General features: G+C 68.5%; 107 protein-coding genes and 1 pseudogene (1 of these 108 only partly in view). 74 read left to right on the plus strand and 34 right to left on the minus strand.

Annotated elements, in window-relative coordinates:
* Positions 1 to 490: 490 nt before the first annotated feature.
* The 3 genes from AC07PZ_RS29820 to AC07PZ_RS29830 form a co-directional block, all read right to left on the minus strand.
* Positions 491 to 1,687, minus strand: coding sequence for an amidohydrolase family protein (locus tag AC07PZ_RS29820; RefSeq protein ID WP_495298803.1), 1,197 nt, complete (start codon positions 1,685 to 1,687; stop codon positions 491 to 493).
* Positions 1,633 to 2,403 (minus strand): TetR/AcrR family transcriptional regulator, encoded by a 771-nt coding sequence (locus tag AC07PZ_RS29825; RefSeq protein ID WP_495298804.1) that lies wholly within the window; start codon positions 2,401 to 2,403, stop codon positions 1,633 to 1,635. The genes AC07PZ_RS29820 and AC07PZ_RS29825 overlap by 55 nt, the downstream gene beginning before the upstream one ends.
* A gap of 106 nt (positions 2,404 to 2,509) precedes the next feature.
* On the minus strand, positions 2,510 to 3,283 hold the full coding sequence (locus tag AC07PZ_RS29830) for a ferredoxin--NADP reductase (RefSeq protein ID WP_495298805.1): 774 nt from the start codon (positions 3,281 to 3,283) through the stop codon (positions 2,510 to 2,512).
* Between the two features lie 247 nt (positions 3,284 to 3,530).
* Here AC07PZ_RS29830 and AC07PZ_RS29835 point away from each other — a divergent pair, with 247 nt between their 5' ends.
* The 11 genes from AC07PZ_RS29835 (at position 3,531) to AC07PZ_RS29885 (ending at position 17,420) form a co-directional block, all read left to right on the plus strand.
* Complete coding sequence (locus AC07PZ_RS29835) at positions 3,531 to 5,165, plus strand: 6-hydroxynicotinate reductase (RefSeq protein WP_495298806.1); 1,635 nt, start codon at positions 3,531 to 3,533, stop codon at positions 5,163 to 5,165.
* 164 nt (positions 5,166 to 5,329) lie between these two features.
* On the plus strand, positions 5,330 to 6,247 hold the full coding sequence (locus tag AC07PZ_RS29840; RefSeq protein ID WP_495298807.1) for a UPF0280 family protein: 918 nt from the start codon (positions 5,330 to 5,332) through the stop codon (positions 6,245 to 6,247).
* Positions 6,248 to 6,266: 19 nt separating this feature from the next.
* Positions 6,267 to 6,908 (plus strand): amino acid synthesis family protein, encoded by a 642-nt coding sequence (locus AC07PZ_RS29845; RefSeq protein WP_495298808.1) that lies wholly within the window; start codon positions 6,267 to 6,269, stop codon positions 6,906 to 6,908.
* Between the two features lie 23 nt (positions 6,909 to 6,931).
* A complete protein-coding gene (locus AC07PZ_RS29850) occupies positions 6,932 to 7,516 on the plus strand; it encodes an amino acid synthesis family protein (RefSeq protein ID WP_495298809.1) in 585 nt (194 codons plus the stop codon).
* 37 nt (positions 7,517 to 7,553) lie between these two features.
* Complete coding sequence (locus tag AC07PZ_RS29855; RefSeq protein ID WP_495298810.1) at positions 7,554 to 8,765, plus strand: ABC transporter substrate-binding protein; 1,212 nt, start codon at positions 7,554 to 7,556, stop codon at positions 8,763 to 8,765.
* An 18-nt stretch (positions 8,766 to 8,783) separates the two neighbouring features.
* Positions 8,784 to 10,685, plus strand: coding sequence for an ABC transporter permease (locus tag AC07PZ_RS29860; RefSeq protein ID WP_495298811.1), 1,902 nt, complete (start codon positions 8,784 to 8,786; stop codon positions 10,683 to 10,685).
* The gene (locus tag AC07PZ_RS29865; protein WP_495298812.1) at positions 10,682 to 11,536 is read left to right on the plus strand and encodes an ABC transporter ATP-binding protein; all 855 of its coding nucleotides are present in this window, start codon (positions 10,682 to 10,684) and stop codon (positions 11,534 to 11,536) included. The genes AC07PZ_RS29860 and AC07PZ_RS29865 overlap by 4 nt, the downstream gene beginning before the upstream one ends.
* The gene (locus AC07PZ_RS29870) at positions 11,533 to 12,261 is read left to right on the plus strand and encodes an ABC transporter ATP-binding protein (RefSeq protein WP_495298813.1); all 729 of its coding nucleotides are present in this window, start codon (positions 11,533 to 11,535) and stop codon (positions 12,259 to 12,261) included. The genes AC07PZ_RS29865 and AC07PZ_RS29870 overlap by 4 nt, the downstream gene beginning before the upstream one ends.
* Positions 12,262 to 12,289: 28 nt before the next feature.
* Positions 12,290 to 13,015, plus strand: coding sequence for a bifunctional nicotinamidase/pyrazinamidase (gene pncA / locus AC07PZ_RS29875; RefSeq protein ID WP_495298814.1), 726 nt, complete (start codon positions 12,290 to 12,292; stop codon positions 13,013 to 13,015).
* 131 nt (positions 13,016 to 13,146) lie between these two features.
* Positions 13,147 to 13,632, plus strand: coding sequence for a (2Fe-2S)-binding protein (locus tag AC07PZ_RS29880; RefSeq protein WP_495298815.1), 486 nt, complete (start codon positions 13,147 to 13,149; stop codon positions 13,630 to 13,632).
* Positions 13,629 to 17,420, plus strand: coding sequence for a molybdopterin cofactor-binding domain-containing protein (locus AC07PZ_RS29885; protein ID WP_495298816.1), 3,792 nt, complete (start codon positions 13,629 to 13,631; stop codon positions 17,418 to 17,420). The genes AC07PZ_RS29880 and AC07PZ_RS29885 overlap by 4 nt, the downstream gene beginning before the upstream one ends.
* A 27-nt stretch (positions 17,421 to 17,447) precedes the next feature.
* On the opposite strand, the gene yihG is transcribed toward AC07PZ_RS29885, so the two are convergent.
* A complete protein-coding gene (gene yihG / locus AC07PZ_RS29890; protein WP_495298817.1) occupies positions 17,448 to 18,365 on the minus strand; it encodes a 1-acylglycerol-3-phosphate O-acyltransferase, YihG family in 918 nt (305 codons plus the stop codon).
* A gap of 87 nt (positions 18,366 to 18,452) precedes the next feature.
* A complete protein-coding gene (locus AC07PZ_RS29895) occupies positions 18,453 to 19,997 on the minus strand; it encodes a YifB family Mg chelatase-like AAA ATPase (RefSeq protein ID WP_495298818.1) in 1,545 nt (514 codons plus the stop codon).
* 203 nt (positions 19,998 to 20,200) lie between these two features.
* Between AC07PZ_RS29895 and AC07PZ_RS29900 the strand changes: the two genes are divergently transcribed.
* From AC07PZ_RS29900 to AC07PZ_RS29940, 9 genes are all read left to right on the plus strand, one after another.
* Complete coding sequence (locus AC07PZ_RS29900) at positions 20,201 to 20,935, plus strand: TorF family putative porin (RefSeq protein WP_495298819.1); 735 nt, start codon at positions 20,201 to 20,203, stop codon at positions 20,933 to 20,935.
* 58 nt (positions 20,936 to 20,993) lie between these two features.
* Positions 20,994 to 21,332 (plus strand): P-II family nitrogen regulator, encoded by a 339-nt coding sequence (gene glnK, locus AC07PZ_RS29905; RefSeq protein WP_307689345.1) that lies wholly within the window; start codon positions 20,994 to 20,996, stop codon positions 21,330 to 21,332.
* Between the two features lie 26 nt (positions 21,333 to 21,358).
* A complete protein-coding gene (locus AC07PZ_RS29910; protein ID WP_495298820.1) occupies positions 21,359 to 22,900 on the plus strand; it encodes an ammonium transporter in 1,542 nt (513 codons plus the stop codon).
* 155 nt (positions 22,901 to 23,055) lie between these two features.
* Positions 23,056 to 23,976 carry an SMP-30/gluconolactonase/LRE family protein gene (locus AC07PZ_RS29915; protein WP_495298821.1) on the plus strand — a complete coding sequence of 307 codons (921 nt, stop codon included), beginning with the start codon at positions 23,056 to 23,058 and terminating at the stop codon, positions 23,974 to 23,976.
* A gap of 39 nt (positions 23,977 to 24,015) precedes the next feature.
* Positions 24,016 to 25,119 carry a glycolate oxidase subunit GlcE gene (gene glcE, locus AC07PZ_RS29920; RefSeq protein WP_495298822.1) on the plus strand — a complete coding sequence of 368 codons (1,104 nt, stop codon included), beginning with the start codon at positions 24,016 to 24,018 and terminating at the stop codon, positions 25,117 to 25,119.
* A gap of 6 nt (positions 25,120 to 25,125) precedes the next feature.
* Positions 25,126 to 25,926 (plus strand): YoaK family protein, encoded by an 801-nt coding sequence (locus tag AC07PZ_RS29925; RefSeq protein ID WP_495298823.1) that lies wholly within the window; start codon positions 25,126 to 25,128, stop codon positions 25,924 to 25,926.
* 31 nt (positions 25,927 to 25,957) lie between these two features.
* Positions 25,958 to 27,199, plus strand: coding sequence for a glycolate oxidase subunit GlcF (glcF, locus tag AC07PZ_RS29930; protein WP_495298824.1), 1,242 nt, complete (start codon positions 25,958 to 25,960; stop codon positions 27,197 to 27,199).
* A 106-nt stretch (positions 27,200 to 27,305) separates the two neighbouring features.
* Positions 27,306 to 27,752: a carboxypeptidase regulatory-like domain-containing protein gene (locus tag AC07PZ_RS29935; RefSeq protein ID WP_495298825.1), complete on the plus strand. Its 447-nt coding sequence runs from the start codon at positions 27,306 to 27,308 to the stop codon at positions 27,750 to 27,752.
* A 140-nt stretch (positions 27,753 to 27,892) separates the two neighbouring features.
* Positions 27,893 to 28,723: a winged helix-turn-helix domain-containing protein gene (locus AC07PZ_RS29940; RefSeq protein WP_495298826.1), complete on the plus strand. Its 831-nt coding sequence runs from the start codon at positions 27,893 to 27,895 to the stop codon at positions 28,721 to 28,723.
* Here AC07PZ_RS29940 and AC07PZ_RS29945 read toward each other — a convergent pair.
* Positions 28,653 to 29,144, minus strand: a complete 492-nt coding sequence (locus tag AC07PZ_RS29945) for a glutathione peroxidase (RefSeq protein ID WP_495298827.1) — start codon at positions 29,142 to 29,144, stop codon at positions 28,653 to 28,655. The two genes, AC07PZ_RS29940 and AC07PZ_RS29945, sit on opposite strands and share 71 nt — an antisense overlap.
* Positions 29,145 to 29,201: 57 nt before the next feature.
* Positions 29,202 to 30,506, minus strand: a complete 1,305-nt coding sequence (gene lplT / locus AC07PZ_RS29950) for a lysophospholipid transporter LplT (RefSeq protein WP_495298828.1) — start codon at positions 30,504 to 30,506, stop codon at positions 29,202 to 29,204.
* 207 nt (positions 30,507 to 30,713) lie between these two features.
* On the opposite strand from lplT, the gene alr reads away from it, so the two are divergent.
* Positions 30,714 to 31,814, plus strand: a complete 1,101-nt coding sequence (gene alr, locus AC07PZ_RS29955; RefSeq protein WP_495298829.1) for an alanine racemase — start codon at positions 30,714 to 30,716, stop codon at positions 31,812 to 31,814.
* A 48-nt stretch (positions 31,815 to 31,862) separates the two neighbouring features.
* Here alr and AC07PZ_RS29960 read toward each other — a convergent pair whose 3' ends face one another.
* The 4 genes from AC07PZ_RS29960 to hpaI form a co-directional block, all read right to left on the minus strand.
* Positions 31,863 to 32,840, minus strand: a complete 978-nt coding sequence (locus tag AC07PZ_RS29960) for a 2-dehydropantoate 2-reductase (RefSeq protein ID WP_495298830.1) — start codon at positions 32,838 to 32,840, stop codon at positions 31,863 to 31,865.
* 64 nt (positions 32,841 to 32,904) lie between these two features.
* The gene (locus tag AC07PZ_RS29965; RefSeq protein ID WP_495298831.1) at positions 32,905 to 33,891 is read right to left on the minus strand and encodes a Bug family tripartite tricarboxylate transporter substrate binding protein; all 987 of its coding nucleotides are present in this window, start codon (positions 33,889 to 33,891) and stop codon (positions 32,905 to 32,907) included.
* A gap of 32 nt (positions 33,892 to 33,923) precedes the next feature.
* A complete protein-coding gene (ilvD, locus tag AC07PZ_RS29970; protein ID WP_495298832.1) occupies positions 33,924 to 35,693 on the minus strand; it encodes a dihydroxy-acid dehydratase in 1,770 nt (589 codons plus the stop codon).
* A gap of 59 nt (positions 35,694 to 35,752) precedes the next feature.
* The gene (gene hpaI / locus AC07PZ_RS29975; RefSeq protein ID WP_495298833.1) at positions 35,753 to 36,577 is read right to left on the minus strand and encodes a 4-hydroxy-2-oxoheptanedioate aldolase; all 825 of its coding nucleotides are present in this window, start codon (positions 36,575 to 36,577) and stop codon (positions 35,753 to 35,755) included.
* A 114-nt stretch (positions 36,578 to 36,691) separates the two neighbouring features.
* Between hpaI and radA the strand changes: the two genes are divergently transcribed.
* The gene (gene radA / locus AC07PZ_RS29980) at positions 36,692 to 38,083 is read left to right on the plus strand and encodes a DNA repair protein RadA (protein WP_495298834.1); all 1,392 of its coding nucleotides are present in this window, start codon (positions 36,692 to 36,694) and stop codon (positions 38,081 to 38,083) included.
* 16 nt (positions 38,084 to 38,099) lie between these two features.
* Complete coding sequence (locus tag AC07PZ_RS29985) at positions 38,100 to 38,507, plus strand: glycerate kinase (RefSeq protein WP_495298926.1); 408 nt, start codon at positions 38,100 to 38,102, stop codon at positions 38,505 to 38,507.
* Between the two features lie 12 nt (positions 38,508 to 38,519).
* Here the strand turns inward: AC07PZ_RS29985 and AC07PZ_RS29990 are convergent, their stop codons facing one another.
* Positions 38,520 to 39,497 carry a recombination-associated protein RdgC gene (locus tag AC07PZ_RS29990; protein WP_495298835.1) on the minus strand — a complete coding sequence of 326 codons (978 nt, stop codon included), beginning with the start codon at positions 39,495 to 39,497 and terminating at the stop codon, positions 38,520 to 38,522.
* 132 nt (positions 39,498 to 39,629) lie between these two features.
* On the opposite strand from AC07PZ_RS29990, the gene AC07PZ_RS29995 reads away from it, so the two are divergent.
* The 5 genes from AC07PZ_RS29995 (at position 39,630) to AC07PZ_RS30015 (ending at position 43,913) form a co-directional block, all read left to right on the plus strand.
* Positions 39,630 to 40,568: a branched-chain amino acid transaminase gene (locus tag AC07PZ_RS29995; protein ID WP_495298836.1), complete on the plus strand. Its 939-nt coding sequence runs from the start codon at positions 39,630 to 39,632 to the stop codon at positions 40,566 to 40,568.
* Positions 40,569 to 40,570: 2 nt separating this feature from the next.
* Entirely contained in the window at positions 40,571 to 40,783 is a 213-nt protein-coding gene (locus AC07PZ_RS30000) for a zinc-finger domain-containing protein (RefSeq protein ID WP_495298837.1), read from the plus strand.
* Between the two features lie 61 nt (positions 40,784 to 40,844).
* On the plus strand, positions 40,845 to 41,624 hold the full coding sequence (locus AC07PZ_RS30005; protein ID WP_495298927.1) for a glycosyltransferase family 2 protein: 780 nt from the start codon (positions 40,845 to 40,847) through the stop codon (positions 41,622 to 41,624).
* A complete protein-coding gene (locus tag AC07PZ_RS30010) occupies positions 41,621 to 42,949 on the plus strand; it encodes an O-antigen ligase family protein (RefSeq protein ID WP_495298838.1) in 1,329 nt (442 codons plus the stop codon). Before AC07PZ_RS30005 ends, AC07PZ_RS30010 begins: the two co-directional genes overlap by 4 nt.
* Entirely contained in the window at positions 42,927 to 43,913 is a 987-nt protein-coding gene (locus AC07PZ_RS30015) for a glycosyltransferase (RefSeq protein ID WP_495298839.1), read from the plus strand. The genes AC07PZ_RS30010 and AC07PZ_RS30015 overlap by 23 nt, the downstream gene beginning before the upstream one ends.
* Positions 43,914 to 43,949: 36 nt before the next feature.
* On the opposite strand, the gene AC07PZ_RS30020 is transcribed toward AC07PZ_RS30015, so the two are convergent.
* The 6 genes from AC07PZ_RS30020 to AC07PZ_RS30045 form a co-directional block, all read right to left on the minus strand.
* A complete protein-coding gene (locus AC07PZ_RS30020; protein WP_495298840.1) occupies positions 43,950 to 45,140 on the minus strand; it encodes a sensor histidine kinase in 1,191 nt (396 codons plus the stop codon).
* Between the two features lie 25 nt (positions 45,141 to 45,165).
* Entirely contained in the window at positions 45,166 to 45,888 is a 723-nt protein-coding gene (locus AC07PZ_RS30025; RefSeq protein ID WP_495298841.1) for a response regulator, read from the minus strand.
* A gap of 85 nt (positions 45,889 to 45,973) precedes the next feature.
* The gene (locus AC07PZ_RS30030; RefSeq protein ID WP_495298842.1) at positions 45,974 to 47,614 is read right to left on the minus strand and encodes an NAD(P)/FAD-dependent oxidoreductase; all 1,641 of its coding nucleotides are present in this window, start codon (positions 47,612 to 47,614) and stop codon (positions 45,974 to 45,976) included.
* A 3-nt stretch (positions 47,615 to 47,617) separates the two neighbouring features.
* Complete coding sequence (locus tag AC07PZ_RS30035) at positions 47,618 to 48,451, minus strand: beta-ketoacyl synthase chain length factor (RefSeq protein ID WP_495298843.1); 834 nt, start codon at positions 48,449 to 48,451, stop codon at positions 47,618 to 47,620.
* Positions 48,448 to 49,668: a beta-ketoacyl-[acyl-carrier-protein] synthase family protein gene (locus tag AC07PZ_RS30040; RefSeq protein WP_495298844.1), complete on the minus strand. Its 1,221-nt coding sequence runs from the start codon at positions 49,666 to 49,668 to the stop codon at positions 48,448 to 48,450. Before AC07PZ_RS30040 ends, AC07PZ_RS30035 begins: the two co-directional genes overlap by 4 nt.
* 131 nt (positions 49,669 to 49,799) lie before the next feature.
* On the minus strand, positions 49,800 to 51,122 hold the full coding sequence (locus AC07PZ_RS30045) for an AmpG family muropeptide MFS transporter (RefSeq protein ID WP_495298845.1): 1,323 nt from the start codon (positions 51,120 to 51,122) through the stop codon (positions 49,800 to 49,802).
* Positions 51,123 to 51,159: 37 nt separating this feature from the next.
* Here AC07PZ_RS30045 and AC07PZ_RS30050 point away from each other — a divergent pair, with 37 nt between their 5' ends.
* On the plus strand, positions 51,160 to 52,008 hold the full coding sequence (locus tag AC07PZ_RS30050; RefSeq protein WP_495298846.1) for a M48 family metallopeptidase: 849 nt from the start codon (positions 51,160 to 51,162) through the stop codon (positions 52,006 to 52,008).
* 25 nt (positions 52,009 to 52,033) lie between these two features.
* Here the strand turns inward: AC07PZ_RS30050 and AC07PZ_RS30055 are convergent, their stop codons facing one another.
* On the minus strand, positions 52,034 to 52,813 hold the full coding sequence (locus AC07PZ_RS30055) for a PepSY-associated TM helix domain-containing protein (RefSeq protein ID WP_495298847.1): 780 nt from the start codon (positions 52,811 to 52,813) through the stop codon (positions 52,034 to 52,036).
* A gap of 281 nt (positions 52,814 to 53,094) precedes the next feature.
* Between AC07PZ_RS30055 and atzF the strand changes: the two genes are divergently transcribed.
* The 16 genes from atzF to AC07PZ_RS30135 all read left to right on the plus strand — a co-directional run bounded on the left by atzF (position 53,095) and on the right by AC07PZ_RS30135 (position 69,541).
* Positions 53,095 to 54,798 carry an allophanate hydrolase gene (atzF, locus tag AC07PZ_RS30060; protein ID WP_495298848.1) on the plus strand — a complete coding sequence of 568 codons (1,704 nt, stop codon included), beginning with the start codon at positions 53,095 to 53,097 and terminating at the stop codon, positions 54,796 to 54,798.
* A gap of 49 nt (positions 54,799 to 54,847) precedes the next feature.
* On the plus strand, positions 54,848 to 55,864 hold the full coding sequence (locus AC07PZ_RS30065; protein WP_495298849.1) for an ABC transporter substrate-binding protein: 1,017 nt from the start codon (positions 54,848 to 54,850) through the stop codon (positions 55,862 to 55,864).
* Positions 55,865 to 55,997: 133 nt separating this feature from the next.
* Positions 55,998 to 56,828: an ABC transporter permease gene (locus AC07PZ_RS30070; RefSeq protein ID WP_495298850.1), complete on the plus strand. Its 831-nt coding sequence runs from the start codon at positions 55,998 to 56,000 to the stop codon at positions 56,826 to 56,828.
* A 5-nt stretch (positions 56,829 to 56,833) separates the two neighbouring features.
* Positions 56,834 to 57,655, plus strand: coding sequence for an ABC transporter ATP-binding protein (locus AC07PZ_RS30075; RefSeq protein ID WP_495298851.1), 822 nt, complete (start codon positions 56,834 to 56,836; stop codon positions 57,653 to 57,655).
* On the plus strand, positions 57,652 to 57,858 hold the full coding sequence (locus AC07PZ_RS30080) for an AtzG-like protein (protein ID WP_495298852.1): 207 nt from the start codon (positions 57,652 to 57,654) through the stop codon (positions 57,856 to 57,858). Before AC07PZ_RS30075 ends, AC07PZ_RS30080 begins: the two co-directional genes overlap by 4 nt.
* Positions 57,855 to 59,291 carry an AtzE family amidohydrolase gene (locus AC07PZ_RS30085; protein ID WP_495298853.1) on the plus strand — a complete coding sequence of 479 codons (1,437 nt, stop codon included), beginning with the start codon at positions 57,855 to 57,857 and terminating at the stop codon, positions 59,289 to 59,291. Before AC07PZ_RS30080 ends, AC07PZ_RS30085 begins: the two co-directional genes overlap by 4 nt.
* A gap of 14 nt (positions 59,292 to 59,305) precedes the next feature.
* Entirely contained in the window at positions 59,306 to 59,686 is a 381-nt protein-coding gene (gene hpxZ, locus AC07PZ_RS30090; protein ID WP_495298854.1) for an oxalurate catabolism protein HpxZ, read from the plus strand.
* A 128-nt stretch (positions 59,687 to 59,814) separates the two neighbouring features.
* Complete coding sequence (locus tag AC07PZ_RS30095; protein WP_495298855.1) at positions 59,815 to 60,927, plus strand: BMP family ABC transporter substrate-binding protein; 1,113 nt, start codon at positions 59,815 to 59,817, stop codon at positions 60,925 to 60,927.
* Positions 60,928 to 60,937: 10 nt separating this feature from the next.
* On the plus strand, positions 60,938 to 62,020 hold the full coding sequence (locus AC07PZ_RS30100; RefSeq protein WP_495298856.1) for an ABC transporter permease: 1,083 nt from the start codon (positions 60,938 to 60,940) through the stop codon (positions 62,018 to 62,020).
* Positions 62,017 to 62,937 carry an ABC transporter permease gene (locus AC07PZ_RS30105; protein WP_495298857.1) on the plus strand — a complete coding sequence of 307 codons (921 nt, stop codon included), beginning with the start codon at positions 62,017 to 62,019 and terminating at the stop codon, positions 62,935 to 62,937. The genes AC07PZ_RS30100 and AC07PZ_RS30105 overlap by 4 nt, the downstream gene beginning before the upstream one ends.
* A gap of 10 nt (positions 62,938 to 62,947) precedes the next feature.
* Positions 62,948 to 64,066 (plus strand): formamidase, encoded by a 1,119-nt coding sequence (locus AC07PZ_RS30110; protein WP_495298858.1) that lies wholly within the window; start codon positions 62,948 to 62,950, stop codon positions 64,064 to 64,066.
* Positions 64,063 to 64,755, plus strand: a complete 693-nt coding sequence (gene biuH, locus AC07PZ_RS30115) for a biuret amidohydrolase (protein ID WP_495298859.1) — start codon at positions 64,063 to 64,065, stop codon at positions 64,753 to 64,755. The genes AC07PZ_RS30110 and biuH overlap by 4 nt, the downstream gene beginning before the upstream one ends.
* A gap of 34 nt (positions 64,756 to 64,789) precedes the next feature.
* Positions 64,790 to 66,424, plus strand: a complete 1,635-nt coding sequence (locus tag AC07PZ_RS30120; RefSeq protein WP_495298860.1) for an ABC transporter ATP-binding protein — start codon at positions 64,790 to 64,792, stop codon at positions 66,422 to 66,424.
* Between the two features lie 733 nt (positions 66,425 to 67,157).
* On the plus strand, positions 67,158 to 67,820 hold the full coding sequence (locus tag AC07PZ_RS30125) for a cysteine hydrolase family protein (RefSeq protein ID WP_495298861.1): 663 nt from the start codon (positions 67,158 to 67,160) through the stop codon (positions 67,818 to 67,820).
* A 10-nt stretch (positions 67,821 to 67,830) separates the two neighbouring features.
* Complete coding sequence (locus AC07PZ_RS30130) at positions 67,831 to 68,556, plus strand: GntR family transcriptional regulator (protein WP_495298862.1); 726 nt, start codon at positions 67,831 to 67,833, stop codon at positions 68,554 to 68,556.
* A 163-nt stretch (positions 68,557 to 68,719) separates the two neighbouring features.
* Positions 68,720 to 69,541: a ferritin-like domain-containing protein gene (locus tag AC07PZ_RS30135; protein WP_495298863.1), complete on the plus strand. Its 822-nt coding sequence runs from the start codon at positions 68,720 to 68,722 to the stop codon at positions 69,539 to 69,541.
* 18 nt (positions 69,542 to 69,559) lie between these two features.
* Here the strand turns inward: AC07PZ_RS30135 and AC07PZ_RS30140 are convergent, their stop codons facing one another.
* On the minus strand, positions 69,560 to 70,453 hold the full coding sequence (locus tag AC07PZ_RS30140) for a LysR family transcriptional regulator (protein ID WP_495298864.1): 894 nt from the start codon (positions 70,451 to 70,453) through the stop codon (positions 69,560 to 69,562).
* 163 nt (positions 70,454 to 70,616) lie between these two features.
* On the opposite strand from AC07PZ_RS30140, the gene AC07PZ_RS30145 reads away from it, so the two are divergent.
* The 9 genes from AC07PZ_RS30145 to AC07PZ_RS30185 are packed head-to-tail and all read left to right on the plus strand — an operon-like array spanning position 70,617 to position 79,704.
* Positions 70,617 to 71,468: a cysteine hydrolase family protein gene (locus tag AC07PZ_RS30145; RefSeq protein WP_495298865.1), complete on the plus strand. Its 852-nt coding sequence runs from the start codon at positions 70,617 to 70,619 to the stop codon at positions 71,466 to 71,468.
* Positions 71,469 to 71,520: 52 nt separating this feature from the next.
* The gene (locus tag AC07PZ_RS30150) at positions 71,521 to 72,579 is read left to right on the plus strand and encodes an ABC transporter substrate-binding protein (protein ID WP_495298866.1); all 1,059 of its coding nucleotides are present in this window, start codon (positions 71,521 to 71,523) and stop codon (positions 72,577 to 72,579) included.
* A 37-nt stretch (positions 72,580 to 72,616) separates the two neighbouring features.
* Entirely contained in the window at positions 72,617 to 73,408 is a 792-nt protein-coding gene (locus AC07PZ_RS30155; RefSeq protein ID WP_495298867.1) for an SDR family NAD(P)-dependent oxidoreductase, read from the plus strand.
* An 11-nt stretch (positions 73,409 to 73,419) separates the two neighbouring features.
* Positions 73,420 to 74,889: a dihydroorotase gene (locus AC07PZ_RS30160; protein WP_495298868.1), complete on the plus strand. Its 1,470-nt coding sequence runs from the start codon at positions 73,420 to 73,422 to the stop codon at positions 74,887 to 74,889.
* On the plus strand, positions 74,886 to 76,010 hold the full coding sequence (gene atzD / locus AC07PZ_RS30165; protein ID WP_495298869.1) for a cyanuric acid amidohydrolase: 1,125 nt from the start codon (positions 74,886 to 74,888) through the stop codon (positions 76,008 to 76,010). The genes AC07PZ_RS30160 and atzD overlap by 4 nt, the downstream gene beginning before the upstream one ends.
* Before the next feature lie 54 nt (positions 76,011 to 76,064).
* Positions 76,065 to 76,955 carry an ABC transporter ATP-binding protein gene (locus AC07PZ_RS30170; protein ID WP_495298870.1) on the plus strand — a complete coding sequence of 297 codons (891 nt, stop codon included), beginning with the start codon at positions 76,065 to 76,067 and terminating at the stop codon, positions 76,953 to 76,955.
* On the plus strand, positions 76,952 to 77,740 hold the full coding sequence (locus tag AC07PZ_RS30175) for an ABC transporter permease (RefSeq protein ID WP_495298871.1): 789 nt from the start codon (positions 76,952 to 76,954) through the stop codon (positions 77,738 to 77,740). The genes AC07PZ_RS30170 and AC07PZ_RS30175 overlap by 4 nt, the downstream gene beginning before the upstream one ends.
* Positions 77,741 to 77,794: 54 nt before the next feature.
* Positions 77,795 to 79,255 (plus strand): amidohydrolase family protein, encoded by a 1,461-nt coding sequence (locus AC07PZ_RS30180; protein ID WP_495298872.1) that lies wholly within the window; start codon positions 77,795 to 77,797, stop codon positions 79,253 to 79,255.
* A 23-nt stretch (positions 79,256 to 79,278) separates the two neighbouring features.
* Positions 79,279 to 79,704 (plus strand): DUF3830 family protein, encoded by a 426-nt coding sequence (locus AC07PZ_RS30185; protein ID WP_495298873.1) that lies wholly within the window; start codon positions 79,279 to 79,281, stop codon positions 79,702 to 79,704.
* A 72-nt stretch (positions 79,705 to 79,776) separates the two neighbouring features.
* On the opposite strand, the gene AC07PZ_RS30190 is transcribed toward AC07PZ_RS30185, so the two are convergent.
* A complete protein-coding gene (locus tag AC07PZ_RS30190) occupies positions 79,777 to 80,718 on the minus strand; it encodes a LysR family transcriptional regulator (protein WP_495298874.1) in 942 nt (313 codons plus the stop codon).
* A gap of 130 nt (positions 80,719 to 80,848) precedes the next feature.
* Between AC07PZ_RS30190 and AC07PZ_RS30195 the strand changes: the two genes are divergently transcribed.
* Both AC07PZ_RS30195 and AC07PZ_RS30200 read left to right on the plus strand, forming a co-directional pair.
* Positions 80,849 to 81,613 carry an SDR family oxidoreductase gene (locus AC07PZ_RS30195; RefSeq protein ID WP_495298875.1) on the plus strand — a complete coding sequence of 255 codons (765 nt, stop codon included), beginning with the start codon at positions 80,849 to 80,851 and terminating at the stop codon, positions 81,611 to 81,613.
* Between the two features lie 39 nt (positions 81,614 to 81,652).
* Positions 81,653 to 82,033, plus strand: a complete 381-nt coding sequence (locus AC07PZ_RS30200; RefSeq protein ID WP_495298876.1) for a nuclear transport factor 2 family protein — start codon at positions 81,653 to 81,655, stop codon at positions 82,031 to 82,033.
* A 27-nt stretch (positions 82,034 to 82,060) separates the two neighbouring features.
* On the opposite strand, the pseudogene AC07PZ_RS30205 reads toward AC07PZ_RS30200, so the two are convergent.
* The 3 genes and pseudogenes from AC07PZ_RS30205 to AC07PZ_RS30215 form a co-directional block, all read right to left on the minus strand.
* Positions 82,061 to 82,183 (minus strand): annotated as a pseudogene (locus AC07PZ_RS30205) (exodeoxyribonuclease III); the annotation flags it as partial.
* A gap of 169 nt (positions 82,184 to 82,352) precedes the next feature.
* Positions 82,353 to 82,625: a hypothetical protein gene (locus tag AC07PZ_RS30210; protein ID WP_495298930.1), complete on the minus strand. Its 273-nt coding sequence runs from the start codon at positions 82,623 to 82,625 to the stop codon at positions 82,353 to 82,355.
* A complete protein-coding gene (locus tag AC07PZ_RS30215) occupies positions 82,603 to 83,052 on the minus strand; it encodes a MarR family winged helix-turn-helix transcriptional regulator (protein ID WP_495298877.1) in 450 nt (149 codons plus the stop codon). The genes AC07PZ_RS30210 and AC07PZ_RS30215 overlap by 23 nt, the downstream gene beginning before the upstream one ends.
* A 72-nt stretch (positions 83,053 to 83,124) precedes the next feature.
* Here AC07PZ_RS30215 and AC07PZ_RS30220 point away from each other — a divergent pair, with 72 nt between their 5' ends.
* Positions 83,125 to 84,258: an FAD-dependent oxidoreductase gene (locus tag AC07PZ_RS30220; RefSeq protein ID WP_495298878.1), complete on the plus strand. Its 1,134-nt coding sequence runs from the start codon at positions 83,125 to 83,127 to the stop codon at positions 84,256 to 84,258.
* 101 nt (positions 84,259 to 84,359) lie between these two features.
* Positions 84,360 to 84,704: a hypothetical protein gene (locus tag AC07PZ_RS30225; protein ID WP_495298879.1), complete on the plus strand. Its 345-nt coding sequence runs from the start codon at positions 84,360 to 84,362 to the stop codon at positions 84,702 to 84,704.
* A gap of 19 nt (positions 84,705 to 84,723) precedes the next feature.
* Here the strand turns inward: AC07PZ_RS30225 and AC07PZ_RS30230 are convergent, their stop codons facing one another.
* Together AC07PZ_RS30230 and AC07PZ_RS30235 are read right to left on the minus strand one after the other, a co-directional pair.
* Positions 84,724 to 84,939, minus strand: a complete 216-nt coding sequence (locus AC07PZ_RS30230) for a hypothetical protein (RefSeq protein ID WP_495298880.1) — start codon at positions 84,937 to 84,939, stop codon at positions 84,724 to 84,726.
* A gap of 60 nt (positions 84,940 to 84,999) precedes the next feature.
* Positions 85,000 to 85,803, minus strand: a complete 804-nt coding sequence (locus AC07PZ_RS30235) for an exodeoxyribonuclease III (RefSeq protein ID WP_495298881.1) — start codon at positions 85,801 to 85,803, stop codon at positions 85,000 to 85,002.
* A 12-nt stretch (positions 85,804 to 85,815) separates the two neighbouring features.
* Here AC07PZ_RS30235 and pyrE point away from each other — a divergent pair, with 12 nt between their 5' ends.
* The gene (pyrE, locus tag AC07PZ_RS30240; RefSeq protein WP_495298882.1) at positions 85,816 to 86,568 is read left to right on the plus strand and encodes an orotate phosphoribosyltransferase; all 753 of its coding nucleotides are present in this window, start codon (positions 85,816 to 85,818) and stop codon (positions 86,566 to 86,568) included.
* A 79-nt stretch (positions 86,569 to 86,647) separates the two neighbouring features.
* Entirely contained in the window at positions 86,648 to 87,280 is a 633-nt protein-coding gene (locus AC07PZ_RS30245; protein ID WP_495298883.1) for a DUF4124 domain-containing protein, read from the plus strand.
* A 42-nt stretch (positions 87,281 to 87,322) separates the two neighbouring features.
* Here AC07PZ_RS30245 and gatB read toward each other — a convergent pair whose 3' ends face one another.
* The 3 genes from gatB to gatC are packed head-to-tail and all read right to left on the minus strand — an operon-like array spanning position 87,323 to position 90,610.
* On the minus strand, positions 87,323 to 88,810 hold the full coding sequence (gene gatB, locus AC07PZ_RS30250) for an Asp-tRNA(Asn)/Glu-tRNA(Gln) amidotransferase subunit GatB (RefSeq protein WP_495298884.1): 1,488 nt from the start codon (positions 88,808 to 88,810) through the stop codon (positions 87,323 to 87,325).
* Positions 88,811 to 88,814: 4 nt separating this feature from the next.
* Complete coding sequence (gene gatA, locus AC07PZ_RS30255) at positions 88,815 to 90,314, minus strand: Asp-tRNA(Asn)/Glu-tRNA(Gln) amidotransferase subunit GatA (protein WP_495298885.1); 1,500 nt, start codon at positions 90,312 to 90,314, stop codon at positions 88,815 to 88,817.
* The gene (gene gatC / locus AC07PZ_RS30260) at positions 90,311 to 90,610 is read right to left on the minus strand and encodes an Asp-tRNA(Asn)/Glu-tRNA(Gln) amidotransferase subunit GatC (protein WP_495298886.1); all 300 of its coding nucleotides are present in this window, start codon (positions 90,608 to 90,610) and stop codon (positions 90,311 to 90,313) included. Before gatC ends, gatA begins: the two co-directional genes overlap by 4 nt.
* A 217-nt stretch (positions 90,611 to 90,827) precedes the next feature.
* Here gatC and AC07PZ_RS30265 point away from each other — a divergent pair, with 217 nt between their 5' ends.
* The 4 genes from AC07PZ_RS30265 to mrdA all read left to right on the plus strand — a co-directional run bounded on the left by AC07PZ_RS30265 (position 90,828) and on the right by mrdA (position 95,588).
* Positions 90,828 to 91,871 carry a rod shape-determining protein gene (locus AC07PZ_RS30265; protein ID WP_495298887.1) on the plus strand — a complete coding sequence of 348 codons (1,044 nt, stop codon included), beginning with the start codon at positions 90,828 to 90,830 and terminating at the stop codon, positions 91,869 to 91,871.
* Between the two features lie 168 nt (positions 91,872 to 92,039).
* A complete protein-coding gene (gene mreC / locus AC07PZ_RS30270) occupies positions 92,040 to 93,035 on the plus strand; it encodes a rod shape-determining protein MreC (RefSeq protein WP_495298888.1) in 996 nt (331 codons plus the stop codon).
* Positions 93,032 to 93,553, plus strand: coding sequence for a rod shape-determining protein MreD (gene mreD / locus AC07PZ_RS30275; protein ID WP_495298889.1), 522 nt, complete (start codon positions 93,032 to 93,034; stop codon positions 93,551 to 93,553). The genes mreC and mreD overlap by 4 nt, the downstream gene beginning before the upstream one ends.
* Before the next feature lie 64 nt (positions 93,554 to 93,617).
* Positions 93,618 to 95,588 (plus strand): penicillin-binding protein 2, encoded by a 1,971-nt coding sequence (gene mrdA / locus AC07PZ_RS30280; RefSeq protein WP_495298890.1) that lies wholly within the window; start codon positions 93,618 to 93,620, stop codon positions 95,586 to 95,588.
* 4 nt (positions 95,589 to 95,592) lie between these two features.
* Here the strand turns inward: mrdA and AC07PZ_RS30285 are convergent, their stop codons facing one another.
* A complete protein-coding gene (locus AC07PZ_RS30285) occupies positions 95,593 to 96,351 on the minus strand; it encodes a TSUP family transporter (protein WP_495298891.1) in 759 nt (252 codons plus the stop codon).
* Here AC07PZ_RS30285 and AC07PZ_RS30290 point away from each other — a divergent pair.
* Together AC07PZ_RS30290 and AC07PZ_RS30295 are read left to right on the plus strand one after the other, a co-directional pair.
* Positions 96,332 to 96,508, plus strand: a complete 177-nt coding sequence (locus tag AC07PZ_RS30290; protein WP_495298931.1) for a hypothetical protein — start codon at positions 96,332 to 96,334, stop codon at positions 96,506 to 96,508. The genes AC07PZ_RS30285 and AC07PZ_RS30290 overlap by 20 nt on opposite strands.
* Before the next feature lie 271 nt (positions 96,509 to 96,779).
* The gene (locus AC07PZ_RS30295; RefSeq protein WP_495298892.1) at positions 96,780 to 97,109 is read left to right on the plus strand and encodes a hypothetical protein; all 330 of its coding nucleotides are present in this window, start codon (positions 96,780 to 96,782) and stop codon (positions 97,107 to 97,109) included.
* Here the strand turns inward: AC07PZ_RS30295 and AC07PZ_RS30300 are convergent.
* Both AC07PZ_RS30300 and amaB read right to left on the minus strand, forming a co-directional pair.
* A complete protein-coding gene (locus tag AC07PZ_RS30300) occupies positions 97,106 to 98,812 on the minus strand; it encodes a thiamine pyrophosphate-binding protein (protein WP_495298893.1) in 1,707 nt (568 codons plus the stop codon). The two genes, AC07PZ_RS30295 and AC07PZ_RS30300, sit on opposite strands and share 4 nt — an antisense overlap.
* 4 nt (positions 98,813 to 98,816) lie before the next feature.
* Positions 98,817 to 100,358 carry an L-piperidine-6-carboxylate dehydrogenase gene (gene amaB / locus AC07PZ_RS30305; RefSeq protein WP_495298894.1) on the minus strand — a complete coding sequence of 514 codons (1,542 nt, stop codon included), beginning with the start codon at positions 100,356 to 100,358 and terminating at the stop codon, positions 98,817 to 98,819.
* Positions 100,359 to 100,574: 216 nt separating this feature from the next.
* On the opposite strand from amaB, the gene AC07PZ_RS30310 reads away from it, so the two are divergent.
* Entirely contained in the window at positions 100,575 to 101,513 is a 939-nt protein-coding gene (locus AC07PZ_RS30310) for a LysR family transcriptional regulator (protein WP_495298895.1), read from the plus strand.
* Here the strand turns inward: AC07PZ_RS30310 and AC07PZ_RS30315 are convergent.
* Positions 101,479 to 102,342: an IclR family transcriptional regulator gene (locus AC07PZ_RS30315; RefSeq protein WP_495298896.1), complete on the minus strand. Its 864-nt coding sequence runs from the start codon at positions 102,340 to 102,342 to the stop codon at positions 101,479 to 101,481. The genes AC07PZ_RS30310 and AC07PZ_RS30315 overlap by 35 nt on opposite strands.
* Positions 102,343 to 102,549: 207 nt before the next feature.
* Here AC07PZ_RS30315 and AC07PZ_RS30320 point away from each other — a divergent pair, with 207 nt between their 5' ends.
* The 7 genes from AC07PZ_RS30320 (at position 102,550) to AC07PZ_RS30350 (ending at position 109,441) form a co-directional block, all read left to right on the plus strand.
* A complete protein-coding gene (locus tag AC07PZ_RS30320) occupies positions 102,550 to 103,626 on the plus strand; it encodes an ABC transporter ATP-binding protein (protein ID WP_495298897.1) in 1,077 nt (358 codons plus the stop codon).
* Positions 103,623 to 104,483, plus strand: a complete 861-nt coding sequence (locus AC07PZ_RS30325; RefSeq protein ID WP_495298898.1) for an ABC transporter permease — start codon at positions 103,623 to 103,625, stop codon at positions 104,481 to 104,483. The genes AC07PZ_RS30320 and AC07PZ_RS30325 overlap by 4 nt, the downstream gene beginning before the upstream one ends.
* Before the next feature lie 138 nt (positions 104,484 to 104,621).
* Positions 104,622 to 105,416 (plus strand): ABC transporter permease, encoded by a 795-nt coding sequence (locus AC07PZ_RS30330; RefSeq protein ID WP_495298899.1) that lies wholly within the window; start codon positions 104,622 to 104,624, stop codon positions 105,414 to 105,416.
* Between the two features lie 11 nt (positions 105,417 to 105,427).
* Positions 105,428 to 105,724: a (2Fe-2S)-binding protein gene (locus tag AC07PZ_RS30335; RefSeq protein ID WP_495298900.1), complete on the plus strand. Its 297-nt coding sequence runs from the start codon at positions 105,428 to 105,430 to the stop codon at positions 105,722 to 105,724.
* Positions 105,721 to 107,151 (plus strand): FAD/NAD(P)-dependent oxidoreductase, encoded by a 1,431-nt coding sequence (locus AC07PZ_RS30340; RefSeq protein ID WP_495298901.1) that lies wholly within the window; start codon positions 105,721 to 105,723, stop codon positions 107,149 to 107,151. The genes AC07PZ_RS30335 and AC07PZ_RS30340 overlap by 4 nt, the downstream gene beginning before the upstream one ends.
* Positions 107,148 to 108,308, plus strand: coding sequence for an NAD(P)/FAD-dependent oxidoreductase (locus AC07PZ_RS30345; RefSeq protein ID WP_495298902.1), 1,161 nt, complete (start codon positions 107,148 to 107,150; stop codon positions 108,306 to 108,308). Before AC07PZ_RS30340 ends, AC07PZ_RS30345 begins: the two co-directional genes overlap by 4 nt.
* 65 nt (positions 108,309 to 108,373) lie before the next feature.
* Entirely contained in the window at positions 108,374 to 109,441 is a 1,068-nt protein-coding gene (locus AC07PZ_RS30350; RefSeq protein ID WP_495298903.1) for an ABC transporter substrate-binding protein, read from the plus strand.
* A 410-nt stretch (positions 109,442 to 109,851) separates the two neighbouring features.
* Here the strand turns inward: AC07PZ_RS30350 and AC07PZ_RS30355 are convergent, their stop codons facing one another.
* A protein-coding gene (locus tag AC07PZ_RS30355; protein ID WP_495298904.1) for a GMC family oxidoreductase crosses the window boundary here: on the minus strand, positions 109,852 to 111,330 show its 3' portion. The gene runs 180 nt beyond the window's last position; 1,479 of the gene's 1,659 nt are visible here — the last part of the coding sequence; its start codon lies off the right edge, out of view; the stop codon is at positions 109,852 to 109,854.

Below are 111,330 nucleotides of genomic sequence, written 5' to 3' on the forward strand. Positions count from 1 at the left end.
GCCCTGATCCGCCTGAAGCTGCGCTCCTCAGCGGCGCAGAAGGGAATCGCCTGACCCACACCGCATACCGGGCGCTCAGGGGTGTTCGACGGTTGTGTGCACCGCAAAGGGAACAGCCAGAGCCGCGCGTCTTGGTTGAGCAGCGGTTCGCGAAGGCTATTCGTTGGAAGCGAGCGCAGGTGGGTGTTCTGCTTTCGGATGCACAACGGCCGTGTCGGGCGTCGGTGGGTGGGATGCCTTTGGGCGGCTGTTGAGGCTCCGGCGAGCACCGCAGCGAAAGGCGGATCAGGGCCGCGCATGTTTGAGCGAAGCGAGTTTGCGCGGACCCCGCCTTTCGTGAGGAGCAGCAGCGAAGTCCGAAGGACCGGAGACGTCTGCCGCCCAAAGGCATCCCATCCACCGACGCTTTCCCATCACCGAAGAACGCTCCTGCTGAACCAGCAACCATCACTACCGCAAGCGTTGAAAACGCTCGCAGTGCCAGCCCCCCTCAGTGCCCCGAAACCACCACCGGAATCTCCGTCGCAGGTGGCGTGTTCCGGCTGCGTCCGCTGCGCACGATGCCGTCGATCATGATCATCCCGACGCCTGGAATGTCACCCAGCTGAACGCTCTCCAGCAGCCCGGGCGCGGGCGAATGCTGTGCGCGGTCCATGAACACGAAGTCCGCGTCGCGGCCCACTTCGATCAGGCCGCAGTTGAGGTTGCGGATGCGCGCCGTGTTGCCCGTGGCAAAACAGAACACCTGCTCCGACGGGATGTTCGCGAAGGCCGAGATGAATGCGACCATGCGCAGGATGCCGAGCGGTTGCACGCCCGAGCCTGCCGGGCCGTCGGTGCCCAGGATCACGCGGTGCGGGCACTTGAGTTCCATCGCGGCGCGGGCCGCGGCGATGGCCGTCTTCTCGTTGCCGTTGTGCACGATCTCGATCGCGCGCGACGACTTCTCGCACAGCTCGCACACGTGCGCCTCGGGCAGCGACGTGTGGCCGCCGTTGATGTGGCCGATCACGTCGGCATCGGCCTCGAGGATCGTGTCCTTGTCGATGTAGCCCGAGCCCGGCACCGACGGGCCGCCCGTGTGGATCGTGCTCTGGATGCCGTACTTGCGCGCCCAGGCCACCATCTCCTTGGCCTCGTAGCCCGCCTTCACCGTGCCCAGTCCGACTTCGCCCAGCAGGCCCACGCCGGCTTCGGCGAGTTCCTTGAAATCGCTCTCGACCATGCCCTTCTCGATCACCGGCGCGCCGGCCAGCACCTTCACGCCGCCCGGGCGGAAGTTGTCGAACGCGCGCTGCGCCGTGATGGCCAGCGCCTTCAGGCCGACGATGTCCTTCGGCCGGCCCGGCAGGTGCACCTCGCCGGCCGAGATCATGGTGGTCACGCCGCCGTGCATCATCGAATCGATCCAGCCGAGCTGGCTCTGGCGCGGCGTCCAGTCGCCGAACACCGGGTGCACGTGGCTGTCGATCAGGCCGGGCGCGACGCAGGTCTTGCGCGCGTCGATGACGGTCTTCGCGCCTTCGAGATCGCAGTCCTTCTCCTTGCCGACGGCAACGATCAGGCCATCGTCGATCACGATGGTGTCGGCGTCCAGCACCGGCTTGTCGATGTCGCCCGAGAGCAGCAGACCTATGTTCTTGATGACGACTTTGCCGGACTTTCCGCCGGCGGCGATTTCTGCCATGTGGGGGCCTCGTGGGTGGGTGATGTTTGTTCTTGGGGATCGTCCGCGCGCACGGTGCGCAGCACGGTCTCGATCACGAAATCTTCCCAGTGCGCCACCGCGTCGGTGCTTTCCAGCGGCTCGCCGAGGAAGGCCGTCAGCGTGTGGCGGTTGGATGTGTAGAAGTAGCCGGTCGCGGTGATCAGCAGGTACACGTCGCGCGGTGCCAGGTCGCTGCGGAAGAGGCCCTGCGCGGCGCCTGCGGCGATCAGCTCGCGCACGATGGCGATCGCGCGCGACGAGTACTCGCTCGCGCGCAGCGACTTCGCGATGTGCCGGCCCTTGTGCAGGTTCTCGGTATTGAGCAGCGTGACGAACTCGGGGTTGCGCCGGTAGTAGCCGAGCACGAAGCGGATCACCGAAGTCAGCGCCTCGACCGGGCGCGTGGTGTCGAGTTCGAGCGCCGCCTCGGCCTCGTCCATGCGGCGGTAGATGCCTTCGAGCACCGCGATGAACAGGCCTTCCTTGCTGCCGAAGTAGTAATAGATCATCCGGTCGTACGACTTGGCGGCCTTCGAGATCTTCTCGACGCTGCCACCGTCGTAGCCGTACTTGGCGAACACCTTGGTCGCCGCGCGCAGGATGTTGTCGCGCGTGGCCTGCGCCGCGGCCTCGCGCACGCCGGTGCGGCGGGTCGGCTTTGCAATCGCTTTCTTGCGCTCTGTCACCACAAGCATTGGCCTCGTGAAAGGCGGTCGCCGCCGGGCCGCCCCAAGGCGGACCGCGCCTCCCCCTCGGGGGGTGGAGTTACACGAGCGCAGCGAGTGAAAAGCCGGGGGGCCATCACTTCTCAGCGAAGGCGCGTTCTACGACGAAATCGCCGGGGGTGCTGGTGTTGCCTTCCTTGAACCCCCGGCCTTCCAGCATGTGCTTGAGGTCGACCAGCATGCCCGGGCTGCCGCACAGCATCACGCGGTCCTCGGCGGCGTTGATCGGTGGCAGGCCGAGGTCGTCGGTGAGCTTGTTGCTCTCGACCAGTTCGGTGATGCGGCCCATGTTGCGGAACTCTTCGCGCGTCACCGTCGGGTAGTAGAGCAACTGCTTCTCGACCAGCTCGCCCAGGAATTCATGCTTGGGCAGATGGTCGGTCACGAGGTCGTGGTACGCCAGTTCGTCGACCTGGCGCACGCCGTGCACCAGGATGACCTTCTCGAACTTCTCGTAGGTTTCCGGGTCGCGGATGATGCTCATGAACGGGGCGAGGCCGGTGCCCGTGCCGAACAGGTACAGGCGCTTGCCCGGCAGCGTGTAGTCGATCAGCAGCGTGCCGGTGGGCTTGCGGCCCACGATGATCTTGTCGCCGACCTGGATGTGCTGCAGCCGCGACGTCAGCGGGCCTTCGTCGACCTTGATGCTCAGGAACTCGAGGTATTCCTCGTAGTTGGCGCTGGCGATGCTGTAGGCACGCAGCAGCGGCTTGTCGTTCACCCGCAGGCCGATCATCGTGAAGTGGCCGTTCGAGAAACGCAGCGACGGGTCGCGCGTGGTCGTGAACGTGAACAGGCGGTCGGTCCAGTGATGGACGGAGAGGACGGTTTCTTCGTTGAAGGCACTCATACAAATATCTGCATTGGTTCAGTTGGCGGGATCGCGGCGCTCCGGGCTCCGCGGTCGGACGTGATTCTGGCTCTTGCCGTGCCGCACCGGTGTAAACGCCCGTTGCTTGCTGGCACTGCATTTGCTACATTGATTTTTGAATGTAGCGTTTACAACATGAAAGTGGAGTGAATGCTACACAAACGACTGGCCCATCACAAGCAGCTTTCGGGCCTGCCGGCACAGTCAAACCACGAGATTTTCCGCGATGACAGAACACACCAAGACAGACGGATTGCCGGGCATGGACGTGCCCGTGCTGCCAGCGGCTGCACAGGGCAAGTCGCCGCTGCGCAATGAGCGCATGAGCACGGCCAAGGTCGAATGCAATGCCTGCCCGGTGCTGTGCCAGATCTCCGACGGCCGCACGGGCGCCTGCGACCGCTACGCCAACCGCGACGGCGTGCTGGTGCGGGTCGACCCGGTCTTGCTGCTGCGCCGGGCCATCGCGAGCGAGGCGCCCGCCTTGGTGCCTTTTGCGCGTTCTGCGGGCACGGACGGTGCCGAGGCACCAGAACAGGGTGCCGTAGGCGCCGAAGATCCGGACTGGAGCGGCGACCTGCTGCATGCCGACGAGGTGTTCGTCACCGGCGTGGGCTCTTCCACCACCTACCCCGACTACAAGCCGGCGCCCTTCATCGTGGCCTCGAAGGCCCGGGGCGTCGACATGGTCACGGTCGTCACCGAAGGCATCTTCAGCTACTGCAGCTTCAAGGTGAAGATCGACACCGACCGCTTCCTCGGCGCGGAGCAGGCCAACGTGCGCTACCGCGGCGAAGTCGTGGGCCATGTCACGACGGCTGAATACGGCTCGCAGATGCTGTCGCTCGGTGGCGTGCACCACCTCACCGGCGGCAGCAAGAAGGAAGGCCGCATGACGGCCGAGGTGATGCAGTTGCTCGGCAACAAGAAGCCGGTGGAATGCGTGATCGACGGCGGCTCGAGCCTGGTGATCCAGGCCGGCAAGGCGCCCATCGTCAATGGCGTGAAGGAAGAGCGCATGCGCGTGGGTTGCGGCTCGGCGGCGATCGGCATCTTCGCGCGCCAGTTCGCCGGCGTGGCCGACGAAGTGGTGGTGGTCGACGACCACATCACCGGCGTGCTGACCGAGCACCAGGCCGGCCGCTGCCTCGACATGCCGACCTCGGGCATCCAGATGCGCGGCCGCAAGTCGACGCCGGGCCGCTACTTCCAGGTGGCCAACCCGGGCAACGGCTGGGGCGGCACCGACATCGCCGACCCGCTGTCGATCATCGAGAGCTGGGAAGAGGGCGTCGCCAAACCCGGCCTGCGGTTGCTGATGACATCCACCACCGGCGAGCATGCGCAGTGGTACGTGCTCGACGACGCGCTGCAGCCGGTCGAGCAGCCGATGCCCGATGCCGTGCGCCACATCGTCGAGCGCATCGGCGAGAACTGCGAGCCGTCGCTGTGCACCGTGCTGTTCCTCTGCGGTGCCGGCGGCAGCCTGCGCGCGGGCGTGAGCGAAAACCCCGTGCTGCTGACGCGCGCCATCAAGCAGGCGCTGGTCAACGTGACCTGCGGCGGCGCGCCGGCCTACGTGTGGCCGGGCGGCGGCATCACGGTGATGGTCGACGTCATGCGCATGCCCGACAACAGCTTCGGCACGGTGCCGACGCCGGCCATCGTGGCGCCGATCGAATTCAGCATGCGGCTCGACGACTACGCTGCGCTCGGTGGCCACATGGAGCACGTGTTCCCGCTCGAACAGGCGCTGGCCCGCGGTGCGTGGCAGGACGATGGTGCACCCCAGGCACGCCAATGGCTGGCGATCGATCCGGCCAATCCGTGGCCGCTCGGCCAACCACCGATGCTCGGCTGAAATGAAGCTCGCCCCCAGGCTTCGCGCACTGCGTGCCGCCTCGCCAACCCCCTTCCAGGGGCAGCGCCAGCAGTCCGGCAGCGCCGGCTCTGCGGCGTCTCCGGTAGTCGGCCGGGCCTGTTTCGTGCGCCGCGCGTCGCACGGCGGCGTGATGGCGCACTGACATGCCGGCCGAGCGTATGCGGCTCGACGACGGCCGCTGGCATTTCAACCACGGCCCGATCGACATCGTGGCCCAGGCCGACGGCGATGCCGTGGCGGTCGCCGCGGCGCATGAAGCCGCGTGGCAGCGCTTCATGCCGCTGCTCGACGAACTCGTGGCCGAGCTGCCGTTGCTGCGGCAGCCGGTGGGTGCATCGCACGCGTTGCGTGGGGCGGTTGCGCGACGCATGTGGGACGCCTGCGCACCCTTTCGTGCGGGCTTCATCACCCCGATGGCGGCGGTGGCCGGTGCGGTCGCGCAGGAACTCGTCGCGTGCTACCAGCGGCCCGGCGTCGCGCGCGCCTGGCTCAACAACGGCGGCGACATCGCGCTGCATCTCGCGCCCGGTGCGTCGGTGCGCGTGGGGCTGTTCGCCGACCTGGCACGTTTCGACCCGCGCGACCGCGGCGACCTGCCGATCGATGGCGCCTTCGACGTGACGGCCGACCAGCCGGTGCGCGGCGTCGCGACCAGCGGCTGGCGCGGCCGCAGTTTTTCGCTCGGCATCGCCGACAGCGTGACGGTGCTCGCCGCGACCGCGGCGCAGGCCGATGCCGCGGCGACCGTCATCGCGAACGCGGTCGACGTCGACGATGCCGGCATCACGCGGCAGCCCGCGAACACCCGCAAGGACCAGAGCGATCTCGGCGACATCCCGGTCACGGTGGACGTCGCGCCGCTCGCGCAGGAACAGGTGCGGCGTGCACTGGATGCGGGTGTCGCGCGCGCCACGGCGCTGCAGCGCGACGGTCTGATCGCGTCGGCCGTGCTCGCTTGCCAGGGGCAGTGGCGCGTCGTCGAACCCTTATGCTCCAACCCTGCCGCAGATCCGGCGCTCCCGGGTCCACCGGCGCATGCAGTTGGTTCAGTATTTGCTTAATGAAAAGCAGGCAATCCCCATGATCGATATCCGTCGTGTCTTCACCCATGTCGAGCACATCCACCACGAGTTCGGCCCACGCGCCGCGACGCCGCTGGTGCGTGGTGCCGTCGGCGTGGTGCTGACCAATCCCTTTGCGGGCCGTTACGAGCCCGACATCCTCCCCATGATGAAGCTGCTCGATCCGGTCGGCGTCGACATGGCGCACCGCTTGCGGGCCGCCATGGACGTGCCGGTCGAGCAGATCGCCACCTATGGCAAGGGCGCCATCGTCGGTGCCGCGGGCGAGCTCGAACATGGCGCGCTGTGGCATGTGCCCGGTGGCTATGCGATGCGCGAGCTGCTCGGCTGGAAGGGCGACCGCGACGCCTACCGGCAAGGCAAGGCCGAAGACAAGACCGGCCAGCCCGGCAACGCGCTGTCGATCGTGCCGTCGACCAAGAAGGTCGGCCCGCCGGGTGCGGCGCTGGATGTGCCGCTGACCAACATCAACGCGAGCTACGTGCGCGGCCAGTTCGATGCCATCGAGGTCCGCGTACCGGGCGCGCCGGCCGCCGACGAGATCGTGTTCATCCTCGCGATGAGCACCGGCTACCGCGTGCACGACCGCGTGGGCGGCCTGCGCGCGGAAGACATCAGCAAGTGGGACGGCCTCCGCTGAGCCACGAAAACAAGGAACAAAACATGACCGCCAACATCCGCAAGTTGATCGTGCAAGTGGACGAAGTCCGCAAGGAAATGGGCCAGACCATCGACCCGCCGACGCGCCGTGCCGTCGCCATCGCGGTGATCGAGAACCCCTACGCCGGCCGCTACAGCGAGAACCTCGACGAGCTGATCGCCATCGGCGAAGAGCTGGGCGCGCTGCTGGGCCAGAAGGCCGTCGCGGCACTCGGCATTGCGCCCGGAGAGGCACAGAGCTACGGCAAGGCCGCGATCGTCGGCGAGTCGGGCGAGCTCGAGCATGCGGCCGCGATCCTGCATCCGAAGCTCGGCGCGCCGCTGCGCGTGGCGGTCGAGAAGGGCGCCGCACTGGTGCCTTCCGCGAAGAAGCGCGGCACGCTCGGCACCGCGATCGACGTGCCGCTCGGCCACAAGGACGCCGCCTTCGTGCGCAGCCATTTCGATGCGATGGAAGCCCGCGTGTCCGACGCGCCGCGTGCCGGCGAGATCGTCGTGGCCGTGGCCGTGACCGACAGCGGCCGTCCGCTGCCGCGCGTCGGCGGCCTGAAGGTTTCCGAGATCCAGGGCCTCGACGGCCTGCGCTGATTCCCCTTTTTTCTTCCGACCACCAAGGAGCTTCTCGATGAACCCCATGCGTCATGTCTTCAGCGCCGCCGCTGTTGCCGCCCTCGCCACCGCTCTCGTTCCAGCGCATGCGCAGGGCGTGATCAAGATCGGCGAGATCAACAGCTACAAGGCACAGCCCGCCTTCCTCGAGCCCTACAAGAAGGGCATGGAACTCGCCATCGACGAGATCAACGCCGCTGGCGGCGTCAACGGCAAGAAGATCGAGCTGATCAGCCGCGACGACAACGCGAATCCGGGCGACGCGGTGCGCGTGGCCGAGGAGCTCGTGTCGCGCGAGAAGGTCGACATGCTCGCGGGCACCTTCCTGTCGAACACCGGCCTGGCCGTGGCCGACTTCGCCAAGCAGAAGAAGTTCTTCTTCCTGGGTGGCGAACCGCTGACCGACAAGATGACCTGGCAGGGCGGCAACCAGTACACCTTCCGCCTGCGTCCCGGCACCTACATGCAGGCCGCGATGCTGGTGCCCGAAGCCATCAAGCTGAAGAAGAAGCGCTGGGCCGTCGTGTACCCCAACTACGAATACGGCCAGTCCGCCGTGGCCGCGTTCAAGACGCTGCTGAAGGCCGCGCAGCCCGACGTCGAGTTCGTCGCCGAGCAGGCCACGCCGCTGGGCAAGGTCGACGCCGGCAGCGTGGCGCAGGCGCTCGCCGATGCCAAGCCCGACGCGATCTTCAACGTGCTCTTCGGGCCCGACCTGTCGAAGTTCGTGCGCGAAGGCAACACGCGCGGCCTGTTCAAGGGCATCGAGGTGGTCAGCGTGCTGACCGGCGAACCCGAGTACATGGACCCATTGAAGGACGAGGCGCCCAACGGCTGGATCGTGACCGGCTACCCCTGGTACGGCATCAGCACGCCCGCGCACCAGGCCTTCAAGAAGGCCTATGAGGACAAGTTCAAGGACTACCCGCGCCTAGGCTCGATCGTCGGCTACAGCATGATCAAGTCGGCCGCCGCCGGCATCGCCAAGGCCAAGACGACGGACACCGAGCAGCTGGTCGCGGCCTTCAAGGGCCTGCAGGTCGACACGCCGCTGGGCAAGATCACCTACCGTCCGGAAGACCACCAGTCGACCATGGGCGCCTTCGTGGGCCGCACCAAGAACGACGGTGGCAAGGGCGTGATGGTCGACTACGTCTACCTGGACGGCGCCGACGCCAAGTACCAGCCGTCGGCTGCCGACGTCAAGAAGTCGCGCTCTACCGACTGATCGAGGCAGAGACGGGTCATGAGCTTTTCCGGTTTCATCGTCCAGCTGCTCAACGGGCTGGCGAGCGCGTCGTCGCTGTTTCTCGTGGCGGCAGGTCTGTCGCTGATCTTTGGCGTCACGCGGATCGTGAATTTCGCCCATGGCTCTTTCTTCATGGTGGGCATCTACATCGCCTACACCCTGGTGGACCGTCTCGGCACCGGCGTCGGCTTCTGGCCCGCGCTGGTGCTGGCGGCGCTGGCCGTCGGTGTCCTCGGTGCGCTGATCGAGATGGTGCTGCTGCGCCGCATCTACAAGGCGCCCGAACTCTTCCAGCTGCTGGCGACCTTCGCGCTGGTGCTGGTCATCAAGGACGCCGTGCTGTGGCTCTGGGGTCCCGATGAACTCCTCGGCCCGCGGGCGCCGGGCCTGTCGGGCTCGGTGGCCATCCTGGGCCGTCAATTTCCGGCCTACGACCTCTTCCTGATCGTCGTGGGCCCCGTCGTGCTGGGCGCGGTGTGGCTGCTGCTCACGCGCACGCGCTTCGGCACGCTGGTGCGCGCCGCCACGCAGGACCGCGAGATGGTCAGCGCGCTGGGCGTGAACCAGGCGTGGCTCTTCACCGCGGTGTTCGCCCTGGGCGCGCTGCTCGCGGGCCTCGGCGGTGCGCTGCAACTGCCGCGCGAGCCCGCCACGCTCGAACTCGACCTGAACACCATCGGCGCCGCTTTCGTGGTGGTCGTGGTCGGCGGCATGGGCTCGCTGCCCGGCGCCTATGTGGCGGCGCTGCTGATCGCCGAGATCAAGGCGGTCTGCATCTGGCTCGGCGTGGTCGACATCCTCGGCTACAGCGTGTCCTTCTCCAAGCTCACGCTGGTGGTCGACTTCCTCGTGATGGCGGTGGTGCTGGTGTGGCGGCCGTGGGGCCTGTTCGGCCGGCCGCAGGCGCCGAGCCGCTATGTCGGCATGCAGGAAGAGCCGCTGCGCCGTGCCGGCAAGGGCTACCTGATCGCCGCGGCCGTGTTCGGCCTGGTGCTGGTGGCGATGCCGCTGCTGACCGCCAGCTCGCCCTACACGACCGTGCTGCTGATCGACCTGCTGATCGCCGCGCTGTTCGCGGCCAGCCTGCACTTCATCATGGGCCCGGCCGGCATGCATTCGTTCGGCCACGCGGCCTACTTCGGGCTGGGCGCCTACGGTGCCGCGCTGCTGGTGCGCGCGAGCGGCCTGCCGATGGAAGCCGCACTGATCGTCGCGCCGCTGGTGGCTGCGATCGGCGCCTTCGTCTACGGCTGGTTCGCGGTGCGGCTGTCCGGCGTGTACCTGGCGATGCTCACGCTGGCCTTCGCGCAGATCACCTGGGCCATCACCTACCAATGGGACAGCTTCACGGGCGGCAGCAACGGCCTGACCGGCGTGTGGCCGGCCGGATGGCTGTCCGACAAGCGCGTCTACTACTGGGTCACGCTGCTGCTCGTGGGCGGCGGCGTGCTGTGGCTGCGCCGCGTGCTGTTCTCGCCTTTCGGCTATGCGCTGCGTGCCGGCCGCGACTCGGTGCTGCGCGCCGATGCGATCGGCATCGACGTGAAGCGCATGCAGTGGGCGGCTTTCGTGATCGCCGGCGCGGTCGCCGGACTGGCCGGTTCGCTCTATGCGTTTTCCAAGGGCAGCATCTCGCCCGAGACCATGAGCGTCAACAAGTCGGTCGACGGCCTGGTGATGGTGCTGCTCGGCGGCATCCAGACGCTGGCCGGCCCGGTCGTCGGCGCGGTCACCTTCACCTGGCTGCACGACACCGTGGCGCGCAACACCGACTACTGGCGCGCGATGCTCGGCGCCATCATCCTGATCCTGGTGCTGCTGTTCCCGCAGGGCATCGCGGGCTTCGCGAAGCAGCTGTTCGACCGCCTGCGCGGCGAGGCCAAGGAGAGCAAGGCATGAGCCTCCTCAAAGTCGACAACCTCGGCAAGTCCTTCGGCGGCGTGAAGGCCGTCGACGGCATCACCTTCGACCTGGCCGCGGGTGAGCTGCTGGCGCTGATCGGCCCGAACGGCGCCGGCAAGTCCACCACCTTCAACATGGTCAACGGCCAGCTCAAGGCCGACCAGGGATCGATCAAGCTCGACGGCCAGGAACTCGTGGGCCGCAAGCCGCGCGAGATCTGGCGCATGGGCGTGGGCCGCACCTTCCAGATCGCCGAGACCTTCGCGTCGCTCACCGTGGTCGAGAACGTGCAGATGGCACTGCTGTCGCATGACGGCAAGCTGTTCTCCACCTGGCGCCGCGCGGCCGACCACCGGCGCGACGACGCGCTGGCGCTGCTCGACCAGGTCGGCATGAAGCGCCAGGCCGACCGGCCCTGCAGCGTGCTCGCGTACGGCGACGTGAAGCGGGTCGAACTCGCCATCGCGATGGCCAACAGCCCGAAGCTGCTGCTGATGGACGAGCCCACCGCCGGCATGGCGCCGAAGGAGCGCAATTCGCTGATGGCGCTCACCAAGGACCTGGTGGTCCAGCGCGGCATGGCGGTGCTCTTCACCGAGCACAGCATGGACGTGGTGTTCGCGTATGCCGACCGCATGATCGTGCTGGCGCGTGGCCGGCTCATCGCGCAGGGCAAGCCGCTGGAGATCCGCGACCATCCCAAGGTGCAGGAGGTGTATTTCGGCACCGGTGCGACATTTGAAAACCCCCAGGCCGCGCTTCGCTCCGCCAACCCCCTTGCAGGGGGCGACGCCAGCGGCCCGGCAGCGCCGGTTCCGCGGCATTCCCCGCAGGAGGCTGCACCATGACCGACATGCTCCTTGAAGCGAAATCGCTGTGCGCCTGGTACGGCGCGGCCCAGATCCTCTACGACGTCGATCTCGACGTGAAGCGCGGCGAGGTCGTCGCGTTGATGGGCCGCAACGGCGCCGGCAAGTCGACCACGCTGAAGGCGCTGATCGGCATGCTGGCCAAGCGCAAGGGCGCGATCAGCTTTCTCGGCCAGGACATCTCGAAGAGCGAGCCGCATGTGGCGGCGCGGCTCGGCCTGGGCTTCGTGCCCGAAGACCGCCGCGTGTTCACCGACCTGACGGTGATGGAGAACCTCGAGGTCGGCCGCCAGCCGGCGCGCCAGTGGGCCGACGGCAGCGCGGCACCGCTGTGGACGCCCGAGCGGCTGTTCCAGCTCTTCCCGAATCTCGGCGAGATGCCGCAGCGCCCCGGCGGCCGCATGAGCGGCGGCGAGCAGCAGATGCTGACGGTCGCGCGCACGCTGATGGGCAACCCCTACCTCGTGCTGCTCGACGAGCCGTCCGAAGGCGTGGCGCCCGTGATCGTCGAACAGATGGCGCACATGATCCTGGCGCTCAAGGCGCAGGGCGTGAGCATCCTGCTGTCGGAACAGAACATGCACTTCGCGGAACTCGTCTCCGATCGGGCCTATGTGCTCGAGAAGGGGCAGATCCGCTACCAGGCGTCGATGGCCGAACTGGCCGCGAACGACGAAGTGCGCCGGGCTTACCTGAGCGTCTGATCATTTCAACCACCCGAGGAGCGACACCATGCACATCACGAACCGCAGAGCACTCTTGAAGTCCGCCGCCGCAGCCGGCCTGATCGGCGGCCTGGGCGTTTCCGCGCCCCTGTTCGCCGCCAGCCCGATCAAGCCGAGCGCCAAGTCGGCGCTGATCGTGGTCGACGTGCAGAACTGCTTCATCGAAGGCGGCACGCTGGCCGTGAAGGGCGGCGGCGAGGTGGTGCCGGTGATCAACAAGCTCGCGGGCTCGTTCGAGAACATCGTGGTCACGCAGGACTGGCACACCGCCGGCCACGCGTCCTTCGCGAGCACCTATGCGGGCAAGAAGCCCTTCGAGACGACCAAGCTGACCTACGGCACGCAGGTGCTCTGGCCCGACCACTGCGTGCAGGGTACCGAGGACGCCGCGGTCGCCAAGGACCTGAAGCTGCCGACCGCGCAGCTCATCATCCGCAAGGGCTTCCACAAGGAGATGGACAGCTATTCGGCGTTCGAGGAAGCCGACCACAAGACGGCCACCGGCCTCGGCGGCTACCTGAAGCAGCGCGGCATCAAGACGGTGTTCATCACCGGCCTGGCCACCGACTTCTGCGTGGCCTGGACCGCGATGGATGCGCGCAAGGCGGGCTTCGAGGTCTACGTGATCGAAGATGCGACGCGCGGTATCGACCTGAACGGCTCGCTCGCGGCGGCCTGGAAGCAGATGACGGCCAAGGGTGTCAAGCGCATTCAATCCACGGACATTGGATGACCCCCCAGGCTGCGCGCACTGCGTGTCGCTTCGCCAACCCCCCTGAAGGGGGGCGCTGCCAGCGGGCCGGCGGAGCCGGTCCCGCGGCAGCCCTGGCCTTTCGTTTCGAACGTCAGGCCTGATCGACCGCCATGCCCTTGTCCCTCCGCGTCAACGCCCGTTCGGTGGACGTCGACGTCCCGCGCGAAACCTCGCTGCTGCACCTGCTGCGCAACGACCTCGGCCTGAACGGGCCGAAGTACGGCTGCGGCCTGGGCCAGTGCGGCGCCTGCACGGTGTGGGTCGACGGCGTGGCGGCGCGCTCCTGCGTGATCCCGGCGCACGGCGTCGCCGGGCGTGAGGTCACGACGCTCGAAGGCCTGGGCTCGCGCGGCGCATGGCATCCGGTGCAGCAGGCTTTCGAGGACGCGCAGGCCGCGCAGTGCGGCTACTGCCTGAACGGCATGGTGATGCAGGCCGCGGCGCTGCTGGCGCGCGAGCCGAACCCGAGCGAGTCGCGCATCCGCAGCGAGCTCTCGGGCAACCTCTGCCGCTGCGGCACCCACGTCGAGATCCTCGACGCGGTGCAGCGCGCGGCCGCGCGCCTGGCGCAACCGGTCGAAGGCGCGGCGTCTTGACGCGCCGCGCGGACCAGCCGACCACACGCGCCGAATTCCTCGCGGCCGATGGCGTGCTGCTGATCGTGCGGCCGCCGCCGCCCGCCCCGCCGCCGGTGCAGGGCCAGCCCAAGCTGATCAGCAGCAATCCGCTCGAAGGCGACGAGATCCTGCTGGCCGTCTGGGACGACGGCAGTGTTTCTGCGCTGAACGGCCACGTCGATCTCGGCACCGGCATCCAGACCGCGCTGGCGCAGGTCGTGGCGGAAGAACTCGACCTCGGCATGCCGTGCGTGCGCGTGATGCTCGGCGACACCGCGCGCGCGCCCAACCAGGGCGCGACCATCGCGAGCACCTCGCTGCAGATCCACGCGCAGCCGCTGAAGCTCGCGGCGGCGCAGGCGCGCGCCTGGCTGCTGGCACGCGCGGCAGAACGCCTGGGCGTTCACGCCGATGGGCTCGAAGCCCGCGAAGGCACGGTGCGCGTCGCGGCCGAGCCGTCCCGCGCGCTGTCCTATGGCGAACTCGTGCAAGGCCGGCGCACCGTGCTCGTGCTGGACGCCGGCACGCGCCTGAAGGACCCGAAGGACTACCGCGTGGTCGGCACCCGCACCGCGCGTGTCGACATTCCGGCCAAGCTCGCGGGCGAGCTGGTGTTCGTGCACGACATGCGCGTGCCCGGCATGCTGCATGGCCGCGTGCTGCGACCGCCCTATGCAGGCGCCGACCATGGCGACTTCATCGGCAACACGCTGGAGTCGGTCGACGAGGCATCGATCGCGCACATCCCGGGCATCCGCCAGGTGGTCGTGATCCGCGACTTCGTCGGCATCGTGGCCGAGCGCGAGGAGCACGCCGAGCAGGCGCTGCGCGAACTGAAGGTGACCTGGAAATCCTGGCCCGGCCTGCCCGCGCTCGACGATCTGGAAGGCGCGATCCGCGCGAACCCGTCGACGCAGCGGCTGCTGGTGGACGAGGGCGACGTCGATGGCGCGCTGGCCGGCGCCGCGCAGCCGATGCCGCGCACCTACGTCTGGCCGTACCAGATGCATGCGTCGATCGGGCCGTCGTGCGCGCTGGCGAGCTGGCAGCCGGACGGCGATGCCGCTGCGATGGCGTTGCGCGTCTGGGCCGGAACGCAGAACCCGCACGTGCTGCGCGCCGACCTGGCGAAGCTGATGGATGTGGAGGACATCGCGGTCGACGTGGTCCGCATGGAAGCCGCCGGCTGCTACGGCCGCAACGGCGCCGACGACGTCGCTGCCGACGCCGCGCTGCTGGCGCGAGCCGCCGGTGCACCGGTGCGCGTGCAGCTCACGCGCGAGCAGGAGCACGCGTGGGAACCCAAGGGCGCGGCGCAGTTGATGCAGGTCCAGGGCGGGCTCGATGCCGACGGCGGTGTCGCCGCCTACGACTTCGAGACCTCGTACCCATCGAACGGCGCACCGACCCTGGCGCTGCTGCTGACCCGCACGATCGAGCCGGTTGCGCAGGCCTACGAGATGGGCGACCGCACCGCACGTCCGCCCTACACCTACGAGAACCTGCGCGTGAAGGTCAACGACATGGCGCCGATCGTGCGCGCGTCGTGGCTGCGCGGCGTGTCGGCGCTGCCGAGCTCGTTCGCGCACGAGTCCTATGTCGACGAACTGGCGACCGCGGCGGGCGTCGACCCGGTCGCGTTCCGGCTGCGCCACCTGGACGACCCACGCGCCCTCGACCTCGTGCGCGAGACCGCGCAGAAGGCCGGCTGGCGCATGCGCACCGGCCCGCAGGAGAACGCGGACGGCGGACTCGGCGCCGGTGGCGACGTGCTGTTCGGACAGGGCTTTGCGTATGCGCGCTACGTGCACAGCAAGTGGCCGGGCTTCGGCGCAGCCTGGTCGGCCTGGGTGGCCGACGTCGAGGTCAACCGCAAGACCGGCGAGGTGCACGTGCGCCGCGTCGTGGTCGGGCACGACGCGGGGCTGATGGTCAACCCGGCGGGCGTCGAGCACCAGGTGCACGGCAACGTGATCCAGACGACCAGCCGCGCGCTCATGGAGAAGGTCGACTTCGCGCCGCAGCGCGGGCCGGACGCGTCGGCCGCCGATGCCTCGCAGGCGGCGCAACTGCCGGGCCTGCGGCCATCCGGCGTGGTCGCGAGCCGCGAATGGGGCAGCTACCCGATCATCAATTTCCGCCAGGTGCCGGTCGTCGAGGTGGTGCACATGCAGCGCCCCGGCGAACCTTCGCTGGGCGCGGGCGAATCGGCCTCGGTGCCGGGTACCGCGGCGATCGCCAATGCGATCTTCGATGCGACCGGCGTGCGCTTTCGTGCGCCGCCGTTCACGCCCGAGGTGATCCGCGCGGCACTGAATCCGCTGACGTCGGACTTGCGCCCTCTCCCCCCGGGAGAGGGCGGGGGTGAGGGCCGGCCGCCTTCGCAAGGCGAACAAACACAGCCCCCATCCCAACCTTCCCCCGGCGGGGGAAGGCGCAAGACCGAAACGCCCTGGCCGAAGCGCAAAGGCGTCTGGGCCACCGGCGCCGCGCTGGTCGTCGGCGGACTCGGCGTCGTGGCCGGCGTGCTCGGCTGGCGCAGCGCGATCGCGCCGGTGTCGCTCAGCGCGCCGGTCTACAGCCAGGCGACGATCGAGCGCGGCCGGGTGCTGGCGGCACTCGGCGACTGCGCGGTCTGCCACACCGCACCGGGCGGCACGCCCAACGCCGGCGGCCGGGCGATGGAGACGCCCTTCGGCACGCTCTACACCACCAACCTCACGCCCGATGCCGAGACCGGCCTCGGCCGCTGGTCCTTCAGCGCGTTCCAGCGCGCGATGCGCGAAGGCATCTCGCGCGACGGCCATCACCTGTACCCGGCCTTCCCGTACACCGCCTTCGCCAAGACCAGCGACGACGACCTGCAGGCGCTGTACGCGTACTTCAGTTCATTGCCCGCGGTGCACGCGCCGACGCCGGAGGCCGCGCTGAAATTCCCGTTCAGCGTGCGTCCGCTGATGGCCGGCTGGAACGCGCTGTTCCACGATCCGGCTCCCTACCAGCCGGTCGCCGCGCAGAGCGCCGAGTGGAACCGCGGCGCCTACCTCGTCAACGGCCTCGGCCATTGCGGCGCGTGCCACACGCCGCGCAATGCGCTGGGTGCGGAGCAGGGCGGCAGCGCCTTTCTGTCGGGCGCGATGGTCGATGGCTGGGAAGCGCCCGCGCTCACCGCGCTGTCGACTTCCGCCGTACCCTGGAATGCGGACTCGCTCTATCGCTACCTGCGCAACGGGCATGCGCCGCAGCATGGCATCGCGGGTGGCCCGATGGCCGAGGTGGTGCGCGAACTGTCGGCCGTGCCGGACGACGACATCCGCGCGATGGCACGCTACCTGTCGTCCTTCCAGCCGCAGGTCGGACCCGTCGAGGCGCAGGCCAGGGCCGTGCAGGTGGTGGCCGATGCCGCAGCGCGGCAACCCGTGCCGGGCGCGGCCCAGCGCATGTTCGACAGCGCCTGCGCCGCCTGCCACCACGACGGCAACGGGCCGACGCTGCTCGGCGTCAACACGCCGCTCGCGCTGAACAGCAACCTCACGAGCGCCAGGCCCGACAACCTGCTGCGCACGATCCTCGACGGCGTGCGCGAGCCTGCGTCGCGCGACATCGGATTCATGCCGCCGTTCCGCGAAGCGCTCGACGATGCGCAGATCGCCGATCTGGCGGCCTACATGCGCGGGCGTTTCGCGCCCGATGCGCCCGCGTGGACGGACCTGCCGAAGGCGGTGGCGCGGCTGCGTGCGGACGCGCCGCACGGCGCTTCGCGCTAGAACCGCGGCAAGACAGGCACGTGCGGCTCAGATCGCCGCCACCGCGGGTCGGCGAGCGTTCAGCAGCCCGTCAATCTGCGCATCCTTCTCGGTCCAGAGTTCCGCCAGCCAGCGATGGAAGCTGCCGCGGAACGCCGAATCGCCTTCGTAGTCGCCGCTGCCGAAGGCCGCCGGGATGGCGACCTCGCGGGCGCGCACGATCACGCGCGGCGTGCGGCCGCAGAGGAAGTCCCAGAACGAGGGAATGCCGTCCGGGTAGACGATGGTCACGTCGATCAGCGACTGGAACTTCTCGCCCATGGCATCAAGCGCCAGTGCGAGTGCACCGGCCTTCGGCTTGAGCAGATGCCGATAGGGCGAGGACTGGCTGCGGTGCTTCTGTGCCGTGAAGCGCGTGCCTTCGGCGAAGTTCATCACGCTGGTCGGCACGAGCGCGAATTTCTCGCAGGCGCGGCGCGTGGTGTCGCGGTCCTTCTCGCGCAGTGAAGGGTCGCGCCGCAGGTCCGCCTTGCCGTGGCGCTTCATGAAGGGGAAGTCGAGCGCCCACCAGGCCAGGCCGATCACCGGCACGTAGATGAGCTGCTGCTTGAGGAAGAACTTGAGCAGCGGAATGCGCCGGTTCATGGTGTGCTGCAGCACGAAGATGTCGACCCAGGACTGGTGGTTGCAATTGACCAGGTACCAGCCGCGGTATTGCAGCGCATCGATGCCTTCGACGTCCCAGGTGGTGCGCTGCGTGAGCTTCATCCAGCCGCTGTTGCAGGCGATCCAGCCGGTGGCGACCGCATTGAGCACGGGGTCGATGCGCACGCGCACCGCTGCGAAGGGCAGCACCAGCTTGACCAGGGCCAGCACGAAGACCAGCGAGCACCAGAAGAGCGTGTTGAGGACCAGCAGCAGGAAGGCGATGGCGCCGCGGACGACGGGAGGCAGGAAGGCGAGCATGCGGAGTGGTGGATGGATGCGAAGGGATGTCGACGATGAGCCCGGATGCATTCTCGGGCGGCTGCGAGATCGGTGGCTTGCGCCATGTCAGTTGTCGGCCGTGCCGCGCAGGGCCCGGCGGTATTGCACGGCTTCCGCCACATGCGGCACCCGCACGTCGTCCGCCCCCGCCATGTCGGCGATCGTGCGCGCGACCTTGAGTGCGCGGTGCGTGCTGCGCGCCGACCAGCCGAGCTTGACGGCCGCCGACTGCATGAACTTCAACGCCGCACTGTCGAGGCTGGCGTGCTGGTCGATCTCGCCGCCCTGCAGCGCATGGTTCGGCTTGCCTTGGCGGGTCATGGCGCGTGCGCGGGCTTCGGCCACGCGTGTGCGGATACCGTCCGTCGATTCGCCCGCCGGCGATTCGAGCAGTTGCTGGGCCGTCACCGAGGGCACCTCGATGTGCAGGTCGATGCGGTCGAGCAGCGGTCCGCTGAGCTTGCCCTGGTAGCGCAACACCTGGTCGGGCGTGCAGCGGCAGGCCTTCAATGTCGAGCCGAGATAGCCGCACGGGCAGGGGTTCATGGCCGCGATCAACTGGAAGCGCGCCGGGAACTCGGCGCGGCGCGCGGCCCGCACGATCGTGATGGTGCCGGTCTCCAGCGGCTCGCGCAGGGCCTCGAGTGCGGCGCGTGCGAACTCCGGAAACTCGTCGAGGAACAGCACGCCGTGGTGTGCGAGCGAGATCTCGCCCGGCCGGGGCGGCGAACCGCCACCGACCAGGGCGACCGCGCTCGCGGTGTGGTGCGGGCTCGATGTCGGCCGGCGCATCCAGCGTTCGACGGCAAAGCGGCCACCGAGGCTCGCAACGGCGGCGCTCTCCAATGCCTCGTCGACCGTCATGGCCGGCAGCAGCCCGGCAAAGCGCTGGGCCAGCATCGACTTCCCCGAACCCGGCGGGCCGACCATCAGCAGGCTGTGCTGGCCGGCTGCGGCGATCTCGAGTGCGCGCTTGGCGCCGACGTGTCCCTTGACCTCGGCGAGGTCCGCATACGCCACGGCCGCGGCGCCGGGCCGTGGCAGCACGCGGGCCCAGCCGTCGCCGGGCGGCTCCGGCGGCGTGCCGTCGGTCGGCGGCAGGAACTGGCCCACCACGTCGAGCAGGTGGCGCGCGCCGTAGACCTCGGCGCCGGGCACCAGCGCGGCCTCCTGTGCGCTCTCGGTCGGCAGCACCAGCCGCGTGGCTACGCCTTGCGTGTGCAGTGCCAACGCCATCGCCAATGCACCGCGCACCGGCCGAAGCTGGCCCGACAGCGACAACTCGCCCGCGAACTCGTGGCCGGCCAGGCGGGCGCCATCGATCTGTCCGCTCGCCGCCAGGATGCCGAGCGCCATCGGCAGGTCGAAGCGGCCGGAATCCTTGGGCAGATCGGCCGGTGCGAGGTTCACCGTGATGCGCTTGTTGTTGGGGAATTCGAGGCCGGCGTTCTGCAGCGCGGAGCGGACGCGCTCTCGGGCTTCCTTGACCTCCACGTCGGCCAGACCGACCAGCGTGAAGCTGGGCAACCCGTTCGCCAGATGCACCTCAACGGTGACGCTGGCCGCATCGAGCCCAAGGAGGGCGCGACTCTGCACCAAAGAAAGACTCATTTTGTTATACATCCCTGATATGGTGCGTTGTCGCACCGATGGTTAACCCTCTGGTCCCGAATTCGTGCACAAGGTAACAGTGGGCAACCCTCGGAACCCGAGTCTCCTGGCGGGAATCGCGTGCGCGACGGTGACAGCGTCCTTTGGCACGCTCCCTGCTTTGACGTGTTTTCCTTTCTATCCAAAGTACCAGGAGTCACTCGATGATGCACCGTAAAACCGCCCAGGCCTTGGCCGTGGTCGCCCTTGCTGCCCTGCCGATGTTCGCGAGCGCCCAGCTCACGGCCAACGTGGCATTGACCAGCAACTACAAGTTCCGCGGTCAGGACCAGGATGCGAGCAAGAGCAAGGCAGTCAAGCCGGCCATCCAGGGCGGTTTCGACTACGCCTTCGGTGAAACGGGCTGGTATGTCGGCAACTGGAACTCCAGCGTCGACTGGCTCCCGGGCAACAGCATCGAGAGCGACATCTACGGCGGCTACAAGTTCACGGCCGGCGGCATCGGCTGGGACCTGGGCGCCCTGACCTACATCTACCCGGGCAACAAGAACGGCAACACGACCGAACTGTACGCAGCCGGCAGCTACGGTCCCCTGACGCTGAAGTACTCGCACACCATCTCGAAGGACTACTTCGGCTGGGCTGGCGAGAACTCGGGTTCGGGCCTGTCGGGTCGCAACACCGGTTACCTGAACCTCGGCTTCGCTCAGGAAGTGGCTCCGTCGCTGACCCTGAAGGCCAACGTCGGCTACACCCGTTTCGCCAGCGACATCAAGGACCTGGGCGTGCCGAACTACGTCGACTACGCGATCGGCGTCTCGTACGACTTCGGCGGCGGCGTGGCCCTCTACGGCGGCGTGCAAGGTGCGAACAAGAAGAACTACTTCGGCGACGTGAACAAGGCACGCGCCATCGTCACGCTCAGCAAGACGCTGTAAACACAAGAGGCGCGGCCGGACGGCCGCGCCCGTCGGTTTCATCTATAGGAGAAGTGTCATGAAGCTGGTTACAGCCATCATCAAACCATTCAAGCTCGATGAGGTGCGAGAGGCACTGTCGACGATTGGCGTGCAAGGCATCACCGTGACCGAGGTCAAGGGCTTCGGTCGCCAGAAGGGCCACACGGAGTTGTACCGCGGCGCGGAATACGTCGTGGACTTCCTGCCGAAGGTCAAGATCGAAGCGGCCGTGTCCGACGACCTGGTCGAGCGCGTGATCGAAGCCGTCGAAGGCGCTGCGCGCACCGGCAAGATCGGCGACGGAAAGATCTTTGTCTACAACCTCGAGCAGGTCGTACGCATTCGCACCGGTGAAACCGGCCGCGAGGCACTTTGAGTTCAAGGCCCGAAAGAATAATCGACATGAAAAAACTGCTTGTCTCACTTGCGCTCGGCCTGAGCGTGCTCACGGCCGGCGTGACCGGTTTTGCGCAGACGCCGGCGCCCGCGGCTGACGCGGCTTCCGCACCGGCTGCTGCGGCACCCGCCGCGGCCGCGCCTGCTGCTGCTCCCGCGGCCGCACCTGCAGCCGCCGCTGCCGCAGCCCCCGCGGCTGCTGCGCCTGCCGCTGCCGCCCCCACCTTCAACAAGGGCGACACCAGCTGGATGATGCTGTCGACCTTGCTCGTCATCATGATGACGGTCCCTGGCCTCGCGCTGTTCTACGGCGGCCTGGTTCGCAGCAAGAACATGCTGTCGGTCCTGATGCAGATCATGGTCACGTTCTCGCTGATCGTGGTGCTGTGGCTCATCTACGGCTACAGCCTCGCGTTCACCGAGGGGAATGCCTTCATCGGCGGCTTCGATCGGCTCTTCATGAAGGGCATCTTCGATGCGTCGACCGGCGTGTTCGCTCCGGGTGCGACCTTCAGCAAGGGTGTCTACATCCCTGAACTGCTGTTCGCTGCCTTCCAGGCCACCTTCGCCGGCATCACCTGCTGCCTGATCGTCGGTGCCTTCGCCGAACGTGCCAAGTTCTCCGGCGTGCTGGTGTTCATGGTGATCTGGTTCACCTTCAGCTACGCACCGCTCGCGCACATGGTCTGGTTCTGGATGGGTCCGGATGCCTACACCGCTGCTGGCGTCGTGGACGAAATGAACAGCAAGGCCGGCCTGATCTGGCAATGGGGCGCGCTCGACTTCGCGGGCGGCACCGTGGTGCACATCAACGCAGCCGTGGCCGGTCTGGTCGGTGCCTACGTGATCGGCAAGCGCGTCGGTTACGGCAAGGAAGCTTTCACGCCGCATTCGCTGACGCTGACCATGGTCGGTGCCTCGCTGCTGTGGGTGGGCTGGTTCGGCTTCAACGCAGGTTCGGCTCTCGAAGCCGGCACCAGCGCCGTGCTCGCCTTCATGAACACCTTCTCGGCAACCGCAGCTGCAGTGCTGGCCTGGTGCATCGGTGAAGCCATGCTGCGCGGCAAGGCGTCGATGCTCGGTGCCGCTTCGGGTGCCGTCGCCGGCCTCGTGGCGATCACCCCGGCTGCCGGCAACGTCGGCCTGATGGGCGCAATCATCATCGGCTTCGTCGCCGGTTTCGCTTGCCTCTGGGGCGTCAACGGTCTCAAGAAGCTGCTCGGCGCGGACGACTCGCTCGACGTGTTCGGCGTGCACGGCGTCGGCGGTATCGTGGGCGCGCTGCTGACCGGCGTGTTCAACACGCAATCGCTTGGCGGTCCTGGCCTGGTGGGTGACTGGGTCACGGCAGCCACGATCTCCAACGGCATCGGCGCACAAGTGTGGATCCAGCTGAAGGGCGTGATCCTGACCATCGTCTGGTCCGGTGTCGTCGCATTCATCGCCTACAAGATCGCCGACCTGACCGTGGGTCTGCGTGTGACGGAAGAAGAAGAGCGCGAAGGCCTCGACATCTCCGCCCACGGCGAAACAGCGTACAACCGCTGATCTGTCTGTAGAACCAGCCGCTCTCTCCGGAGGGCGGCCGGTGTTCCCAAAAGAGTTGTCAAGCGAGAGTCTCCTTTGGATGTTCAGCCCGCAAGTGCTTCGGCACCGGCGGGCTTTTTTTTGCCTTGCCGCCGAGGCCATGCACAATCATCGGCATGTGGCATACCCTCGACGACAGCCTTTGCGAGCTCGGTGAATCGCCTTTCTGGCATCCGGACGAGCGTTCTCTCTATTGGCTCGACATCCCGGGCCGCGCAGTCTTGCGCACACGCGGCGAGATCGAGACCGAGACGATCGAGCGTTGGGCACTGCCCTCCGAGCCCGGCTGCATGGCGCCAGCGCGCAGCGGTGGGCTCGTGATCGCCTTGCGCGACGGCGTCTACCGCGCCCGCACCTGGGACGGGCCGCTCGTTCGGATCGCGCGCTTCGACTACGACACCCGGACCATGCGCTTCAACGACGGCAAGTGCGATGCGCGCGGCCGCTTCTGGGCGGGCACGCTCAACGAGGCGAAGGACCGGCCCAGCGCGGCACTCTATTGCGTCGATGCGCGCGCTGGCGGCGAGCCGGTGGTCGCGCAGATGGCCGGCAATGCGACCACGGCGAACGGCCTCGCCTTCTCGCCCGATCAGCAAACGATGTACTGGGCCGACACGGCCGCCCACGTCGTGCATGCCTGGGACTGGGACGCCGATTCGAACGTGCTGTCGGCGCAGCGCGTCTTTCACCAGTTCGAGCCCAAGCCGGCCGGCTGGGTGGTCGGCAACGGCGTGGCCTATGCGGGGCGGCCCGACGGCGCCACCGTCGACATGGACGGCAACTACTGGGCGGCAATGTTCGAAGGCGCGCAACTGCTGCGCCTGTCGCCGCAGGGGCAGCTGCTCGACGCGGTGCCCACGCCGGTGCAGTGCCCGACGATGCCCTGTTTCGGTGGCGACGACCTGCGCACGCTGTTCGTTACCAGTGCACGCCGTGGCCGGCCGGAGAGCGAATTGGCCTTGAAGCCGGCATCCGGTTGCATCATCGCCACGCGGGTCGCCACACCCGGCCTGCCGGTTCATTTTTTCGAGGACTGAAGCGGCTGCGGACGGAGTGGCCGGCGCTACCATCGAAGGATGGATTCCGCGCTGCACCCTCTCGTCGATCGCATCCGGGCCGCGAGGGCCGACGGCACACCGCTGCGCATTCGTGGCGGCGGCACCAAGGACTTCTACGGCGAGCCGCCGGAGGGCGCATTGCTCGATACGCGTGCATTGACGGGCATCACCAGCTACGAGCCGAGCGAGCTCGTCGTGACGGTGCGCGGAGGCACATCGCTGGCGGCGCTCGATGCCGAACTGGCCGCCCACGGGCAATGCCTGGCATTCGAGCCACCGCAGTTTGGCGAGGGCACCACGGTCGGCGGAATGGTGGCCGCCGGCCTGGCCGGACCGTCGCGCGCGAGCGTCGGATCGGTGCGTGACTACGTGCTCGGCGCCACCCTGGTGAACGGACAGGGCGAGGTGCTGAGCTTCGGCGGCCAGGTCATGAAGAACGTCGCGGGTTACGACGTGTCGCGCGTGCTGGCCGGTTCGATGGGCGCATTGGGCCTCATCGTCGAAGTGAGCCTCAAGGTGCTCCCGGTGGCGCCGGCCGAGACCACGCTCAAGTTCGAATGCAGCCAGGCCGACGCGCTCGATCTGCTGCACGGCTGGGGCGGCCGTCCATTGCCGCTGAACGCCAGTTGCTGGGTCGAGGACGCAGGCGTCGGCACGCTGTACCTGCGGCTGCGCGGCGCGGTCGCGGCTGTCGAGTCGGCTTGTGCACAGATGGGCGGGACACGGCAGGACGACGTCGCCGCCGACTGGAACGCGTGCCGCGACCAGCAACTGCCCTGGTTTGCCGAGCAGACGGCGCATGGCGCGCGCGAACTGTGGCGTCTGTCGGTGCCGCAGACCGCGCCGGTGCTGGCGCTGCCGGGCACGCCGCTGATCGAATGGCACGGGGGCCAGCGCTGGTATGCGGCGGCACCGGGCGAGGGTGCCGCATTGCGGGCCGCGGCGCGAAATGCGGGCGGGCACGCGACGCTGTTCCGGCCAGCCGAAGGCGCCGTCGCGGCCACACCTTCGTTGCCGCGCTTCACGCCGCTCTCGCCTGCGCTGGAACGGGTCCAGCGTGCGCTCAAGCAGGCCTTCGATCCGGCGGACATCTTCAATCGCGGCCGGCTGCTGCAGGGCTAGCCGCGCATGCGCCGCCTGCTCCACCTCACGGGTCAGCACCGGACGGCGTCCATCGATCGGATCTTCGGCCTGCTGCTGGCCTTCAACGCGGGCGCCGTCAACGCCGGCGGCCTGCTGGTGGTCCACATGTACACCTCGCACATGTCGGGCTTCGCCTCGCAGGTGGCCGACGGCTTGGTGCTGGGCAGCGTGCCGCTGCTGCTCGGTGCGGTCGGCGCGATCCTGGCCTTCCTGTCGGGTGCATCCACCACGGCGGTCATCGTGAACTGGGGCGTTCAGCATCGCCTGCGCAGCAGCTTTGCGATGCCGTTGCTGCTCGAGGCGGGCCTGATGCTCGTGTTCGGCCTGCTCGGGGCGATCACGCTGACCTGGCCGACGCCATTCGCCGTTCCGCTGACCGTGCTGTTGCTGTCGTACATCATGGGTCTGCAGAACGGGCTGAGTTCGTGCATGACGCATGGCAGGATGCGCACCACCCACATGACCGGCAACATCACCGATCTCGGCCTCGAACTCGGCAGGCTTCTCTATCGCAACCGGCGCGGCACCGCGACGGCGAAGCGCGTCGTCGCCGACCGCCAGGCCATGCGGCTGCATGCCGGATTGCTCGGCATGTTCATCGCCGGCGGGCTGGTGGGCGCGGCGGGCTTCAAGTACGTGGGCTTCGTGTGGGTGGTGCCGCTCGCCGCGCTGCTTCTGGTGCTCTCGCTGCCGCCGTTTCGCCGTGATCTGCGCCGCTCCGCCTATCTGCGCGGGATGCTGCAATCCCTCTGGGCACGGCGTGCCGGGCGCCCACCCCATGCCTGATGTTTCGCGTTCCTCATAAAAAGAACCCACCATGCAAACCGAACTCGCCCCTGAATTCCAGGGCACAGCCGATGGCCAGGAGGCCGAGGCGATCCTGCGCAAATGCGTGCACTGCGGCTTCTGCACCGCGACCTGCCCGACCTACCAGTTGCTGGGCGACGAGCTCGACGGTCCCCGTGGCCGCATCTACCTGATCAAGCAGGTGCTCGAAGGCAAGGAACCGACCCGCGCGACGCAGCTGCACCTCGACCGCTGCCTGACCTGCCGCAACTGCGAGAGCACCTGCCCGAGCGGCGTGCAATATGGGCATCTGGTCGACATCGGCCGCAAGATCGTCGACGAGAAGGTGCCTCGGCCCGCGCTCGAGTCCGCCACGCGGTGGCTGCTCAAGGAGGCGCTGCCGTCGCCGTTGTTCGGCCCGGCGATGAAGCTGGGCCAGTCGGTGCGCGGCCTGCTGCCGAAAAAGCTGCAGGCCAAGGTGCCGCCGAAGCAGGACGCCGGCGCCTGGCCGAACCGCACCCATGCGCGCAAGGTGCTGATGCTCGCCGGCTGCGTGCAGCCTTCGATGATGCCCAACATCAACAGCGCGACCGCACGCGTGCTCGATGCGGCCGGCATCCAGACCGTCATCGCGGCCGAGGCCGGCTGCTGCGGCGCGGTCAGGTTCCATCTGAACGACCAGGACGGAGGCCGCGCGCAGATGCGCGCCAACATCGACGCCTGGTGGCCTGCGGTGGAAAAGAACGAGGTCGAGGCGATCGTCATGAATGCCTCCGGCTGCGGTGTCACCGTGCGCGAATACGGCCACATCCTCCAGGACGATGCCGCCTATGCGCCGAAGGCGCGCCGCATCAGCGAGCTCACGCGGGACCTGAGCGAATTGCTGCCGGACCTCGTCCCCGCGCTGCGCGGCCGGTTGCGTGCCGAAGCGGCGCGCGGCGCCGGCGTCGTGGCCTATCACCCGCCGTGCACGCTCCAGCACGGGCAGAAACTGCGCGGCGGCGTCGAGACGCACATGCGCGCGCTCGGCTTCGACGTGCAGATCGCACGCAGCGAATCGCACCTGTGCTGTGGCTCGGCCGGCACGTATTCCGTGCTGCAGCCCGAGATCGCCTATCCGCTGCGCGACCGCAAGCTCGGCCACCTGAACCAGCTGCAGCCGCGCGCCATCGTCTCCGCCAACATCGGTTGCATCACGCATCTGCAGAGCGGCAGCGAGACGCCGGTGAAGCATTGGGTCGAACTGCTCGACGAAGCTCTGACGCCGGCCTGAGCGACGGATCGGCTCTGATCGCACGCGGACCGGCGCCGCCATCCGACGCGGCGGGCCGTGCACCACGGCCACAGTCGGCGCCTGTTGAACGATTCAGGAGCCACCGATGCCATCCACTTCCACGTTTTCCACGTCACCCGCGTTTCGCCATGCCGCACGCGCGGCAGGCGCATTGGCGCTTGCCGCCAGCGTGCTCATGCCCTGGTCCGCCCAGGCACAGGACGCGATACCCGCCATGAAGAGCCAGGGTGTCGGCCGTTTCGTCTGCGGTGGCATCGGTTCGGACGAATCCGGTGCGATGCGCGCCGCGATGAAGCAGCATCCGCTGTCGCTGCTGTTCGCGCGCCCCGACGGTGGTTATCTGGCCGACGTCGATGTGGTCATCAAGGACGCCACAGGCAATTCGGCGGTGGCGCTGCGCGCGGACGGACCGGTCTGCCTGATCGATGTTCCGGCCGGCCGCTACACCGTTCAGGCAACCAGCAACGGTGTCACCAAGACCCAGAATGCCGCGGTGGACGGCGCATCGAAAACCTTGGATTTCCGCTTCTAGATAATTCTGATCAATTGTCACTAATTGTGCCGCCTTCCTCGGTCGACTGAGAACATTCGGCCGGTCTAGGGGGAAGTCGCGGCCATGAGAGTGACGCACAACGCGTCTCCGATGCCCAAGCAATAGGAGTGCAAACCATGATGAGCGCAGGTGTACTGGGCTGGCGTGGACATGATTGGAGAGCCCAGGGCGCACCGCGCCGCGTGGCGTTGTTCGACCCCGTGATGCGTTCGCGCGAACTGGCGCGCAGAGCCATCCACCGGCTGGGTCATATTCCGGTGATCGTCGACGATCTGCGATGGCCGGATGCGGCCGACACATCGCCTGCGCCGGCCTACGACCTCGCCGTGATCAGCTGTCCCGCCAGCGCGGAGGCCGCTGTGGCGATGCTGGCATGCGCCCGGGCCGTGTTCGGCGAGCAGACCGCGCTGCTCGTGGTGGCGGGCAAGAGCCGAACCCTGCAGATGCGCGCCATCTGCACAGGCATCCGCGAAAGCGTGATCGTTCGTCCCTCGAGCTTCAGCAGCTATTACGGATTGCTGCGTCAGGCCATGCGTCGCCAGGGCTTCGACCTGATGGATCCGGAGCTCCAGTGGGGCCCCTATCGCTTCGAAGCCAGCGCCGGCATCGTCCAGTTCGGCGGCCGCACGCTGAAGCTCCCACCGCTGGAGTTCGACCTGGCAATGGAATTCTTCCGCAACCTCGACCGAACCCTTTCGCGGGAACGGCTCTACAGCACGCTATGGGAGCATTTCGATGACGGCTCGCGCGCATTGGACACCCAGGTTTCCCGGTTGCGCCGAAAGCTCGACCTGCAGCGCGTGGATGGCTGGTCGCTTCGTTCGGCGTCGGGCGTCGGCTATCGGCTGGTGTCGCCTCGTACGCAGGAGGCCATGGGCTTCACGCTGCCAGGGCGGTCTCGATATCCTTCGACAGCGATGCCGGCGAATCCAGTGGTGCGAAGCGCCTGAGCACCCGTCCGTCGCGGCCGATCAGGAACTTGGTGAAGTTCCACTTGATCGCCTTGCTGCCGAGCAGCCCCGGTTTCTCACGCGTCAGCCACTCGTACAGCGGCGCGGCATTCGGCCCCTTGACATCGATCTTCTCGGTCATCAGGAAGCTGACGCCGTAGTTGCGGGTGCAGAAAGCACCGATCTCCGCGTTGCTGCCCGGGTCCTGCGACCCGAATTGATTCGAGGGGAATCCGATCACCGCGAGGCCGTCCTTCGCGTACTTTGCATTCAGGGCTTCCAGCCCTTCGAACTGCGGCGTGAAGCCGCACTTGCTTGCCGTGTTGACGATCAGCAGCACCCGACCGCGATAGTCCGCCAGAGAGATCGGTTTGCCGTCGATGCTGACGGCGTCGAAGTCATAGATGCTGGTGTCGGCCATGGTCGTGTCCTTCGGTGTGTCGGCATGAGCGGCACATTCTTCCAGGCTGTGCCAGGTTCAATGATGCTTGTCGCTGCGCGCAATGGCCAGCAGGTGTTCGACTTCTTCCGGATACTTGCGCAGGTTGTTCTCGTGCCACCGCTTGATGATCCACATGAAGCCCGCGACGACGACGCCGAACGCCGTGATGGCCGAATACGCCGACAGACCCAGGCCGGTGCAGGCGCTGTAGAACGCACCGAGCACCAGGATGCAGGCCTGCTCGTTGAAATTCTGGACTGCGATCGAACGGCCGGCGCCCATCAGGTTGTGGCCGCGGTGCTGCAGCAGCGCATTCATCGGCACCACCAGGAAACCACCGAACCCGCCCAGCACGATCAGGAAAGGCACGGCCAGCCAGAGATTGCCGATGAAGTTCATGCCGATCACGAGCAGGCCCATGCCGATGCCCAGCGGGATCACGCGGGTGGCCATGTCCAGCCGCATGCGCACCGACGCGACGATCGCGCCGATGGCCGTGCCGATCGCCACCACGCCGGTCAGCGACGAGGCCTGCGCCGTGTTGTAGCCCAGTGCGAGCGAGGCCCAGGCCAGCACGATGTATTTCAGGTTGCCACCGGCACCCCAGAACAGGGTGGTGGTCGCGAGAGAGATCTGCCCGAGCTTGTCGCGCCAGAGCCGCGAATTGCAATGCCAGAAGTCCGGCAACAGCGCGGCCATGTTGCGAACGAAGCCATGCGCCGGGTTCGCGCGCAACGGCCGCATTTCCACGCCGGTATGCGGGATGCGCGTGTTGAACCAGGCGGCCGCGATGTAGACGAAGATCAGCATCGAGATCGCCGCCGCGGGCGGAGTGTCGACGCCGGTGTCGATCAGCGGGAAATCGAAGGCCAACAGCTGGCTGGCCACCGCATGGCTCACCAGCGTCCCGCCCAGCACGATGCCCAGGATGATCGAGGCGATCGTCAGGCCCTCGATCCAGCCGTTCGCCTTGACCAATTGCGACGCCGGCAGCAGCTCGGTCAGGATCCCGTATTTCGCTGGCGAATAGGCCGCGGCGCCCAGCCCGACGATGGCGTAGGCAACCAGCGGATGGGAGCCGAACAGCATCATCAGGCAGCCCACGACCTTGATCGCGTTGCTGATGAACATCACCTTGCCCTTGGGCAAGGCGTCGGCGAAGGCACCGACCAGCGGCGCAAGTGCCACGTAGAACAGCGTGAAGATCGGGACCAGTGCTGCGCGCTGCCATTCCGGCGAGCCGGAAGATCGCATCAGTTCGACCGCCGCCACGAAAAGCGCGTTGTCGGCCAGCGACGAAAAGAACTGGGCCGACATGATGGTGAAGAAACCGCGCTTCATCGATGGGCTGGCTGGCCAGTTGGGAGCTGGCGACGTGGGTGGGGCGGTGAAAATATGGCTTCGCCCTTTTTGGGGATGCGCGACGCGCTGTCGAGGGCGAAAGCGCGGTTATAGCATGGGGTGAAATGTCAAAATGCCTTGATGGGGTGGCATTTCCCTGACATGTTGTTTCATGTGGACGCCGCCCGACCACCAAATCGCTTCGTTGTGCCACGCCCCATCCTTGCCACCATCCATCCGGGCGCGTTGCGCCACAACCTCGACCGCGCGCGCCGCGCCGCCGTCGACGCGCGCGTCTGGGCCGTCGTCAAGGCGAACGCCTACGGCCATGGCATCGAGCGCGTCTTCGACGGCCTGCGGGCGGCCGACGGTTTTGCGCTGCTCGATCTGGCCGAGGCCGCGCGCGTCCGCGCCCTCGGCTGGCGCGGCCCGGTGCTGCTGCTCGAAGGCGTGTTCGAGGCGCGCGACCTCGAACTCTGCTCGCGTCTCGATCTCTGGCACGTCGTGCATGGCGATGCCCAGATCGACATGCTCGCGGCGCACAAGACGCAGGTGCCGCAACGCGTGTTCCTGAAGATGAATTCGGGCATGAACCGGCTCGGCTTCACGCCGGAACGCTTTCGCGCCGCGTGGACGCGCCTCAACGCGCTGCCGCAGGTCGACGAGATTTCGCTGATGACGCATTTCAGCGATGCCGACGGGCCCCGCGGTGTCGCCGACGCGCTCGCCACCTTCGAGCGGGTGACGCAGGACCTGCCGGGCGAGCGCAGCATCGCCAACAGCGCCGCCTTGCTGCGCCACACCGCGCAGACGCGCGCCGACTGGGTGCGTCCGGGCATTGCGCTGTACGGCGGCGCGCCCGACTTTCCAGAGAACGACGCGGCGCACTGGCAGTTGCAGCCGGCCATGTCGCTCACGACGAAGCTGATCGGCGTGCAGACGCTGAAGGCGGGTGACACCGTGGGTTATGGCTCCAGTTTCGTGGCCGAGGCGCCGCTGACCATCGGCATTGCCGCGATCGGCTATGCGGACGGCTACCCGCGCCACGCCGGCACCGGCACACCCGTGCTGGTGAACGGCGTGCGCACCCGTGTCGTCGGCCGCGTCAGCATGGACATGATCACGGTCGACCTGACGCCGGTGCCGGGCGCCGGCTTCGGCAGCGCCGTCACGTTGTGGGGACGCGCCGGCAACGGCGCCGTGCTGCCGATCGACGAGGTCGCGCAGGCCGCGGGCACGGTCGGCTACGAATTGATGTGCGCGGTCGCACCGCGGGTGCCGGTCGCGGTCGAAGCCGACGCGGGCTGAAATCGTCCGGGCGACGATCTGCGGACTGACCGCAGCCGTCGTCCGCGGTCAGTACAGCCTGATCTGGCTCAGCTTGAGCCGCGCAAGCCCCAGCAGCGCATCGGTGAAGGGCGTCGGCGTCCCGGTCAGCTGGCCGAGTTCGCGCACCACCGACACCAGTGCGTCGAGCTCGACCGGCCGGCTCGCCTCCACGTCCTGCAGCATCGAGGTCTTGAAGGCGCCGAGCCTGCGCGTGACTGCGTGGCGATCTTCCGGGCTCTCCGCGATCGGTATGCCGATGCGCGCGCCGATGTCCTTCGCCTCCAGCATCACGGCCGAGATGAAGCCGCGCACCAGGTCGTCGTTCATGATCAGGTCCGTGGTCGCGCCGGTCAGCGCGCTGATCGGGTTGACCGTCATGTTGCCCCAGAGCTTGTACCAGACGTCCTTCTGGATCTGCGGCGACACGCGGGCCTCGATCCCGCCGCGCACCAGCAGGGCGGCGAGCTCCTCGACACGCGGCGTGGCGCCACCGGACGGTTCGCCCAGGATCAGGCCGTTGCCGAAGTGATGACGCACCACGCCCGGTGCGTCGAGCGAGCAGCTCGCGTGCACCACGCCGCCGATCACGCGGTCGGCCGGAATGGCGCGTGCGATCGCGCCGTCCGGGTCCACGGCCGCCAGCCGCGAGCCGGCCAGTGGGCCGCCGAAACCACCTTCCAGAAACCACCAGGGCACGCCGTTCATCGCGGTGAGCACGATCGTGTCGGGCCCGACCAGGGGTGCGATGCGCTCGGCCACGCCGGCGAGCGCGGGCGCCTTGACCGCGATCACCACCAGGTCCTGCACGCCCAGCGCCGCCGGATCGGCCTGTGCGTTCACGGGCACGCGCGTGCGCTGGTCGCCGCGCATCAGGCCGAGGCCGTCCCGCTGCAGTGTGTCGAGCGTGGCGCCGCGTGCCACGACATTGATGCGGCAGCCCGCTTGCGCGAGCGCCACACCGATCCATCCGCCGATCGCGCCGGCGCCGTAGATACAGGTTTTCATGCGTCCGATGGTGCCAGAGCGCGGGCCTCGCCGGCACCGCAAGGTGGCCGAGGCACCGCCGGCGTCATGCTTCCGCGGTGAAGCCGACCCGCTTGACGATCGGCGCCCACTTGGCCGTGTCCTTCTTGAGCAGGTCCATCAGCTCGGTGGGTGTCGACGACATCGCTTCGAGCCCGAAGGTCGCCAGGCCGTCGACCACGTCCTTCGATGCCAGCGCCGTGCGCATGGCGGTGTTGAGCCGCGCCACCAGTTCCGGCGACGCCTTGACCGGCAGGAAGAAGGCGAACCATTCGCTGTGCGCCATGTCCTTGATGCCTTGTTCCTCGAAGGTCGGCACGTCCGGCGCGAAGCGGCTGCGCGTCGCACCCGAGACGCCGAGGATGCGCACCTTGCCGGTGGGCAGATGCTGCGTGATGTCGCCGATCGGGCCGGACACCGCCGAGATGTTGCCGCCCAGCAGGTCGAGCATCGCCGGCTGCGTGCCGCGGTAGGCCGCGTGCTTGAGTTCCACGTCGGCGCCCTTGCCGAGCAGTGCGCCGATGAAGTGCGGCGTCGAGCCCGCGGCCGGCGAGCCGAAGTTCGCGCCGCTCGGGTTGGCCTTGGCCCAGGCGAGGAAGTCGGGCACGTTCTTCACGCTGGCCGGCACCGACGGGCCGACCGCGAAGCCGAAGTCGAAGACGCAGCCCAGCGACACCGGTGCGAGGTCGGTCGCGAAGTCGTACGGCAGCTTCTTGTAGATGTGCGGATAGATCGTGAGGATCGAGGTCGGCGTCTGCAGGATCGTGGTGCCGTCGGCGGGTTGGCTCTTGACGTAATTGACTGCGATCTGGCCGCCCGCGCCGGTGCGGTTTTCCACCACGGCCGTGTTCGCGAAGCCCGGGCCCAGCTTGGTGGCCAGGCGGCGGCAGATGTTGTCGGACGTGCCGCCGGCCGCGAAGCCGGTGATGATCCGCGTGGTCTCGATGGTCTGGGCAAAGACCTGCTGGCCGATGCTCGCGAGCAGTGCCGAGGCGCCCGTGGTCTGCAGCAGATGGCGTCGTGTGAAGTTCATGTCTTGTCTCCGTTGGATCTGTCTTGTTGGTTTCAGGAAGCGTCGCGCAGCCAGGTGACGGCGCCTGAATGGGTCACGGCGCCCTGGTGTCCCGGGCGCACGGTGAGCGCGTATTTTTCCAGCAGGCCGCCCATTCGCATCCCCGCGTTTACCTCACGTCCGGCCAGCCGGCGTGCGATTTCGTCGGCCGCGAGTTCGACCGTGATGCTGCGCGCCGACGCGCGTGCATCGATCGCGATCACGTCGCCGTCGCGCAGCGCCGCGATCGGCCCGCCGTCGGCGGCTTCCGGGCCCGCATAGCCGATGCACAGGCCGCGCGTCGCGCCCGAGAAGCGGCCGTCGGTCAGCAGCGCGACCTTGTCGCCCATGCCCTGGCCGTAGAGCAGGGCGGTGATGCCGAGCATCTCGCGCATGCCGGGACTGCCCTTGGGGCCTTCATTGCGGATCACGATCACGTCGCCCGGCAGGTAGCGCTGGTTCTGCACAGCCGTCTGCGCTTCTTCTTCCGAGTCGAACACGCGCGCCGGGCCGCGGTGCACCAGCGTCTTGAGGCCGGCCGTCTTGAGCAGCGCACCGTCCGGGCACAGATTGCCCTTGAGCACGGCGAGCCCGCCGTCCGGCGTGATCGGATTGCCGGCCTCGCGCACCACGCGGCCGTCGGGCGCCGGTGCGTCGGCCACTTCCTCGGCCAGCGTGCGGCCGGTGAAGGTCAGCGCGTCGCCGTGCAGATAGCCCTGCTCGAGCAGCGTGCGCAGGATCACGCCCGCGCCGCCGATGTAGAACACGTCGCGCGCCAGGTACCGGCCGCCGGGGCGCAGGTCGGCGATCAGCGGCGTCCGCGCGAACACCTCGGCCACGTCGTCGAGGTGGAACTTGATGCCGGCCTCGTGCGCGATCGCCGGTATGTGCAGCGCGGCGTTGGTCGATCCGCCGGTGGCCGACACCACGGCGCAGGCGTTTTCCAGCGCCTTGCGCGTGACGACGTCGCGCGGCAACGGGCCGTCGCCCAGCACGGCCTTCATCAGTTGCCGCGCGGCGCGGCGCATCAGCGGCGCGCGTTCGCTGAACACCGCGGGCACCATGCTGGAGCCGATCGGCGCCAGGCCCAGCGCTTCCGACACCATGCCCATCGTGTTGGCCGTGAACTGGCCCGCGCAGGCGCCGGCCGTCGGCAGGCAGGCGCGGCTCATGGCCTCCAGGTCTTCCGCCGTCGCGGTGCCGGCCAGCACCTGGCCGATGGTTTCGTAGGTGTCGACCACGTTCAGGTCGCGCCCGTCCGGGCCGGGCATCTGGCCCGGCAGCGCCGAGCCGCCGTGCACGAAGACGCTCGGCACGTTGCAGCGCACCATGCCCATCATCAAGCCCGGCAGGTTCTTGTCGCAGGCGCCGATCGCGAAGATGCCGTCCCACTGGTGGCCGCGCGTGGAAGCCTCGACGCTGTCGGCGATCAGTTCGCGCGAGATCAGCGAGAAGCGCATGCCCGAATGCGCCATGGTCAGGCCGTCGCTGACCGACACCACCGGGCATTCGTGCGGCGTGCCGCCGCCCGCGTAGATGCCGGTCTTCGCGTGCTGGGCCTGCTCGCGCAGGTTCAGGTTGCAGGGGCTCATCTCGCCGCCGGTGTGGAACACGCCGACGTGCGGGCGTTCGATGTCCTCGTCGTCCTGGCCCAGCGCGTGCAGGAAGCTGCGAGTGGTCGCGCGGATCGTGCCGGTGCGGATGAGGGCGGAGCGGAAGGCGGGCGGCGTGGGCGCTGCTGCATCGGCCGGCGCTTCGCCGGTTTTCTTCGTGGGGTCGGTCATGTCGTCTCTTTTTTCTGATTCCGGGGAAAGTCCGGGGAAGTCCCGGAACGGGCGAACGCTCAGTAGCCGTTCGCCGATGCGCCGCCGGTGCCGGTCTTGAAGCGCGCCAGCAGCTGGCGTGCGCCGGCATCGAGCAGCATCGTGTCGACGCCGACCGCCACGAACAGCGCACCGGCCGCGAGCCATTTGCGCGCCTGCTCTTCCGTGGTCGACAGGATGCCGGGCGCCTTGCCGGCCCGGCGGATGCGCGCGATGCCGTCGGCGATCGCCGCCTGCACGTCGGGATGGCCCGGTCGGCCCGGAAAGCCCATCGACGCCGACAGGTCGGCCGGCCCGATGAACACGCCATCGACGCCCGGCGTGGCCGCGATCGCGTCGAGGTTGGCCATCGCTTCCACCGTTTCCGCCTGCACCAGCAGGCAGGCCTGCGCGTTCGCCTCGTGGATGTAGTCCGGGTAGGCCTGCCAGCGCGACGCGCGCGCGAGCGCCGACCCCATGCCGCGGATGCCCTCGGGCGGATAGCGCATCGCCTGCACCAGCTGCGCGGCCTGCGCGGCGGTGTCGACCATCGGCACCAGGATGGTCTGCGCGCCGATGTCCAGGTACTGCTTGATGAGCGCCGTTTCGCCGACCGGCACGCGGGCGATCGGGTGCGGCCGCGCAGCGCCGTCGGGCAGCGCCGACGCCGCGCTGGCGACGGCCTGCAACTGCGGCAGGACCGACCGGACGTCGTTCGGCGCATGCTCGCCATCGATCAGGAGCCAGTCGTAGCCGGTGCCCGCGAGCAGCTCCGTGACGTAGCCGTCGGCCAGGCCGACCCAGAGGCCGATCTGCGGCCGTCCGGCCTGCATCGCCTGCTTGAAGGTGTTGAGAGGGGTGTGCATGATCGATTATTGAATGCGGTGGTGCGCGCTTCCTGTCGCGTGCATTCGGTCGGCGCCCGGGTTTTCCCTTGGCCGTGCGCATGCCGGGCGCGCCGCGCTGCCTACACTCGCCCGATGGCCAAGGAAAAAACCAACTACGTCTGCTCCGAATGCGGCGGCACGAGCGCCAAGTGGCTCGGTAAATGCCCGAGCTGCGGCGCCTGGAACACGCTCGTCGAGCAGGTCGCCGCGCCTGCCGCCGGCGCCGCCAACAACCGCTTCAGCGCCCCCTTCGCCGCGCTCGCGGGGACCGGTGACATCGCCGTGCTGTCGGAGATCGAGGCGACCGACGTCGACCGCACCTCGACCGGCATCGACGAGCTGGACCGCGTGCTCGGTGGCGGCATCGTGCCCGGCGGCGTCACGCTGATCGGCGGCGACCCGGGCATCGGCAAGTCCACGCTGCTGCTGCAGGCGGTCGACGCCTTGCAGCGCGCCGGGCAGAACGCGCTCTACGTCACCGGCGAGGAGAGCGGGTCGCAGGTTGCGCTGCGCTCGCGCCGGCTCGGGCTCGACCACTCGCAGGTGCAGGTGCTGGCGGAGATCCAGCTGGAGAAGATCATCGCCACGCTCGACGCGCATCGCCCGGCGATCGCGGTGATCGACTCGATCCAGACCGTCTATTCGGACCAGCTGACCTCGGCGCCCGGCTCGGTCGCGCAGGTGCGCGAATGCGCGGCGCACCTCACGCGCTTCGCCAAGGCGTCGGGCACGGCGATCGTGCTGGTCGGCCACGTGACCAAGGAAGGCGCACTGGCCGGCCCGCGCGTGCTGGAGCACATGGTCGACACCGTGCTGTATTTCGAAGGCGACACGCATTCGAGCTTCCGGCTGGTGCGTGCCATCAAGAACCGTTTCGGCGCGGTCAACGAGATCGGCGTGTTCGCGATGACCGAGCGCGGCCTGAAAGGCGTCGCCAACCCGAGCGCGATCTTCCTGAGCCAGCACACCGAGCCGGTGCCGGGCAGCGTGGTGATGGTCACGCTCGAAGGCACGCGGCCGATGCTGGTCGAGATCCAGGCGCTGGTCGACAACGGCGGGCCGAGCCCGCGGCGGCTGTCGGTCGGCCTGGACCGCGACCGGCTGGCGATGCTGCTGGCCGTGCTGCACCGCCATGCCGGCGTGGCCTGCATGGACCAGGACGTGTTCGTCAACGCGGTCGGCGGCGTGCGCATCAGCGAACCGGCGGCCGACCTGGCCGTGATGCTCGCGATCACCTCCAGCCTGCGCGGCAAGCCGTTGCCCAAGGGCTTCATCGCGTTCGGCGAGGTCGGCCTCGCGGGCGAAGTGCGTCCCGCGCCGCGGGGGCAGGAACGCATGCGCGAGGCGGCCAAGCTGGGATTCAGCGTGGCCATCGTGCCGAAGGCGAATGCGCCGAAGAAGGGCGCCAAGGAGATCGAGGGACTGACGATCCATGCCGTGGATCGGGTGGAAGAAGCTCTCGACATCGTCCGCCGGCTGGACTGACGGCGTCGCGACGACAATCCGCGCCATGCAATTTCAGAAATTCCTGGTGCCGATCGGCGGTCTGGTGCTGCTCGGTTTCGCTTATCGCGGCTACGGCTGGGGCGGCGTCGCGCTGGCCGCCGGCGCGATCGTGATGTTCCTGCTGATGCACTTCAACCGCACGATGCAGACGCTCAAGCGCGCGGCCGACCGGCCGATCGGCTACGTCGCGAGCGCGGTGATGCTCAACGCCAAGCTCAAGAAGGGTTCGACGCTGCTGCACGTGATGGCCATGACGCGTGCGCTCGGCGAGCTGCGGTCGCCGAAGGACGAACAGCCGGAGCTCTACCGCTGGACCGATGGTGGTGGCTCCTACGTCGATGCCGTTTTTGTCGGCGGCAAGCTCGAAAGCTGGGAAATGACCAGACCTCCGGTCACCGAATAGCGCGGCAGCAATTCAGAACGGGGCGTCTTCGGGCAGCGCGGTTGCGGGAGCGCTGGCCGCAGCCACAGGCGCATCAGGCAGCGCGGCGCTGAACGCCGCTTCACCGCCGAGCGCTTCCAGCAGCGCGGGCACCAGCTGGCCGAGCTCGCCGGTGGCGATCGCGGCGTCGGCGTCGAAGTTGTCCTCTTTCTTGCCGCCGGGCGCGGCGTCGGCCGTGCCTTCGAGAAACACGATCTTGCGGATCTGCATCGACTCGCTGAGCTCGAAGGACACGCGGTCGTCCCAGGTCATCGCGAGCCGCGTCGGGCGCTTGCCGGACGCGATGTGCTGGCGCACTTCCTCGATGTCCAGCGGATGCTTGGCGTAGCGCACCACCGACTTCGATTCGTCCGTGGCCTTGAGCTCGCATTCGCGGTCGATCGTGAAGCCGGCCGGCGGCTCCTGGCTCGACAGCCACTCGGACATGGCGCTGGCGGGTTCGATCTGCGTGTTGATCTGCGTGACGGCGAAGCCTTCGAGCGACTGCACCAGGCTCGTCACGACCTCGTCGGCGCGCGCCGCATTGCTCGCATTGATCACCAGCCGGCGTTCCGACGGGTCGATCCAGACCGCGATGCGCGCGTAGCGTGCGAAGGCCATCGGCAGCAATTCGTGCGTGATGTCTTCCTTCAGGTCGCGCTTTTCCTTCTTGCCCGGCTTGCGGCCGGTGGTCGCCTCGATCTGCGCGCAGCGCTCGTCGACCTTGCGGCGCACCACCGAGCCCGGCAGCGCCTTGGTCTCGATCATGAATTCGAGCAGCCACTGGCCGCCGATGGATTCGACCAGCGGGCCGTTCTCCTGGCCACGCGGCTCGATCCAGCCGATGGATTTCTCCTGCGACGGGGAGCACGGAACGTAGCGCATCTTGCCGACCCCTTCCTCCGCATCGGTCAGCGACGGCGACCACGGTGCTTCGATGCGATAGACGATGACGTTCTTGAATACGGACACAGCAAACCTTTACGGACAGGGGATGGCAAAGCCCGCCATTGTCGGCCGGCCACGCTCTGCGCGCCGCCGTAAAATCGCAAGCTTTTGCGACAGCCTCCCCCGATATCCCCGCCTCCCCAAAGGACAAAGAACATGAGCGTGCTCCCCCCTTCGCTGGAAGATCGTGACGGCAAGATCTGGATGGACGGCCAGCTGGTCGACTGGCGCGACGCCAAGATCCATGTGCTGACCCACACCTTGCACTACGGCTGCGGCGTCTTCGAAGGTGTACGCGCCTACAAGACCGTCGACGGCACGGCGATCTTCCGCCTCGAAGAGCACACCGACCGCCTGTTCAACAGCGCCAAGATCCTCCGCATGAAGATCCCGTTCACCAAGGAACAGGTGAACGACGCGCAAAAGCAGGTGGTGCGCGAAAACAACCTGGAAAGCTGCTACCTGCGCCCGCTGGTCTGGATCGGCTCCGAAAAACTGGGCGTGAGCCCGCGCGGCAACACCATCCACGCGATGGTCGCGGCCTGGGCCTGGGGCGCCTACCTCGGCGAGGAAGGCATGAAGCGCGGCATCCGCGTGAAGACCTCCAGCTACACGCGCCACCACGTGAACATCACGATGACGCAGGCCAAGGCGGTCAGCAACTACAGCAATTCGATCCTCGCCAACATGGAGGCGCTGGACGACGGTTACGACGAGGCGCTGCTGCTCGACGCGAGCGGCTTCGTCTCCGAAGGCGCCGGCGAGAACGTGTTCGTCGTGAAGGACGGCGTGGTCTACACGCCCGACCTGTCGGCCGGCGCGCTCAACGGCATCACGCGCAACACGATCCTGCACATCTGCAAGGACCTCGGCATCGAGCTGGTGCAGAAGCGCATCACGCGCGACGAGATCTACATCGCCGACGAAGCCTTCTTCACCGGCACCGCCGCCGAAGTCACGCCGATCCGCGAACTCGACCGGGTCGAGATCGGCATCGGTTCGCGCGGCCCCGTCACGGAGAAGATCCAGAGCGCGTTCTTCGACATCGTCAACGGCAAGAATCCCAAGTACGCTCACTGGCTCACGAAAGTCTGAACATGGCCTCCCCCCAAGCCGCTATCGAATTGCTCGCCAAGGATCTGAATCCCCAAGGCGGCGTGTACTGCCCGAGCCCGAAGGCGGACATGAAGCTCTGGAACACCCATCCCAAGGTCTATCTCGACGTCGCCCACACCGGCGAGGCCAAGTGCCCCTATTGCGGTACGGTGTACCGCCTGAAGGCCGGCGAGACCGTGCATGGCGGCCACTGAGGCTGCCGACGCATCACCCGCCGCCGTCAGTTCCGATCACAGCCCCGAGCGCCTAGCGCCCATGGCCACGCCGCGGCTCTCGGTCGCCGTCCTGACCAGGAACGAGGCGCATGGCATTCGCGAATGCCTGCGCAGCGCCGCTTTCGCCGATGAAGTCATCGTGGTCGACAGCGGAAGTACCGACGACACCGTTGCCATCGCGCGTGAAGAGGGCGCGCAGGTCTTCGGCTATCCCGACTGGCAAGGCTTTGCCGTCCAGCGCAACCGCCTGCTCGCGCATGTCAGCGGCGACTATGTGTTCTTCCTGGACGCAGACGAAGTCATGACGCCGGAATTCCAGGCCGAGCTGCGCGCCGTCGTGCAGTCCGGTGCGCGTGCCGTCTGGAAGATCCGGTGGCGCATGGTGGCTTTCGGCCATCCACTGACCCATTACCGCGCGACGTCGACCATCGAACGCCTCTTCAGGCGCGACATGCTGATCGAATACAAGGGCGTGGTGCACGAAGAGGCGGTGCTGACCGAGCCCGGCGCGCCGCGTCACGTACTGCGTGCCCCGCTGTTGCACCATTCGCGCACCACGGTGCGCGCCAGCCTCGAGAAGCTCACCCAGTACGCGATGCTCGGCGCGGCCAAGCGTGCGGCGCTCGGCAAGCGCGGCGGCGTGCTGCGCGGTCTGGCCGCCGCCACGTCGATGTTCCTCCGTCTCTACATTTTCCGGCTCGGCTTTCTCTGCGGCGGTGCCGGTTTCCTTTATTGCTATTTCGTGGCGCTGGAGAGTTTCTTCCGCTACGCCGCCCTGTATTACGACCGTGCGGAACTGACTGAAAGCGTGGGGCGATGAGTTTTTCGGCGAAGGTGCAACCCTGGTGCGTGCGGGTTGCGACGGCATGTGCATTCCTGGTTCCGGGCATCGGCCTCTGGGTGCCGTCCGGTTATTCGTGGGGCGTGAGCCTGCTGTTGCTGGCGTCGCTCCTGTCCATACCGTTCTGGTCCAGAAGACTGCGGCCCCTGGACTTGACGGGCTGGCTGGCGCTGTCGATCGCGCTGATGGGCCTGCTCTGGTGGATCGACGCGGAGCCAGGCCATTTCGGGCCCGGCGCGTACGAGAAGCCGCTCAAGTATCTGCTGGCGTTGCCCTGCCTGTTCTTTTTGCACGCCTATGCGCCCAGGATCCGGGCGCTGTGGTTCGGCTTCGCTTTGGGTGGCATCGGCAGCGGGCTGACCGGGATCTACCAATGCGTCGTGCAGGACATGCCGCGTGCCACGGGCTACACCAACGCCATTCAGTACGGCGACCTGAGCCTGCTTTTCGGATTGATCTGCCTGGTGTTCCTGGCGGCGCGGCCCGCCTGCATGCGGTTGTCGCTCCATCTGCTGCTGGTGGCCGGTGCGGCTCTCGGCGTGCTCGGCTGTCTGATGTCGCAATCGCGCGGCGGCTGGCTGGCGCTGTTGATCGTCCTGCCCGTCATGGCCATCCTGCTGGCGCGCTACCTGCCGCGACGCGCCATGATCGTCGTCGGCGTGCTCAGCCTGGCGGGCATCGTCATCATGGTGGCGGCGCAGGTCCGCAAGTTCGATGAGCGCATCGACGAAGCCCAGCATGAGATCGCGCTGTTCAACAAAGGCGACAGCACCGTCACCTCGGTCGGCCAGCGGCTGTACCACTGGCGGCTCGCCTGGCAGATGGGCGTCGAGAAGCCGCTGACGGGATGGGGCCGCTACGGCTATGAAATGGAAAAGAAGCGGCGTGTCGAAACCGGGCTCGCCAACAGCAGCGTGCTGGAGTACGCCCACGCCCACAACGAAGTCCTCGATATCTTCGTCAAGCATGGCGTCCCCGGCGTGCTCGTGCTTCTGTTCTTCTATGGGGTGCCGGTCTTCCTGTTCTGGCCGAGCGCTGCGCGCGTCCGGCAGGGCGCGGACGGCGGCATCGATCGCGTGGCGCTGGGTCTGCGCATGGCCGGATTGCTGATACCGATCTGCACCATCGGGTTCGGCCTGACGCAGGTTTTCACTGCGCACAATAGCGGGAATATCAATTATCTTTTCCTGACCATGCTGCTCTACGCCTGCCTGCGTGGCCACGAAAAAGAACAACGACAAGCGCGCACGATGCCCACCACCTCTCAGGGAATCTCCATCGATGCACGTCCTGCTGGTCAATAACTCCGTCATTCCCGTGTATGCCTATGGCGGCACGGAGCGCGTGATCTGGGACCTCGGCAAGACCTTGGTGCAGATGGGGCACCAGGTCAGCTACCTGGTCCCCGAAGGTTCGCGCTGCGACTTCGCCCGGCTGCTGCCGATCCAGCCCGATCGGCCCTGGCGTGAACAGGTGCCGCAAGACATCGACGTCGTCCATTTCCAGTTCAATCCGAGACTGGAGTCCGAAGACGCGCTCGGCAAGCCCTATCTCTTCACCGAGCACGGCAATGGCCACAAGGCCAAGCCGCTGCCGCTCAACACCGTTTTCGTTTCACGCGACCACGCGCAGCGCTACGGCTCGACGCAGTTCGTGCACAACGGGCTCGACTGGTCGGCCTACGGACCGGTGGATTTCCAGCGCACGCGCACGCACTTCCACTTTCTCGGCAAGGCCGCATGGCGGGTGAAGAACGTGAAGGGCGCGATCAACATCGCCAAGCGTGCGGGCGTGGAGCTCGATGTGCTGGGCGGCGACCGCTTCAATTTCCGCCGCAGCATCCGGCTGACCCTGTCGCGCCGCATCCACTTCCATGGAATGGTCGGCGGCCAGCAGAAAGCCGAACTGCTGAACGCCTCGCGTGGCATGGTGTTTCCGGTGCGCTGGCACGAGCCCTTCGGCCTGGCGATCATCGAGAGCATGTACTTCGGCTGCCCCGTGTTCGCCACACCCTATGGTGCGCTGCCCGAACTGGTGCCCGAGCATTGCGGCGTGTTGTCGAACCGTGCGTCCGAACTGGTCGAGGCCATTCGCACCCGGAGCTTCGACATGCGTGCCTGCCAATCGCACGTGATGCAGAACTTCAGCGCGGAGGCCATGACGCGCGCCTACCTGCGGTACTACGAACGCGTGCTGGCCGGCGAGCGCGTGAACGACGTGGCACCCATCATCCAGGGCAAGGCCCGCTCGCTCGACTGGCACGGCTGATCGCCGGGGGCGGCCCCCACGACCGGGGCTACCGGGCTACCGAGGCAGTTCGATGACGAAGCTGGCGCCGGGCTGGTTGTCCGGGCGGCCCTCGCAGCGCAGGCGGCCGCCGTGCCGTCCGACGATCGATTTCACCAGCGCCAGTCCCAGCCCCACGCCGCCGTCCCGCTCGCTGGCGCCGGGGAGCCGGTAGAAGGGTTCGAAGATCCGCTCGCGCAGCGCTTCCGGCACACCCGGGCCGTGGTCGTTCACCCGGATGCGTGCCCAGCTCCCGATCGTCTCGAGCTGCACGCTGATCTCGCCCGCGCCGTAGCGCCGCGCGTTCTCCAGCAGGTTGCGGATCGCGCGGCGCAGCAGCCGCGGAACCCCTTGCACGGCCAGGCTGTCGCTGTGCGTCCCCTCGGCCAGGTCGAGTTCGGCGTCCATCCGCGCGCATTCCTCGGCGGCCAGGCCGGTCAGGTCGACCGTCTCGACCGTGCCGACGTCCACCTCGCTCACATCGAGCCGGCTCGCCAGCAGGATCTCGTCGATCAGCTGGTCCAGCTCGCTGATGTTGCGCGAGATCTCGCGCCGCGCGCTCGGGTTCGGCTGGTCGCCCATCAGCTCCAGCCCCATGCGGATGCGCGTCAGCGGCGAGCGCAGCTCGTGCGATGCATTGGCCAGCAGCGACTTGTGCGAGCGCACCAGCGTCTCGATGCGGCCTGCGGCGGCGTTGAAGCGGCGCGACAGGTCGGCCACTTCATCCTGACCTTCTTCCGGCACGCGGGCCGACAGATCGCCGTCGCCCCAGCGCTGCACGCCGCGCTGCAACGCCTCCAGCCGCTGCGTGAGGCGCCGCACGATCGGGAACAGCGCGACCGCGACCGCCAGTCCGACGATGCCGAGCATCCAGAGGTAGCCGGTCTGCGGACGCGACCAGGGCGGTGGGCCGCCGCCGCGATCCTCGCGTTCGCGCGGCCCGAACTGCATGGTCACGCGCTGTCCGCTGTCGAGCGTGATGTCGAAGCGCAGTCCTTCGCCCGGCCGGCCCACGCGCATGGCGGTGCCGGTGCCGAGCGACTGGCCGTTCGGGTCGGTCAGCGTCACGTCGCGCGGCACCGGCTGCGAGCGCTCGTTCTCCACCGCGACGCGCCAGGCGAACCCCGCCGCAAAGGTCAGCGCCGCCACGCCCAGCAGCACCGCCACCCAGATGCGCACATACAGATGCCGTGTGAAGAGTCCGATCATGGGCGAGCCTCGGGGTGCGTCATCTCTAGTCTTGCTGCTTGGCGAAGACGTAGCCGACGCCGCGCACCGTCAGGATGCGCTTCGGGTTCTTCGCATCGACCTCGATCGCGGCGCGGATGCGGCCCATGTGCACGTCGATCGAGCGGTCGAAGGCCTCCAGTTCGCGACCGCGAACGGCTTCCATGATCTGGTCGCGCGTCAACACGCGGCCGGCGCGTTCGGCCATGGCGACCAGCAGGTCGAACTGGTAGGACGTGAGTTCGGCCGAGGTTCCGCCGACCGTCACGGTGCGGGCGTTGCGGTCGATTTCCAGCGTGCCGAAGCGCATCACGGTGATGGTCGCCGCCTCGCTGCTCGTCTCGCCGCGTCGGCGCAGCACGGCGCGGATGCGCGCGAGCAGTTCGCGCGGTTCGAAAGGCTTGGGCAGGTAGTCGTCGGCGCCGATCTCCAGGCCGATGATGCGGTCCATCGGGTCACCCTTGGCGGTCAGCATCAGCACCGACACCTTGGCCAGCGCGCCGGGCAATGCGCGGATGCGTCGGCACAGGTCGAGACCGTCGATGTCGGGCAGCATCAGGTCGAGGATCACCAGGTCGGGGGCGTGCTGCTGCAGTTGCTCGAGGCCGGACATGCCGTCGGCCGCGTGGCTCACGCCGAAGCCCGATTGCGTGAGGTATTCGCTGACCATCTGCGCCAGGCGCGCATCGTCTTCGATCAGCAGGAGTTGGGGGGTGGTCATGACGGCCATGATTGCGCGTGGCCGGCAAGGCGGCTTGAACGCTCCGTAAAGTTGGGGTAAACCAAGGCGTCGCCGAAGCGCCCCACGGGGGCGATCAGGCGGCTTCGAACAGCATGGTGCCAGATCGCGCGGCGGTTTTCGACGTCGGCATGGTCTGGCGCAGCAGCGCTTCGAGTGCGCTCGCGTCCGGTGCCGGCCGGCAACCGGCGGCGCGTTGCAGGATCTCGCCGGCCAGCGCGCGCAGCAGCCCGGTCGATGCCTGGATGCGCGCCTTGAAGCCGGCATCGTCCAGCGTGTCGGCCAGGCTGCGGTTCAGCTCGGCGAACCAGGGCAGCGAGGCCTGGTCGAGCAGCACCGCCGGATTGGCCTTGTCGCTCACCGCCGACCAGGCCCGCAGGAAGCGCTGCACCTCCACGTTGAGCTGCCGGCAATGCTGCAGTTCTTCCCGCAGCGCGCCGAGCGCGGCCACGTCGGTCAGGCGCTTCTGGAAGAAGATCTGCGAGAGCACGCCCCAGTAGTAGGTGTAGTCCCAGATGATCTTCACCGGCAGCACCTGCGGGTCGCCGAACAGCGCGTACTGGTCCTGGTAGAGCGTCAGGGTGCTGTCGTAGAACGAGTGGTAGAGCTGGTCGTAGAGCTGCGCGCGGGCCTCGATCGAACGCCCGTTGCGGTCGTGCGCGATCAGGTCACAGATGTAGGTGTTGCCGATGGCGATGAAGTCGCTGCCCGGCGAATAGAACGGGTCCAGGAACAGGCCGGCCTCGCCGGTCAGCGCCCAGCGCTGGCCCGAGAACACCTGCTTGCAGCCATAGGAGAAGTGGCGGAAGAACGCGAAGTCCTGCAGCAGCGCGCGCTTGCCGTCGAGCGCGTCGAACAGCCGCGGCTGGTACGTTCTGAACCAGTCCATCGCCTTGTCGAAGCTGTCCATTGTGTCCAGCGGATGGAACTTCGGATCGGCCACGATGCCCACCGAATGCGAGCCCGAAGCCAGCGGAATCAGCCAGACCCAGTAGCCCGCACCGACCAGGTGATTGGTCGACAGCCAGCGCGCCTTCGGCTCGCAGCGGTTGCGCCAGGCCGGGTCGTCGCTCCAGTCGTCGAGCGCGATGCGTTCGCCGATGCGGAACCAGACGGCGTTGACGTCGTGCGCGTTCGGCTCGGCCAGCCCGAGCTTGCGCTTGAGCAGCCCGGCACGGCCGCAGGCGTCGACCAGCCAGCGCGCCGAGGCCTCGTGCGTCTCGCCGTCCTGCGTCCAGCTCAGGTGGTGCGGCTGCTGCGGCTGTTGCGCAGGGTCGGCCAGCGTGATCTGGCGCACCAGCGCATGGTCGACGAACTGCACGCCGCGGCGCTTCGCCTCCTCGGCCAGGTAGTTCTCGAAGATGCCGCGATCGATCTGGTAGCTCGGGATGTGGAGCGCCCGGCTCACGCCGATCTCGGTGACCTGGTCGATGTCGTGCCGGCCTTCGCTGAAGAAGAAGCGGAAGCCGAACTTGCGCAACTGGTCCTGCTGCATGTGCGGCTTCAGGCCCAGCACGGTGTCGAAGTAATGCGCGCCGATCTCGACCGACGACTCGCCGACCTTGTGCGCCGCGTGCGGCACCGGGTGCGCGCGGCGCTCCAGCACCAGTACGTCGATGTCGGCGAACTGCTGCTTGAGTTGCAGCGCGAGCGTCAGGCCCGCGAGGCCGCCGCCCATGATCACCACGTCGTGCTGTCGTTGCGTGGCGATCGTCATGGTTCAGTCTTTTCTGGCGGGCTGCAGCCGGAGCGACAGCGTGGGAGAGAGGGACAGGTGGATCGGCGAAGAATCCGGCGCCGCGTCCGATGCGGCTGCGAGCCGCTCGAACAGCGGCAGCGCCCGTGCCATCGGATTGCCTTTCAGCAACGCGGCGGCATCGGACCGGGTCGCGGTCTCCGCCGTGGCGCCGTCGCCTTCGCTGTCGACCAGCGACCAGTCGAACGATGCCACGGTGCGTTCGGTGCGCGCCGGTGCGAGCACCATCGCGACGGCCAGCAGCCCGTTGCTGTCGGTCACGGAGGACAGCGCGCCGACGGCCGGCATGTCGTAGCCCACGAGCAACACGGCCTGCGCGTCGGCGGCGCACTGCACGGCGGCTTCGAGCAGGCCGATCGCGAAGCTGCGCTCGTAGCCCGACACCGAGTTGCTCGCCTGCATGCAGCCGGTGCCGATGGTCCAGTAGCCGACCGCGGCGTTGTGCACCGAGTTGTGGAACTTGATCGGCGACAGCAGCGTCGGCTCCTTGGCCAGCGTGCTGCACATGTAGTCGTTGATGCCCAGGTCGCCGTGCGCCGAGATGAAGACGCAGGGCAGGTCCTTGGCCTCGCGGCCCGCGCCGGCGACCGCCGCGCTCGCCACTTCGAGCGCCAGCGCGACGGTGTCCGGTGCGCGGCGCCGTTCGGCCGGTGCCAGCAGTTGCGGCGCCGGCCGCCTGGCGGGCGGATCGGCCGGTGCGCCCTGGCCGATGAAGGCCGCGCGTGCCGCCTCCCAGCCGGGCAGCAGCGGCGACCAGAGGGCCGGGCCTTCGATGTGGAGCGTGCGCGCAGTCGTCATGTCTTGCCGAAAATCAGGGCGCAGTTGTTGCCGCCGAAACCGAAGGAGTTGCTCAGCGCGCGGCGCACGTCGCCACGCGCCGGTGCCAGCCGGATCTGCGGGCCGCACGCCGCGTCGGGCTGCGTGGTGTTCACGGTGCCGGGCATCAGGCCGGTCTCGATCGCGAGCAGGCTGACCACCGCTTCCACGATGCCGGCGGCGCCGAGCGTGTGGCCGGTGAAGCCCTTGGTCGAACTGGCGTGCGTGGCCGCCGGAAAGCGCCGTGCCACCAGCGCGCCCTCGACTTCGTCGTTCTTGGTGCTCGCCGTGCCGTGCATGTTGATGTAGTCGATCGCGTCTGCCGCCATGCCGGCGCGCGCCAATGCGTCGTCGAGCGCGCGCTCGGCGCCGAGGCCTTCCGGATGCGGTGTCGACATGTGGTGCGCGTCGCTGGCTTCGCCGTAGCCCAGCAGCTGCAGTTGGCCAGGCGTATCTGCCGCACCGGCATCGGCGCGTTCGAGCAGCGCGAAGCCCGCGGCCTCGCCCAGGCTGATGCCGTCGCGGGCCGCGTCGAACGGCCGGCAGGGTTGCGGCGACACCAGTTCGAGCGAGTTGAAGCCGTACAGCACGCTGCCGCACAGCGTGTCGACACCACCGACCACGGCGGCGTCGACCAGCCCCAGGCGGATCAGCCGCTCGGCCGATGCGAAGGCCTTGGCGCTGGACGAGCAGGCGGTAGAGATGGTCTCGCACGGTCCGGCCAGGCCCAGCGCGTCCTGCACGAAGAGCGCGAGCGAATGCGGCGTGTGGATGTCGGGGCGCCGTTGCGCCGCAGGGAAAAAGCCGTCGGCGTCGAGCTGGGTGTAGGCCAGCTCGGTTTCGCCGATGCTGGAGGTCGAGGTGCCGAGGATCAGCGCGATGCGCGCCGGGCCGTAGCGTTCGCGCAGCGCCGCGACGGCGTCCATGAAGCCGTCGGCCTGCAGTCCCAGCCAGGCGAGCCGGTTGTTGCGGCAGTCCCAGTGCGCGAGCGGCGCGGGCAGCCGCAGGTCTTCGAGCCCGTCGACCCGGCCGATCCAGGTGGTCAGCCGTGGCCGACCCGGGCCTTCGTCGCCGAAGTCGTTGAGCCGCAGGCCGCTGCGGGACTGTGCGAGCGCATCGACCAGCGCGGCCTTGCCGGCACCGACGGCCGATGTCGCGGTGTAGGCGCGGATGGGAAGGGGCGGAATGCGGGAGGGCACGAATGAATGGTGGGGAAAGAACGGAAAAGTGGAGAGGGCCGGCGCCGGGTGAGCGCGAGCCTACCAGCGGAAATGGCGCGCGCACGTCGGCATTCTTCGACAGCGCGCGCCGCGCCGGCGAGCGAATCGGCTCAGCGCAACCGGCGCTGGGCCAGCGCGACCAGCACCAGCACCGGCAGCCCGAGTGCCGCCGTCGCGATGAAGAAGCTCACGTAGCCGTAGGCGTCGACGAAGGCGCCCGAATAGCCGGCGATGAACTTCGGCAGCAGCAGCATCAGCGAGCTGAACAGCGCGTACTGCGTGGCCGAATAGCTGATGTTGGTCAGGCTCGACAGGTAGGCGATGAAGGCGGCCGACGCGATGCCGCCGGCCAGGTTGTCGGCCGACACCACCAGCACCAGCATCGTCATGTCGTGGCCGTGCAGTGCGAGCCAGGCGAACAGCAGGTTGCTCGCCGCACTGAGCACGGCGCCCAGCATCAGCACGCGCATCACGCCCAGGCGCATCGACAGCACGCCGCCGACGAAGGCGCCGACCAGCGTCATGATCACGCCGAACACCTTGCTGACGGTCGCGACCTCGTCCTTGGTGAAGCCCATGTCGACATAGAACGGGTTGGCCATGATGCCCATCACCACGTCGCTGATCCGGTAGATCGCGATCAGCGCGAGGATCAGCGCGGCTTCCCAGCGGTAGCGGCGGAAGAAGTCCGCAAAGGGCTCGATCAGCACCGCCTGCAGCCATTCGGCGGCATTGCGGGCCTTCGGCGATGCGCGCTGCGCGGGCTCGGCCGACAGCAGCACCGTCAGCACGCCGACCGCCATCGAGGCGGCCATCACCAGGTAGGCGACCTTCCAGGCGTTGTCCTGATAGCCGGCCGTTCCCGCGACCTCCGCCCAGGCGGCGACCCAGAGCACGCCGGCGCCGGCCCAGATCATCGCGAGCCGGTAGCCGGTCTGGTAGGCCGCGGCCAGCGCAGCCTGCTTGCGCGTCTCGGCGGATTCGATGCGGAAGGCGTCGAGCGCGATGTCCTGCGTGGCCGAGCCGAAGGCGACCAGCAGCGCGCACCAGACCAGCGGCGGCAGCCCGGCGCGCGGGTCGTTCAGCGCCATGCCGATCAGCCCGGCGACCACCAGCGCCTGCGCCAGCAGCAGCCAGCTGCGCCGGCGGCCGAGGGCACGGGTGAGCAGCGGGATCGGCAGCCGGTCGACCAGCGGCGCCCAGACCCACTTGAACGCGTAGACCAGGCCGACCCAGCTCAGATAGCCGATCGCGGTGCGCGCCACGCCGGCCTCGCGCAGCCGGAAGCTCAGCGTGCCGAGCACCAGCAGCAGCGGCAGGCCGGCCGCGAAGCCGAGCGCCAGCATCCGCAGCGTCGCGGGTTCGAGGTAGACCCGCAGCGCATCGCGCCAGCGCAGGGAAGGGGAAGCGTCGGCGGCGGGAGGTGTGGACATTGCGGGCAAATCGTGGCGGCCTGCTTATTATTCCCGCATGTGTTTCCTCTGCGGACCCGATGCCGATGTATCACGTGGCGGCCGCCCCTGGCAGGCCCGCCGCGCCTTCCTGCTGGCGGCGGCCGGCAGCGCGGCGCTGCCCGCGCTGGCGCAGGTCGACGTCGGCCGCGCATCGGTCGCGCGCAACTTCGTGTCGGCCGACAACATCGAGCGAGCCGGCACTCAGCAGTACGGAGAATTGATGTCGCAGGCCAGGGCGAAGGGCGCGCTGGCGCCGCCGGGCAATGCGCAACTGCAGCGGCTGCGCGCCATCGCGCAGCGGATCATTCCTTTCGCCGCCCAATGGAACCCGCGCGCCGCCCAGTGGAAGTGGGAGGTGAACCTGATCGGCAGCAAGCAGATCAACGCCTTCTGCATGCCGGGCGGGAAGATCGCCTTCTTCACCGGCATCCTCGACCAGCTCAAGCTCACGGACGACGAGGTCGCCATGGTCATGGGCCATGAAATGGCGCATGCGTTGCGCGAACATGCGCGCGCCCGGATGGCGAAGAACGCGGGCACGGGCGCGGCGCTGTCGATCACGGCGCAACTGCTCGGACTCGGCCAGGTCGGCGACATGGCGGCGCGTGCGGGCACGCAGCTGATCTCGCTGCAGTTCAGCCGCAGCGACGAGTCCGAGGCCGATCTGGTGGGGCTGGAACTGGCCGCCCGGGCCGGCTACGACCCGCGTGCTGCCGTGTCGCTCTGGACCAAGATGGCGGCGGCCTCGAAGAACCAGGGCGGCTTGAGCTTCCTGTCGACCCACCCGAGCGGCCCCGACCGCATCCGCACGCTGCAGGCCAACGTGCCGAAGGTCGAGCGGCTGTACCGCGACGCCAAGCGCTGAGGCGCCGGACCGGCCGCCCGCAGGCTCAGCCCACCCGCATCAGCACGATCACCGCGTAGACCAGCACGGACAGCCCCAGCAGACTGAAGCCGACGGTGCGGCGCCGGTTGGTCTGCACCCAGAGGATCACGCCGGAGATCGACAGGAAGATCAGGCTGCCGGCCAGCGTGTCGACCAGCAGGATCCAGGGGACCGACATGCCGGTGCCCTTGTGCATGTTGGTCAGCGTCGCGACGAAGCCGTTGCTGGTGCTGGTGACCGCGACCGAGCGGTTGCCGGCCCAGTACTCGGCCTGCACCGCCGCATGGGGGCCGCCGAAATTGAAGGTCCAGCGCGCCGGCTGCATCAGGCGCGGTGCGGCTGCAGGCGCCGGCGCGGTCGTCGCTTCGGGCGATGCTGCGGGTGCCGCGTGAGTGCCGGCCTCGGCCTTGCCGCCCGGCGTCTTCTCTGTCTTCTCGGTCCAGGCCACGGGGCGGGCGGGCTCGACGCGGGTGTTGTTCGGCGGGCCGTCGAGTTCGAGTGCCTTCTGCAGCCATGCCGCCATGGCTTCCGGTGTCGCGGGCGCCGGATCGGGCAGGGCGAGCTGGCTGTTGGCGCGTGCCTGCGTGACCGCCGGCAGCTTGAGTACCGCGCGGTGGTTCAGCCAGATCCCGCTGAAACCGAAGGTCAGGCCGAGGATCGCGCCCCAGAGTCCGAACCAGCCGTGCGTCTTGCGGACCCAGCGCACGAAGGCGGCGCGACGATGGTGCGGATGTGGCGCGGCGGTGCGCACCGGCGGTGCAGTCGAGGTCGGAACGGCGGCCATCAGGAGGCGCTCCGCGAAAGGAAAGGCGGGGGCTGGATCGTCAGATGCATCGGTGGGGCGGGTAGGAAGGCGGCGCATTTTCCGCGCGCTGCGCAAGCGGGCAAACCAGAGGTCGCATCGCATATTAGATGCGAATGGATTGCATTGTCTTTTACTCGCCTAAGCATGACGGGCTGCGGCGCAACCGCATCGGCGCATGGCCTGGCGCGTGCGACTTGGCATGTGCAGCCGCTGGCACGCCGCTTGCATCTCAACTTGTACACAAGACAGGATGCTTGACGATGGTGCATGAAACGACTTCCGCAGCGCCAGGCGATTCCACCGCCTGGATTACGAAGATCGAGCCGCCCATGGCGAATTCCAACGCCATGCGCAGCGGCCCGCTCGCCGGCCTCCGCTTTGCGGTCAAGGACAACATCGACGTGGCGGGCGTGCCCACCACCGCGGCCTGTCCGGCCTTCACCTACCAGGCCGGCGCCCACGCACAGGTGGTGCAGCGCCTGCTCGATGCCGGTGCGGAACTGGTCGGCAAGACCAATCTCGACCAGTTCGCCTGCGGCCTGAACGGCACGCGCTCGCCCTACGGCCCGGTGCCCAACAGCTTCGACCCACTCTATGTATCCGGCGGCTCCAGCTCGGGCTCCGCCTGGGCGGTGGCGACCGGCGCGGTCGACTTCTCGCTCGGCACCGACACCGCCGGCTCGGGCCGCGTGCCGGCCGGCCTGAACAACATCGTGGGCATCAAGCCGACCAAGGGGCTCGTCAGTGCGCGCGGCGTGGTGCCGGCCGCGCAGAGCGTCGACTGCGTATCGATCTTTGCGCGCACCGTCGACATCGCGGCGCGCGTGCTGCAGGCGGCGATGGGGCCGGATGCCGGCGACCCCTACTCGCGCACGCTCGCGCTGACCACCGCGCCGCTGCCGGTGCGGCCGCGTGTCGGCGTGCCGAACCGGCTCGACTTCTTCGGCGACGCGCAGGCCGAGGCGGCCTTCGCGCAGTCGCTCGACCAGCTCGAGGCATTGGGCGCCGAGCTCGTGCCGATCGACTACGCGCCGCTGGCCGAAGCGGCGGCGCTGCTGTACGAGAGTGCGCTGGTGGCCGAGCGCTATGCCGCCGTGCGCGGCTTCTTCGACATGCACGAGCACGAGGTGATCGAGCCGGTGCGCAGCATCCTGGCGCGCGGCCGCGACTACAGCGCCGCGGACTTCGTCGATGCACAGACCCGGCTGCGCGCACTCGGCCAGCGCGCGGCGCCGATGTGGCAGCACATCGACGTGCTCGCGGTGCCGACGGCGCCGGCCAGCTACACGATCGCGCAGATGCAGGCCGACCCGGTCGCGCTCAACCAGAACCTGGGCGCGTACACCAACTTCGTGAACCTGCTGGACTACGCCGCGATCTCGGTGCCGACCTGCCTGCGTGCGGACGGCCTGCCTTTCGGCATCACCCTGGTCGGCCCCTGCGCCAGCGACTTCCAGCTGGCCGAGCTCGGCCAGCGCATCCACCACGCCAGCGGGCTCACGCTCGGCGCCACCGGCCAGGCGCTGCCCGAGCCCGTCGCCTTGCCGCTGGTGAAGCCGACCGCCACGGTGCAGGTCGCCGTGGTCGGCGCCCACCTGTCGGGCATGCCGCTCAACGGCCAGCTGACCGAGCGCGGTGCCGTGCTGCTGCGCGAGACGCTGACCGCGCCCGAATACCGCCTCTTCGCGCTGCCCGGCACCGTGCCGCCCAAGCCCGGCATGGCGCGCGTGGCCGCCGATGGGGCGTCGCTGATCGTCGAGGTCTGGGAAATGCCCGCCACCGCCTACGGCTCCTTCGTCGCGCTGATCCCCGCACCGCTGGGCATCGGCACGCTGAAGCTGGTCGACGGCAGCAGCGTGCAGGGCTTCGTCTGCGAGTCGCTGGCACTCGACGGCGCCGAGGACATCACGCACCACGGCGGCTGGCGCCGCTACATCGCTTCCCGCCAGGCCGCTTCGGCCTGAGCCGTCCCTTTCACCCGTTCCGCTTTCGACATCACACAGGAGTTGCTTCATGGATACCCAGGAAAAAACCTTCCCGAGCGCCGCCGCACGGCCATCGCGCCGCCAGCTGCTGCAGACCGGCGCCGCCGGACTCGCCGTGCTGGCTGCGCCCGCGCTGGTGCGCGCCCAGTCGATGCCGAAGATCCGCATCGGCTTCTGGCCGGTCGCGGCCGGGCTGCCGTTCTTCGCGGCCGTCGACAAGGGCTACTTCAAGGAAGCCGGCCTCGACGTCGAGCCGCTCAAGTTCGCGGGCGCGCAGCAGGTGATGGAAGCCATGCTCTCGGGCCGTTCTGACGGCAGCGCCAACGGCACCGGCTCGGCCAACCTGGCGATCGGCGAGATCGCGCAGCCGGGCCTGTTCAAGATCTTCTGCACCAATCCGAGCAACGCCAAGTTCGTGCTCGACGAGTTCATCGTCGCCAAGGACAGTGCGTTCAAGACCATGGCCGACCTGAAAGGCAAGAAGGTCGCGTCGGGCCCCGGCATTCAGAACGTGACGCTCGCCAAGACCATGCTGGAGCGCGCGGGCGCGACCGGCGCGACGGTCAGCGAACTGCCGATCGGCCAGCACGTCGCCGCGCTCGTGGCCGGCCAGGTCGACGCCTGCTACACGCTGGAGCCGACCGGCACCGTCGGCCGCATGAACGGCACCACGCGCGTGCTCGAGGCCGGCGTCGTCGCCAAATACATCCTGGGTGACCCGATGGCACCGTGGCATGGCGGCGCCGCCAGCCTGACGACCGAGTTCATCAAGAAGAACCCCGAGGCGACGAAGAAATTCATTGCCGCCTATGCGCGCGGCGTCGAGCTGGTGCGCACGCAGCCCGACGACGCACGCCAATACATGAAGGGCTACACCGCCATCGAAGGCGCACTGACCGCCGAAGTGCCGCTGGCCTCGTACATGCTCTACAACGAGTTCAAGCCGAGCGACGTCGCGTACTTCCAGAAGTTCTACGACCTGTTCACCGACAAGGGCATCTTCGAGAAGAAGGTCGCCGTCGACGGTCTTCTCTACAAGGGCTGAAGCATGAGGCCCGCCCCCAGGCTGCGCGCACTGCGTGTCGCTTCGCCAACCCCCTCGCGGGGGCGATACCAGCGGCCCGGCAAAGCCGGTTCCGCGGTATCCCTGAAAGAACCCAATCAGAAGGAGTACCGACATGGCTGAAGCGGCCGCCCCCGTAACCAAGCCCTGGACGCCGCCCGCGGCCAACGCATCGACCGCTGCGCCCAAGCCACCGCTGTGGGACAAGCTGCTGCCGGCGATCGGGCCGATCGTGCTGTTCATCGTGTGGGACCTCGTGGTCCGGCTGGGCTTCATCAAGCCCATCCTGCTGCCCGCGCCGGCCGACACGGTGGCCACGCTCATCACCGGACTGGCCGGCGGGCCGTTGCTCACCGACTTCGCGGTGACGGTGTGGCGCACGGTGCAGGCCTTCGTCATCGCCGCGGTCATCGGCGTGCCGCTGGGCGTGCTGCTGGGCAGCAACGAGAAGCTGTACCGCAGCGTCGAGTTCCTGATCGACTTCTTCCGCTCCACCCCGTCGTCCGCGCTGATCCCGCTGTTCCTGCTGATCTTCGGCGTGTCCGACATCAACAAGATCGCGATCGCGGCCTTCGGCGCCTTCCTGATCGTGATCTTCAACAGCGCCTATGGCGTGATCAACGCGCGCAAGCAACGCGTGATGGCCGCCAAGGTGATGGGGGCGTCGCGCTGGCAGGTGTTCAAGGACGTGCTGATCTGGGAGAGCCTGCAGCCCAGCTTCGTCGGCCTGCGCTCCGCGGTGTCGATGGCGCTGGTGATCGTCATCGTGGCCGAGATGTTCATCGGCTCCGACGCCGGCCTCGGCCACCGCATCATCGACGCGCAGCAGGTGCTCAACGTCAAGAGCATGTATGCCGCGATCCTGGCCGCAGGTGCGCTGGGCTATGCCCTGAACATCCTGTTCCTCATTGCAGAACGCAAGATCGTTCACTGGTCTGGAAGGTAATCGCCATGTCCGCAGTCCTCAACGGCCCGGTGTACGCCGACGTGCCCGCACCCGTCTTCGCGCCCGGCCCGGCCGGCACGCACATCACCATCCGCGGCCTGACCAAGTACTTCGCGGGCTGGCCGCTGTACGAGAACTTCGACCTCGACATACCGAAGCACAAGATCGTCTCGGTGTTCGGGCCCAACGGCTGCGGCAAGAGCACGCTGATCAACATGATCGCCGGGCTCATACCGATCGACTCCGGCGAGATCCTGTTCGACGGCAAGAGCCTGAAGGACACCAAGATCGGCTACGTGTTCCAGAACTACCGCGAGGCGATGTTTCCGTGGATGCGCACCATCGACAACATCGCCTATCCGCTGAAGCTCGAAGGCCGCAGCAAGGCCGAGGTGGACCGCCGCATGGCCGAGCTCGTCGCGTCCTTCGACGTCAAGTTCGACCTCAACCGCTTTCCGTACGAGCTGTCGGGCGGGCAGCAGCAGACCGCGTCGATCATGCGTGCGCTGGCGCCCAACCCCGAAGTGCTGTTCCTCGACGAGCCCTTCTCGGCACTCGACTTCGAGATGACGCTGTTCATCCGCGAGAAGCTGCAGGAGGTCTTCATCCAGACCGGCACCACGATGCTGCTGGTCTCGCACGACCTGGAAGAAGCGGTCTACCTGGCCGACGAAGTGCTGCTGCTGACCAAGCGGCCGACCAAGGTGGCCGAGATCCTGAAGTACGACGACGCACGCCCGCGCACGCTGGAAACGCTGAGCTCGGCGAGCTTCGTGGCGATGAAGAAGTTGAGCCTCGAAATCTTCCAGAGGGAGGTGCGGAGGTGACGCCCGCGCAGACCGAAACCTACGTCGATGCCGCCGCCGCCGCGCTCGGCCTGCCGCTGCGGCCCGACCACCGGCCCGGCGTGCTGCGCTTCTTCGCATTGGCCGCCGAGATGGCCGCGGTGGTCGAGGCCGTGCCGCTCGGCGCGCATGCCGAGCCCGCGGTGAGCTTCGTGCCGGTCGGCCCGAAGGAGAAAGAAGCATGAGCGCCGCATCGGCTGATGCCCTGCTGTTGAAGGACGCGGCGACGATGGCCGAAGCGGTGCGCAGCGGCGCGGCGAGCGCCGTGTCGCTGGTGCAGGCGAGCCTCGACCGCATCGGCGCCACCGAGGGCCGCATCAACGCCTTCACCGACGTCGTGCACGAGCGTGCGCTGCGCCGCGCGGCGCAGGTCGATGCATCGCTCGCCTCCACGGGCGGTGCGCGCACCCGCGAGCTGCCGCTGCTGGGCGTGCCCTTTGCCGTCAAGAACCTGTTCGACATCGCCGGCCTGCCCACGCTGGCCGGCTCGAAGATCGAGCGCGAGGCCGAGCCCGCGCGCGGCGACGCGGCGCTGGTGCGCCGGCTGGAGAGCGCGGGCGCGGTGCTGGTCGGCGCGCTCAACATGGACGAGTACGCCTACGGCTTCACCACCGAGAACAGCCACGTCGGCGCGGCCCACAACCCGCACGACCTCACGCGCATCGCGGGCGGATCGTCGGGCGGCTCGGGCGCCGCGGTGGCGGCCGGGCAGGTGCCGCTCACGCTGGGCTCGGACACCAACGGATCGATCCGCGTGCCGGCCTCGCTGTGCGGCATCTTCGGGCTCAAGCCGACCTTCGGCCGGCTGCCGCGCACCGGCAGCTACCCGTTCATCTCCAGCCTCGATCACCTCGGCCCGTTCGCGCGTTCGGCGCGCGACCTGGCGCTCGCCTACGACGCGATGCAGGGCCCCGAGACCGGCGATGCGCGCGACCCCGGCTGCGCGCAGCGCGCGGTCGAACTCACCATGCCGCAGCTCGCGCACGGACTGGGCGGCCTGCGCATCGGCGTGCTCGGCGGCTACTTCCGCGAGCGCGCGATGCCCGAGGCGCTGAGCGCGGTCGACCGCGTGGCCGAGGCGCTGGGTGCGCATCGCACGGCGGAACTGCCGATGGTGGAGGCCGGCCGCGCCGCCGCGTTCCTGATCACCAATTCGGAAGGCGCCGCGCTGCACCTGCCCGACCTGCGGCGCCGTCCGCAGGACTTCGAACCGCTCTCGCGCGACCGCTTCCTGGCCGGCGCGTTGATCCCGGCCGCCTGGGTGGCGCGCGCCCAGCGCGTGCGCCGGCTCTACGCCGAGCAGGCCGCGAAGCTGTTCGAGCGCTTCGACATCCTGCTGGCGCCGGCCACGCCCTGCGCCGCCACGCCGATCGGCGCGGAATGGTTCGAGATCAACGGCCAGCGCCTGCCGGTGCGGCCCAACATGGGCGTGCTCACGCAACCCATCTCGTGCATCGGCTTGCCGGTGTGCGCGGTGCCGGTGTGGGGCGCGCATCCGAGCCTGCCGGTCGGCGTGCAGGTGATCGCGGCGCCGTGGCGCGAAGACCTGGTGCTGCGCGTCGCCGCGGCGCTCGAGGCGGCGGGCGTGGCGCAGGCGCCGGTCGCGGCACTGAAGTGATGCAGGAGGACCCCATGGAAAACGCCATCAACCTGCCCGACGTGCTGGCCGAGGTCACCGCCGTCTTCGCGCGCTACGAAGACGCGCTGGTCACCAACAAGGTCGACGTGCTCGACGAGCTGTTCTGGGACAGCCCGCACACGCTGCGCTACGGCGCGGGCGAGAACCTCTACGGCTACGGCGAGATCCAGGCCTTCCGCGCGAGCCGCCCCGCGCAAGGGCTGGCGCGCACGCTGATCCGCACCGTCATCACCACCTATGGCCGCGACTTCGCGACCGCGAACTGCGAGTTCCGGCGCGAAGGCAGCGCCAAAACAGGGCGCCAGAGCCAGACCTGGATGCGCACCGCACAGGGCTGGCGCGTGGTGGCCGCCCACGTGAGCCTGCTGGGCTGATTCGCGCAGGCACGCTTCGTGCGTACAAACTTGTATCCAAGACGGTGTGCGCACCAGATCAGGCGCGTGGCCCGGCTGAAGGTTTGTCTTTCCTCAACTGTTGTCCTCTTCATTCTTCGGAGCGTCCCATGAGCCAGATCAATCGCCGTGATTCCCTCAAGTCCATCGCTGCCCTGGGTGCCGCCGGCACGCTGGGCGGCTGGAGCGCCCTGGCGCAGGCGCAGAAGCCGTTGACCATCGGCGTGATCTATGTCGGCCCGCGCGACGACTACGGCTACAACCAGGCGCATGCCCAGGCCGCGGCCGAAGTGAAGAAGATGCCCGGCCTGAAGGTGGTCGAGGAAGAGAACGTGCCCGAGACCGCGGCCGTGCAGAAGACCATGACCGGCATGATCCAGCAGGACGGCGCCAAGCTGCTGTTCCCGACCTCCTTCGGCTACTTCGACCCGCACCTGCTGGCGATGGCCGCCAAGTACCCGGACGTGCGCTTCTCGCATTGCGGCGGCATGTGGACCGAAGGCAAGCACCCGAAGAACGCGGGCAGCTTCTTCGGCTACATCGACGAGTGCCAGTACCTGAACGGCGTGATCGCCGGCCACATGACGAAGAGCAACAAGATCGCCTTCGTCGCGGCCAAGCCGATCCCGCAGGTGCTGCGCAACATCAACGCCTTCACGCTCGGTGCGCGCTCGGTCAAGCCCGGCATCACCTGCAGCGTGATCTTCACCGGCGACTGGTCGATGGCCGTGAAGGAGGCCGAGGCCACCAACAGCCTGGCCGACCAGGGCTGCGACGTCTTCACGATGCACGTGGACGGCCCGAAGGTGATCGTCGAGACCGCGGCCAAGCGCGGCAAGATGGTCTGCGGCTACCACGCGAGCCAGGCCAAGCTGGCGCCGCAGGCCTACCTGACGGGCGCCGAATGGAACTGGCTCACCGCCTACAAGACCATCATCGAAGCGGCACAGACCGGCAAGCCGCACCCCAACTTCCTGCGCGGCGGCCTGAAGGAAGGCTACGTGAAGATGTCGGCCTACGGCCCGGCCGTGACCGATGCCGCCAAGAAGCAGGCCGACGACATCAAGGCCAAGATGATCGCGGGCAGCTTCGACATCTTCAAGGACGGCATCAAGGACAACAAGGGTGCGGTCGTGGTGCCGGCCGGCAAGACGCTCAAGCAGACCGACCTCGAGCTCGAGAAGATGAACTACCTGGTCGAAGGCGTCAACGGCAGCATCTGATCGAACCGCCATGCGCGCCGCGATGAAGGAAATCGCCCTGCCGGCGTTCGCCATTGCGGCGGCGCTGCTGTTGTTCGGGCTGATGGTCTGGTTCGCCGGGGTCGACCCGGTGGACGTGTGGGTGACGCTCTTCATGGGCGCCTTCGGCGACTGGTTCTCCTGGCAGAACACGCTGCAACGCGCGGCACCGTTGATGCTCACCGCACTGTGCGTGGCCATTCCGGCGCGCGCCGGGCTGGTCATCATCGGCGGCGAGGGCTCGGTGGTGCTGGGCGGGCTGGCCTGCGCCGCACTGCCTTACGCCGTCACGCTGCCGAACAACGTGCTGGGCACGGTGCTGGTGTGCATCGCGGGCGCCGTGGTGGGCGGGCTCTGGATCATGCTGGCCGGCTGGCTGCGCCAGTACCGCGGCATCAACGAGACCATCAGCAGCCTGCTGCTGGCGTACATCGCGATCGGCATCTTCAAGCACCTGGTCGAAGGCCCGCTGCGCGACCCGGCCAGCCTGAACAAGCCGTCGACGCACCCGCTGCCCGATGGAATGCTGATCGGCGGCATGGCCGGCTCCGACGTGCACTGGGGCCTGGCGATCGGCGTCGTGGCCTGTCTCGGCCTCGGCCTGTGGCTGCGCGCCACCGCATCGGGCTTCTCGATCCGCGTGGTCGGCGGCAATCCGCGCACCGCGCAGCTGGTCGGCCTGCCGGCCACGCGGCTGATCATGGCGGCCTGCGGTGTCGGCGGGGCTTGCGCCGGCGTGGCGGGCGCGGTCGAGGTGGCGGCGGTGCACACCAACGCCAACGCATCGATCATCGCGGGCTACGGCTACGCGGGCATCCTGGTGTCCTTCATCGCGCGGCACAACCCGATCGCGATCATCCCGGTGGCGATCCTGTTCGGCGGCTTCGGCGCGGCGGGCAGCCTGCTGCAGCGGCGGCTGGGCCTGCCCGATGCATCGGTGCTGGTGCTGCAGGGCATGGCCTTCGTGCTGATCCTGGCGAGCGAAGGGTTGCGCATGATCGACTGGAAGACGCTGATGAAGAACCGCATGCCGCGCGCGGTGCAGCCGAGCATGACGAAGGAGACCACGGTATGACCGCGGACCAATGGGTGGCGCTCGTCGCCGGCATCGTCGGCGGCGCATTGCGCGTCGGCGCGCCCTTCCTGTTCGTCAGCCTGGGCGAATGCCTCACCGAGAAATCGGGCCGCATCAACCTCGGTCTCGAAGGCGTGCTGGTGCTGTCGGCCATGGCGGCTTTCGGCGGTGCCTACCTTACCGACTCGGCCTGGCTCGGCGTGCTGATCGGCGCCTTCGCCGGTGCGGCGCTCGCGCTGCTGCACGGCCTGCTGTGCTCGCTCGACCGCGTCAACGACGTCGCGACCGGCATCGCGCTGATGCTGTTCGGCACCGGGCTCGCGTTCTATCTCGGCAAGCCGCTGATCCAGCCGCAGGCGCCGCAGATCCCGGCGATCCCGCTGGGCAACTGGAGCGACAGTTCGGTGGTGCGTTCGGCGCTGCAGGTCAACGCGCTGGTGCCGATCGGCATCGTGCTGGCCGTGCTGCTGTGGTGGGCCTTCGCACGCACGCGGGCCGGACTGCTGGTGCGCATGGCGGGCGACTCGGCCAATGCGACGCGTGCGCTCGGCTATTCGGTGTCGGGCCTGCGCATCGCGGCGACCACGGCGGGCGGCTTCATCGCCGGGCTCGGCGGCGCATCGCTCACGCTGTTCTATCCGGGCAGCTGGAACGAGGGCATCTCCAGCGGCCAGGGCCTGATCGCCGTGGCGCTGGTGATCTTCGCGCGCTGGAGCCCGCTGCGCTGCGTGGGCGCGGCCTTCCTGTTCGGCGGCGCGGGCGCGATCGGCCCGGCGCTGCAGTCGATCGGCGTCGGCTGGGGCTACCACCTGTTCAACACGGTGCCCTATGTGCTGACGCTGGTCATCCTGATCATCACCTGCAAGCCCGGCAGCGTGGCGATAGGCAGTCCGGGCGAGCTGTCGTCGACGCGATGAGGCGCGCAGCATGAGCGGCTTCGGCGGTCTCAACAAGTCGGCGCACGGCGTCGTCGTCGGGCTGGTGCAGTGCCAGCTGCCGGTGGTGCGCACGCCGGCCGAACTCGCGGCGCAAACGCAGCGCATCGTCGAACTGGTCGGCAAGGCGCGGCGCAACCAGGGCACGATGGACCTGGTCGTGTTCCCGGAGTATTCGCTGCACGGCCTGTCGATGGACACCTCGCCCGACATCATGTGCACGCTCGACGGCCCCGAGGTGGCGGCGTTCCGGCAGGCCTGCATCGACCACACCATCTGGGGCTGCTTCTCGATCATGGAAGCGAACCCCGGCGGCCATCCGTACAACAGCGGGCTCGTGATCGATGACACGGGCGCGATCCGCCTCTACTACCGCAAGATGCATCCGTGGGTGCCGGTCGAGCCGTGGGAGCCGGGCAACCTCGGCGTGCCGGTGTGCGACGGGCCGAACGGCAGCAGGCTCGCGCTGATCATCTGCCACGACGGCATGCTGCCCGAGATGGCACGCGAGGCCGCGTACAAGGGCGCCGAGATCATCCTGCGCACGGCCGGCTATACCGCGCCGATCCGCCATGCCTGGAAGATCACCAACCAAGCCAACGCCTTCTGCAACCTGGCCTACACCGCGAGCGTCTGCATGTGCGGCAGCGACGGCACCTTCGACTCGATGGGCGAGGGCATGTTCTGCAGCTTCGACGGCACCGTGATGGTCGAAGGCGGCGGCCGCGTCGACGAGATCATCACCTGCGAGCTGCGGCCCGACCTGGTGCGCGAGGCACGCACCGGCTGGGGCGTGGAGAACAACATCTACCAGCTCTACCACCGCGGCTACGTGGCGGTGAAGGGCGGCGCGCAGGACTTCCCGTACACCTACATGCAGGACATGGCGGCCGGCCGCTACAAGCTGCCGTGGAGCGACGACGTGCAGGTGACCGATGGCACGTCGTGCGGCTTCGCGGCGCCGCTGCGGGCCTACAAGGGCGCCGAGTCGCACCCGCTGGTACCCGGCGTGCCCGGCCTGCGTGCAGCCGTGCCCGACATCCCCGAGCAACCCGATTCGTCCCACCGCAAAGAGATCGGCAGGGCGACCGGCAAGGAGGCTTCCGAATGAGCACCGTTTCAGCCCAGCCCTACGCCTGGCCCTACAACGGCGACCTGCGCCCCGAAAACACCGCGCTGATCGTCATCGACATGCAGACCGACTTCTGCGGCAAGGGCGGCTATGTCGACGTGATGGGCTACGACCTGTCGCTGGTGCAGGCGCCGATCGAGCCGATCCAGCGCACGATGGCACGGCTTCGCACGCTGGGCTTTCACATCATCCACACGCGCGAAGGACATCGGCCCGACCTGGCCGACCTGCCGCCGAACAAGCGCTGGCGCTCGCGCCAGATCGGCGCGAACGGCGTGGGCATCGGCGACGACGGCCCGTGCGGCCGCATCCTGGTGCGTGGCGAGCCGGGCTGGGAGATCATTCCGGCGCTCGCGCCGCTGCCCGGCGAAGTGGTGATCGACAAGCCCGGCAAGGGCTCGTTCTATGCCACCGACCTCGAACTGATCCTGCGCACGCGCGGCATCGAGAACCTGATCCTCGCCGGCATCACGACCGACGTGTGCGTGCACACGACGATGCGCGACGCCAACGACCGCGGCTTCGAATGCCTGCTGCTGAGCGACTGCACGGCCGCCACCGACCACGGCAACCACCTCGCCGCGCTGAAGATGATCACCATGCAGGGTGGCGTGTTCGGTGCGCATGCCACGTCGGGCGCATTGCTCGACGCACTGGCCGGCGCGTGACGATTTCAACGATTCCAGGACGGAGACCCACGCCATGATCGCCCCGCTTGATTTCGTCGCGCCGGCCACCGGCGCACTGGCGCTCGACACCTACCAGCTGACCAAGCGCTTCGGCGCCTTCACCGCGATGGACAGCGTGACGATGCGGGTCGAGCCCGGCACGGTGCACGCGCTGCTCGGCGAGAACGGCGCCGGCAAGAGCACGCTGGTGAAGTGCGTGGCCGGCTTCCAGCGCGCGGAGGAGGGCAGCGTCCTGATCGACGGGCGCGAGCAGGACATCGCCAACCCGATCGTCGCGCGGGCGCTCGGCATCGGCATGGTCTACCAGCACTTCACGCTGGCGCCGGGCATGACGGTGGCGGAGAACCTGTTGCTGGCCGGCGGCAAGACGCCCGCGCTGATCGACTGGAAGGCCAAGCGTGCGGAGCTGAAGGCTTTCCTCGCGACGACGCCCTTCAGCCTCGACCTGGACGTGACGCCGTCCTCGCTGGCGGCGGGCGAGAAGCAGAAGCTCGAACTGCTCAAGCAGCTGTACCTGAAGCCGCGGCTGCTGATCCTCGACGAGCCGACCTCGGTGCTGACGCCGCAGGAGGCCGACGAGGTGCTGGGCCACGTGCGCGACTTCGCCCGGAGCGGCATGTGCACGGTGCTGATCATCACGCACAAGTTCCGCGAGGTGATGGCGTACGCCGACAGCGTGACGGTGCTGCGCCGCGGCAAGGCGGTGCATCACTGCAAGGTGCCGGACACGACGCCGGCCCTGCTGGCCGCGGCCATGATGGGTGTGGCCGCGCAGGACGGTGCGCCGCCGCCGCCCGAAGCCGAGGTCGCGCCGGCCGCGACCGCGCATGCGTCGGGGCGCACGGTCGCCGCCGATGCGCCGATCGCGCTGAAGGTCGAGGGCCTGATGGCGCAGGGCGACCGCGGCACGCTGGCCGTGCACGACCTGAGCCTGACGGTGCGCGCCGGCGAGATCCTGGGCGTGGCCGGCGTGTCGGGCAACGGCCAGCGCGAACTGGTGGAGGCGCTGGTCGGCCAGCGCGCGCGGCTCGGCGGCAAGGTGACTGTGTGCGGCGAGCCCTATGCGGCGCGGCGTGCCGAGAACCGGCGCCTGAAGGTGCGCAGCCTGCCGGAGGAGCCGTTGCGCAATGCGTGCGTCGGCGACCTGAGCGTGGCCGAGAACATGGCCCTGCGCGACTTCGACCAGCCGCCACTGGCCAAGGCGGCCTTCGGCGGCATCCTGAACTTCCCGGTCTGGCGCAGCCGTGCGCGCGAGTGGATCGCCGAGTACGGCGTGAAGACGCAGGGCGAGGGCGCGCCGATCCGCAGCCTGTCGGGCGGCAACGTGCAGCGCGCGGTGCTGGCGCGCGAGCTGGCGGGCGACATCAACGTGCTGATCGCGGCCAACCCGGTGTTCGGCCTGGACTTCGCGGCGGTCGCGGAAATCCATTCGCGCATCGTGCAGGTGCGCGAGAAGGGCGGGGCGGTGCTGCTGATCAGCGAGGACCTCGACGAGCTGCTGGAACTGGCCGATCGCATCGTGGTGATGAGCGAAGGGCGCATCGTGTTCGAGACCTCGGCTGCTGCGGCCGAGAGGCATGTGCTGGGGGCGCACATGGGCGGTGGGCATGAAGCCGAGCCGCATGGTGGGCATCGGGTGGCTGCGTGATGGTGTTGCCTTGCGTTGAGGCGCTGGCCTGCTCGGCGGTCCTTGGACGTTGGGGAGCGCGCCCGGCATGCGGTGTGGGCCAGGCGACCCGCTGCGCCGGCCCTTCGGGCTCCCTTGCGGTGCTCGCCTTCCGCGGGGTCCCGCCCAAACTCGCTACGACTGCGTCTTCGCTCAGACAAGGGCGAGCCCTGATCCGCGGAAGGCTCCGCTCCTCAGCGGCGCAGAAGGGAATCGCCCGGCCCACACCGCATACCGGGCGCTTGGGGTTGATCGACGAACCCGTGCACCTCGACGCAAGCGGCGCGCAGGCTGCGCGGGTGGGTGCGCTGTGGTTCGCAAAGGCCCGTCGCTGGAAGCGAGCGCAGGTGGTGTTCAGTGATGCACAACGCTCGTGTCGGGCGTCGGTGGGTGGGCTGTCCGTGGGCGGCTGTCCGGCTCCGGCGAGCACCGCAGCGGAAGGCGGATCAGGGCCGCAGCTGTTTGAGTGGAGGCGCCAGCCGGAGCGAGTTCTGCGGACCCCGCCTGGAGTGAGGAGCAGCAGCGAAGTCCGAAGGACCGGAGTCGTCTGCCGCCCACGGACGGCCCACCCGCCGACGCCTCCCCACAACCGCAAATCTGAAAAGCAACAGCAACAGCAACAGCAACAGCAACAGCAACAGCAACAGCAACAGCAACAGCAACAGCAACAGCGGCAAGCAGGCCCCCGATTGCCCACAGCCACCTGAAAGCGACCATGCGCACAGAAGCCACCCCCTTCCCCTACGACTTCGACATCGACAAGACCGCACTCGTCCTGATCGACATGCAGCGCGACTTCATCGAGCCCGGCGGCTTCGGCGAAACGCTGGGCAACGACGTCGCGCTGCTCGAAGCCATCGTGCCCGCCACCAGGACCATGCTCGAAGCCTGGCGGCAGGCCGGCGGGCTGGTGGTGCACACGCGCGAGGCGCACCGGCCGGACCTGTCGGACTGCCCGCCCGCCAAACGCAACCGCGGCAATCCGACGCTGCGCATCGGCGACGAAGGGCCGATGGGCCGGATCCTCGTCATCGGCGAGCCGGGCAATCAGATCATCGAAGCGCTCGCGCCAATCGATGGCGAGATCGTCATCGACAAGCCCGGCAAGGGCGCGTTCTATGCAACCGGCCTGCACGAAACGCTGCAGCAGCGCGGCATCACGCACCTGCTGTTCGGCGGCGTCACCACCGAGGTCTGCGTGCAGACCAGCATGCGCGAAGCCAACGACCGCGGCTACGACTGCCTGCTGCTCGAAGACTGTACGGAAAGTTACTTTCCCGCCTTCAAGGCCGCTGCCGTGGAGATGATCCGCGCACAGGGCGCCATCGTCGGCTGGACCGCGCCGAGCACGGCCGTCCTGGCCGCGCTGAAGGACTAACATCCACCCCGTGTCCGCCGTCGCTCCCACCACCCCCGACTTGCCCGACGTGGCCGTGTTCCGCACGCGCGCCGACGAGGTCTATGCCCAGCTCAAGCGCGACGTGGCCGAGTTCAAGCTCGTCCCCGGCGATCGCTTCACCGAAAACGAGATCAGCGAACGCCTCGGCGTCTCGCGCACGCCGGTGCGGCAGGCGCTGTTCCGGCTGCAGCAGGAAGGCTTCGTCGAAGTGCTGTTCCGCAGCGGCTGGCGCGTGCTGCCTTTCGACTTCGACCAGTTCGAGCAGTTCTACGATTTGCGCATGGTGCTCGAGACCACCGCCGTGCACCGGCTGTGCGAGACCGATCGGCGCATCGACCGCGTGTTGCTCGACGAACTCGCCGCCATCTGGCTGGTGCCGGTGGCGCAACGCAGCAGCGACACCGTGCAGGTCGCGCAGTGGGACGAGGCCTTTCACTGCTCGCTGGTCGCGGCTGCCGGCAATGCCGAGATGGCGCGCGTGCACCGCGACGTGACCGACCGCATCCGCATCATCCGCCGGCTCGACTTCACCAAGCAGCCGCGCATCGACGCCACCTACGACGAGCATGCCAAGATCCTGAAGGCGGTGCGCAGCAACCGTGGCGACCAGGCGGCCATGCTGCTGCGGGCCCACATCGAGACCAGCCAGGCCGAGGTGCGCAAGATCACGCTCCACCAGGTGCACCTGGCGCGCCTGGGCGGCAAGGCGAGCTGAGCATCGGCGCCGAGGCGCCGAAAGCGGACTGAAAGCCCCGGCGATCCGGCATCGCCGTTTACCTACAGCGCCTTGCGGCGCGGCTCGGGAAAATGGAAACTTCGCGGCCGAACGAGGCTCGAACCTTCCCAATCGGCAGAAGCCGAAGCCTTGAGGAGCAGGTATGACAGGCGATGGTGCAACACGGTGGAACCTCGGTGACCTGGATTTTTCGCGCATCGCGCTCGACCGGGCCAGAGCGGACGACAACCTGTTCTACCTCGCGGCCTGTGCCTCCTTCATCGAGAGCGGTTCCGACCTCTACACCCAGAACCTGATCGACTTCTTCGAAGGCGACGCCGAAGTCGCCACCTGGCTGCGCGAGCACTGGGAACCCGAGGAACTGCAGCACGGCCGCGCCTTGCGCGCGTACGTCAACCATGTGTGGCCCGAGTTCGACTGGGAGCCGACCTTCCAGGGCTTTCTCGAGGAGTACGCGGGCTACTGCAAGGTCGAGCTGCTGGCGCCGACCCGCGCGCTGGAGATGGCGGCGCGCTGCGTGGTCGAGACCGGCACCGCCACCTACTACGGTGCCCTGGCGCGCAGCACCGACGAGCCCGTGCTGCGCGATCTCACCGGCCGCATCGCGGCCGACGAGGTCAATCACTACAAGCATTTCTATCGCTTCTTCCGCCGCTACCGCGACGCCGAAGGCGTGGGTCGCGCCCGCGTGCTGGCCACCGTCGGCAAGCGCACGCTCGAACTCAAGAGCGAAGACGCCGACTGCGCGATCCGCCACGTGGCCGCGGCCCGCGCCGCGGACCATCGTCCGGACCCGGCCGACGTGCGGCGCCGCAGCGCGGCCATGAGCGCCACCATCCGCCGCAACCTCAAGCCCGGCGCCACGCTGCGCATGCTGATGCGTCCGCTGGAGCTGCCGCCGCGCATCCAGGCGGTGGTGCAGTACCCGGTCGAGCAGTTCATGCAGCGCGTCTTCCTGCGCTGACGCGTCGAGCGTGGTGGTTCAGCCGAGCGCCGCGAGGCGTTCGCGCAGGAACTCGGCAAACGCATAGGCGATCACCGGCAACTGCCGTCCGCGCAGGCTCGCCAGCACCAGTTCGCCGCGCGGAAAGCCGCGGTCCTCGATCTCGCGCGCGACGATGGCCGGGTCGCCGAGCACCGTGCCGATCGCCATCTGGAACGAGATCGACTGGCGGTCGTCCAGGCAGCCGCGCAGGAACTCGAAGCTGTTGCTCTCGACCATCGGCCGCAGCCGGATCGAGCTGCGCGCCAGGAAGCGCTCCAGCAGCTGGCGACCGCCGGTGTCGCGGTTCGACAGCACCACCGGATGGTCGGCGCAGTCGCGCAGCCGCAGGCCCGGATGCTTCGCCAGTGGATGGTCGACGTGCATCACCGCCATCAGCTTCTGCTCGACCATCTGCATGCGCGCGATGTCGGGTTCGGGCGCGAGGTTGAAGACCACGGCGAGTTCGGTGTCCAGCGCGCGCAGCGCGTCGGCGGCCTGCACGTGGTCGCCGATGCGCGCCTCGAAGGCCACCAGCGGGTGGGTCTTGCGGAACTCCGCAATGGCCGCGGGCAGGAAGCGCGGAGCCAGCGCCTGGCTGGCCACCAGCCGTACCGTGCCGCGGCGCAGGCTCTGCAGCTCCTCGATCTCGGAACGCACGCGGTCGAGCTCGGCGCTGCGGTCGCGGACGTAGCGCACGAACAGCTCGCCCGCGGCGGTCAGCCGCATGCCGCGCGGCAGCCGCTCGAAGATCGGCGTGCCGAGTTCGTCCTCGATGTCCTGGATGCGCCGGTTCACGGCGGAGGGCGCGACGTGCAGCCGCTCGGCCGCCTGGCGGATCGAGCCGACGCGTGCGACCTCGTCGACATAGCGCAGCAGGCGCAGGTGGTTCATGCCGTCTCTCTCGTTGTCGAATCCATCCCTGGTTTCACGCAACGACCATGCCCGCCATCTTGCGTCGGCAGTGCCTCGACCGTTGCCGTTCCGGCAACGGATTGCGCGCGATAAAGCAGCAAAACGAAGCGCCATTTGGCACGGCGGCTGCGTGGCTTCGGACATGAAAGCCACCCCGCCATCCCCACGCACCAAGTCGGCGCCGCGCACCTCCGGCGCCGCCCATGCGACAACGGTCGCCACGCCGGAAGCCGCGACTTTCGGCCCCGCGGCACACAACGCCTGGACGCTGGAGGCCGACCGCGTCAGCCTCGTGCGGCGCGCCAGGGCGCCGGTGCCGCTGCACCTGGACGCGGCGCCGCAGGCCGTCGAGATCGACCTGGCGCGCAGTGCGCTGGTGGTGGTCGACATGCAGAACGACTTCTGCCATCCCGAAGGCTGGTTCGCGCAGAAGGGGCTGGGCACCAGGGCGGCGCGCCGGCCGATCCCGGTCATCCGCGATCTGCTGCCGGCCTGGCGCGGCGCGGGCGGTGCGGTCGTGTGGCTGCATTGGGGCATCCGCGCCGACCGACGCAACCTCTCGCCGACCGTGCACTTCAAGGGCAAGCGCACGGCCGATGGCGTGGGCTATGCGGAGCATTCGCCGATCGACCACGGCCCCTCGCTGGTGCAGGGCAGCTGGGGTGCGCAACGCATCGACGAGCTGGCCGATGCGCCCGGCGACATCACCGTGCACAAGCACCGGCTGTCCGGCTTCTGGGACAACGAACTCGACAGCGTGCTGCGCCAGCAGGGCATCACGACGCTGCTGTTCGCCGGCATCAACACCGACCGCTGCGTGTTCTCCACGCTGCAGGACGCGAACTTCCTGGGCTACGACTGCGTGCTGCTGGAAGACGCCTGCAGCACGCCGTCGCCGGCCTACGTCACCAAGGGCGTGCTGTTCATCGTGCAGCAGCTGCACGGCTTCGTCGCCACGGCGGCGGCACTGATGTCCTCGCTTTCATCCCGGTGATCGCGCCGCATTCCTTCCCTCCATCCATTCATCCACACAGGAGTCCTCTGCCATGTCCCTCGTTCGTCTCCCGATCCGCCGTCGCTTCGGTGCCGTCTTGCTGTCCGCCTGCGGGCTTGCGCTTGCCATGACCGCGGCGCCCGCCTCCGCCCAGACGCCGATCAAGCTGGTGCTCAACTGGAAGTACGAAGGCCCGCAGGCCTGGTTCTTCCTGGCGCAGGACAAGGGCTACTTCAAGGAGGAAGGGCTCGACGTCACCATCGACCAGGGCGAGGGCTCGGCCGCGTCGATCCCCAAGGTCGCGGCCGGCGCCTACCAGGCCGGCTTCGGCGACATGAATGCGCTGATCGACCTGGCGTCGAAGCGCCCGGCCGATGCGCCGGTCGGCGTGTACATGCTCTACAACACGCCGCCGTTTGCGCTGGTGGTGAAGAGCGACAGCCCGATCAAGTCGCCCAAGGACCTCGAAGGCAAGACTGTCGGCGGCCCGGCCAACGACGGCGCGCTGAAGCTGTTCCCGGCCTTCGCCAGGATCGCGAAGGTCGACGCCAGCAAAGTGAGCATCACCAACATGGCGCCGAACCTGCGCGAGCAGATGCTCACGCGCGGCCAGATCGACGCCGCCTTCGGCTATGTGACCACCGTCACCTTCAGCGCCAAGGCGATGGGCCTCGACCCCGCGAAGGACCTGCGCTTCATCCGCTACGGCGACCACGGCATGGACCTGTATTCGAACACCGTGTTCTTCTCGCGCAGCTTCGCGAAGGAGAACCCGAAGGCGGTGGCCGGCTTCGTGCGCGCGCTCAACCGCGCCGTCAAGGAAGTCATCGCCAACCCGGATGCGGGCGTCGACTACGCCATCAAGCGCGAGCCGCTGCTCAAGCGCGAGGTCGAGAAGGAGAAGCTGCTCGCCACGCTCAAGAACGACATGAGCCATCCCGAGATCGCCCGCATCGGGCTGGGCGACGTCGACGACGCGCGCCTCAAAAAGAACATCGCGATCGTGGCCGAGGCCAACGCGCTGCCGCGCGCGCCCGAGGTCTCGGAGGTGTTCGACCGCAGCTTTCTGCCGGCGCGCGCCGAGCGCCCTTCCGCCACCGCCGCGCCCTGAACCCGGCCTCACCGAATCACATCCGAAAGAGACTCGCATGGACTTGCAACTGCGCGACAAGGTCGCACTCATCACCGGACCGGCCAAGGGCATGGGCCGCGCCATCACGCTGGCCTTTGCCCAGGAAGGCGCCAGGCTGGTGCTCGCGGGCCGCGACACCGCCGCCATCGAACCCGTGGCCGCCGAGGCGCGCGCGCTCGGCGTGGCGGCGATCGTCGTGCCCTGCGACCTGACCGCTGCGCCGCACACCGAGGCGCTCGCCGCCGCCGCGCTCGAGGCCTTCGGCCGCATCGATGTCCTGGTCAACGTGGCCGGCGGCTCGGGCCCGATCGGCAAGACCGGCTGGGAGACCACGGCCGAGGAATTCAACGAGATCGTGCAGCTCAACATGAGCGGCTGCTTCAACACGATCCACGCGGTGCTGCCATCGATGATCGAAAGGCGCAGCGGCAAGATCGTGAACGTGGGCGGCACCTTCGGCCTGCGCGGGCGTGCGGGGCGCATGGCGTACTCGGCTTCGAAGTGGGGCCTGCGCGGCATCACCAAGAGCTTCGCGCTCGAAGCCGGCCCGTACAACATCAACGTGAACAACGTCGCGCCCGGCATGGTCGACGGCCCGCGCTTCCGCGAGAAGGTCTGCGCCAACATGGCCGAGAAGCTCGGCATCACGCTGGAAGAGGCGATGACGCGCCACGCCGCCGACTACGCGCTGCGGCGCGTGTCGACCGATGCCGACGTGGCCAACGCCTGCCTGTTCATGGCGAGCGAGGTGTCGCGCCAATTGACTGGCGTCGACTTGCCTGTCGACGGCGGTTGGGCTGCACTGTGAGCGCGCGCACCATGAAAGAAGTCGACCTCGTCGTCCGCGGCGCACGCATCGTGTCGCCGGACCGTATTTACGAAGCCTCGGTCGCGATCGCGGGCGAGCACATCGTGGCCGTCGGCCACGACGACACCATGCCGAGCGCGCGCGAGGAGATGCGCGCCGACGGCCTGTTCCTGCTGCCCGGCGCCATCGACAGCCACGTGCACTTCCGCGACCCCGGCTACCCGAACAAGGAGACCTGGCGCACCGGCTCGGCCGCCGCCGCGATGGGCGGCGTGACTACTGTCTTCGAGATGCCCAACACCAACCCGGCCACCGGCACGGTCGAGGCATTGCGGCTCAAGCAGAAGGCCGCGGAGGCGTCGTACTGCGACTTCGGCATCCACGGCCTGCTGGGCGACGACACGGTCGACCGGCTCGAGGAGTTGCTCGACGCCGGCGTGACCAGCTTCAAGGCCTTCGTCGGCAACACCTTCGGCAACCTGCCGGCACCGACCGATGGCGCATTGCTCGAAGGCTTCGAGAAGCTCGCGCCGCTGGGCATCCGCACGGTGGTGCATGCGGAGAACTCGTCGATCCTGTTCCGGCGCCAGAAGAAGATGCAGGCGGCCGGCCGCATCGATGCGATGGCGCATCTGGCGGCGCGTCCGGCGGTGGCCGAGATCGAGGCCATCGGCCGCGTGCTCACGCTGGCGGAATGGACCGGCGCGCGCGTGCACATCGCGCACCACAGCGCGGCCGATTCGCTCTTCCTGCTGCGCGAAGCCAAGCGGCGCGGCGTCGACGTGACGGCCGAAACCTGCCCGCAATACCTGCTGCTGAACACCGACCACATGCTGAAGCTGGGCGGCGTGATGCGGCTCAACCCGCCGATCCGCGAGGCGCGCCACAACCAGCCGCTGTGGGACGCGCTGATGGACGGCACGCTCGACATGATCGCCACCGACCATGCGCCGCACACGCCGGAAGAGAAGACGCGCGAGAGCATCTGGGACTGCGACTGCGGCTTCCCCGGCGTCGAGACGCAGATGCCGCTGATGCTGACCGAAGTGAACCGCGGGCGCGCCTCGCTGATGGACTACGTGCGCTGGAGTTCGGTCGCGCCGGCCAAGGCCTGGGGCCTCTACGGCACCAAGGGCGTGATCGCGCCCGGCGCGCATGCCGACATCGCCTTCGTCGACATGGAGCGCGCGGGCGTGCTGTCGCAGAACAGGCTGCAAAGTATCAGCAGGATCTCGCCGTGGAACGGCCGTCCGGTGAAAGGCTACCCGCTGCACACGCTGCTGCGCGGGCGCTTCGTGATGCGCGACGGCAGGCTGGTCGGCGAGGCGGTGGGCTGGGGCCGATCGGTGAAGGCCGTGCAGCAGATGCCGACGCCGAAGCCGCGCAACACCGAGCACTACAGCAGCGCGATTCTCGAGACGCCGCCCGGCGTGCCGCGCAGCGCGGTGCCCGTGGGCGAGGTGGACTGGAGCGCCTCGTGACGCATCAGAAGATCGGCGTTCATGTGGTCGCCTGCCGCGGCCCCGGCGACCTCGGCGGCGTGCAGGCACTGGTCGACGCCGGTGCCCTGGACCCGCGGCACATCGTCGCGGTGATGGGCAAGACCGAGGGCAACGGCTGCGTGAACGACCACACGCGCGACTTCGCGGCCACGGCGTGGTGCCACTTCCTGGCGCCGCATCTGGCGTGCACCGTGCAGGACGTCCATGCGCGCGTCGCGCTGGTGATGTCCGGCGGCACCGAAGGCGTGCTGTCGCCGCACTTCACGGTCTTCACCCGCGAAATCATGGAAGGTGCCGAGGCCGCGCCCTCGCACGGCGAGAAGCGTCTGGTCGTCGGCGTCGCCCACACACGCGACTTCGCCCCGGAGGAGGTCGGCCGCATGGCGCAGGTGCGGGCCACGGCCGACGCGGTGCACGACGCCATGCGCGACGCCGGCATCGCGGACGCGGCGGACGTGCATTTCGTGCAGGTGAAGTGCCCGCTGCTGAGCTCGGCCAAGATCGACGACGCGCTGCGGCGCGGCGCGGCGACGGTCACGCGCGACACCTACGAATCGATGGCTTTCTCGCGCGGCGCCTCGGCCTTGGGCATCGGGCTGGCGCTGGGCGAGATCGCGCCGGAGCACCTGAACGATGCGGCCGTGCTGCACGACCTCACGCTGCACTCGGCGCGCGCATCGGCCTCGGCCGGCATCGAGCTCGAAGGCAACGTCGTGATCGTGCTGGGCGAAGTGCGCGGCGGCGCGTCGGCGTTCCGCATCGGCCACACGGTGATGCGCGACGCGGTCGACGCCGCCGGCGTACGCACGCTGCTGCGCACGCATTTCGGGCTCGACCCGGAGCGCGATGCCGACGCCGTCGCATCGCGCCTGGTCAACCTGCTGGCGAAGGCCGAGGCCAGCCCCGATGGCCGCGTGCGCGGCGCGCGCCACACCATGCTGAACGATTCCGACATCAACGCGACGCGGCATGCGCGCGCGGCGGTCGGTGGCGTGCTGGCCTCGATCGTGGGGCGTACCGCGCTGTACGTGTCGGGCGGCGCCGAGCACCAGGGCCCGCCCGGCGGCGGACCGGTGGCGGCGCTGATGCGCGTGGACTGAGCGCAGGCCGCACCGCACCACGCATCGCAACGAAACAACCTCCCGAAAGACACCATGAGCCAGAGCTTCATCCAACTGTCCGACGTGATGCTGCGCTACGGCGGCGGCACCATCGCGCTCGATCACACCACGCTGGGCATCGCCGAGGGCGACTTCGTCGCGCTGGTCGGGCCCAGCGGCTGCGGCAAGTCGACCATCCTGAAACTGGTCGCGGGCCTGCTCAAGCCGACGTCCGGCGCGGTGATCGCCGGCGGGCGCGAGGTCGGCGCGGTCGGCACGAAGCCGGCCGGCGCGCATGCGGCGCAGGCACCTCGGCTGCGCATCGGCCTGGCCTTCCAGAACCCGACGATGCTGCCCTGGCTCACGATCCGCGAGAACGTGATGATCCCGCTGAAGATCGTCGAGCCCTTCCGCCAGCACTACGCGAAGAAGAAGCGCGGCGAATACGCCGGGCGCGCCGACGCGTTGCTGGCGCAGGTCGGGCTGAAGGGCTTCGGCGACAAGCGGCCGTGGCAACTGTCGGGCGGCATGCTGCAGCGCGCGTCGCTGTGCCGCGCGCTGGTGCACGAGCCCGAGCTGCTGCTGCTCGACGAGCCCTTCGGCGCGCTCGACCAGTTCACCCGCGAGGAACTGTGGGACATCATGCAGAAGCTCTGGATGGACCGCCGGCCCACGGTGCTGCTGGTGACGCACGACCTGCGCGAATCCGCGTACCTCGCCAACCGCATCTGCGTGATGAGCTCGCGGCCCGGCCGCATCCTGGAGACGCGCGACGTCGGCTTCGCACGGCCGCGCACGCTGGAGAGCAGCTATGCGCCCGAGTTCGCGACGCTGGTGCAGCAACTGCGCATGCGCATCGCCGACGCGCGCCGCGATGGCGACGCCACGCCGCCGCCGGCCGTTGCGAGCCGCGCCGTCGAAGACATCGAAGAGGTGGTCGCATGAACACGCCGTCTCCTGTATGGCGCCAGCGCCTGCTGTCCGCCGGTGCGCTCGTCGGCTTCTTCGTGCTGTGGGAACTGGTCTGCCTGGCCTTCAACGTGTCCGACCTGATCCTGCCGCGGCCGAGCCAGATCGCGCAGGTGCTGATCGAGAAGATGCCGCTGCTCTGGGCGCATGCGCTGCAGACGCTCTACACCACCTTCGCCGGTTTCGCGCTCGGCGTGCTGGCGGGCATCGTGATCGGTGTCGGCATCGGCTCGTCGAAGCTGGCCTACGACGTGACCTATCCGCTGCTGGTCGGCTTCTCCAGCATTCCGAAGGTCGCGGTGGTGCCGCTGTTCGTCGTGTGGTTCGGCGCGGGCACGGTGCCGGCCATCCTCACGTCGATGGTGATCAGCATCTTCCCGGTGGTGGTCAACGTCGCGACCGGCCTGGCCAGCACCGAGCCCGAACTCGAGGACGTGCTGCGCGTGCTGGGCGCCCGCAAGCGCGACATCCTCTGGAACGTCGGCTTGCCGCGCGCCATGCCGTACCTGTTCGCGTCGCTCAAGATCGCCATCACGCTGTCCTTCGTGGGCACGGTGCTGGCCGAGACGGTCGCCTCGAACAAGGGCATCGGCACCGTGATGATGATCGCCAGCGGCAACTTCGACGTGCCGATGGTGTTCGCCGGCCTGTTCCTGCTGGCGGCGATGGGCGTGGTGCTGTATGCGCTGTCGTCGCTGGTGGAGCGGCGCGTGACCGGTTGGTCGCAGCGCAAGACCGATCTGGCCACGGGCGGTGCGTGAGCAGCGCCAAAGACCCATGCCGAAGCCGCCGGCCGGGTGCAAGATCGCGCTGAAATGACGACGACCCACGACACCTCCATCGACTGCGCCTGGCTGCTGGCCGACCCCGGCGCGACGCCCGCGCAGCGCCACATGCGCATCACCCTTGCCGAGGGACGCGTCGCCGCGCTCACGCCGCTGCGCGACGCGGTGCCCGGCCGCCGTCGGCTGGCCCTGCCCGCGCTGGCCAATGCGCACGACCATGCGCGCACCTTCCGCAGCGCGACGCTGGGCGCCTTCAACCAGCCGCTGGAGAGCTGGCTGGCCTTTCTCGGCGTGGTGCCGGGCATGGACCCGTATCTGTGCGCGGCCACGTCCTTCTCGCGTTCGCTGCGCAACGGCGTGGTCGACCTGATGGTTCATTACACGCGCGCGCAGGGCGGCATGCCCTATGTGGAGGAGGCAGCGGAAGTGGCCCGCGCCGCACGCGACGTCGGCGTGCGCATCGGCTTCGCGGTCGCCATGCGCGACCGCCATGGCATCGGCTACAGCGACGACGCCACGATGCTGGCCGCACTGCGGCCGGGCATCCGCGACGCGGTGGCGCAGCGGCTGGCCGTGAAGCCGGTTGCACCCGCGCAGCAGCTCGCGGTGGTCGACGAAGTCGCGGCGATGGTCGCGTCCGGCGGCCACGGCGCGCATGTCGACGTGCAGTACGGGCCGACGGCCGTGCAGTGGTGCAGCACGCCGCTGCTCGAAGCCATCGCGCGCGCGTCGGCCGACACCGGCCGCCGGGTGCACATGCACCTGCTCGAGACGAAGTACCAGCGCGACTGGGCCGACGCGGCGCATCCCGGCGGCATCGTGCGCTTCCTCGACCGGATCGGCCTGCTGAGCCCGCGGCTCACGCTGGCCCACTGCGCCTGGGCCCGGCCGGACGAGCTCACGTTGCTGGCCGAGCGCGGCGTGACCATCGCGGTCAACACCAGTTCGAACCTCGGCCTGAAGTCGGGCATCGCGCCGCTGGCGGAGATGCTCGCGCAGGGCTGCAAGGTCGCGATGGGCCTGGACGGCATGGCCTTCGACGAAGACGACGATGCGTTGCGCGAGGCACGGCTGGCCTATGCGCTGCACCGCGGCTGGGGCTACGACACGGCGATGACGCCGGCGCAGCTGTGGCGCTTCGCCTCGCGTGGCCGCATCGCGCCTGGCGAGCCGGCCGACATCGTGCTGCTCGACTGGGATGCGCTCGACGACGATGCGCTGTTCGACGACGTCGACCCGCTCGACCTGCTGCTGGCGCGCGGCAACGGCCGCCACATCCACACGGTGCTTGCCGGCGGCCGAACGGTGGTCGACGCGGGCCGGGTGTGCGGCGTGGACGAGCTTGCGCTGCAGGCAGAATTGCGAGGCCGCATGCGCGCGGCACTCGCGGCCGACGCCGGCCATCAAGGCTGGCGCGGCACCGTGCAGGCCCTGGCCGAAGACCTCGCGCCCTTTTACCGTCACGGCCGCTTCGGTGGCTGCTGCGGCTGACCTCCAGATACATCACGCAATCCATGACCCGACTCAAGATCACCGCCGGCGGCTTCGACTTCATCGCCGAAACCCATCCCGACGCGCCGCTCACCGTGGCCGCTTTCCTGAAGCTGCTGCCCTACCGGCAGAAGCTCATCCACGTGCGCTGGAGCGGCGAAGGCTGCTGGGTGCCGCTGGGCGAGTTCAAGCTCGAGGCCGACGGCGCACCGGTCGGCTTCGAGAACCACACCAGCCATCCGTCGGTCGGCGACATCCTGTTCTATCCCGGCGGCTACAGCGAGACCGAGATCATCCTGGCCTATGGCGCCTGCAGCTTCGCCAGCAAGATGGGCCAGCTCGCCGGCAACCACTTCCTCACGATCGTGGAAGGCAAGGAAAACCTGCGCAAGCTCGGCACCAAGGTGCTGTGGGAAGGGGCGCAGGACGTGGTGTTCGAGCTGGCCTGATTCGGCTGAAGGCCGCGGCGCCTGCAACCGCTACCGCAACTGCAGTTGCCCGTCGTGTGCCGCATCCAGGACTCATCGGTCGTCGAACGGCGCGAATATTTCCGCAACCCAATCGACGAACAGCCGGGTCTTGGTGCTCAGGTGCCGATTGCTCGGATAGAGGATGTGGAAGGGTTGCCGCGGACGGGTCCAGCCGCCCAGCACGCGGCGCAGTTGCCCGCTTTCGAGATAGGGCGCGGCCATGAACTTGAACGCCTGGCCGACGCCGACGCCAGCAAGCAGCGCGTTCAGGTGGGCGGTGCTTTCGTTGACGGCGACCTCCACCTGGCCATGCACCTGTATCTGTTCGCCTTCCTTGTGGAATTCGAGTGGGAAGGCCCGCCCGGTCAGAGACGAGAAGTAGCCGGCGATGGCATGGCCCGGGACGCGGTTCTTGTCCGCCGGTTCCCTGGCGGGGGGCATCAGTTCGGACGGATGTTTCGGCACGCCCCGCGCGCCCAGGTACACCGGACTCGCGCACGTGACCCAATCCATGTCGGCGATGCGCCGCGCGACGAGCGACATGTCGGGCAGGGGGCCGCCGCGAATCGCGCAGTCGACGCCTTCGCCGACCAGGTCGACCGGGCGATCGCCAACGCCGAGGTCGACGTGCAGGTCCGGGTAGCGGGCCCGGAGGCCCGGCAAGGCAGGGATGAGGATCATGTTTGCCAGCACCGAACCGACGTCGACGCGGATGCGCCCCTGCGGCCGGGCGCGCGCCTGTGACGTGCTCTCGTCCATGTCGTCGAGCTCGCCGATGAGGCTTTTCGCACGCTCGAAATAAGCGGAGCCCTCGGGCGTCACGCTGACGCGCCGTGTCGTGCGATGCAGCAGCTTCGTCCCCAGGTGCTGCTCCAGGTCCTGCACGAGCTTGGTCACCGTGGGGCGGGGGATGTTCATCGAATCGGCAGCGCGCGAGAACCCACCGGATTCGGCGATGCGCACGAAGACGCGCAGGGCAAGCAGTTGATCCATGGCGGGTAACGGCGACTTTCAATGCCTTGATTATTCATATTGATGAAATATCAAGTCAAAGATATCGACTTTATTCAGGGAGATGAACATTTTAAGCTTCGCTCACCCTCTCAACCACAGGAGCAAAGCCATGAACAACAAACTCTCGGGCAAGGTCGCCGTCATCACGGGCGGTACCACCGGCATCGGTCTCGCAGCCGCCAAGGCCTTCGCGTCGGAAGGCGCATTCGTCTACATCACAGGCCGGCGCCAAGCCGAACTGGACGCGGCCGTGAGCGCCATCGGACACAACGCGACGGGCTTTCAGGCCGACTCGACCAAGCTCGCCGACCTGGATCGGCTCTACGACGCAGTGCAGGCACGCCATGGCCGCATCGACGTGTTGTACGCCAACGCGGGCGGCGGCGACATGCTGCCGCTCGGTGCCATCACCGAGGCGCACTACGACCAAACCTTCGACCGCAACGTGAAGGCCGTGGTGTTCACGGTGCAGAAGGCGCTGCCGCTGCTCGGGAAGGCTGCGAACGGCGCGTCCGTCATCCTGGCCGGTTCGACGGCGGGCGTGAAAGGCACCGCGAACTTCAGTGTCTACAGCGCAACCAAGGCAGCGGTTCGCAGCCTCGTGCGCAGCTGGGTCCTGGACCTGAAGGGTCGCGCGATCCGCATCAACACGCTGTCGCCGGGGCCGATCCACACCCCGGGCCTGGTCGAACTCGCAGGCCCCGATGCCGCCCAGCAACAAGGCCTGCTCGACTACCTGACCGCGCAGGTGCCAATCGGGCGCATCGGGCAGCCCGAGGATGTCGCCAAGGCCGCGATCTTCCTCGCGTCGGACGATTCGGCGTTCATCACCGGCATCGAACTGTTCGTCGACGGCGGCATCGCCCAGATCTGAGCTGCCCGTCGAGCCCCTCGGACCTGAAAGGAATCCATCATGAAAAACGCTCTCGAATTGCTTCAGTCCTATCAGGACAACGTCCGCACGCCAGCCGCCGCTGCGGCGCTTTTTGCCGAAGATGGCGTCCTTGAACTGCCTACGGTCAAAGCGCATGCCCGCGGCCCCGCGGCCGTAGAGGCGCTGCTGGTCAATCTGCTGGCGAAGATTCCGGATTTCCGGTTCAAGGATTTCAAGGTCTGGATCGACACGCCCGACAAGGTGTTCGGCGAATACTCCGTCGAGGCGCTGGTGGTCGACACCGGGAAGATCTACCGGCAGACCTACGCCGGTGTGCTGATCGCCGAAGGCGGCAAGATCAAGCTGCTCCGCGAAGCGCTGGACACGGCGGCAGCGGCGCAGGCGTTCAGCAAGGACTGAAGGGCAGCGAATCCGGTGGCGCTACGGCTACAACGTGAAGTCGTAGTCCACCGTGATCGGCGCATGGTCGCTGAACTTCACGGTCTTGTAGATCGACTCCTCGCGCGCGAGCGCGCCCAGTGCCGGCGTGGCCAGGTGGTAGTGAGTGCGACAAAAAACCCGCGCATGAATCGGGTTGCTGGTCGTTGGGCAAGACGACTGTCGTCGGCCGAGGCTGCGTGGAAACACCATCGGTGCGCCAGTATGCCGAACACTTGCATTGCGAGTGCCCGTCGTGAGGCTCAAAGGCCCGTCCAACGACGATCTACTGAAAGTACCGTCACAGCACGTCGATGACGTCATGCGGCTTGCGCAACTGCAAAGCAGCATGGAAAGGGCTTAGGCCCCCACCAGCCGCCAGTCGCATCGCCTTGCCTTGCCTTGCCTTGAACTTGCTCCCTTCGACGGCAACGATCGCTTGCGAGAAGAGATCGAGTTCACCGCGCAGGACCATGAAGTGCCGGCAAACGCTGCGGATGCCCGTGCCGTTGTGGTGGGTAAGCGCTGACGTTCGACGCGACCGTTGCTCTCTACTCGGGCTTGCCTTGTGCATGGCGCACCAGCTTCCGAAGAACCGTCGTCAACATCTCGCGTTCCTTCTCGGTGAGGACCGAGCAGACATCGTCATCGACCCGGCGTAAAGCCGTCCGGCCCGGTTCGAGCCGTCGGCTGGCCTGTGGCGTCAGCGAGATCAGGCTGATGCGTCCGTCGGTCGCCGACGGCGTGCGCTGCACCAGCCCGTCGCGTTCCATGCGGGCCAGCAGCTGCGCCATGCTGGGTTGTGCCACCGCGGCGAGATCGGCGAGTTCTTTCTGGGTCAGTTTTACCCCATCCTTCAGGGAAGCGAGCACGGGCAGTTGCGACGCGGTCAGCCCCACGGCCGCCAGCTCGTCGTCGGCACGCTTCGACAGCACGCGCGCAAGGCGATTGATGATCAAGCTTGGCATGTCGTGCGGGCGCCATTCGGCAACTGGCTTCACAATTTTCCTTTGACATGTATAGGCTCCTATGTACCATCATAGGGTCCTATCAATGTAGCAGAGGAAATCGTCGTGTCGCAACATCCTTCTATCGCGATCATCGGAGCCGGCCCGGGCGGACTGACTGCGGCCAACGTCTTGAGCCGGCACGGCTGGCGCTTCGACGTGTTCGAGGCCGACTCGTCGGAGGCAGCGCGCGACCAGGGCGGCAGCCTCGATCTGCATCCGGAAGACGGACAGCTCGCAATGGAACGCGCCGGACTGCTCGAAGCCTTCCTCGCCGTCGCGCGTCACGAAGACCAGGAGCAACGCGTACGCGACTTCGTGACCGGTGCACTGCTGCGCGAGGAGATTCCGGAGCCGGGCACGGGCACACGCCCCGAGATCGACCGCAAGGTTCTGCGCGAACTGATGCTGGCGCCGCTGGCCCCGCAAACGATCCACTGGGGCGTGCGCATCGACCAGGTGCTCGCCTTGCCGGATGGTCGCCATGAACTGAAGAGCGCGGTCGGCACCTTGGGTCCGTTCGACCTGGTGATCGGCGCCGATGGCGCCTGGTCGAAGAGCCGTGCACTGCTTACCGACGCACTCCCGGTCTACAGGGGCGCCACCTTCGTCGAGTTGTGGTTGAACGATGTCGATCGGCGGCACTCGGCCATTTCGAGCCTGGTCGGGCGCGGGACATTGTTCTCGCTGCACGGCGGCGTGGGCCTGATCGCCCAGCGCAACGGGAACGCGAGCATCCGCGTCTATGCTGCGTTCCGGACACGCCCGGAAGAGTCCGATCGACCCGACAAGGCGCTGGCAAGCATCGACAAGGCGCAACTGTTGAGCCGCTTCAGCGGCTGTACGCCATTGCTGACAACACTGATCTCCGACAGCGACCGGATCGCCGCGGTGCGCCCCATCTCATCGATGCCCCTGCCGCTGGGCTGGCCGCATCGCGCCGGCCTGACGCTCGTCGGCGATGCGGCGCACGTGATGCCGCCGCTCGGCGTAGGCGTGAACCTGGCGATGCTGGACGCGTCGGACCTCGCAATGGCACTCGTCGGCAACGACGACTGGCGCGCGGCCCAACGCCAGTACGAGTCGCTGATGATCGAGCGTTCCACGCCGATGGTCGAAGCCATCACGTCGTCCTTCGATGATTGGTTTGGTGACGATGCCGCGCAGACCATCCTCGATGACATGGACTCGCACCCATGAGCGCCGACCCGGCCGGCACCGACGGCGCGAAGGCCGCGGCCACGCTGTTCTCGCGCTAACAGCTGTTCGTCGTCGCGACGTTGGCGTTCCTGCAGTTCGCGGTGATCCTGGACTTCATGTGGATGGCGCCGCTCGGCGCCGTGATCATGCCGGCACTCAAGATCGGGCCGAAGGAGTTTGGCCTGGTGGTCGCGTGGCGCATGCAGCCGGTCGCCGATCACCTGGGACAGGCGCAGGAGCGCAGCCCGTTCGGGCGTCTGCCGCACAAGCTCGCCGTGCCGCCGCACTTGGCCAATGACGACCTGCGGCTTCATGCTGATGCCGTTCAGCACATCGTTCGCGGCAACAACCTCGGCGTCGCGCTGACAGACCTGCCGACCGTCTACCTGATGACGGGCCTGTGCACGATCTTCGTCGGCCTGCTTGTCGGGCGCGCTGCCGACTGATCCGGCAGCTTCCGCGTCTTCACTGCGGCACCGCGCTATCGATCGTGATGGTGCCGCTATACCCACATCTCGGGTCGATCTCGCTCGTTGCCTTGGTCGTCATCAACGCGGTGATTTTCGTGGGAATCTCTTCGCGCATGATTCCGCTCCAGGTGGTTTCGTCGGACGCCATCGCAGCACGAGCATCCGTTTCAAGGTCCTTCGATGCGGTTGCGACAGCAAAAGATCGACTCAAGCCATCTGCTGGTCCGTGGTTGGACGCCCGCTCCGGTCGAAGGCGGGCGCTCAGCAGAAGTCAGAGGGTGAACTCGTAGTCCACCGTGATCGGCGCATGGTCGCTGAACTTCACGGTCTTGTAGATCGACTCCTCGCGCGCGAGCGCGCCCAGTGCCGGCGTGGCCAGGTGGTAGTCGAGCCGCCAGCCCACGTTCTTCGCATACGCCTGGCCGCGGTTGCTCCACCAGGTGTAGGCCTCGCCCGTGGTGTCGGGCTTGAGCTTGCGGTAGACGTCGACCAGGCCGGCGCCCTCCGCACCCGCGTCGAGCAGGCGCGTCATCCAGGCCCGCTCCTCGGGCAGGAAGCCGCTGTTCTTCAGGTTGCCCTTCCAGTTCTTCAGGTCGATCTCCTGGTGGGCGATGTTGATGTCGCCGCACAGCACGAACTCGCGCTCCTTCTTCAACGCGTTCAGGTGCGGGAAGAAGCCCTTCAGGAAGCGGAACTTGGCCGCCTGGCGTTCTTCGCCCGACGAGCCGCTCGGAAAGTAGCAACTGATGATCGACAGCTTGCGCGACGGCGTGTCGAAGCGCAGTTCGAGGTAGCGGCCCTCGGCGTCGAACTCCGCGTCGCCCCAGCCGACCACGACCTCGCTGGGCGCATGCTTCGTGTATATCGCGGTGCCGGCGTAGCCCTTCTTCTCGGCGAAATGGAAGTGGCCCTTCAGGCCCGCCATCTCCTCGAAGCGGCCTTCGATGTCGCTGGCCTGGACGCGTATTTCCTGCATGCAAATACAATCCGGCGCCAGTTCGGCGACCCAGTCGGCCACCCCCTTGGTGGCGGCCGAACGCAGGCCGTTGAGGTTGAGGCTGGTCAGTTTGAACACAAGGAATTCCCGATGGTTGTAGATGGTGGAGGCAATGGCAATGGTGGCGCAGAGGTGGCTCCGGCGGACGTGACGGCGGTGACGCCGCCCCAGACGGACGCCGACAAGGCCCTGGCCCAGCGCTTCGTGCAGTTCGCGATCGAATCGGGCGTCCTGCGCTTCGGCGAATTCAAGACCAAGGCCGGCCGTCTGAGCCCCTACTTCTTCAATGCGGGACTGTTCGACGACGGCGCCAAGATGCTCCGGCTGGCCGAATTCTATGCAGAGCGGCTGATCGGCAGCGGCCTCGAATTCGACATGATCTTCGGCCCCGCCTACAAGGGCATCCCGCTGGGCGCGGCCGTGGCGATCGAACTCGCGCGGCGCGGCCGCAGCGTGCCCTTTGCCTACAACCGCAAGGAAGCCAAGGCGCACGGCGAGGGCGGCTCGCTGGTCGGCGCGCCGCTGGCCGGGCGTGTGCTGATCGTCGACGACGTGATGTCGGCCGGCACCGCGGTGCGTGAATCGATCGCGGCGATCCGCGCCGCCGGCGCCACGCCGCATGCGGTCGCGATCGCCCTTGACCGGCAGGAGATGGCGACCGAGAACGGCGCCGACGTCGCCCACAGCGCGGTGCAGTACGTGCGCAACCAGTTGGGCATGCAGGTGGTGCCGATCGCCACGCTGGACGACCTGCTGAGCTACCTGTCCGAACGGGCCGACCCGGCGCTGCAGGTGCACCGCGACGGCGTGCTGGCCTATCGCGCACGCTACGGCGCGAGCTGAACGGCCGCAGGGCGCGCGCGTGCACGGCCCGGGCCATCTTCCGACAGGCGCAACGCCCGGAACCGCGTGCCGTGCCGGCGTGTTGCTGGCGGCACTGGGCACCAGCCTGCTACTGCATGCGCAGCCCCAGCCGCCCGCGCCGGGTGCCATCTACAGCTGCACCGATGCGCAGGGCCGTACCTTCACGGCCGACCGTCCGCTGGCCGAATGCCTCGACCGTGAGCAGCGCGAACTCGGCCCGGCCGGCATCACGCGCCGCAGCATTCCACCCAGCTACACGCCGCGGGAACTGGCCGAGCGCGAAGAAAACGCCCGCCAGGCCGCACGCCGCGTGGCGCAGCAGAACGAGGAACGTCGGCGCCAGCGCGCGCTGCTGGTCCGCTATCCCGATGCCGGGGCGCACGACCGCGAACGCGCCGACGTGCTGTCGCGCATCGATGCCGTGCTGCATGCCGCGCAGGTGCGCGTCGGCGAACTGGCGCTGGAGCGCAGCCGCATCGACGACGAACTCGAGTTCTACAAGAAGGACGTGAGCAAGGCGCCGCTGTCGGTGCGGCGCAAGCTGGACGACAACACGCAGAGCGTGTCGGTGCAGAAGCGCTTCATCGGCGAGCAGGAGGCCGAGAAGAAGCGCGTGAACCAGCGCTTCGATGAAGAGCGCGTGCAGCTGGTGCGGCTGTGGAGCAGCACCACCGCGGACACGCCGCGCTGAGCCGGGCCGCCCCGCGGAACCAGCCGGCTCCGCAAGGGGCGATCAGCCGAGCCTGGCCTTCAGCAGCGCATTGACCTGCGCCGGGTTGGCCTTGCCCTGGCTGGCCTTCATGACCTGGCCGACCAGCGCGTTGAAGGCCTTGTCCTTGCCTGCGCGGTATTCGGCGATGTTCTTTTCGTTGGTCGCGAGCACGCCGTCGACGATGGCTTCGAGCGCGCCGGTGTCGCTCATCTGCTTCAGGCCCTTGGCGGCAATCACCGCGTCGACATCGCTGCCGTCGCCGGTCCACAGCGCATCGAACACCTGGCGCGCCGCGTTGTTGGAGATCGTGCCGTCGCCGATGCGCGCGACGAGCGTCGCGAGTTGCGCGGCACTCACGGGCGCCTCGGCGATCGAGATGTCCTGCGCGTTCAGCCGGCGCGCGATCTCGCCCGTGATCCAGTTGCTCGCGAGCTTGGGTGCTGCGCCGGCCGCCACCGCACTGTCGAAATAGTGCGCGAGCGCCAGGCTCTGCGTGAGCTGCGCCGCGTCGTACGCCGACAGGCCATGCGTCGTCACGTAGCGCTCGGCCATCGCGCGCGGCAGCTCGGGCATCTCGCCGCGCACGCGCTCGATCCAGTCGGCGGCGATCGCCAGCGGCGGCAGGTCCGGATCGGGGAAGTAGCGGTAGTCGGCCGCATCTTCCTTGGTGCGCATGGCGCGCGTCTCGCCGGTGTCCGGGTCGAACAGCACGGTCGCCTGCTGGATCTTGCGGCCGTCCTCGATCTCCTCGATCTGCCAGCGGATCTCGTAGTCGATCGCCTGCTGCATGAACTTGAAGCTGTTCAGGTTCTTGATCTCGCGGCGCGTGCCGAGCTTGTCGCCGGGCTTGCGCACCGACACGTTGGCGTCGCAGCGGAAGCTGCCTTCCTGCATGTTGCCGTCGCAGATGCCGATCCAGGTCACGATCTTGTGCAGCTCGCGCGCATAGGCCACGGCCTCGGCGGTGGAGCGCATGTCGGGTTCGGTCACGATCTCCAGCAGCGGCGTGCCTGCGCGGTTCAGGTCGATGCCCGACTGGCCGATGAAGTTCTCGTGCAGCGACTTGCCCGCGTCCTCTTCGAGGTGCGCGCGCACCAGGCGCACGGTCTTGGCTTCCTCGCCGAGGAAGAAGCTCACCGAGCCGCCCTGCACGACCGGGATCTCGAACTGGCTGATCTGGTAGCCCTTGGGCAGGTCGGGATAGAAGTAGTTCTTGCGCGCGAACACGCTGCGCGGCGCGATGGTCGAGCCCAGCGCCAGGCCGAGCTTGATGGCGCGCTCGACCGCGCCCTTGTTCATCACAGGCAGCGTGCCGGGCAGCGCCAGGTCGACCGCGCAGGCCTGCGTGTTGGGTTCGGCGCCGAAGGCCGTCGAGGCCCGGCTGAAGATCTTGCTGGCAGTCGACAGCTGTGCGTGGGTCTCGAAGCCGATGATGACTTCATAGCCTTGCACCAGCGGGCCCGTGGGGCGGCCGGCCTGCAGTTGTTCGGTGGTGTCTTGCTGGCTCATCGTCTCAAAATCCGGTGGGCTGGCGGGAATGCCAGTCGGTCGCCTGCTGGAAGCGGTGCGCGGCGTTCAGCAATTTGGCCTCGCCGAAGTAGTTGCCGATCAGCTGCAGGCCGACGGGCATCGCGTGCTCGCCGAAACCGGCGGGCAGGCTCATGCCGGGCAGGCCGGCGAGCGACGCGGGCAGCGTGAAGATGTCGGCCAGGTAGTCGGCGACCGGATCGTCGTTGTGCTCGCCCAGCTTCCAGGCGACGCTCGGCGCCGCCGGGCCGGCAATCACGTCGCACTGCGCGAAGGCCTGCTGGAAATCGTCGGCGATCATGCGGCGCACCTTCTGCGCCTGCAGGTAGTAGGCGTCGTAGTAGCCGTGCGACAGCACGTAGGTGCCGATCATGATGCGGCGCTTGACCTCGTCGCCGAAGCCTTCGGCGCGCGTCTTCGCGTACATCTCGGCGAGGTCGCGGTAATCCTTGGCGCGGTGGCCGAACTTGACGCCGTCGAAGCGGCTCAGGTTGCTCGACGCCTCGGCCGCGGCCAGCACGTAGTACACGGGGATCGACAGCTCGGTGCGCGGCAGCGTGATCTCGACGCGCTTCGCGCCGAGCTTCTCGTACTGCGCCAGGGCGGCCTCGACCGCGGCGCGCACGCCGGGTGCCAGGCCGCCTTCACCGGATGTGAAGAACTCTTTCGGCACGCCGATGCGCAAGCCTTCGAGCGAGTCGTTCAGCGAGCGCGAGAAGTCTTCCGCGGGACGGTCGAGCGAGGTCGAATCGCGGTCGAGGTCCGGCCCGCAGATCGCCGACAGCAGCAGCGCGCAGTCTTCGGCCGAGCGCGCCATCGGGCCGGCCTGATCGAGGCTGGATGCGAAGGCGACCATGCCGTAGCGCGAGGCGCGGCCGTAGGTCGGCTTGATGCCCGTGACGCCGCAAAACGACGCAGGCTGGCGGATCGAGCCGCCGGTGTCGGTGCCGGTCGCGGCCGGCACCAGGCGGGCGGCCACGGCTGCGGCGCTGCCGCCGGACGAGCCGCCCGGAATGCGCGCGGTGTCCCACGGGTTGCGCACCGGCACGACGGCGTCGGCGCCGACCGCGGGCACGGCGACGTTCTCGTTGGCCGAGCCCATCGCGAACTCGTCGCAGCTGAGCTTGCCCAGCGTCACGGTGCCGGCCTCGGCCAGCTTGCGCACGACGGTCGCGTCGTAGGGCGAGCGGTAGCCCGCGAGCATGCGCGAGCCGGCCGTGGTCGGGAAGTCGGTGGTGACGAAGATGTCCTTGTGCGCGATCGGCACGCCGGCCAGCACCGGTGCATCGCCGGCGGCGATGCGCGCATCGGCCAGGCGCGCCTGGGTCAGCGTGGCTTCCTCGTCGATGGCGACGAAGGCGCCGAGCGCCTGGTGCGCCTTGATGCGGCCGAGGAAATGGCCTGCGGCCTCGACGGCCGACACTTCCTTGGCGGCGAGCGCCCGGGCCAGATCGGCCACGCTCAACTGGTGCAGGTCGGCGTTCATTCGATCACCTTCGGCACGAGGAACAGACCCATGTCCACGGCGGGCGCGCTCTTCTGGTTGGCTTCGCGGTTGTTCGGCTCGCTGGCGATGTCGTCGCGCAGCCGCAGCGTGATGTCCTCGATGGCCGCAACCGGGTGCGCCAGCGGTTCGACGCCGGCCGTATCGACCGATCGCATGGTCTCGACGAGATTGAAGAAGCCGTTGATCTGGCCGAGCATGCGCTCGCTTTCGTCGGGAGCCAGCTGCAGCCGCGCGAGCGACGCGATGCGGGCAATGTCTGAGGAGGTCAGGGACATGGAAGGATCGAGGGTCGAAAAGCGGCGTGTAAAGCGCGCCAAGAGGGCGGCAGAACGGTGAAGCCGGGGGGGATTCAGGTATTATCCCGCCTTTGCCGCAACCCCCGCGAACGCGCCGGCTTTTGCCGCAAAAACGATCCATTCACCCTGTCAAACGACCCAGATAAAAGGGCGACGCCATGCCGATGCGCATGACGTGCCCCAGAGGAATTCCGCAATGTTCGGTACTTTCCGCCGGTACTTCTCTACCGACCTCGCGATCGACCTCGGCACCGCCAACACCCTGATCTTCGCCCGAAACAAGGGCATCGTCCTCGACGAGCCCTCCGTCGTCGCGATCCGCCATGAAGGCGGTCCGCACGGCAAGAAGGTGATCCAGGCCGTGGGCCGCGAAGCCAAGGCCATGCTCGGCAAGGTGCCCGGCAACATCGAAGCCATCCGCCCGATGAAGGACGGCGTCATCGCCGACTTCGTGATCACCGAGCAGATGATCAAGCAGTTCATCAAGATGGTGCACCCGCGTTCGCTGCTCGCGCCGAGCCCGCGGATCATCATCTGCGTGCCCTGCGGCTCGACCCAGGTCGAGCGCCGCGCCATCAAGGATGCCGCCGAAGCCGCCGGCGCCACCTCGGTCTACCTGATCGAGGAGCCCATGGCCGCGGCGATCGGTGCCGGCCTCCCGGTGTCGGAGGCGTCGGGCTCGATGGTCGTCGACATCGGCGGCGGCACCACCGAAGTCGGCGTGATCTCGCTCGGCGGCATGGTCTACAAGGGCAGCGTCCGCGTTGGCGGCGACCGCTTCGACGAGGCCATCATCAACTACATCCGCCGCAACTACGGCATGCTGATCGGCGAGCCGACGGCCGAAGTGATCAAGAAGACCATCGGCTCGGCATTCCCGGGCTCCGAGGTCAAGGAGATGGAAGTCAAGGGCCGCAACCTCAGCGAAGGCGTGCCCCGCAGCTTCACCATCAGCAGCAACGAAGTGCTGGAGGCGCTCACCGATCCGCTCAACAACATCGTCTCGGCGGTCAAGAACGCGCTGGAACAGACGCCGCCTGAACTGGGCGCCGACATCGCCGACCGCGGGATGATGCTGACCGGCGGCGGCGCATTGCTGCGCGACCTCGACCGCCTGCTGGCCGAGGAAACCGGCCTGCCGGTGCTCGTGGCCGAAGACCCGCTGACCTGCGTGGTGCGTGGCTGCGGCATCGCACTCGAGCGCATGGACCGACTGGGAAGCATCTTCACCAGCGAGTGATTTGGCTCGCCCCCAGGTCGCGCGCACTTCGTGTCGCGCTCCCACCCCCTACCGGGGGCGGTGCCTGCGGCCCGGCTTAGCCGGTTCCGCGGCACCCCACGAAGGGAATGGCCAGGACGATCTGGGGCATTGTTCGTATTCATCGGCTTCTGACGGCACACTTCGCTCATGCCACTCGGTACGCTCGACCGCACGGCGCCGCCCCTGTTCAACCAGGGACCCTCGGCGCTCAGCAAGCTGATTCTCTTCAGCGCGCTCGCCCTGTTCCTGATGGTGGCCGACGCGCGCTTCCATATCGTGCAGCCGCTGCGGGTGGCGATCGGCGCGGTGCTGTATCCGGTGCAATGGCTGGCGATCAAGCCGGTGCAGATGTTCGTGGGCGGCGGCCGCTATTTCGAAGACCTGCAACTCGCGCAGCGCCGTGAAGCAGAGGCGCGGCAGGCGCTGGCGTTGCAGGCGGAGCGCGCCGGCCAGGCCGAGTCGCTGGCACAGGACAACGCCCGGCTGCGGTCGATGCTCGAACTGCGGCAACTGACGCAGACACCCGGCCGTGCCGCCGAGGTGCTCTACGACGCGGCCGATCCGTACACCCGCAAGATCGTGATCGACCAGGGCATCGCCAATGGCGTCGCGGCAGGGTCGCCGGTGATCGACGAGCACGGTGTGCTGGGCCAGGTTACGCAGGTGCAGCCCTTCTCCAGCGAGGTCACGCTCGTGATCGACCGCGATCTCGCGATCCCGGTCCAGAACACGCGCACCGGCGCGCGCAGCGTGGCCTTCGGCGATGCCAACGCGCACGGCGGTGGATTGGAACTGCGCTTCATGGCCGCGAACTCGGATCTGCAGGAAGGCGATCTGCTGGCGACGAGCGGCGTCGATGGCGTGTACCCGACCGGCCTGCCGGTCGCGAAGATCGTGCGCATCGAGCGGCGAGCCGATTCGGGCTTCGCGCGCATCTATTGCGCACCGCTCGCGAAGGTGACGGCGGCGCGCTATGTCCTCGTGCTGACGCCGGTCGGTCCGGCGAAGGCGGCGCCCGTTCCGGCGGCGGCGCCGGCGGCGTCCGCTCCGGCGAAGAAGAAGGCGGACAAATCGGACAAGGCGGAAAAGTCCGAGAAGCCTGAAGCCAAGGCCGAAGCCAGGAAGGAAGGGGCCACGCCATGATCAAGCGCCAGGGGCAGCAGCAGCTCTTGCTGCCGGTCAGCCCGCTCTTCATCTGGGCCAGCCTGATCGCGGCGTTGCTGCTCGACATGATCCCGCTCGGCCGCGGCGCGTGGACGCCCGATGTGCTGGCACTGGTGATCGTCTTCTGGGCCGTGCACCAGCCGACCCGCGTGGGTATCGGCGCGGCCTTCGTGTTCGGCCTGTGCATGGACGTGCACCAGTCGGCCATGCTGGGCCAGCACGCCTTGTCTTACACCACGCTGGGCTTCTGCGCGATCACGTTGCACCGTCGCCTGTTGTGGTACCCGGTGACGCTGCAGGCGCTTCAGCTGATTCCGCTGTTCGCGCTGTCGCACGCGATCGAGCTGGCGATCCGCATGGTGGGCGGCGGCGTGTTCCCGGGGTGGACGATCCTGATCTCGCCCCTGCTCGAGGCGGTGCTGTGGCCGATCGCGACGGTGCTGCTGCTTGCGCCGCAGCGCCGCACGCCGGAGCCGGACGCCAACCGGCCGCTGTGACCCCGAACGCCGGTGACGGCTGCATTTGCAAGGGCCTGACGGCCGTCCTATCCTCGCTCCCGCCATGACCGAAATCCGCAACGTTGCCGCCGACCTCGCCCGCTTCAAGCGCCGCGTGATCGCCATCGGCCTCGTGGTGCTGACGGCTTTCGGCCTGCTCTGTGCGCGCCTCGTCTACCTGCAGGTGGTGCGCCACGAGGACCTGGCCGAACAGGCCGAGAGCAATCGCACGGCGATCGTGCCGGTGGTGCCGAATCGCGGTTTGATCCTCGATCGCAACGGCATCGTGCTCGCGTCCAACTACTCGGCCTACACGCTCGAGATCACGCCTTCCAAGGCGGGCGATGTCGAAAGCACGATCGACAGCCTGACGCAGGTGGTCGAGATCACCCCGCGCGACCGGCGGCGCTTCAAGCGCCTGCGCGAGGACTCGCGCAGCTTCGACTCGGTGCCGATCCGCACGCGCCTCTCCGACGAGGAAGTGGCCCGCTTCGCCGCGCAGCGCTATCGCTTTCCGGGCGTCGAGATCAAGGCCAGGTTGTTCCGCAACTACCCGAACGGCGAGACGGCCAGCCACGTGCTCGGCTACATCGGCCGGATCAACCAGCGCGAGAAGGCCGCGATGGAGGACTGGGACGACGAGGACCTCGCCAACTACAAGGGCACCGACTACATCGGCAAGCTCGGCGTCGAGCAGAGCTACGAGAAGACCCTGCACGGCCAGACCGGCGTCGACCAGATGGAGACCTCGGCCGGCGGCCGTGCGGTGCGCCGCCTCGCCAGCCACCCGGCGACGCCCGGCAACACCGTGATGCTGGCGCTCGACATCAAGCTGCAGAAGCTGGTCGAGGACATGTTCGGCAGCCGGCGCGGCGCGCTGGTCGCGATCGACCCCAAGACCGGCGAGATCCTGGCCTTCGTCAGCAAGCCGACCTTCGATCCGAACCTGTTCGTCGAAGGCATCGACACCGAGAGCTGGAAGGAACTGAGCGAATCGCTCGACAAGCCGCTGCTGAACCGTGCGCTGCGCGGCAGCTACCCGCCGGGCTCGACCTACAAGCCCTTCATGGCGCTCGCCGCCCTGCAGACCGGCAAGCGCGGCCCGAGCGTGGTGGTGAACGATCCTGGCTACTTCAACTTCGGCGGCCACCGCTTCGGCAGCCCCGAAGGCAACCTGGGCGGCGTCGACATGCGCCGTGCGATCCAGCTGTCGAGCAACGTCTACTTCTACTCGCTGGCCAACGAAATGGGCGTGGACCTGATCCACGACTTCATGAAGCCGCTGGGGTTCGGCCAGATCACCGGCATCGACCTGGGCGGCGAGCTGCGCGGCGTGCTGCCGAGCACCGAGTGGAAGCGCAACACCTACAAGCGGCCCGAGCAGAAGAAGTGGTTCGCGGGCGAGACCATCTCGCTGGGCATCGGCCAGGGCTACAACAACTTCACGATGCTGCAGCTCGCGCAGGCCGCTTCGATCGTCGCCGACGGCGGCATCAAGCACCGGCCGCACGTGGTGCTGGCGACGCGCGACACCGTCAGCGGCCAGGTCACGCCGGTGCAGCAACCGCCGGCGGAAGACCTCGGCTTCAGCCCTGCCAACGTCGCCGTGGTGCGCGAGGGCCTGATGAGCGTGATCAGCGCGGGCACGGCGCGCGGCGTGTTCATGGGCGCGGGCTATGTCGCGGCCGGCAAGACCGGCACGGCGCAGGCCGTGACGCAGGCGCAGAACACCAAGTACAACGCGAAGGCGCTGGAGGAACATCAACGCGACCACGCGCTGTTCATGGGCTTCGCGCCCGCCAACGACCCGAAGATCGCCGTGGCCGTGATCGTCGAGAACGCCGGCTGGGGCGCCGGCGCGGCCGCACCGCTCGCGCGCCGCGTGTTCGACTACTGGCTCATGAACCAGTACCCCAGCGAAGCCGACATGGCCGCCATCAAGCAGGGCAAGGCCACCGCGCCGATGGGCACCCCGCGCGTCGCCAGCGAGGTCGTCTGGCCGGCCCCGCCCGCGACACCCGCCCCGGCCCCCTGACGCGCTATTTGATGAATGCGTCGTAGCCGGTCTTCAGGATCAGCACGCTCACGACGGCGATGAACACGCCACGCACGAAGCCCGCGCCGCGCCGCAGCGCGAGGCGCGTGCCGAGCACGCTGCCCAGCACGTTGGCGACGGCCATCACCAGCGCATAGTGCCACCAGACGTGGCCCTTGGTGGCCAGCAGCACCAGCGCGGCGAGATTGGTCGCGGTGTTCAGCAGCTTGGCCGAGGCCGAGGCATTCAGGAAGTCGTAGCCCAGCCAGCGCACGAACAGGAAGACGAAGAAGCTGCCCGTCCCCGGGCCGAAGAAACCGTCGTACGTGCCGATCAGCAGTCCGACCGCGCCGGCGGCGAGTGTTTCGTGGCGACCCGTGAAACGCGGCGCGTGGTGACGACCCATGTCCTTCTTCGCGAGCGTGTAGGCCAGCACGGCCGCCAGGATGAAGGGCAGGGCGCGCCGCAGGAAGTCGCCCGGAAACACCGTGACGGCCCAGGCGCCTGCCATCGATCCTGCGAAACCCAGCGCGGCGGCCGGCAGCAGTGCATGCCAGCGAAGCTCGACCCGCCGGCCGAACTGAACCGCGGCAGCCGCCGTGCCCCAGACTGAGGCGGCCTTGTTGGTGCCCAGCAGCGTGGCGGGCGCCGCACCGGGGAAAACGGCGAACAGCGCAGGGACCAGAACCAGTCCGCCACCTCCCACGATCGAATCGATGAAACCCGCAAGCAGCGAGGCGAATGTGACGACCAGCATTTCCATCCGGAAATTGTCGCATCCGGAATCGCCGTGCTTCGGCTGGCCGAAAAAGCTGCTGCGAGAAGGACTTGCGCGATTCGAACAGGCAAAAAAAAGCGCCGACTGGCGGCGCTTTGTGAATGACAGCATCTCTTACGGATGCCTGTTCCAACTGTTCTGATTCTGCGAAATAAGTCTCCTCGGCCCCCGCGCTACGGGCTGTGCCGTCTGCGAGTGACGAGACTTTAGGCGGTGCACCGCCGCAGTGCATCGGGGATTACCCGCTGACACAAGCACGCCTCAACCTGTCGCCAGGCGCCTGTCAATGGCACGTCTCGTGCAAGCCTGCAGGTCAAATATGCAAAAAGGGGTTGGGTGATGCGGCAAGCGCTGCGAGCGATATGGATGGCCTTGCCGGGCAAGGCGCTGTTTTCCGTCGGCATGGTGGGCCGATGACGGAGAACGACCGCATCGCCATCGCGGCCCGCATGCACGTTGCGCTGCGCCGCAAGACCGGCCGCGTGACCGACACCGAGTGGATGGCCGTCAACGTCGACTACGCGACGGAACTGGTGCACCTCGCGAGGGCCTGGGCGGCCGACCACGGCGACGACGACCTGGCCGCGATCGCGACGAGCCTCGAAGCGGCGATGGAGCCCCTGGCGATCGAGGCCCGCGTGCGCGCGGCGCTGCAGCAGGCCGACGAGCACGCCGACGCGCCGCCGGTCAGTCCCGGCACCGCCAGGCGCCCCTGGTCGCGCTACCTTCGCGGCTCGCGCTAAGCCTGACCCTGGGCCGCCTGCGCGGCGCTGCGAATGCCCTGGAGCGTGCCGCCGGGCGTGATGGCCTCGGGGTCGAGCAGGCAGTGCAGAAGCGCCGGCTTGCCGCTGGCGCGCGCCCGGGCCAGCGCGGGCGCGAATTCCTCCGTGCGCTCCACCCGCTCGCCATGGCCACCGAAGACCTCGGCATAGCCGCGGAAGTCCGGGTTCTTCAGTTGCGTGGCGCTGATGCGGCCGGGGTAGTGCCGCTCCTGGTGCATGCGGATCGTGCCGTACATGGCGTTGTCGAGCAGCACCACGATCAGCGGCAGGCCGTACTGCACCGCGGTCGCGAACTCCTGGCCATGCATCAGGAAGTCGCCGTCGCCCGCGAACACCACGACCTCGCGCTGCGGCCACAGGCGCTTGGCACCGACGCCCGCGGGCAGGCCGTAGCCCATCGAGCCGCTCGTCGGTGCCAGCTGGCTCGCGAAGGCGCGAAATGGCCAGAAGCGATGCACCCAGGTCGCGAAGTTGCCCGCACCGTTGCAGAAGATGGTGTCGGCCGGCAACACCTCGCGCAGGTGCGTCATGACCTCGCCCATCTGCAGCGGGCCGGGAATGCGGATCGGCACCGGGTCGCTCCAGGCCAGGAAGTCCGCACGTGCCTGGGCCGTCTCCGACCGCCAGGCCGGCGTCGCCGCCGGACGCAGCGCGGCGACCGCTTCGGCGAAGGCCTGCGGCGTCGCGTGGATCGGCAGCGCCGCGCGGTACAGCTTGCCGAGTTCGTCGGCATCGGCGTGCACGTGGACCAGGGCCTGCCGCGGCGTCGGGATGTCCAGCAGTTCGTAGCCCTGCGACGGCACTTCCGACAGCCGTCCGCCGACCAGCAGGATCAGGTCGGCGTTGCGCACGCGGGCGAGCAGCTTCGGGTTGGCGCCCAGGCCGAGGTCGCCGGCGTAGCAGGCATGCTCGGCGCTGAACAGCATCTGGCGGCGGAACGAGCAGTACACCGGCAGCGAAAAGGCTTCGGCGAAAGCGGCGATCTGCCGTGCCGCCACCGCCGACCAGCGGCTGCCGCCGAGCACCATCACCGGCCGTTCGGCATTCGCCAGGTGCCGCTGCAATTCGGCCAGTGCGGCCGCGCCGGGATGGGTTTCCGTGACGGCGCAAGGCAGCGCGTCGGCCACGGCGGCGGCTTCGGTCAGCATGTCTTCGGGCAGGGCGATGACGACCGGCCCGGGCCGCCCGGACATGGCGACGTGGAAGGCGCGCGACACCAGCTCGGGCAGCCGCTTCGGGTCGTCGATCTGCACCACCCACTTGGCCATCGTGCCGAAGACCGCGCCGTAGTCGAGTTCCTGGAAGGCCTCGCGCCCGAGCGCCTCGCGTGCGACCTGGCCCACGAAGAGCAGCAGCGGCGTCGAGTCCTGGTGCGCGATGTGCACGCCGGCCGCCGCGTTGGTCGCGCCGGGGCCGCGCGTGACGAAGCAGACGCCCGGGCGACCGGTGAGCTTGCCCTGGGCCTCGGCCATCATCGTCGCGCCGCCCTCCTGGCGGCAGACCGTGACGGCGATCGAGGCGTCGTGCAGCGCGTCCAGCACCGCCAGGAAGCTCTCGCCGGGCACGCAGAAGAGCTGCTGCACGCCGTGCAGCACGAGCTGGTCGACGAGGATCTGGCCGCCGGTGCGCGACGGGATGCTGCTGGGGGATGTTGCGGTGGTCATGGCGTCAGTCCTGGACATCGAACACCACGCCCTGCGCGAGCGGCAGGGTGTTCGAGTAGTTGATGGTGTTGGTCGCGCGGCGCATGTAGGCCTTCCAGGCGTCCGAGCCGGCTTCGCGGCCGCCGCCGGTTTCCTTCTCGCCGCCGAACGCGCCGCCGATCTCGGCGCCGCTCGGGCCGATGTTGACGTTGGCAATGCCGCAGTCCGATCCGCTGCTCGACATGAAGCGCTCGGCCTCGCGCATGTCCAGCGTGAAGATCGACGACGACAGGCCCGCGCCCACCGCGTTGTGCCAGGCCATCGCTTCGTCGAAGTCGCGGTAGCGCAGCACATAGAGGATGGGCGCGAAGGTTTCGCGCAGCACCGGGCCGGCATGCGCGGGCAGTTCGACCAGCGCCGGCCGCGCGTACCAGGCGTCGCTGCCCGCGATGCCGTCGACGCGCTCGCCGCCATGCACCGTCGCGCCGGCGGCGCGGCTTTCGGCCAGCGCCGCCTGCATCGCGTCGAAGGCCGCGCGGTCGATCAGCGGGCCGACCAGCGTGCCCGGTGTGCGCGGGTCGCCGACCCGCACCTTGCCGTAGACCTTGGCGAGCTTCGGCACCAGCGCGTCGTAGATGCTGTCGTGCACGAACAGCCGGCGCAGCGTGGTGCAGCGCTGGCCGGCCGTGCCCATGGCCGCGAAGGCGATGCCGCGCAGCGCCAGGTCGAGATCGGCCGACGGCGCGACGATCGCGGCGTTGTTGCCGCCCAGCTCGAGGATCGCGCGTGCGAAGCGTGCGGCCAGGCGCGGGCCGACCTGGCGGCCCATCGCCGTCGATCCGGTGGCCGACAGCACCGGCACGCGGTGATCGTCGACCAGCACCTCGCCGATCTCGCGCGGGCCGATCAGCAGCTCGAGCAGTCCGGCCGGCGCGTCGCTGCCGAAGCGGGCGATGGCGCGCCGCGCGATCGCATGCGTGGCGAGCGCGGTCAGCGGCGTCTTCTCGGACGGCTTCCAGACCACGGCATCGCCGCAGACCAGCGCCAGCGTCGCGTTCCACGACCACACGGCGACGGGGAAGTTGAAGGCCGAGATCACGCCGACCACGCCCAGCGGGTGCCAGGTTTCCATCATCCGGTGCTCGCTGCGTTCGGTCGCGATGGTCAGGCCGTAGAGCTGGCGCGACAGGCCGACCGCGAAGTCGCAGATGTCGATCATTTCCTGCACCTCGCCCGCGCCTTCGGACGGCACCTTGCCGACCTCCAGCGTCACGAGGCGGCCCAGGTCGTCCTTGGCGGCGCGCAGCTCTTCGCCGAGCAGGCGCACCAGCTCGCCGCGCCGCGGCGCCGGCACCTGGCGCCAGGCCTGGTAGGCCGCATGGGCGCGGCCGATCGCGGCGGCGGCTTCGGCCGGCGTGGTCTGCGGCAGCGCACCGATCGCCTCGCCGCTGATGGGCGAGCGGACCTGCAGGTCGCCGCCGACGTAGGCGCTGCGCGGCACGCCGAGCCGCTGCAGCAAGGTGTCGGCTTCATGGGCTGGCGAGGAGTTGAGTGTGGCGTCGGTCATGGGCTGAAGGAGCGAAAAGTGCGGGCGCAGGGCGCCAGCATGCAAAGGAGCGAATGTCCGCCACGCCGCACGCCCTGCATAGCAAAAAAGCGGAAGGAGTTGTTGCGTGTGGAGAATGATGTCTGGGTGCCGAGCATCGCTCCCTGCCTGTTCACACAGGCAGAGATGGCCGGTGTCTTTCGGATCGCCATCACATCATTCGCCCAGCGCATCACCATGTTCCGTCGAACCTTTCTTCCGCCGATGGCCGACCTGCTCGCTTTCGAGGCGGCGGCACGCCACGGCAGCATCTCGCGCGCGGCCGGCGAGCTGCACCTGACCCAGAGCGCCGTGTCGCGCCAGATCCGGCAACTGGAGCAGCAGCTCGGCGTCGCGCTGTTCCATCGCGTGCGCCAGCGCGTGGTGCTGACCGATACCGGCCGGGTCTATGCCGCCGATCTGCGCGCAGCGCTCCAGCAACTGGCGGGCGCGGCGCAGAAGGCGATGGCGTCGGCGGGCGGTGGCGGCCAGCTCAACCTGGCCGTGCTGCCGACGCTGGGCACCCGTTGGCTGATCCCGCGGCTGGACGGCTTCACCGCGCAGCACCCGGACGTCACGATCAACTTCGCGGCCCGCTCCGAACCCTTCGACTTCGTTCAGGAGCCCTTCGACGCGGCGATCCATTTCGGCGCGCCGCACTGGGCGGGCGCCGCCTGCGAGTACCTGATGCACGAAGAAGTCGTGCCGGTGTGCAGCCCGGCCTTCCAGCGGCTGCACGGCATCCGCCGCGTGGAGGATCTGGCGAAGGTCGTCCTGCTGCAGCAGAGCACCCGGCCGACCCAGTGGGCCGAGTGGTTCGAGCAGGCCGGCGTGGCCGGTGCGCCGGCGCTGCGCGGGCCGCGCTTCGAGCAGTTCGCGATGATTGCGCAGGCGGCCGTCTCGGGGCTCGGCGCGGCACTGCTGCCCAGCTTCCTGGTCGAGTCCGAGATCGCCGCGGGCGCGCTGGTGGTGCTGTTTCCGCAGGCGCTCACCAGTTCGGATGCCTATTACCTGGTCTACCCGGAATCGCGCGCCGAGGCGCCGCTGCTGATCGCCTTCCGCGACTGGATCGTCGCGGCGGCGCATGCGGCGCACATGCAGGTCAGGCCTTCGCGTCCGGCGCCGTCGGCAGGGTGATCTTCTGCGCCGCAGGTGAACTCGCCAGGCTCTGTGCCGGCCGGCGCAGCGTGGCGTCGAAGGGGTGGATGCGCGGGCCGAGCGCGGCGGCCTCGCGCTTGAGCAGTTCGACCACGGTCGGCAGCCGGTCGGCATTGAGCCGGTCGGCGATGGTGCCCACGCTCAGCGCGGCCACGGCGCGCCCTTCGCTGTCGCGGATCGGCACCGCCACGCCCGCCATGCCTTCCAGCAGGCCGGTGTTGCGCCCCGCATAGCCCTGCTGGCGCACGCGCTCGATCTCGGTGCGCAGGTAGACCTCGTCGTACACGCCGTACTCCCGCACGCGCGACAGGTTGAAGCGGATGACTTCCTCGCGCTCCGCGTCCGGCAGGAAGGCCAGGATGGCCAGCGCGCCCTGGCCCACGCCCAGTGCGACGCGCCCGCCGATGTCGCCGGTGAAGGAGCGGATCGGGAACGGGCCTTCGCTGCGGTCCAGGCAGATCGCGTCGAAGCCGCTGCGCACCAGCAGGAAGATGCTGTCGCCCAGGCTGGCGCACAGCCGCAGCAGCACCGGCCGGCACAGCGAGCGCAGGTCGCCGGGGTTGCCGGCCTGCGCGGCCATCGCGAAGAAGTCGATGCTCAGCCGGTAGAGCTTGCTGCGCTCGTCCTGCTCGACCACGCCTTCGGCCACCAGCGACTGCAGCAGCCGGTGCGTGGTCGCCTGCGTGAGGCCAACCGAACGGCCGATCTGCGTGACGCGCCCGCCACCGTCGGCCTGCACCGCGGCGAGCGCGCGGATCACGGAAAAGATGCGCGGCACGCCGCCCGTCGCTGCAAGGGGAGAAGTCATGCCCTGATCTGCCGGAAATGTAGGCCTCGACTATAGCCAAAACATTTCATTGATTGGAATAAATGAAAGAAACATTCTGATTGATGGAATGTGAAGGCAATATTGGTTCGCTTATTGCAAGTTGTTGGATCGATATCCGGCAGAAGTCCGAAGACTCCTGCCCTTCGCCCCATCGGGGTGCGCGGTTGCAGCGAACGAAAGGCCCTCATGTCATTTCTCCGGCTCACGGACGTGTCGAAGTTCTACGGCAGCACCCAGGCGGTGGCTGCGATGAACCTGTCGGTCGAGAAGGGCGAGTTCGTCTCGCTGCTCGGCCCGTCGGGTTGCGGCAAGACCACCACGCTGCAGATGGTGGCCGGCTTCGAGGCCGTCACCAGCGGCCGCATCGAGCTCGACGGCAAGGACATCACGCACACCAAGGCCAACACGCGCGGGCTGGGCATCGTGTTCCAGACCTACGCGCTGTTCCCGCACATGACGGTGGCCGACAACGTGAGCTTCGGCCTGGAGATGCGCAGGATGCCCAAGGCCGAGCGGCGCGATCGCGTGGCCCAGGCGCTCGGCCTGGTGCACCTGGAGGCGCATGCCGCCCGCTACCCGCGCGAACTTTCGGGCGGCCAGCGCCAGCGCGTGGCGCTCGCGCGTGCGCTGGTCATCGAGCCGCCGGTGCTGCTGCTCGACGAGCCGCTGTCCAACCTCGACGCCAAGCTGCGCGAGGAGATGCAGTTCGAGCTGCGCCAGATCCAGCGCAAGGTCGGCACGACGACGGTGATGGTCACGCACGACCAGAGCGAGGCGATGTCCATCAGCGACCGCGTGGTCGTGATGGAAGGCGGCCGCGCCACCCAGATCGATCCGCCGCACCAGGTGTACGAACATCCGCGCACGCGCTTCATCTCGACCTTCGTCGGCAAGGCCAACCTGCTCGAAGGCCGCGTCACGGCCGACGGCGCGCGCAGCACGGTGCGGGTCGGCGGGCTGTCGGTCGAGGTCGACGAGCCGGGCTTCCGGACCGGTGCCGCCGTGCTGCTGAGCGTGCGCCCCGAAAAGCTGCAACTGGCCGCGCCCGGCAGCGGGCGGCTCGACGGCGAGGTCGGCGAGCGCTTCTTCCTCGGCAGCCAGTGGCTCTATCGCATGAACACCGACGTCGGCGACCTGATGGTGCTGTGCCCGAACGACGGCCGGCGCGCGCTCGACGAGGGCGAGCGCGCGGCCATCGACTGGCCCGACCATTGCACCCGGCTGCTGCCGTCGGACGCCGCCGCCGCGGAGGCCGCGCGGTGAGCGCAAGAGCCAACAAGGCCACGCCCTGGTGGCTGTCCGGGCCGGCGCTGCTGCTCTTCACCGTGCTGCTGCTGGTGCCTCTGGCGCTCACGGCGGTGCTGTCCTTCAACGTGTACGACCCGGCGACCGGGCCGAAGTCGGGCGAGTTCACGCTCGACCACTACGTCCACCTGTTCACCGACTCCTACTACTACGGCATCTTCTGGCGCACCTTCTGGATCTCGGGGCTGGTCGCGATCCTGTGCGTGCTGATCGGCACGCCCGAGGCCTACGTGCTGAGCCGCATGCGCAACCCGTGGCGCTCGATCCTGCTGCTGGTCGTGCTGGCGCCGCTGCTGGTGTCGGTGGTGGTGCGCGCCTTCGGCTGGAGCATGCTGCTCGGGCCGGAAGGCCTGGTGAACGGGCTGCTGAAGCTGGTCGGCATCGGCCCGATGCGCATCCTCTACACCGAGACCGCGATCGTGATCGCGCTGGTGCACGTGATGCTGCCCTTCATGGTGATCCCGGTCTGGACCTCGCTGCAGAAGCTGGACGCGGGCGTCGAGAACGCCGCGCTGTCGCTGCGCGCGACGCCCTTCACCACACTGCGCCGCATCGTGCTGCCGCAGGTCATGCCCGGCATCCTGTCGGGCAGCCTGATCGTGTTCGGCCTCTCGGCCAGCTCCTTCGCGATCCCCGGGCTGCTGGGCGGGCGCCGCCTGAAGATGGTCGCGACCGTGGTCTACGACGAGTACCTGCACGAACTCAACTGGCCGCTCGGCGCCGCCATCGCGCTCACGCTGCTGGTGGCCAATCTGGTCGTCATGCTGAGCTACAACCGGCTGGTCGAAGGCCGCTACAAGAAATCTCTGGGCTAGAAATATGAAACACCCCCAGTCTTCGCGCACTTCGTGTCGCTTCGCCAACCCCCTTGCAGGGGGCAACACCAGCGGCCCGGCAAAGCCGGTTCCGCGGTGTTTCTGGAATGGGCCGCTCGCCATCGATGAGTCAGCGCGATGAGCAAGAACGGACCTCTTGCATTGGCGTTCAACGCGCTCGTCATCGCCTTCATGCTCGCGCCGCTGCTGGTGGTGTGCGTGGTGGCGTTCACGCCCGAGAACACGCTCACGCTGCCGACCACCGAGTTCTCGCTGCGCTGGTTCCGTGCGGCCTTCGAGCATCCGGACTTCATGCAGTCGTTCTGGAACAGCCTGTGGCTGGCGCTCGCGTCGGCCACCATCGCGACGCTGCTCGCGGTGCCGGCCGGCATGGCGATCACGCGCTACAGCTTTCCGGGCCGCGACTTTCTCAACGGCCTGTTCCTGTCGCCGCTGATCATTCCGCACCTGGTGCTGGGCGTGGCGCTGCTGCGGCTGTTCGCGCTGGTCGGCGGCACCGGCAGCTTCGGCTTCCTGGTGTTCGCGCACGCACTCATCGTCACGCCCTACACGCTGCGGCTGGTCGTGGCGGCGCTGGTCGGCTTCGACCGCAGCGCCGAGCAGGCCGCGCTGTCGCTCGGCGCGAGCCAGGCCACGGTGTTCCGGCGCATCACGCTGCCGATGATCCTGCCTGGCGTCACGGGCGGCTGGCTGCTGGCCTTCATCAACAGCTTCGACGAAGTCACGATGTCGATCTTCGTGACCTCGCCGAGCACGGTGACGCTGCCGGTGCGCATGTACATGTACGCGACCGAGTCGATCGACCCGCTGATGGCGGCGGTGTCGGCGCTGATGGTGGCCGTGACCGCGGTCGCGATGATCATCCTGGACCGGCTCTACGGCCTCGACCGCGTGCTGGTGGGGCGCCATTGAGGTCCGTCGAAATGAGCGCCTGGCAACCCTTGCTGCGCCGCGTGGCCGAGAAGGACCGCGAAGCCGTGGCCTTCACGATCGACGGCCAGCCCGCACGGGCGCTGGCGGGCGACACCGTGCTGACGGCCGTGCTCACGCAGTGCGGGCAACTGCGCCGCAACGAGTTCAGCGATGCGCCGCGTGCCGGCTTCTGCCTGATGGGCGCCTGCCAGGATTGCTGGATCGCGACGGAGGACGGCGCCCGCCTGCGTGCCTGCTCGACCTTCATCGCGCCGGGCATGGCGCTGCGCACGGGGAGCGCGGCATGACATCGGCCGCCGCGTTGCAACCGGTGATCGTCGGCGCCGGCCCGGCCGGCGTGCGCGCGGCGCAGACGCTGGTCGCGCACGGCGCGCGGCCGGTGCTGATCGACGAGGCTGCGCGCGCCGGCGGGCAGATCTACCGCCGTCCGCCCGCGCACTTCCAGCGTGCGCCGGCCGTGCTCTACGGCACCGAGGCTGCGCGTGCCACCTCGGTTCATGCGGCCTTCGACAGCCTGCGCGCGCAGATCGACTACCGGCCCGACAGCCTCGTATGGAACGTGCAGGACGCGCGGCTCGACGTGCTGCATGCGCCGTCGCAGACCACGCGCACCGTGCCCTATGGGCAATTGATCGTGGCGACCGGCGCGACCGACCGCGTGCTGCCGGTGCCCGGCTGGACGCTGCCCGGCGTCTACACGCTGGGCGGCGCGCAGGTCGCGCTCAAGTTCCAGGGCTGCGCCATCGGCGAGCGCGTGGTGTTCATGGGCAGCGGCCCGCTGCTGTACCTGGTGGCGTACCAGTATGCGAAGGCGGGCGCGCAGGTGGCGGCGGTGCTCGACACCGCCCGGCTGGCCGACCAGGTCGCCGCCATGCCCGCGATGCTCACGCAGCCGTCCGTGTTCGCGAAGGGCGTGTACTACGTGGCGTGGCTGCGTGCGCATGGCGTGGCGCTGCACAGCGGCGTGACGCCGGTGCGCGTCGAAGGCGATGCGCGCGTGCGCGGCGTGGTGTTCATGCAGGGCGGGCGCGAGCGGACGCTGGCCTGCGATGCCGTCGGCTTCGGCCATGCGCTGCGCTCCGAGACGCAGCTCGCCGATCTGCTCGGCTGCGGTTTCGCCTATGCGCCGATGCAACGCGCCCATCTGCCGGTGCGCGATGCGCGCGGCCGAAGCAGCGTGGCCGGCGTCTACCTCGCGGGCGATGGCGCCGGGATCATGGGCGCCGATGCGGCCGAATGGGCCGGCGAACTCGCGGCGCTGACGCTGCTGGCCGATGCGGGCATCGCGCTGGATGCGGCGCGCGTGGCCCGTGCGGCAGCGCTGGAAGCTCGGCTCGATCGCCTGACGACCTTCCGGCGCGGCCTCGAGCGCGCCTTTCCGTTTCCGAGCGGCTGGGCCGCGCGGGCGCCTGACGACCTGGTGGTCTGCCGCTGCGAGAACGTCACGGCCGGCACCTTGCGCGAGACCGTGCGCGCCACCGGCACCGACGAGCTGAACCGCCTCAAGGCGCTGACGCGCGTCGGCATGGGACGCTGCCAGGGTCGCATGTGCGGCGTCGCGGCGGCCGAGATCCTGGCGCATGCGAGCGGTCGGCCGATCGACGCGGTCGGCCGGTTGCGCGGCCAGGCACCGATCAAGCCGATCCCGATCCATCTCGTGCATGCCGCGGACGTCGCCGCAGGCACATCGGCGGACGAAAGGACGGACGCATGACGCGGCGCATCGACACCGACGTGGCGATCGTCGGCGGCGGCATCGTCGGCAGCTCGGCCGCGCTGGCGCTGCGCCGCATGGGCCTGCGCGTGGTGCTGCTGGAGCGCGACCTGTGCGGCTCGCGCTCCAGCGGCGTCAACTACGGCGGCGTGCGGCGCCAGGGCCGGCCGATGAGCCAGCTGCCGCTGGCGCAGCGCGCGCACGGCATCTGGGGGAGCCTGGCGGAACGGATCGGCACCGACGGCGAATACCTGCGATCCGGCCACTTCAAGATTGCCCGCAGCGAGGCCGACCTGGCCGCGCTCGAACGCTACCGCGACATGGCGCGCGACTTCGATCTGGGCATCGACATCCTCTCCGGCGCGCGCCTGCGCGAGCGCTGTCCATGGCTCGGCGGCAAGGCGGTCGGCGGCTCGCTGTGCATGGAAGACGGCCAGGCCAATCCGCGGCTCGTGTCGCCGGCCTTCGCGCAGGCCGCGCGGCGTGCGGGCGCGGAGATCCACGAGCGAACGCGGGTCGAGGCGATCGCGCACGACGGCACGCTGTTCCATCTGCGCGCGGGCCATGCGGTCGATGGGCTCGACGTGCAGGCGCCGGTGCTGCTCAACTGCGCGGGCGCCTGGGCCAACGCCATCGCCGGCCAGTTCGGCGAGGCGGTGCCGATGCATTCCGGCCATCCGGCGATGGCGGTGACCGAGCCCGTGCCCTTCTTCATGGATTGGAGCCTGGGCGTCGAAGGCGGCGGCGTGTACTGCCGCCAGGTGGCACGCGGCAACCTGGTGCTCGGCGGCGGCCCCGGGCGTGCGATCGACGCCGACCGGGCGCGCTCCGACCGCGCCTCGCTGGCGGCGCTGGCCACCCAGGCGATCGAACTGCTGCCGGTGCTGCGCCATGCGCATTTCATCCGCACCTGGAGCGGCACCGAGGGCTACCTGCCCGACCGTCAACCGGTGATCGGCCCGAGCCGCACGACGCCCGGCCTGTTCCATGGTTTCGGTTTTGCCGGCGCCGGCTTCCAGGTCGGCCCGGCCGTCGGCGAGGTGCTGGCCGAGCTGGTGCGCGATGGCCGGAGCAGCACGCCGATCGACGCCTTCTCCATCCAGCGCTTCACGAACGCCGAGGCGGCCGAAGCCGATGCGTCGGTCCCGGCGCACTGAATTCCGTTCCCTGTTCCACCGCACCCTTCCACCGTCCTTCACATCCCCACCCGAAAGGAAAAGCCATGTCACTTTCCCCTCAGTCCAGCGCCCTGCGCCGCGCATTCCTCACCGTGGCGGCCGCCGCCAGCCTGGCCGCCGGCGGCACGGCCGGCGCCCAGACCAAGACGCTCTACATCGGCATGAACGGCGGGACCATGGAGAAGGCGTACACGCAGTACGTGTTCCCGGCCTTCGAGAAGCTCTATGGCGCGAAGGTGGTCGTGGTGCCCGGCACGTCGTCGGACATCCTGGCCAAGGCGCAGGCCAACAAGGACCGGCCGCAGATGCACGTGATGTTTCTCGACGACGGCGTGATGGTCCGCGCGATCGGTCTGGGCCTGTGCGAGAAGCAGCGGCCGAGCGAGGCGTTGAGCCAGATCTACCCGGCCGCGCGCTTCAAGGGCGACATGGCCAGCGGCGTGAGCCTGGGCGTGACGGGACTGGCCTACAACGCCAAGATGTTCAAGGAAAAGGGCTGGGCAGCGCCGACCTCGTGGATGGACCTGGCCGACCCGAAGTTCAAGGGCAAGGTGGTGTTCCAGTCGGCGTCGGCCTCGTCCTTCGGGTTGCACGGCTTCCTGATGTTCAACCGCATCCAGGGCGGCAACGACAAGAACGTCGAGCCGGGCTTCAAGGCCTGGCCGACCACGATCGGCCCGAACGTGCTGGAGTACATCCCGAGCTCGGCCAAGATTTCAGAGATGGTCCAGACCGGCGAGGCCGCGATCTTTCCGCTGACGCCGACGGCGGTGGCGGCGCTGAAGGTCAAGGGCATCCCGGTGGAATATGCGAACCCGAAGGAGGGTTCGGTGGTGTTGATGGTCGGCCAGTGCGTGATCGCCAACAACAGCGAGCCCGAACTCGCCCAGAAGCTCGCCGAGTTCCTGCTGACGCCGCTGGCGCAGGCCAACGTGCTGCAGTTCAGCAGCCAGATCCCGACCAACCCCAAGGCACCGGCCACGGGTGACGGCGCGACGCAGGTGGCGGCGATCAGCGGCTACATGAAGACCGCGATCACCGTGGACTGGGAGAGCGTGAACGCGAACCGGCCGGCCTGGAATGCGCGATGGAACAAGACGATCGAGCGCTGAGGTTCTTGGGGGCGATGCGTATTGTTGTGTGATGCGTGGCCGTGTGCGGCGCGCGGTCGTTGTTGGACGTTGGGAGGGCGCGCCCGGCATGCGGTGCAGCCCAGGCGACCCGCTGTACCGGCCCTTCGGGCTGCCCTGCGGTGCTCGTCTTCCGCGGGGTCCCGCCCAAACTCGCTCCGGCTTCGCCTGCACTCAGACAAGGGCGAGCCCTGATCCGCGGAAGGCTCCGCTCCTCGGCGGTACAGAAGGGAATCGCCTGGACTGCACCGCATACCGGACGCTTGAGGGTGTTCGACGGGCGCGTGCACCGCGACGAAAGTCTGGAGCGTGCAACGCCCCGCGCACCGTACTCAAAAGCCCTCCAGTGCGTCGACGTCCGATGACGTGCTCGCAAGCAAGCAGCGCTCGGGTCAGTCCCCGCCCAGCATCCACCCCGCCGCCTTCTCCGCCAGCATCAGCGTCGGGCTGTTCGTGTTGCCGCTGGTGATGGTTGGCATTGCGCCGGCGTCGATCACGCGCAGGCCGGCGATCAGGCCGCCCTTGCCGTCGCGCACGCGCAGGTGCGAGTCCAGCACGGCCATCGGGTCGTTGTCGGCGCCCATCTTCGTGGTGCCGACCGGATGGAAGATGGTGGTCGCGATGTCGCCGGCCAGCCGCGCCAGCTCTTCGTCGGTCTGGTATTGCACGCCCGGCTTCCATTCCTGGGGCTTGTACCTGGCCAGCGCCGGCTGCGCGACGATGCGGCGCGTCACGCGCAGCGAGTCGGCCGCCACCTTGCGGTCTTCATCGGTGCTCAGGTAGTTGGGCGCGATGGCCGGTGCATCGCCGTGGCGCGGGCTGCGGATGCGCACGGTGCCGCGGCTGGTCGGATTCAGGTTGCACACGCTCGCGGTGAAGGCCGGGAACGCATGCAGCGGGTCGCCGAAGGCGTCGAGCGACAAAGGCTGCACGTGGTATTCGAGGTTCGGCCATTCATGTTCCGGCGAACTGCGCGTGAACGCGCCGAGCTGCGACGGCGCCATGCTCATCGGGCCGCTGCGCTTCAACGCGTATTCGAGGCCGATCTTCGCCTTGCCGAACATCGACGAGGCCAGCACATTGAGCGTCGGCGCACCCTCGATCTTGAACACCGCGCGGATCTGCAGATGGTCCTGCAGATTGGCGCCGACGCCGGGCAAGTCGGCAACCACCGGAATGCCGTGCTGGCGCAGCAGCTCGGCCGGACCGACGCCCGAGAGCTGGAGGATCTGCGGCGAGTTGATGGCCCCGGCGCACAGCGCGACTTCCTGCGTCGCGCGGGCGTGGATCAGCTCGGTGCCGTTCCAGACTTCGGCGCCGGTGCAGCGCTGGCTGCCATCGGGCTGCTTCTCGAAGAGCAGGCGAGTGACCTGCGCGTTCGTCCACATCTCGAAGTTCGGCCGGCCGTAGCAGGTCGGCCGCAGGAAGGCCTTGGCGGTGTTCCAGCGCCAGCCGTTCTTCTGGTTGACCTGGAAGTAGCCGACACCTTCGTTGCTGCCGCGGTTGAAGTCGGTGGAATGCGGGATGCCGGCTTCCTGCGCGGCCAGCGCGAAGGCGTCGAGGATGTCCCAGCGCAGCCGTTGCTTCTCGACGCGCCATTCGCCACCCGCGCCGTGCATCTCGTCGGCGCCGAGGTAGTGGTCTTCGTGCTTCTTGAAGGCCGGCAGCACGTTGTTCCAGCGCCAGCTGTCGTCGCCGGTGAGCTGCGCCCACTGGTCGTAGTCGCGCGACTGGCCGCGCATGTAGATCATGCCGTTGATGCTCGACGAGCCGCCCAGCGTCTTGCCGCGCGGATAGCGCAGCGTGCGGCCGTTGAGTCCGGGGTCGGGCTCGGTGCTGTAGAGCCAGTCGGTGCGCGGGTTGCCGATGCA

Source organism: Variovorax sp. GW821-FHT10B04 (genome assembly GCF_059415645.1).

Excerpts from the sequence above, each read along its gene's own strand:
- AC07PZ_RS29820 (WP_495298803.1), bottom strand. The coding sequence starts at position 1,687 with ATGGCAGAAATCGCCGCCGGCGGAAAGTCCGGCAAAGTCGTCATCAAG.
- AC07PZ_RS29825 (WP_495298804.1), bottom strand. The coding sequence starts at position 2,403 with ATGCTTGTGGTGACAGAGCGCAAGAAAGCGATTGCAAAGCCGACCCGC.
- AC07PZ_RS29830 (WP_495298805.1), bottom strand. The coding sequence starts at position 3,283 with ATGAGTGCCTTCAACGAAGAAACCGTCCTCTCCGTCCATCACTGGACC.
- AC07PZ_RS29835 (WP_495298806.1), top strand. The coding sequence starts at position 3,531 with ATGACAGAACACACCAAGACAGACGGATTGCCGGGCATGGACGTGCCC.
- AC07PZ_RS29840 (WP_495298807.1), top strand. The coding sequence starts at position 5,330 with ATGCCGGCCGAGCGTATGCGGCTCGACGACGGCCGCTGGCATTTCAAC.
- AC07PZ_RS29845 (WP_495298808.1), top strand. The coding sequence starts at position 6,267 with ATGATCGATATCCGTCGTGTCTTCACCCATGTCGAGCACATCCACCAC.
- AC07PZ_RS29850 (WP_495298809.1), top strand. The coding sequence starts at position 6,932 with ATGACCGCCAACATCCGCAAGTTGATCGTGCAAGTGGACGAAGTCCGC.
- AC07PZ_RS29855 (WP_495298810.1), top strand. The coding sequence starts at position 7,554 with ATGAACCCCATGCGTCATGTCTTCAGCGCCGCCGCTGTTGCCGCCCTC.
- AC07PZ_RS29860 (WP_495298811.1), top strand. The coding sequence starts at position 8,784 with ATGAGCTTTTCCGGTTTCATCGTCCAGCTGCTCAACGGGCTGGCGAGC.
- AC07PZ_RS29865 (WP_495298812.1), top strand. The coding sequence starts at position 10,682 with ATGAGCCTCCTCAAAGTCGACAACCTCGGCAAGTCCTTCGGCGGCGTG.
- AC07PZ_RS29870 (WP_495298813.1), top strand. The coding sequence starts at position 11,533 with ATGACCGACATGCTCCTTGAAGCGAAATCGCTGTGCGCCTGGTACGGC.
- pncA (WP_495298814.1), top strand. The coding sequence starts at position 12,290 with ATGCACATCACGAACCGCAGAGCACTCTTGAAGTCCGCCGCCGCAGCC.
- AC07PZ_RS29880 (WP_495298815.1), top strand. The coding sequence starts at position 13,147 with ATGCCCTTGTCCCTCCGCGTCAACGCCCGTTCGGTGGACGTCGACGTC.
- yihG (WP_495298817.1), bottom strand. The coding sequence starts at position 18,365 with ATGCTCGCCTTCCTGCCTCCCGTCGTCCGCGGCGCCATCGCCTTCCTG.
- AC07PZ_RS29895 (WP_495298818.1), bottom strand. The coding sequence starts at position 19,997 with ATGAGTCTTTCTTTGGTGCAGAGTCGCGCCCTCCTTGGGCTCGATGCG.
- AC07PZ_RS29900 (WP_495298819.1), top strand. The coding sequence starts at position 20,201 with ATGATGCACCGTAAAACCGCCCAGGCCTTGGCCGTGGTCGCCCTTGCT.
- glnK (WP_307689345.1), top strand. The coding sequence starts at position 20,994 with ATGAAGCTGGTTACAGCCATCATCAAACCATTCAAGCTCGATGAGGTG.
- AC07PZ_RS29910 (WP_495298820.1), top strand. The coding sequence starts at position 21,359 with ATGAAAAAACTGCTTGTCTCACTTGCGCTCGGCCTGAGCGTGCTCACG.
- AC07PZ_RS29915 (WP_495298821.1), top strand. The coding sequence starts at position 23,056 with ATGTGGCATACCCTCGACGACAGCCTTTGCGAGCTCGGTGAATCGCCT.
- glcE (WP_495298822.1), top strand. The coding sequence starts at position 24,016 with ATGGATTCCGCGCTGCACCCTCTCGTCGATCGCATCCGGGCCGCGAGG.
- AC07PZ_RS29925 (WP_495298823.1), top strand. The coding sequence starts at position 25,126 with ATGCGCCGCCTGCTCCACCTCACGGGTCAGCACCGGACGGCGTCCATC.
- glcF (WP_495298824.1), top strand. The coding sequence starts at position 25,958 with ATGCAAACCGAACTCGCCCCTGAATTCCAGGGCACAGCCGATGGCCAG.
- AC07PZ_RS29935 (WP_495298825.1), top strand. The coding sequence starts at position 27,306 with ATGCCATCCACTTCCACGTTTTCCACGTCACCCGCGTTTCGCCATGCC.
- AC07PZ_RS29940 (WP_495298826.1), top strand. The coding sequence starts at position 27,893 with ATGAGCGCAGGTGTACTGGGCTGGCGTGGACATGATTGGAGAGCCCAG.
- AC07PZ_RS29945 (WP_495298827.1), bottom strand. The coding sequence starts at position 29,144 with ATGGCCGACACCAGCATCTATGACTTCGACGCCGTCAGCATCGACGGC.
- lplT (WP_495298828.1), bottom strand. The coding sequence starts at position 30,506 with ATGAAGCGCGGTTTCTTCACCATCATGTCGGCCCAGTTCTTTTCGTCG.
- AC07PZ_RS29960 (WP_495298830.1), bottom strand. The coding sequence starts at position 32,840 with ATGAAAACCTGTATCTACGGCGCCGGCGCGATCGGCGGATGGATCGGT.
- AC07PZ_RS29965 (WP_495298831.1), bottom strand. The coding sequence starts at position 33,891 with ATGAACTTCACACGACGCCATCTGCTGCAGACCACGGGCGCCTCGGCA.
- ilvD (WP_495298832.1), bottom strand. The coding sequence starts at position 35,693 with ATGACCGACCCCACGAAGAAAACCGGCGAAGCGCCGGCCGATGCAGCA.
- hpaI (WP_495298833.1), bottom strand. The coding sequence starts at position 36,577 with ATGCACACCCCTCTCAACACCTTCAAGCAGGCGATGCAGGCCGGACGG.
- radA (WP_495298834.1), top strand. The coding sequence starts at position 36,692 with ATGGCCAAGGAAAAAACCAACTACGTCTGCTCCGAATGCGGCGGCACG.
- AC07PZ_RS29995 (WP_495298836.1), top strand. The coding sequence starts at position 39,630 with ATGAGCGTGCTCCCCCCTTCGCTGGAAGATCGTGACGGCAAGATCTGG.
- AC07PZ_RS30000 (WP_495298837.1), top strand. The coding sequence starts at position 40,571 with ATGGCCTCCCCCCAAGCCGCTATCGAATTGCTCGCCAAGGATCTGAAT.
- AC07PZ_RS30005 (WP_495298927.1), top strand. The coding sequence starts at position 40,845 with ATGGCCACGCCGCGGCTCTCGGTCGCCGTCCTGACCAGGAACGAGGCG.
- AC07PZ_RS30010 (WP_495298838.1), top strand. The coding sequence starts at position 41,621 with ATGAGTTTTTCGGCGAAGGTGCAACCCTGGTGCGTGCGGGTTGCGACG.
- AC07PZ_RS30015 (WP_495298839.1), top strand. The coding sequence starts at position 42,927 with ATGCACGTCCTGCTGGTCAATAACTCCGTCATTCCCGTGTATGCCTAT.
- AC07PZ_RS30020 (WP_495298840.1), bottom strand. The coding sequence starts at position 45,140 with ATGATCGGACTCTTCACACGGCATCTGTATGTGCGCATCTGGGTGGCG.
- AC07PZ_RS30025 (WP_495298841.1), bottom strand. The coding sequence starts at position 45,888 with ATGGCCGTCATGACCACCCCCCAACTCCTGCTGATCGAAGACGATGCG.
- AC07PZ_RS30030 (WP_495298842.1), bottom strand. The coding sequence starts at position 47,614 with ATGACGATCGCCACGCAACGACAGCACGACGTGGTGATCATGGGCGGC.
- AC07PZ_RS30035 (WP_495298843.1), bottom strand. The coding sequence starts at position 48,451 with ATGACGACTGCGCGCACGCTCCACATCGAAGGCCCGGCCCTCTGGTCG.
- AC07PZ_RS30045 (WP_495298845.1), bottom strand. The coding sequence starts at position 51,122 with ATGTCCACACCTCCCGCCGCCGACGCTTCCCCTTCCCTGCGCTGGCGC.
- AC07PZ_RS30050 (WP_495298846.1), top strand. The coding sequence starts at position 51,160 with ATGTGTTTCCTCTGCGGACCCGATGCCGATGTATCACGTGGCGGCCGC.
- AC07PZ_RS30055 (WP_495298847.1), bottom strand. The coding sequence starts at position 52,813 with ATGGCCGCCGTTCCGACCTCGACTGCACCGCCGGTGCGCACCGCCGCG.
- atzF (WP_495298848.1), top strand. The coding sequence starts at position 53,095 with ATGGTGCATGAAACGACTTCCGCAGCGCCAGGCGATTCCACCGCCTGG.
- AC07PZ_RS30065 (WP_495298849.1), top strand. The coding sequence starts at position 54,848 with ATGGATACCCAGGAAAAAACCTTCCCGAGCGCCGCCGCACGGCCATCG.
- AC07PZ_RS30070 (WP_495298850.1), top strand. The coding sequence starts at position 55,998 with ATGGCTGAAGCGGCCGCCCCCGTAACCAAGCCCTGGACGCCGCCCGCG.
- AC07PZ_RS30075 (WP_495298851.1), top strand. The coding sequence starts at position 56,834 with ATGTCCGCAGTCCTCAACGGCCCGGTGTACGCCGACGTGCCCGCACCC.
- AC07PZ_RS30085 (WP_495298853.1), top strand. The coding sequence starts at position 57,855 with ATGAGCGCCGCATCGGCTGATGCCCTGCTGTTGAAGGACGCGGCGACG.
- hpxZ (WP_495298854.1), top strand. The coding sequence starts at position 59,306 with ATGGAAAACGCCATCAACCTGCCCGACGTGCTGGCCGAGGTCACCGCC.
- AC07PZ_RS30095 (WP_495298855.1), top strand. The coding sequence starts at position 59,815 with ATGAGCCAGATCAATCGCCGTGATTCCCTCAAGTCCATCGCTGCCCTG.
- AC07PZ_RS30100 (WP_495298856.1), top strand. The coding sequence starts at position 60,938 with ATGCGCGCCGCGATGAAGGAAATCGCCCTGCCGGCGTTCGCCATTGCG.
- AC07PZ_RS30105 (WP_495298857.1), top strand. The coding sequence starts at position 62,017 with ATGACCGCGGACCAATGGGTGGCGCTCGTCGCCGGCATCGTCGGCGGC.
- AC07PZ_RS30110 (WP_495298858.1), top strand. The coding sequence starts at position 62,948 with ATGAGCGGCTTCGGCGGTCTCAACAAGTCGGCGCACGGCGTCGTCGTC.
- biuH (WP_495298859.1), top strand. The coding sequence starts at position 64,063 with ATGAGCACCGTTTCAGCCCAGCCCTACGCCTGGCCCTACAACGGCGAC.
- AC07PZ_RS30120 (WP_495298860.1), top strand. The coding sequence starts at position 64,790 with ATGATCGCCCCGCTTGATTTCGTCGCGCCGGCCACCGGCGCACTGGCG.
- AC07PZ_RS30125 (WP_495298861.1), top strand. The coding sequence starts at position 67,158 with ATGCGCACAGAAGCCACCCCCTTCCCCTACGACTTCGACATCGACAAG.
- AC07PZ_RS30135 (WP_495298863.1), top strand. The coding sequence starts at position 68,720 with ATGACAGGCGATGGTGCAACACGGTGGAACCTCGGTGACCTGGATTTT.
- AC07PZ_RS30140 (WP_495298864.1), bottom strand. The coding sequence starts at position 70,453 with ATGAACCACCTGCGCCTGCTGCGCTATGTCGACGAGGTCGCACGCGTC.
- AC07PZ_RS30145 (WP_495298865.1), top strand. The coding sequence starts at position 70,617 with ATGAAAGCCACCCCGCCATCCCCACGCACCAAGTCGGCGCCGCGCACC.
- AC07PZ_RS30150 (WP_495298866.1), top strand. The coding sequence starts at position 71,521 with ATGTCCCTCGTTCGTCTCCCGATCCGCCGTCGCTTCGGTGCCGTCTTG.
- AC07PZ_RS30155 (WP_495298867.1), top strand. The coding sequence starts at position 72,617 with ATGGACTTGCAACTGCGCGACAAGGTCGCACTCATCACCGGACCGGCC.
- AC07PZ_RS30160 (WP_495298868.1), top strand. The coding sequence starts at position 73,420 with ATGAAAGAAGTCGACCTCGTCGTCCGCGGCGCACGCATCGTGTCGCCG.
- AC07PZ_RS30170 (WP_495298870.1), top strand. The coding sequence starts at position 76,065 with ATGAGCCAGAGCTTCATCCAACTGTCCGACGTGATGCTGCGCTACGGC.
- AC07PZ_RS30175 (WP_495298871.1), top strand. The coding sequence starts at position 76,952 with ATGAACACGCCGTCTCCTGTATGGCGCCAGCGCCTGCTGTCCGCCGGT.
- AC07PZ_RS30180 (WP_495298872.1), top strand. The coding sequence starts at position 77,795 with ATGACGACGACCCACGACACCTCCATCGACTGCGCCTGGCTGCTGGCC.
- AC07PZ_RS30185 (WP_495298873.1), top strand. The coding sequence starts at position 79,279 with ATGACCCGACTCAAGATCACCGCCGGCGGCTTCGACTTCATCGCCGAA.
- AC07PZ_RS30190 (WP_495298874.1), bottom strand. The coding sequence starts at position 80,718 with ATGGATCAACTGCTTGCCCTGCGCGTCTTCGTGCGCATCGCCGAATCC.
- AC07PZ_RS30195 (WP_495298875.1), top strand. The coding sequence starts at position 80,849 with ATGAACAACAAACTCTCGGGCAAGGTCGCCGTCATCACGGGCGGTACC.
- AC07PZ_RS30200 (WP_495298876.1), top strand. The coding sequence starts at position 81,653 with ATGAAAAACGCTCTCGAATTGCTTCAGTCCTATCAGGACAACGTCCGC.
- AC07PZ_RS30210 (WP_495298930.1), bottom strand. The coding sequence starts at position 82,625 with ATGCACAAGGCAAGCCCGAGTAGAGAGCAACGGTCGCGTCGAACGTCA.
- pyrE (WP_495298882.1), top strand. The coding sequence starts at position 85,816 with ATGGTTGTAGATGGTGGAGGCAATGGCAATGGTGGCGCAGAGGTGGCT.
- gatB (WP_495298884.1), bottom strand. The coding sequence starts at position 88,810 with ATGAGCCAGCAAGACACCACCGAACAACTGCAGGCCGGCCGCCCCACG.
- gatA (WP_495298885.1), bottom strand. The coding sequence starts at position 90,314 with ATGAACGCCGACCTGCACCAGTTGAGCGTGGCCGATCTGGCCCGGGCG.
- gatC (WP_495298886.1), bottom strand. The coding sequence starts at position 90,610 with ATGTCCCTGACCTCCTCAGACATTGCCCGCATCGCGTCGCTCGCGCGG.
- AC07PZ_RS30265 (WP_495298887.1), top strand. The coding sequence starts at position 90,828 with ATGTTCGGTACTTTCCGCCGGTACTTCTCTACCGACCTCGCGATCGAC.
- mreC (WP_495298888.1), top strand. The coding sequence starts at position 92,040 with ATGCCACTCGGTACGCTCGACCGCACGGCGCCGCCCCTGTTCAACCAG.
- mreD (WP_495298889.1), top strand. The coding sequence starts at position 93,032 with ATGATCAAGCGCCAGGGGCAGCAGCAGCTCTTGCTGCCGGTCAGCCCG.
- mrdA (WP_495298890.1), top strand. The coding sequence starts at position 93,618 with ATGACCGAAATCCGCAACGTTGCCGCCGACCTCGCCCGCTTCAAGCGC.
- AC07PZ_RS30285 (WP_495298891.1), bottom strand. The coding sequence starts at position 96,351 with ATGGAAATGCTGGTCGTCACATTCGCCTCGCTGCTTGCGGGTTTCATC.
- AC07PZ_RS30295 (WP_495298892.1), top strand. The coding sequence starts at position 96,780 with ATGACGGAGAACGACCGCATCGCCATCGCGGCCCGCATGCACGTTGCG.
- AC07PZ_RS30300 (WP_495298893.1), bottom strand. The coding sequence starts at position 98,812 with ATGACCACCGCAACATCCCCCAGCAGCATCCCGTCGCGCACCGGCGGC.
- amaB (WP_495298894.1), bottom strand. The coding sequence starts at position 100,358 with ATGACCGACGCCACACTCAACTCCTCGCCAGCCCATGAAGCCGACACC.
- AC07PZ_RS30310 (WP_495298895.1), top strand. The coding sequence starts at position 100,575 with ATGTTCCGTCGAACCTTTCTTCCGCCGATGGCCGACCTGCTCGCTTTC.
- AC07PZ_RS30315 (WP_495298896.1), bottom strand. The coding sequence starts at position 102,342 with ATGACTTCTCCCCTTGCAGCGACGGGCGGCGTGCCGCGCATCTTTTCC.
- AC07PZ_RS30320 (WP_495298897.1), top strand. The coding sequence starts at position 102,550 with ATGTCATTTCTCCGGCTCACGGACGTGTCGAAGTTCTACGGCAGCACC.
- AC07PZ_RS30330 (WP_495298899.1), top strand. The coding sequence starts at position 104,622 with ATGAGCAAGAACGGACCTCTTGCATTGGCGTTCAACGCGCTCGTCATC.
- AC07PZ_RS30335 (WP_495298900.1), top strand. The coding sequence starts at position 105,428 with ATGAGCGCCTGGCAACCCTTGCTGCGCCGCGTGGCCGAGAAGGACCGC.
- AC07PZ_RS30340 (WP_495298901.1), top strand. The coding sequence starts at position 105,721 with ATGACATCGGCCGCCGCGTTGCAACCGGTGATCGTCGGCGCCGGCCCG.
- AC07PZ_RS30345 (WP_495298902.1), top strand. The coding sequence starts at position 107,148 with ATGACGCGGCGCATCGACACCGACGTGGCGATCGTCGGCGGCGGCATC.
- AC07PZ_RS30350 (WP_495298903.1), top strand. The coding sequence starts at position 108,374 with ATGTCACTTTCCCCTCAGTCCAGCGCCCTGCGCCGCGCATTCCTCACC.